Origin of the sequence: Metallosphaera sedula DSM 5348 (genome assembly GCF_000016605.1) — an archaeon.
Taxonomy (GTDB): Archaea; Thermoproteota; Thermoprotei_A; order Sulfolobales; family Sulfolobaceae; genus Metallosphaera; species Metallosphaera sedula.
Genome location: NC_009440.1, coordinates 1,991,679 through 2,105,303 on the forward strand (window position 1 = coordinate 1,991,679; position 113,625 = coordinate 2,105,303).

Annotated in this window: 123 protein-coding genes, 5 tRNA genes, 1 rRNA gene and 1 other RNA gene (2 of these 130 running past the window's edge); 66 read left to right on the top strand and 64 right to left on the bottom strand. The window is 45.3% G+C overall.

What is annotated here, in order from left to right; translation table 11 throughout:
- Positions 1-191 carry the final stretch of an ATP-dependent nuclease gene (locus MSED_RS10610; RefSeq protein ID WP_048060368.1) on the top strand. Its footprint begins 1,294 nt before the window's first position, so the window shows 191 of its 1,485 coding nt (coding positions 1,295-1,485); its start codon lies beyond the left edge, outside the window; its stop codon occupies positions 189-191.
- 5 nt (positions 192-196) lie between these two features.
- Complete coding sequence (locus MSED_RS10615) at positions 197-475, top strand: TIGR00304 family membrane protein (protein ID WP_048060175.1); 279 nt, start codon at positions 197-199, stop codon at positions 473-475.
- On the opposite strand, the gene MSED_RS10620 is transcribed toward MSED_RS10615, so the two are convergent.
- Together MSED_RS10620 and MSED_RS10625 are read right to left on the bottom strand one after the other, a co-directional pair.
- Positions 459-1,724: a Glu/Leu/Phe/Val family dehydrogenase gene (locus tag MSED_RS10620; protein ID WP_012022001.1), complete on the bottom strand. Its 1,266-nt coding sequence runs from the start codon at positions 1,722-1,724 to the stop codon at positions 459-461. The genes MSED_RS10615 and MSED_RS10620 overlap by 17 nt on opposite strands.
- Before the next feature lie 70 nt (positions 1,725-1,794).
- Positions 1,795-3,060, bottom strand: coding sequence for a hypothetical protein (locus MSED_RS10625; protein WP_144418793.1), 1,266 nt, complete (start codon positions 3,058-3,060; stop codon positions 1,795-1,797).
- A 50-nt stretch (positions 3,061-3,110) separates the two neighbouring features.
- Between MSED_RS10625 and MSED_RS10630 the strand changes: the two genes are divergently transcribed.
- A complete protein-coding gene (locus tag MSED_RS10630) occupies positions 3,111-3,536 on the top strand; it encodes an NUDIX hydrolase (protein ID WP_012022003.1) in 426 nt (141 codons plus the stop codon).
- Here the strand turns inward: MSED_RS10630 and cysS are convergent.
- The 3 genes from cysS to MSED_RS10645 are packed head-to-tail and all read right to left on the bottom strand — an operon-like array spanning position 3,517 to position 6,292.
- Positions 3,517-4,914 (bottom strand): cysteine--tRNA ligase, encoded by a 1,398-nt coding sequence (gene cysS, locus MSED_RS10635; RefSeq protein WP_012022004.1) that lies wholly within the window; start codon positions 4,912-4,914, stop codon positions 3,517-3,519. The two genes, MSED_RS10630 and cysS, sit on opposite strands and share 20 nt — an antisense overlap.
- Before the next feature lie 6 nt (positions 4,915-4,920).
- Positions 4,921-5,862 carry a bifunctional phosphoglucose/phosphomannose isomerase gene (locus MSED_RS10640; protein ID WP_012022005.1) on the bottom strand — a complete coding sequence of 314 codons (942 nt, stop codon included), beginning with the start codon at positions 5,860-5,862 and terminating at the stop codon, positions 4,921-4,923.
- The gene (locus MSED_RS10645) at positions 5,855-6,292 is read right to left on the bottom strand and encodes a hypothetical protein (RefSeq protein ID WP_012022006.1); all 438 of its coding nucleotides are present in this window, start codon (positions 6,290-6,292) and stop codon (positions 5,855-5,857) included. Before MSED_RS10645 ends, MSED_RS10640 begins: the two co-directional genes overlap by 8 nt.
- A 52-nt stretch (positions 6,293-6,344) precedes the next feature.
- Here MSED_RS10645 and MSED_RS10650 point away from each other — a divergent pair, with 52 nt between their 5' ends.
- The 5 genes from MSED_RS10650 to MSED_RS10670 are packed head-to-tail and all read left to right on the top strand — an operon-like array spanning position 6,345 to position 11,916.
- Complete coding sequence (locus tag MSED_RS10650) at positions 6,345-7,649, top strand: FAD-dependent oxidoreductase (RefSeq protein WP_012022007.1); 1,305 nt, start codon at positions 6,345-6,347, stop codon at positions 7,647-7,649.
- Between the two features lie 46 nt (positions 7,650-7,695).
- A complete protein-coding gene (locus MSED_RS10655; protein WP_012022008.1) occupies positions 7,696-8,790 on the top strand; it encodes a DNA double-strand break repair nuclease NurA in 1,095 nt (364 codons plus the stop codon).
- A 20-nt stretch (positions 8,791-8,810) separates the two neighbouring features.
- Positions 8,811-10,589, top strand: coding sequence for an ATP-binding protein (locus MSED_RS10660; protein WP_048060370.1), 1,779 nt, complete (start codon positions 8,811-8,813; stop codon positions 10,587-10,589).
- A 9-nt stretch (positions 10,590-10,598) separates the two neighbouring features.
- The gene (locus MSED_RS10665; protein ID WP_012022010.1) at positions 10,599-10,994 is read left to right on the top strand and encodes a hypothetical protein; all 396 of its coding nucleotides are present in this window, start codon (positions 10,599-10,601) and stop codon (positions 10,992-10,994) included.
- 25 nt (positions 10,995-11,019) lie between these two features.
- Complete coding sequence (locus MSED_RS10670; RefSeq protein WP_048060178.1) at positions 11,020-11,916, top strand: acyl-CoA thioesterase; 897 nt, start codon at positions 11,020-11,022, stop codon at positions 11,914-11,916.
- Here MSED_RS10670 and MSED_RS10675 read toward each other — a convergent pair.
- Entirely contained in the window at positions 11,893-13,005 is a 1,113-nt protein-coding gene (locus tag MSED_RS10675; RefSeq protein ID WP_012022012.1) for an MFS transporter, read from the bottom strand. The genes MSED_RS10670 and MSED_RS10675 overlap by 24 nt on opposite strands.
- Before the next feature lie 57 nt (positions 13,006-13,062).
- Here MSED_RS10675 and MSED_RS10680 point away from each other — a divergent pair, with 57 nt between their 5' ends.
- On the top strand, positions 13,063-14,280 hold the full coding sequence (locus MSED_RS10680) for an ArsB/NhaD family transporter (RefSeq protein WP_012022013.1): 1,218 nt from the start codon (positions 13,063-13,065) through the stop codon (positions 14,278-14,280).
- Here the strand turns inward: MSED_RS10680 and MSED_RS10685 are convergent.
- From MSED_RS10685 to MSED_RS10695, 3 genes are read right to left on the bottom strand one after another with little or no spacing between them, the layout of a single operon-like run.
- A complete protein-coding gene (locus MSED_RS10685) occupies positions 14,263-15,399 on the bottom strand; it encodes an acyl-CoA dehydrogenase family protein (RefSeq protein ID WP_012022014.1) in 1,137 nt (378 codons plus the stop codon). The genes MSED_RS10680 and MSED_RS10685 overlap by 18 nt on opposite strands.
- Positions 15,400-15,449: 50 nt before the next feature.
- On the bottom strand, positions 15,450-17,252 hold the full coding sequence (locus MSED_RS10690) for a VWA domain-containing protein (protein ID WP_012022015.1): 1,803 nt from the start codon (positions 17,250-17,252) through the stop codon (positions 15,450-15,452).
- The gene (locus MSED_RS10695) at positions 17,249-20,707 is read right to left on the bottom strand and encodes a cobaltochelatase subunit CobN (RefSeq protein WP_012022016.1); all 3,459 of its coding nucleotides are present in this window, start codon (positions 20,705-20,707) and stop codon (positions 17,249-17,251) included. The genes MSED_RS10690 and MSED_RS10695 overlap by 4 nt, the downstream gene beginning before the upstream one ends.
- Before the next feature lie 120 nt (positions 20,708-20,827).
- On the opposite strand from MSED_RS10695, the gene MSED_RS10700 reads away from it, so the two are divergent.
- From MSED_RS10700 to MSED_RS10715, 4 genes are read left to right on the top strand one after another with little or no spacing between them, the layout of a single operon-like run.
- Positions 20,828-21,541 (top strand): A24 family peptidase C-terminal domain-containing protein, encoded by a 714-nt coding sequence (locus MSED_RS10700; RefSeq protein ID WP_012022017.1) that lies wholly within the window; start codon positions 20,828-20,830, stop codon positions 21,539-21,541.
- Positions 21,542-21,577: 36 nt separating this feature from the next.
- Positions 21,578-22,495 (top strand): cobalamin biosynthesis protein, encoded by a 918-nt coding sequence (locus MSED_RS10705; RefSeq protein ID WP_012022018.1) that lies wholly within the window; start codon positions 21,578-21,580, stop codon positions 22,493-22,495.
- Positions 22,492-23,136 (top strand): SAM-dependent methyltransferase, encoded by a 645-nt coding sequence (locus MSED_RS10710; protein ID WP_012022019.1) that lies wholly within the window; start codon positions 22,492-22,494, stop codon positions 23,134-23,136. Before MSED_RS10705 ends, MSED_RS10710 begins: the two co-directional genes overlap by 4 nt.
- On the top strand, positions 23,133-23,960 hold the full coding sequence (locus MSED_RS10715) for an ABC transporter substrate-binding protein (RefSeq protein WP_048060371.1): 828 nt from the start codon (positions 23,133-23,135) through the stop codon (positions 23,958-23,960). Before MSED_RS10710 ends, MSED_RS10715 begins: the two co-directional genes overlap by 4 nt.
- On the opposite strand, the gene MSED_RS10720 is transcribed toward MSED_RS10715, so the two are convergent.
- Positions 23,929-24,429: a hypothetical protein gene (locus MSED_RS10720; protein WP_012022021.1), complete on the bottom strand. Its 501-nt coding sequence runs from the start codon at positions 24,427-24,429 to the stop codon at positions 23,929-23,931. The genes MSED_RS10715 and MSED_RS10720 overlap by 32 nt on opposite strands.
- A gap of 61 nt (positions 24,430-24,490) precedes the next feature.
- On the opposite strand from MSED_RS10720, the gene cimA reads away from it, so the two are divergent.
- Positions 24,491-26,062, top strand: coding sequence for a citramalate synthase (cimA, locus tag MSED_RS10725; RefSeq protein ID WP_012022022.1), 1,572 nt, complete (start codon positions 24,491-24,493; stop codon positions 26,060-26,062).
- A 2-nt stretch (positions 26,063-26,064) separates the two neighbouring features.
- Positions 26,065-26,970 carry a 4-hydroxybenzoate octaprenyltransferase gene (locus MSED_RS10730; protein ID WP_012022023.1) on the top strand — a complete coding sequence of 302 codons (906 nt, stop codon included), beginning with the start codon at positions 26,065-26,067 and terminating at the stop codon, positions 26,968-26,970.
- Positions 26,971-27,131: 161 nt separating this feature from the next.
- On the opposite strand, the gene MSED_RS10735 is transcribed toward MSED_RS10730, so the two are convergent.
- Positions 27,132-28,022 carry an NAD(P)/FAD-dependent oxidoreductase gene (locus MSED_RS10735; protein WP_012022024.1) on the bottom strand — a complete coding sequence of 297 codons (891 nt, stop codon included), beginning with the start codon at positions 28,020-28,022 and terminating at the stop codon, positions 27,132-27,134.
- A gap of 38 nt (positions 28,023-28,060) precedes the next feature.
- Here MSED_RS10735 and MSED_RS10740 point away from each other — a divergent pair, with 38 nt between their 5' ends.
- Complete coding sequence (locus MSED_RS10740; RefSeq protein ID WP_012022025.1) at positions 28,061-28,693, top strand: hypothetical protein; 633 nt, start codon at positions 28,061-28,063, stop codon at positions 28,691-28,693.
- Here the strand turns inward: MSED_RS10740 and MSED_RS12400 are convergent.
- Positions 28,683-28,829 carry a hypothetical protein gene (locus MSED_RS12400; RefSeq protein WP_155464962.1) on the bottom strand — a complete coding sequence of 49 codons (147 nt, stop codon included), beginning with the start codon at positions 28,827-28,829 and terminating at the stop codon, positions 28,683-28,685. The genes MSED_RS10740 and MSED_RS12400 overlap by 11 nt on opposite strands.
- Positions 28,830-28,891: 62 nt before the next feature.
- Between MSED_RS12400 and MSED_RS10745 the strand changes: the two genes are divergently transcribed.
- Genes MSED_RS10745 through MSED_RS10785 form a run of 10 tightly spaced genes read left to right on the top strand, consistent with a single transcriptional unit; the run spans position 28,892 to position 38,679 of the window.
- Positions 28,892-29,455, top strand: coding sequence for a precorrin-8X methylmutase (locus tag MSED_RS10745; protein ID WP_048060181.1), 564 nt, complete (start codon positions 28,892-28,894; stop codon positions 29,453-29,455).
- A 4-nt stretch (positions 29,456-29,459) separates the two neighbouring features.
- Positions 29,460-30,539 (top strand): RsmB/NOP family class I SAM-dependent RNA methyltransferase, encoded by a 1,080-nt coding sequence (locus MSED_RS10750; RefSeq protein WP_235579885.1) that lies wholly within the window; start codon positions 29,460-29,462, stop codon positions 30,537-30,539.
- Position 30,540: 1 nt separating this feature from the next.
- Entirely contained in the window at positions 30,541-31,689 is a 1,149-nt protein-coding gene (gene cbiD / locus MSED_RS10755) for a cobalt-precorrin-5B (C(1))-methyltransferase CbiD (protein ID WP_012022028.1), read from the top strand.
- Positions 31,652-32,296: a cobalt-precorrin-7 (C(5))-methyltransferase gene (locus MSED_RS10760; protein ID WP_012022029.1), complete on the top strand. Its 645-nt coding sequence runs from the start codon at positions 31,652-31,654 to the stop codon at positions 32,294-32,296. The genes cbiD and MSED_RS10760 overlap by 38 nt, the downstream gene beginning before the upstream one ends.
- Positions 32,297-32,312: 16 nt before the next feature.
- Entirely contained in the window at positions 32,313-34,289 is a 1,977-nt protein-coding gene (gene upsX / locus MSED_RS10765; protein WP_012022030.1) for a protein UpsX, read from the top strand.
- 14 nt (positions 34,290-34,303) lie between these two features.
- Positions 34,304-35,734 (top strand): type II/IV secretion system ATPase subunit, encoded by a 1,431-nt coding sequence (locus MSED_RS10770; RefSeq protein ID WP_012022031.1) that lies wholly within the window; start codon positions 34,304-34,306, stop codon positions 35,732-35,734.
- 22 nt (positions 35,735-35,756) lie between these two features.
- Positions 35,757-37,298 (top strand): membrane pilin protein UpsF, encoded by a 1,542-nt coding sequence (upsF, locus tag MSED_RS10775; RefSeq protein ID WP_048060183.1) that lies wholly within the window; start codon positions 35,757-35,759, stop codon positions 37,296-37,298.
- A 21-nt stretch (positions 37,299-37,319) separates the two neighbouring features.
- Positions 37,320-37,739: a pilin subunit UpsA gene (upsA, locus tag MSED_RS12600; protein WP_080512781.1), complete on the top strand. Its 420-nt coding sequence runs from the start codon at positions 37,320-37,322 to the stop codon at positions 37,737-37,739.
- Positions 37,736-38,131, top strand: coding sequence for a pilin subunit UpsB (gene upsB, locus MSED_RS10780; RefSeq protein WP_012022033.1), 396 nt, complete (start codon positions 37,736-37,738; stop codon positions 38,129-38,131). The genes upsA and upsB overlap by 4 nt, the downstream gene beginning before the upstream one ends.
- A 2-nt stretch (positions 38,132-38,133) precedes the next feature.
- Positions 38,134-38,679, top strand: coding sequence for a bifunctional cobalt-precorrin-7 (C(5))-methyltransferase/cobalt-precorrin-6B (C(15))-methyltransferase (locus MSED_RS10785; protein WP_012022034.1), 546 nt, complete (start codon positions 38,134-38,136; stop codon positions 38,677-38,679).
- Here MSED_RS10785 and MSED_RS10790 read toward each other — a convergent pair.
- Positions 38,661-38,924 carry a phenylalanine--tRNA ligase subunit alpha gene (locus tag MSED_RS10790; RefSeq protein WP_012022035.1) on the bottom strand — a complete coding sequence of 88 codons (264 nt, stop codon included), beginning with the start codon at positions 38,922-38,924 and terminating at the stop codon, positions 38,661-38,663. The genes MSED_RS10785 and MSED_RS10790 overlap by 19 nt on opposite strands.
- Positions 38,925-38,988: 64 nt before the next feature.
- On the opposite strand from MSED_RS10790, the gene MSED_RS10795 reads away from it, so the two are divergent.
- The 4 genes from MSED_RS10795 to MSED_RS10810 are packed head-to-tail and all read left to right on the top strand — an operon-like array spanning position 38,989 to position 44,250.
- A complete protein-coding gene (locus tag MSED_RS10795; RefSeq protein WP_012022036.1) occupies positions 38,989-39,681 on the top strand; it encodes an endonuclease III domain-containing protein in 693 nt (230 codons plus the stop codon).
- Positions 39,623-40,204 carry a ParB N-terminal domain-containing protein gene (locus MSED_RS10800; protein WP_012022037.1) on the top strand — a complete coding sequence of 194 codons (582 nt, stop codon included), beginning with the start codon at positions 39,623-39,625 and terminating at the stop codon, positions 40,202-40,204. The genes MSED_RS10795 and MSED_RS10800 overlap by 59 nt, the downstream gene beginning before the upstream one ends.
- The gene (locus MSED_RS10805) at positions 40,201-41,589 is read left to right on the top strand and encodes a glycosyltransferase (RefSeq protein ID WP_012022038.1); all 1,389 of its coding nucleotides are present in this window, start codon (positions 40,201-40,203) and stop codon (positions 41,587-41,589) included. Before MSED_RS10800 ends, MSED_RS10805 begins: the two co-directional genes overlap by 4 nt.
- A gap of 42 nt (positions 41,590-41,631) precedes the next feature.
- Positions 41,632-44,250, top strand: a complete 2,619-nt coding sequence (locus tag MSED_RS10810) for an ATP-dependent helicase (protein ID WP_374108057.1) — start codon at positions 41,632-41,634, stop codon at positions 44,248-44,250.
- 233 nt (positions 44,251-44,483) lie between these two features.
- Here the strand turns inward: MSED_RS10810 and MSED_RS10815 are convergent, their stop codons facing one another.
- The gene (locus MSED_RS10815; protein WP_012022041.1) at positions 44,484-45,386 is read right to left on the bottom strand and encodes a CBS domain-containing protein; all 903 of its coding nucleotides are present in this window, start codon (positions 45,384-45,386) and stop codon (positions 44,484-44,486) included.
- A gap of 34 nt (positions 45,387-45,420) precedes the next feature.
- Positions 45,421-46,122, bottom strand: a complete 702-nt coding sequence (locus MSED_RS10820; protein WP_048060185.1) for a DUF2192 domain-containing protein — start codon at positions 46,120-46,122, stop codon at positions 45,421-45,423.
- 64 nt (positions 46,123-46,186) lie between these two features.
- Between MSED_RS10820 and MSED_RS10825 the strand changes: the two genes are divergently transcribed.
- A complete protein-coding gene (locus MSED_RS10825) occupies positions 46,187-46,573 on the top strand; it encodes a hypothetical protein (RefSeq protein WP_012022043.1) in 387 nt (128 codons plus the stop codon).
- Here the strand turns inward: MSED_RS10825 and MSED_RS10830 are convergent.
- Positions 46,550-46,906 carry a hypothetical protein gene (locus MSED_RS10830; protein WP_012022044.1) on the bottom strand — a complete coding sequence of 119 codons (357 nt, stop codon included), beginning with the start codon at positions 46,904-46,906 and terminating at the stop codon, positions 46,550-46,552. The genes MSED_RS10825 and MSED_RS10830 overlap by 24 nt on opposite strands.
- 53 nt (positions 46,907-46,959) lie before the next feature.
- Here MSED_RS10830 and MSED_RS10835 point away from each other — a divergent pair, with 53 nt between their 5' ends.
- On the top strand, positions 46,960-47,799 hold the full coding sequence (locus MSED_RS10835; protein WP_012022045.1) for an MDR/zinc-dependent alcohol dehydrogenase-like family protein: 840 nt from the start codon (positions 46,960-46,962) through the stop codon (positions 47,797-47,799).
- Here MSED_RS10835 and MSED_RS10840 read toward each other — a convergent pair.
- The gene (locus MSED_RS10840) at positions 47,794-48,999 is read right to left on the bottom strand and encodes an aminotransferase-like domain-containing protein (RefSeq protein WP_012022046.1); all 1,206 of its coding nucleotides are present in this window, start codon (positions 48,997-48,999) and stop codon (positions 47,794-47,796) included. The genes MSED_RS10835 and MSED_RS10840 overlap by 6 nt on opposite strands.
- Before the next feature lie 38 nt (positions 49,000-49,037).
- On the opposite strand from MSED_RS10840, the gene MSED_RS10845 reads away from it, so the two are divergent.
- Positions 49,038-49,835: a nicotinamide mononucleotide deamidase-related protein gene (locus MSED_RS10845; protein ID WP_374108058.1), complete on the top strand. Its 798-nt coding sequence runs from the start codon at positions 49,038-49,040 to the stop codon at positions 49,833-49,835.
- Here the strand turns inward: MSED_RS10845 and MSED_RS10850 are convergent.
- The 4 genes from MSED_RS10850 to MSED_RS10865 are packed head-to-tail and all read right to left on the bottom strand — an operon-like array spanning position 49,812 to position 54,266.
- The gene (locus MSED_RS10850; RefSeq protein ID WP_012022048.1) at positions 49,812-50,561 is read right to left on the bottom strand and encodes an alpha/beta fold hydrolase; all 750 of its coding nucleotides are present in this window, start codon (positions 50,559-50,561) and stop codon (positions 49,812-49,814) included. The genes MSED_RS10845 and MSED_RS10850 overlap by 24 nt on opposite strands.
- Positions 50,562-52,184, bottom strand: a complete 1,623-nt coding sequence (gene pheT / locus MSED_RS10855) for a phenylalanine--tRNA ligase subunit beta (RefSeq protein WP_012022049.1) — start codon at positions 52,182-52,184, stop codon at positions 50,562-50,564. It lies immediately after the preceding gene.
- Positions 52,184-53,581, bottom strand: a complete 1,398-nt coding sequence (gene pheS, locus MSED_RS10860; RefSeq protein WP_012022050.1) for a phenylalanine--tRNA ligase subunit alpha — start codon at positions 53,579-53,581, stop codon at positions 52,184-52,186. The genes pheT and pheS overlap by 1 nt, the downstream gene beginning before the upstream one ends.
- Before the next feature lie 4 nt (positions 53,582-53,585).
- Positions 53,586-54,266, bottom strand: coding sequence for a metal-dependent hydrolase (locus MSED_RS10865; RefSeq protein ID WP_012022051.1), 681 nt, complete (start codon positions 54,264-54,266; stop codon positions 53,586-53,588).
- A gap of 52 nt (positions 54,267-54,318) precedes the next feature.
- On the opposite strand from MSED_RS10865, the gene map reads away from it, so the two are divergent.
- From map to rpl7ae, 8 genes are all read left to right on the top strand, one after another.
- Positions 54,319-55,212, top strand: coding sequence for a type II methionyl aminopeptidase (map, locus tag MSED_RS10870; RefSeq protein ID WP_012022052.1), 894 nt, complete (start codon positions 54,319-54,321; stop codon positions 55,210-55,212).
- A 59-nt stretch (positions 55,213-55,271) separates the two neighbouring features.
- Positions 55,272-56,417, top strand: a complete 1,146-nt coding sequence (locus MSED_RS10875) for a DUF1512 domain-containing protein (protein ID WP_012022053.1) — start codon at positions 55,272-55,274, stop codon at positions 56,415-56,417.
- Between the two features lie 6 nt (positions 56,418-56,423).
- Positions 56,424-56,618, top strand: coding sequence for a hypothetical protein (locus MSED_RS10880; protein WP_012022054.1), 195 nt, complete (start codon positions 56,424-56,426; stop codon positions 56,616-56,618).
- Between the two features lie 33 nt (positions 56,619-56,651).
- Positions 56,652-56,770: ribosomal RNA gene (gene rrf, locus MSED_RS10885) — 5S ribosomal RNA — on the top strand.
- A gap of 31 nt (positions 56,771-56,801) precedes the next feature.
- Positions 56,802-57,968: an HD domain-containing protein gene (locus tag MSED_RS10890; protein WP_012022055.1), complete on the top strand. Its 1,167-nt coding sequence runs from the start codon at positions 56,802-56,804 to the stop codon at positions 57,966-57,968.
- Complete coding sequence (locus MSED_RS10895) at positions 57,965-58,633, top strand: phosphoglycolate phosphatase (protein ID WP_012022056.1); 669 nt, start codon at positions 57,965-57,967, stop codon at positions 58,631-58,633. Before MSED_RS10890 ends, MSED_RS10895 begins: the two co-directional genes overlap by 4 nt.
- On the top strand, positions 58,633-60,333 hold the full coding sequence (locus tag MSED_RS10900; protein ID WP_012022057.1) for a glutamate--tRNA ligase: 1,701 nt from the start codon (positions 58,633-58,635) through the stop codon (positions 60,331-60,333). The genes MSED_RS10895 and MSED_RS10900 overlap by 1 nt, the downstream gene beginning before the upstream one ends.
- A gap of 62 nt (positions 60,334-60,395) precedes the next feature.
- Positions 60,396-60,773, top strand: a complete 378-nt coding sequence (rpl7ae, locus tag MSED_RS10905; protein ID WP_012022058.1) for a 50S ribosomal protein L7Ae — start codon at positions 60,396-60,398, stop codon at positions 60,771-60,773.
- 134 nt (positions 60,774-60,907) lie between these two features.
- Here rpl7ae and MSED_RS10910 read toward each other — a convergent pair.
- Both MSED_RS10910 and MSED_RS10915 read right to left on the bottom strand, forming a co-directional pair.
- Positions 60,908-60,997 (bottom strand) — tRNA-Asn (locus tag MSED_RS10910).
- A 113-nt stretch (positions 60,998-61,110) separates the two neighbouring features.
- Positions 61,111-61,186, bottom strand: a tRNA-Pro gene (locus tag MSED_RS10915).
- Positions 61,187-61,414: 228 nt separating this feature from the next.
- Between MSED_RS10915 and MSED_RS10920 the strand changes: the two genes are divergently transcribed.
- Entirely contained in the window at positions 61,415-62,779 is a 1,365-nt protein-coding gene (locus tag MSED_RS10920) for a hypothetical protein (RefSeq protein WP_012022059.1), read from the top strand.
- 78 nt (positions 62,780-62,857) lie between these two features.
- Here MSED_RS10920 and MSED_RS10925 read toward each other — a convergent pair whose 3' ends face one another.
- From MSED_RS10925 to MSED_RS10995, 16 genes are read right to left on the bottom strand one after another with little or no spacing between them, the layout of a single operon-like run.
- A complete protein-coding gene (locus MSED_RS10925) occupies positions 62,858-63,820 on the bottom strand; it encodes an MraY family glycosyltransferase (protein ID WP_012022060.1) in 963 nt (320 codons plus the stop codon).
- Complete coding sequence (gene gds, locus MSED_RS10930; protein WP_012022061.1) at positions 63,821-64,804, bottom strand: geranylgeranyl diphosphate synthase; 984 nt, start codon at positions 64,802-64,804, stop codon at positions 63,821-63,823.
- On the bottom strand, positions 64,804-65,904 hold the full coding sequence (gene fni / locus MSED_RS10935; RefSeq protein ID WP_012022062.1) for a type 2 isopentenyl-diphosphate Delta-isomerase: 1,101 nt from the start codon (positions 65,902-65,904) through the stop codon (positions 64,804-64,806). The genes gds and fni overlap by 1 nt, the downstream gene beginning before the upstream one ends.
- The gene (locus MSED_RS10940) at positions 65,901-66,575 is read right to left on the bottom strand and encodes an isopentenyl phosphate kinase (protein ID WP_012022063.1); all 675 of its coding nucleotides are present in this window, start codon (positions 66,573-66,575) and stop codon (positions 65,901-65,903) included. Before MSED_RS10940 ends, fni begins: the two co-directional genes overlap by 4 nt.
- Positions 66,545-67,195 (bottom strand): hypothetical protein, encoded by a 651-nt coding sequence (locus MSED_RS10945; protein WP_225938829.1) that lies wholly within the window; start codon positions 67,193-67,195, stop codon positions 66,545-66,547. Before MSED_RS10945 ends, MSED_RS10940 begins: the two co-directional genes overlap by 31 nt.
- The gene (amrB, locus tag MSED_RS10950) at positions 67,173-68,021 is read right to left on the bottom strand and encodes an AmmeMemoRadiSam system protein B (protein ID WP_012022065.1); all 849 of its coding nucleotides are present in this window, start codon (positions 68,019-68,021) and stop codon (positions 67,173-67,175) included. Before amrB ends, MSED_RS10945 begins: the two co-directional genes overlap by 23 nt.
- Positions 68,018-68,695, bottom strand: a complete 678-nt coding sequence (rpsB, locus tag MSED_RS10955) for a 30S ribosomal protein S2 (protein ID WP_012022066.1) — start codon at positions 68,693-68,695, stop codon at positions 68,018-68,020. The genes amrB and rpsB overlap by 4 nt, the downstream gene beginning before the upstream one ends.
- A gap of 10 nt (positions 68,696-68,705) precedes the next feature.
- Positions 68,706-68,906, bottom strand: a complete 201-nt coding sequence (locus MSED_RS12085; RefSeq protein ID WP_012022067.1) for a DNA-directed RNA polymerase subunit N — start codon at positions 68,904-68,906, stop codon at positions 68,706-68,708.
- 4 nt (positions 68,907-68,910) lie between these two features.
- Positions 68,911-69,324 (bottom strand): 30S ribosomal protein S9, encoded by a 414-nt coding sequence (locus MSED_RS10960; protein WP_012022068.1) that lies wholly within the window; start codon positions 69,322-69,324, stop codon positions 68,911-68,913.
- Positions 69,314-69,757, bottom strand: coding sequence for a 50S ribosomal protein L13 (locus MSED_RS10965; RefSeq protein ID WP_012022069.1), 444 nt, complete (start codon positions 69,755-69,757; stop codon positions 69,314-69,316). The genes MSED_RS10960 and MSED_RS10965 overlap by 11 nt, the downstream gene beginning before the upstream one ends.
- The gene (locus MSED_RS10970) at positions 69,754-70,107 is read right to left on the bottom strand and encodes a 50S ribosomal protein L18e (protein WP_012022070.1); all 354 of its coding nucleotides are present in this window, start codon (positions 70,105-70,107) and stop codon (positions 69,754-69,756) included. The genes MSED_RS10965 and MSED_RS10970 overlap by 4 nt, the downstream gene beginning before the upstream one ends.
- Positions 70,104-70,892 carry a DNA-directed RNA polymerase subunit D gene (locus MSED_RS10975; protein ID WP_012022071.1) on the bottom strand — a complete coding sequence of 263 codons (789 nt, stop codon included), beginning with the start codon at positions 70,890-70,892 and terminating at the stop codon, positions 70,104-70,106. Before MSED_RS10975 ends, MSED_RS10970 begins: the two co-directional genes overlap by 4 nt.
- 1 nt (position 70,893) lies before the next feature.
- Positions 70,894-71,292, bottom strand: a complete 399-nt coding sequence (locus MSED_RS10980; RefSeq protein ID WP_012022072.1) for a 30S ribosomal protein S11 — start codon at positions 71,290-71,292, stop codon at positions 70,894-70,896.
- Positions 71,270-71,812, bottom strand: coding sequence for a 30S ribosomal protein S4 (locus tag MSED_RS10985; protein ID WP_012022073.1), 543 nt, complete (start codon positions 71,810-71,812; stop codon positions 71,270-71,272). The genes MSED_RS10980 and MSED_RS10985 overlap by 23 nt, the downstream gene beginning before the upstream one ends.
- Positions 71,813-71,821: 9 nt before the next feature.
- Positions 71,822-72,319, bottom strand: coding sequence for a 30S ribosomal protein S13 (locus MSED_RS10990; protein ID WP_012022074.1), 498 nt, complete (start codon positions 72,317-72,319; stop codon positions 71,822-71,824).
- A 17-nt stretch (positions 72,320-72,336) separates the two neighbouring features.
- Positions 72,337-73,614, bottom strand: a complete 1,278-nt coding sequence (locus tag MSED_RS10995; RefSeq protein ID WP_012022075.1) for an AIR synthase-related protein — start codon at positions 73,612-73,614, stop codon at positions 72,337-72,339.
- 41 nt (positions 73,615-73,655) lie between these two features.
- Between MSED_RS10995 and MSED_RS11000 the strand changes: the two genes are divergently transcribed.
- From MSED_RS11000 to dnaG, 4 genes are read left to right on the top strand one after another with little or no spacing between them, the layout of a single operon-like run.
- Positions 73,656-74,060, top strand: a complete 405-nt coding sequence (locus tag MSED_RS11000; protein WP_048060188.1) for a secondary thiamine-phosphate synthase enzyme YjbQ — start codon at positions 73,656-73,658, stop codon at positions 74,058-74,060.
- Positions 74,061-74,099: 39 nt separating this feature from the next.
- Positions 74,100-74,414 carry a hypothetical protein gene (locus MSED_RS11005; protein WP_012022077.1) on the top strand — a complete coding sequence of 105 codons (315 nt, stop codon included), beginning with the start codon at positions 74,100-74,102 and terminating at the stop codon, positions 74,412-74,414.
- A 45-nt stretch (positions 74,415-74,459) separates the two neighbouring features.
- The gene (locus tag MSED_RS11010; RefSeq protein WP_048060189.1) at positions 74,460-75,536 is read left to right on the top strand and encodes a tyrosine--tRNA ligase; all 1,077 of its coding nucleotides are present in this window, start codon (positions 74,460-74,462) and stop codon (positions 75,534-75,536) included.
- Positions 75,537-75,541: 5 nt separating this feature from the next.
- Complete coding sequence (dnaG, locus tag MSED_RS11015) at positions 75,542-76,774, top strand: DNA primase DnaG (RefSeq protein ID WP_048060373.1); 1,233 nt, start codon at positions 75,542-75,544, stop codon at positions 76,772-76,774.
- Here dnaG and MSED_RS11020 read toward each other — a convergent pair.
- Both MSED_RS11020 and MSED_RS11025 read right to left on the bottom strand, forming a co-directional pair.
- On the bottom strand, positions 76,761-79,112 hold the full coding sequence (locus MSED_RS11020) for a DNA-directed DNA polymerase (RefSeq protein WP_012022080.1): 2,352 nt from the start codon (positions 79,110-79,112) through the stop codon (positions 76,761-76,763). The two genes, dnaG and MSED_RS11020, sit on opposite strands and share 14 nt — an antisense overlap.
- A gap of 51 nt (positions 79,113-79,163) precedes the next feature.
- The gene (locus tag MSED_RS11025) at positions 79,164-79,628 is read right to left on the bottom strand and encodes a GNAT family N-acetyltransferase (RefSeq protein ID WP_012022081.1); all 465 of its coding nucleotides are present in this window, start codon (positions 79,626-79,628) and stop codon (positions 79,164-79,166) included.
- Positions 79,629-79,646: 18 nt separating this feature from the next.
- Between MSED_RS11025 and MSED_RS11030 the strand changes: the two genes are divergently transcribed.
- Complete coding sequence (locus MSED_RS11030) at positions 79,647-80,672, top strand: mRNA surveillance protein pelota (protein WP_012022082.1); 1,026 nt, start codon at positions 79,647-79,649, stop codon at positions 80,670-80,672.
- On the opposite strand, the gene MSED_RS11035 is transcribed toward MSED_RS11030, so the two are convergent.
- Genes MSED_RS11035 through MSED_RS11045 form a run of 3 tightly spaced genes read right to left on the bottom strand, consistent with a single transcriptional unit; the run spans position 80,640 to position 82,819 of the window.
- Positions 80,640-81,593: a radical SAM protein gene (locus tag MSED_RS11035; RefSeq protein ID WP_080512801.1), complete on the bottom strand. Its 954-nt coding sequence runs from the start codon at positions 81,591-81,593 to the stop codon at positions 80,640-80,642. The two genes, MSED_RS11030 and MSED_RS11035, sit on opposite strands and share 33 nt — an antisense overlap.
- 49 nt (positions 81,594-81,642) lie before the next feature.
- Positions 81,643-82,173, bottom strand: a complete 531-nt coding sequence (locus MSED_RS11040; RefSeq protein ID WP_012022084.1) for a DUF1122 family protein — start codon at positions 82,171-82,173, stop codon at positions 81,643-81,645.
- Entirely contained in the window at positions 82,148-82,819 is a 672-nt protein-coding gene (locus MSED_RS11045; protein WP_012022085.1) for a nucleotidyltransferase domain-containing protein, read from the bottom strand. The genes MSED_RS11040 and MSED_RS11045 overlap by 26 nt, the downstream gene beginning before the upstream one ends.
- 37 nt (positions 82,820-82,856) lie before the next feature.
- Here MSED_RS11045 and MSED_RS11050 point away from each other — a divergent pair, with 37 nt between their 5' ends.
- The gene (locus MSED_RS11050) at positions 82,857-83,921 is read left to right on the top strand and encodes a site-2 protease family protein (RefSeq protein ID WP_048060190.1); all 1,065 of its coding nucleotides are present in this window, start codon (positions 82,857-82,859) and stop codon (positions 83,919-83,921) included.
- On the opposite strand, the gene lysS is transcribed toward MSED_RS11050, so the two are convergent.
- The 8 genes from lysS to MSED_RS11085 form a co-directional block, all read right to left on the bottom strand.
- Entirely contained in the window at positions 83,908-85,389 is a 1,482-nt protein-coding gene (lysS, locus tag MSED_RS11055) for a lysine--tRNA ligase (RefSeq protein WP_048060191.1), read from the bottom strand. The genes MSED_RS11050 and lysS overlap by 14 nt on opposite strands.
- A gap of 48 nt (positions 85,390-85,437) precedes the next feature.
- Positions 85,438-85,742: signal recognition particle sRNA (gene ffs, locus MSED_RS12090), an RNA gene on the bottom strand.
- Positions 85,743-85,859: 117 nt separating this feature from the next.
- A tRNA-Trp gene (locus MSED_RS11060) sits at positions 85,860-85,991 on the bottom strand.
- A gap of 72 nt (positions 85,992-86,063) precedes the next feature.
- Positions 86,064-87,176: an MFS transporter gene (locus tag MSED_RS11065; RefSeq protein ID WP_012022088.1), complete on the bottom strand. Its 1,113-nt coding sequence runs from the start codon at positions 87,174-87,176 to the stop codon at positions 86,064-86,066.
- Between the two features lie 546 nt (positions 87,177-87,722).
- A tRNA-Gly gene (locus tag MSED_RS11070) sits at positions 87,723-87,798 on the bottom strand.
- A gap of 168 nt (positions 87,799-87,966) precedes the next feature.
- Positions 87,967-88,590 carry a protein-L-isoaspartate O-methyltransferase family protein gene (locus MSED_RS11075; RefSeq protein WP_012022089.1) on the bottom strand — a complete coding sequence of 208 codons (624 nt, stop codon included), beginning with the start codon at positions 88,588-88,590 and terminating at the stop codon, positions 87,967-87,969.
- On the bottom strand, positions 88,550-90,298 hold the full coding sequence (locus tag MSED_RS11080) for an ATP-binding protein (protein ID WP_012022090.1): 1,749 nt from the start codon (positions 90,296-90,298) through the stop codon (positions 88,550-88,552). Before MSED_RS11080 ends, MSED_RS11075 begins: the two co-directional genes overlap by 41 nt.
- Positions 90,280-91,014, bottom strand: a complete 735-nt coding sequence (locus MSED_RS11085) for a DNA double-strand break repair nuclease NurA (protein WP_012022091.1) — start codon at positions 91,012-91,014, stop codon at positions 90,280-90,282. Before MSED_RS11085 ends, MSED_RS11080 begins: the two co-directional genes overlap by 19 nt.
- On the opposite strand from MSED_RS11085, the gene MSED_RS11090 reads away from it, so the two are divergent.
- Positions 90,980-91,894: a thiamine-phosphate synthase family protein gene (locus MSED_RS11090; protein ID WP_012022092.1), complete on the top strand. Its 915-nt coding sequence runs from the start codon at positions 90,980-90,982 to the stop codon at positions 91,892-91,894. The two genes, MSED_RS11085 and MSED_RS11090, sit on opposite strands and share 35 nt — an antisense overlap.
- On the opposite strand, the gene MSED_RS11095 is transcribed toward MSED_RS11090, so the two are convergent.
- Positions 91,869-94,346 (bottom strand): MMPL family transporter, encoded by a 2,478-nt coding sequence (locus MSED_RS11095; RefSeq protein WP_012022093.1) that lies wholly within the window; start codon positions 94,344-94,346, stop codon positions 91,869-91,871. The genes MSED_RS11090 and MSED_RS11095 overlap by 26 nt on opposite strands.
- Before the next feature lie 93 nt (positions 94,347-94,439).
- Between MSED_RS11095 and MSED_RS12405 the strand changes: the two genes are divergently transcribed.
- The 7 genes from MSED_RS12405 to MSED_RS11120 are packed head-to-tail and all read left to right on the top strand — an operon-like array spanning position 94,440 to position 98,051.
- Complete coding sequence (locus MSED_RS12405; RefSeq protein WP_187146785.1) at positions 94,440-94,601, top strand: hypothetical protein; 162 nt, start codon at positions 94,440-94,442, stop codon at positions 94,599-94,601.
- A gap of 17 nt (positions 94,602-94,618) precedes the next feature.
- Positions 94,619-95,218 carry a hypothetical protein gene (locus MSED_RS11100; protein ID WP_012022094.1) on the top strand — a complete coding sequence of 200 codons (600 nt, stop codon included), beginning with the start codon at positions 94,619-94,621 and terminating at the stop codon, positions 95,216-95,218.
- A 22-nt stretch (positions 95,219-95,240) separates the two neighbouring features.
- Entirely contained in the window at positions 95,241-95,852 is a 612-nt protein-coding gene (locus MSED_RS11105) for a zinc metalloprotease (RefSeq protein ID WP_012022095.1), read from the top strand.
- 3 nt (positions 95,853-95,855) lie between these two features.
- A complete protein-coding gene (locus MSED_RS11110; RefSeq protein ID WP_012022096.1) occupies positions 95,856-96,407 on the top strand; it encodes a rhomboid family intramembrane serine protease in 552 nt (183 codons plus the stop codon).
- 5 nt (positions 96,408-96,412) lie between these two features.
- Positions 96,413-96,574, top strand: coding sequence for a hypothetical protein (locus MSED_RS12410; protein ID WP_012022097.1), 162 nt, complete (start codon positions 96,413-96,415; stop codon positions 96,572-96,574).
- A complete protein-coding gene (locus MSED_RS11115) occupies positions 96,571-97,116 on the top strand; it encodes an adenylate kinase family protein (protein ID WP_012022098.1) in 546 nt (181 codons plus the stop codon). The genes MSED_RS12410 and MSED_RS11115 overlap by 4 nt, the downstream gene beginning before the upstream one ends.
- Positions 97,117-97,142: 26 nt before the next feature.
- Positions 97,143-98,051, top strand: a complete 909-nt coding sequence (locus MSED_RS11120; RefSeq protein ID WP_012022099.1) for an Mrp/NBP35 family ATP-binding protein — start codon at positions 97,143-97,145, stop codon at positions 98,049-98,051.
- Here the strand turns inward: MSED_RS11120 and MSED_RS11125 are convergent.
- The gene (locus tag MSED_RS11125; RefSeq protein ID WP_012022100.1) at positions 98,021-98,236 is read right to left on the bottom strand and encodes a hypothetical protein; all 216 of its coding nucleotides are present in this window, start codon (positions 98,234-98,236) and stop codon (positions 98,021-98,023) included. The two genes, MSED_RS11120 and MSED_RS11125, sit on opposite strands and share 31 nt — an antisense overlap.
- A gap of 193 nt (positions 98,237-98,429) precedes the next feature.
- Here MSED_RS11125 and MSED_RS11130 point away from each other — a divergent pair, with 193 nt between their 5' ends.
- On the top strand, positions 98,430-98,777 hold the full coding sequence (locus MSED_RS11130) for a helix-turn-helix domain-containing protein (protein ID WP_012022101.1): 348 nt from the start codon (positions 98,430-98,432) through the stop codon (positions 98,775-98,777).
- On the opposite strand, the gene MSED_RS11135 is transcribed toward MSED_RS11130, so the two are convergent.
- Positions 98,758-99,327, bottom strand: a complete 570-nt coding sequence (locus tag MSED_RS11135) for a LysE family transporter (protein ID WP_012022102.1) — start codon at positions 99,325-99,327, stop codon at positions 98,758-98,760. The two genes, MSED_RS11130 and MSED_RS11135, sit on opposite strands and share 20 nt — an antisense overlap.
- A gap of 121 nt (positions 99,328-99,448) precedes the next feature.
- On the opposite strand from MSED_RS11135, the gene cbp1 reads away from it, so the two are divergent.
- Positions 99,449-99,868, top strand: coding sequence for a CRISPR DNA repeat-binding protein Cbp1 (cbp1, locus tag MSED_RS11140; RefSeq protein ID WP_012022103.1), 420 nt, complete (start codon positions 99,449-99,451; stop codon positions 99,866-99,868).
- Here cbp1 and MSED_RS11145 read toward each other — a convergent pair whose 3' ends face one another.
- Together MSED_RS11145 and cdvB1/B2 are read right to left on the bottom strand one after the other, a co-directional pair.
- Positions 99,869-101,014 (bottom strand): tryptophan--tRNA ligase, encoded by a 1,146-nt coding sequence (locus MSED_RS11145; RefSeq protein WP_012022104.1) that lies wholly within the window; start codon positions 101,012-101,014, stop codon positions 99,869-99,871.
- A gap of 47 nt (positions 101,015-101,061) precedes the next feature.
- On the bottom strand, positions 101,062-101,697 hold the full coding sequence (gene cdvB1/B2, locus MSED_RS11150; protein ID WP_012022105.1) for a cell division protein CdvB1/B2: 636 nt from the start codon (positions 101,695-101,697) through the stop codon (positions 101,062-101,064).
- Between the two features lie 237 nt (positions 101,698-101,934).
- On the opposite strand from cdvB1/B2, the gene MSED_RS11155 reads away from it, so the two are divergent.
- Entirely contained in the window at positions 101,935-102,195 is a 261-nt protein-coding gene (locus tag MSED_RS11155) for a hypothetical protein (RefSeq protein WP_012022106.1), read from the top strand.
- A 2-nt stretch (positions 102,196-102,197) separates the two neighbouring features.
- Positions 102,198-102,905, top strand: a complete 708-nt coding sequence (gene alaXM / locus MSED_RS11160) for an alanyl-tRNA editing protein AlaXM (RefSeq protein ID WP_012022107.1) — start codon at positions 102,198-102,200, stop codon at positions 102,903-102,905.
- A gap of 1 nt (position 102,906) precedes the next feature.
- Here the strand turns inward: alaXM and MSED_RS11165 are convergent, their stop codons facing one another.
- Positions 102,907-103,866, bottom strand: a complete 960-nt coding sequence (locus tag MSED_RS11165) for a pyridoxal phosphate-dependent aminotransferase (protein ID WP_225938828.1) — start codon at positions 103,864-103,866, stop codon at positions 102,907-102,909.
- A gap of 11 nt (positions 103,867-103,877) precedes the next feature.
- Entirely contained in the window at positions 103,878-104,456 is a 579-nt protein-coding gene (locus MSED_RS11170; protein WP_012022109.1) for a helix-turn-helix domain-containing protein, read from the bottom strand.
- 202 nt (positions 104,457-104,658) lie between these two features.
- Here MSED_RS11170 and MSED_RS11175 point away from each other — a divergent pair.
- Positions 104,659-104,747, top strand: a tRNA-Glu gene (locus MSED_RS11175).
- Between the two features lie 113 nt (positions 104,748-104,860).
- Positions 104,861-105,211, top strand: a complete 351-nt coding sequence (locus MSED_RS11180) for a hypothetical protein (protein WP_012022110.1) — start codon at positions 104,861-104,863, stop codon at positions 105,209-105,211.
- Between the two features lie 13 nt (positions 105,212-105,224).
- On the opposite strand, the gene MSED_RS11185 is transcribed toward MSED_RS11180, so the two are convergent.
- A complete protein-coding gene (locus MSED_RS11185) occupies positions 105,225-106,532 on the bottom strand; it encodes an RNA-guided endonuclease InsQ/TnpB family protein (RefSeq protein ID WP_012022111.1) in 1,308 nt (435 codons plus the stop codon).
- Entirely contained in the window at positions 106,510-106,923 is a 414-nt protein-coding gene (gene tnpA / locus MSED_RS11190; protein ID WP_012022112.1) for an IS200/IS605 family transposase, read from the bottom strand. Before tnpA ends, MSED_RS11185 begins: the two co-directional genes overlap by 23 nt.
- A 232-nt stretch (positions 106,924-107,155) precedes the next feature.
- Between tnpA and MSED_RS11195 the strand changes: the two genes are divergently transcribed.
- Together MSED_RS11195 and MSED_RS11200 are read left to right on the top strand one after the other, a co-directional pair.
- A complete protein-coding gene (locus tag MSED_RS11195) occupies positions 107,156-107,749 on the top strand; it encodes a hypothetical protein (protein WP_230842351.1) in 594 nt (197 codons plus the stop codon).
- A gap of 254 nt (positions 107,750-108,003) precedes the next feature.
- Positions 108,004-108,606: a hypothetical protein gene (locus tag MSED_RS11200; protein WP_012022114.1), complete on the top strand. Its 603-nt coding sequence runs from the start codon at positions 108,004-108,006 to the stop codon at positions 108,604-108,606.
- Here MSED_RS11200 and MSED_RS11205 read toward each other — a convergent pair.
- On the bottom strand, positions 108,601-110,019 hold the full coding sequence (locus MSED_RS11205) for an Ig-like domain repeat protein (protein WP_012022115.1): 1,419 nt from the start codon (positions 110,017-110,019) through the stop codon (positions 108,601-108,603). The two genes, MSED_RS11200 and MSED_RS11205, sit on opposite strands and share 6 nt — an antisense overlap.
- Before the next feature lie 161 nt (positions 110,020-110,180).
- On the opposite strand from MSED_RS11205, the gene MSED_RS11210 reads away from it, so the two are divergent.
- Positions 110,181-111,932, top strand: a complete 1,752-nt coding sequence (locus tag MSED_RS11210; protein WP_230842353.1) for a VirB4 family type IV secretion system protein — start codon at positions 110,181-110,183, stop codon at positions 111,930-111,932.
- 2 nt (positions 111,933-111,934) lie between these two features.
- A complete protein-coding gene (locus MSED_RS11215; RefSeq protein WP_012022117.1) occupies positions 111,935-112,192 on the top strand; it encodes a hypothetical protein in 258 nt (85 codons plus the stop codon).
- On the opposite strand, the gene MSED_RS11220 is transcribed toward MSED_RS11215, so the two are convergent.
- The gene (locus tag MSED_RS11220; protein ID WP_012022118.1) at positions 112,154-112,825 is read right to left on the bottom strand and encodes a hypothetical protein; all 672 of its coding nucleotides are present in this window, start codon (positions 112,823-112,825) and stop codon (positions 112,154-112,156) included. The genes MSED_RS11215 and MSED_RS11220 overlap by 39 nt on opposite strands.
- Before the next feature lie 96 nt (positions 112,826-112,921).
- A protein-coding gene (locus MSED_RS11225; RefSeq protein ID WP_012022119.1) for a hypothetical protein crosses the window boundary here: on the bottom strand, positions 112,922-113,625 show its end. Its footprint extends 1,435 nt past the window's final position; only the last 704 of its 2,139 coding nucleotides appear in the window; its start codon lies off the right edge, out of view; the stop codon is at positions 112,922-112,924.

The window sequence follows — 113,625 nt, forward strand, 5'->3', positions numbered from 1 at the left end:
AAAAGGAAATGAGGGATCTCTCTCGGGAAGACAACGCCAGATGGTTGATAAACGTTCTTAAGAGGAGAGGATTGGATTACGGTACCATGAGATCGTCTATAGGTGACATAATATCTAGAATAGATTCCATTGAGATCCCCAAGGAGATGGAAATCCTCGTGAATAAAATTAAAACCGCGCAGGTTATCTAGTACTCATGGATCTAATATCTGTAGCCCTTTTGTTGATATTTCTTGGGTTCATTCTAGTTTTCGCAGACGTAATCTTAACAGCAGTTAGGGCTATGAGACAGGGAGAAGAAGAAACTAAAGAGGGGGGGAGAAAAACGGAGGCCGGAGGAATAATATTCATCGGCCCTATTCCTATCATTTTTGGAAGTTCCAAAAAAATTGAGAAATGGATGTTAATTGTAGCTCTATTGATAACGATTATTCTGGTTTTACTATTCGTTCTCCCGTTTATATTAACCCTCTAACCTTCATCGCCCTTACTACTCTTTCTACCGCTACCACCATAGCCGCAGTCCTCAGGTCTTGGTCACTCAGCGAGTTGTACTTGATATACACCTCGCTAAACGCCTTCTCCATCCTGCTGAGTATTAGTTTCTTGGCGTCTTCCTCATTTATTATCTCACCCATTCTGTTGTTGGCCCATTCCACATAGCTCCCCACAACTCCCCCAGAGTTCGCCAAAATATCGGGAACCACTGGAATTCCTCTCTCCTTAAGGATGGCGTCTGCATCGGCTGTTAATGGTCCATTGGCCCCCTCAACAATAAGCTTGGCCTTTATCTTAGGGGCATTGTATTTATGGATCACGTTCTCAAGTGCTGCGGGAACAAGTATGTCAGTTTCGGTTATGAGTAGCTCATCATTGGTAACTTTCTTTCCCGACGGATAGTTAACTACAGAGCCAGTGCTCTTTTTCACCTCTTCTAACTTCGAGTAACTCAGCCCGTTGGGATCTATTACTCCACCCTTTGAATCGCTCACGCCTATGACTATGGCTCCGTTCTCCTCAAAGAACTTCGCAGCGAAACTTCCTAGATTACCAAATCCTTGGATGATTACCCTCCTACCCTCTAATCCCCCCAGAAATTTCTCAGCGGCGAGCTTTGCAGTATGGACCACTCCGAGACCAGTACTGAACTCCCTTACTGCAAGTCCTCCTAGATCTATGGGTTTTCCCGTGAAGGTAGCTGGGTCTATCTTACCTGAAATCTTTGTGTATTCGTCAAGGAACCACGACATTATCTGTGAGTCCGTGTTTACATCAGGCGCAGGTACGTCTATATCGCTACCGATATACTTGTAGATGGCATCAATGAAGTTCCTAGATAACTGTTCCAACTCCTCTTTACTTAGGGACTTAGGATCTACCCTAACTCCAGCCTTACCTCCTCCGTAGGGAAGCTGGAGAAGCGAATTCTTCCAAGTCATTATCATTGATAGGGCTATAACTTCGTCCTGCGTAACGTTGGGGTGGAATCTAACTCCTCCCTTGTAAGGACCCAGCGCACTATTATGCTGAGATCTCCAACCGGTGAAGGTCTTAATCGTGCCGTCTTTTCCCTTAATCTGTATCTTTACTTGAATCACCCTTTCAGGGGTGGAAAGAGCAGTTAGCTGATCCTCATGGAGCCCCAGGATCTCCCCTATTTTATATAATTTTTTAGTTTGTTGTGTATATAAATTCGAAGTTAAAACTTCTTCTACCGAAGTCATTAATAATTAGTCATGAAGGATTATTAAAAAATTTTTCCCCTGCTATACTTTAATTACTTATGCCCGAGCTCTATCTCCTATGTAGAATTACAAGAATTGCAATAACAATTAGGGTAACCACAACGGCTATTGTGAAGGACTCAGAGGGGTTAACCGGTTTATAGGGCAGAGTTGTGTTCTGATATCCTGTTAGGTAGGGGAAGTGAAGGCTGGGATTTATGTAGGAGCCATTGATGAACTCTAGCTTATAACTGGAGAAAGATGGGAATGTTTGATTATAGTTTACCTCAACTACCATGTTCTTCAACGCGTAGATCGTAGCAGTGGCAAAGGTAATGTTTCCCCTAGTTACCTTAGATGTATACTCCTCCAAGTTGAACGTGGTACCCTGAACCGTCTTGGTTACGTTACCCACGTAAGACAGTTTGAGCGAGTTCCATGTCAGTGTGCCGTTCGCGTTACTGATGAAGTTAGTGACCAGGGTGGTAGGTGTTCCCACCTGAATAATGAAGTTCACCAGTTGGCCATTCACCGACGTATAACCGCCAAGAGGGAAGGCGTTCAATTCATTGATGTTATACTGAACCATCAAAAGGAGGTTTCCAGGAAGAAGAGCGGGATAAACGTATTCCACGTACCCGGAGGGTTGGTAGGTTGCTGAGAAATTCGAATATGTCATGTTAACGTAAACATATCCTGGCCTACTGGTGAAATTGGTTGGTTGTAGAGCGTTAGACAGTTGATAGCCTGTGAGATTCATAACAAAATCGAGACCGGACACGGTCCTGTTAATAGTTTGAACCAAACCGGAGGGTAATACTAATAGCGAAGAGGTAACAGGGGACAGTTCAGAGTACCTATAAACTGTTTGTCCTGTTACGTTGTTACTGGTCGAGGTAACAAAGGATAAAATCACTGTGGAAACGTTTGACTCGATGGCATAAGAGGTAGAGTTAGACAGGAATCCTGGGTAAATATAAGGATAACTAAGGTTGAGCGGATCTAAGGCATAGTTTACAACGTAACTTCCTGGCTGTATAAACGTGACGTTCTTCACAGGAGTATAGTTGGAATTTACGTTAACCTTAACCCATGTACCATTAAGCGAGGTCACTTGGTAATTAATCACAGCGCTCTCAACTAGAGAGACAGTCGTGGAATTGCCAACCTTAGTACTGTTATAGACCTTGAGCGAGTACGTAAGCTTTGTTGGTACCTGATACGGAATGGGCTGATTCCCATTGGGATAGAACTGGAGAGCGTTAACCAGTGGAGTCAGAGTTAAGGTGAAAGCTAAAGCCACCAACAGCGCCATTACGAGCCTCAATTGCGACATCAGTATAGAACACTGCGTTGCTTTAATAACTTTTATCCCCACTTAAAAACATGCAGAGACCTTTAGTTGCGGTAGGATCAGTAATTTTCAACCGGGATAAGGTGCTATTGGTGAGGAGATTACATCCCCCTAACCAGGATAGGTGGGCCGTTCCAGGGGGTAAGGTAGAATTTGGAGAATCCATAAGGGAGGCAGTAATTAGGGAAACTATCGAGGAAACGGGATTGCAGGTGGAACCAAGGGTCTTGATGGCTGTCGTTGAGGTGTTTAGGGAGGGCTATCATTATGTGATCCTGGACTTCATCTCTGAGGTTGTGGGAGGGGAACTGAAGGCCTCGTCCGACGCAGGCGACGCTAGGTTCTTCTCCCTTGAGGAGATAAGAAAACTTGACGTAAGCTCCACTACGCTAGAGATGCTGGAGAGGTTTTGGAAAGGGGAAAAGATGCCCTATCTGATCACTGAAATCTCCAAGTAGAGCCTTCCTTGGAGTCCAGTATTTTTACTCCGCTCCTGGAGAGGATATCCCTGATCTGGTCCGATAGATCGTACATCTGTTTCTTTCTCAGGTAATTCCTGACTTCTATCACTGCGTCGATCACCTTGGTTAACCTATCTAGCTCCGCCGAAAATTCCTCATCCATAACTGCGAAGACCTCATTGAACTTCCTGAATCCGTCCAGCGCTATTAAAGCCCCAAACACGTCTTCGCTGTATTGGAGCTTTGAGAAAACTATTGAGGCTATTTCGTGAATTGATGTCAATGCGTTAGACGTATCAAAATCGTTCTCCATGTGTTCGTCGAACCTTGAGATAGCCCTTACTATTTCCTCTTGGACCTTTACGTCCTCCTCCTTCGCGTAGTGGGCTGGTCCCTTCTGAATTATTTTCCTCAGCACGGATATGGCATCCTTAAGCCTCTGGAGGGACCTAGAGCTTTGTTCTAGGATCTCTTCGCTATACTCTATGGGGTTCCTGTACTGGGATGATAGAAACCAGTACCTCAGCGTAGATGGCCCATACTTGCTCAGTGCCTCCTTAAGCGGGACAATGTTGCCCTTGGACTTGGACATCTTCTCCTTCCTTATTGTGAGAAAGGCCACATGCATCCAATACTTTACCCAAGTTGATCCGGTGAGGGATTCGGTTTGGGCTCTCTCGTTCTCGTGATGGGGAAACACCAGGTCCATTCCTCCACCGTGAATATCGATCTTTGTTCCTAGATACCTCGTGGACATGGTGGAGCACTCTATGTGCCATCCAGGTCTACCCTTACCCCAAGGAGACTCCCAGTATGGTTCCCCAGGCTTATACGCCTTCCAGAGCGCGAAGTCGTAGGGGTGTCTTTTTTCCTTAACTATCTCCTCCCCCTGATCCCACTCCTCCTTCTTCACGTTGGATAGCTCCCCATAACCCGGGTAAGTGTCCACATCAAAATAGACGCTCCCGTTGGCAACGTAGGCATGCCCACTGTCAATTAACCTTTGAACGAAGTCGATAATCTCCTTGATGTGGGTAGTGACCTTAGGATGCATGTCTATCTTTACCTTGAGGGCACCGATGTGTTCCAGGTAGCTCTTCGAGTAGTACTCTGAAACTTCGTTCCAACTCTTCCCCAGTTCCCTTGCCTTATTGATTATTTTATCGTCTATGTCCGTGATGTTCTGGACCCTTACCACGTTGTAACCCTTTACCCTTAGATACCTGCTCATGGCATCGAAGGCCACAAAGGTCCTACCATGTCCAATGTGAACCTCGTCGTAGACGGTGGGACCGCACACGTACATTTTCACGGTGTTGGGCTCGTGGGGCTCGAAGCTCTGGAGCCTCTTTCCCAGCGTGTTAAATACTTGCAACTCCAATCACTTCAGGATTAAGTTTGCCAGTTTCCTTGCAATTTTAAGGTTGCTGTCGCTGAAGGCCTCTTCTTCCGTTAATCCCTCTTCCTCTGCAAGCAGGAGGGACGTGAGACCTGAGAGAAGAACCAAGTAGGCCACGTTCTTCAGCGGTGTGCTCCCTGCAGGAATTATCTGTTCAGCCTTAATCACGGAAAGCGTTACGTAATCAATGTCCTGATCCCCAATCACAAAGGGCTGAAGGCTCTGTGCCCTGACGTATGCCTCTAGGTCATTGTGATTCGATTCAGGAATGGGCCCGTAGAAGGCTGGATATTTGGCAGTCTCATTCAAATCCTGCTTGAACCTTATTGCTACGGGAAAGTATAGGGAGCCGTAAAAGACCGGGATCCTTCCCCTAATCTTGGCCACCAACCTCTTAGCAAGGTTAAGAGCCCTCTCCTTACCTTCCTCCACTCCCTCTGCCAGCTCCGAAATCCTGTATTGCCCGCTACTCCTCGTGTTCAGAATCTTAACGAGGGCCGTGAAAAGGAGGGGGAACCAGACTCTCGTGGGGTAATCTTGACCGTTGCTCATCCTGGCCTGCATGGACAAGTTAACGTGTCTTCCGCCCTTCTCTCTGCACAGGTTTGCCAGCTTTCCTCCAGCCGAAACGCATATGACGTCCGCCCCAAGCTCAAAGGCCCTTCTGGTTACGATCAAGGTTTCCACATTGTCCCCGGACCTGCTAAAGGCTAGCAAAGAGAACTTTCCCCTAGCCTTGAATCTTGTGGGATCCCCATTATACACGAGGTAGTCCAATGGAGGTTCAAGTATCCTTGCCATTTCACCCGGGATGTAACTTGCCCCCATCCCTGTGTAAATCACGTTATCGTACTTGAGGTCCGGAACCTCTATCCTTTCAGCTTCTCGAAAAAGTTTATCCCAGTCTAGGAAAACATTATGCATTTTTCATCACAAGGGAAATGTTGAACGATGGAGGAGACGAGTTCATTGAGACGGAGATATTGTCCATGTTCATTTCCTTAAGGTTCTTCCTTAGGGTAACTACGAACTCGCCCATCAGTTCTGACATTCCCTCAAGGACACTCTCAACCATGTCCCAAATCTTACCTGAGAGCAATGAGCTCAAGACTGAGGGTTGCATAAGGTAAGCGTAGAGTAGGTTTACTCTCTGAACGGAACTCAGGAAGCTAACTATGGCTTCATCCCAGTTCTTGACCTCGATCCCCTTTTCAAATTTCTCAGCCAACTCTATTATCTTTTTCAATTGAGCTCTCGTAAAGCTCACTATGCCCTGCTCAGCCACGCTGAGACCGGTGAAACTTGTCTTCTCTAAATTACTTAAAATCTCCCCAATCCTGGTTGTGGATTTCATGGCTTATCTTTAGTCATGTACGCATAAAAGTCTTGGCGTAATCAGAGAGATTATGCCTGAGAGTCTTGTGGTACTAGGTGGGGGAGCGGCCGGGATGAGCGCCGCATCCAGGGCGAGGAGACTTAGGCCTGACCTGAGAATTACGGTTATTGAGTCCACGAAAATGGTGAGTCATGCACCCTGTGGGATACCATACTTCGTGGAGGGTTTGTTCGACGACGAGAACCTCTTCATGACCTATACTCCCTCATATTTTGAGAGGGAGAGGAAGATAGAGGTGTTAACCAACACCGTGGCCAAGGAAGTTGATCTTGACTCTAGGGTAGTAAGAACGGATAACGGAAAGGCGCTTGAATATGACTGGCTAGTCGTGTCTCTTGGAGCTCTGCCCAAGACGCTACCCAACGTTAAGGGAAACAGGGTTTATTACGTTCATCATCCAGCTCACGCGGTTGAGATCAGAGAGCGGTTGTGGTCCATGAACAAGATAGCCGTGATAGGTGGAGGGATACTTGGGGTGGAAATGGCTGAGGCGTTGAGCGCTGTGGGGAAGAAGGTTGTCCTAATCCACAGGGGGCCTTACATCCTCAACAAAATGCTGGATCAAGACCTCGGAGACGTGGTCACCAAACTTGTTCAGGGCAAGGTCGAGTTACACCTCAACGAGAGCACCGAGGAGATTGGAGAGAATTACGTTAAAACGGACAAGGGGAAGTACCAAGTTGACGGCGTAGTCCTTGCCCTAGGGGTCACGCCCAACGTGGCCATGTTTAAGGAAAAGCTTCAGCTAGGCACCACTGGCGCAATAAAGACCAATTCACGCATGGAGACTTCCGTGAAGGGCGTGTATGCAGCTGGCGATGTGGCAGAGACCACTCACGTGGTATCAAGGAGGGAAGTCTGGATGCCCTTTGCCCCTGTCGCGAACAAGATGGGGTTTGTGGCTGGTAGTAACATAGGGGGCAAGGTCACGGAGTTCCCAGGTACAGTTGGAAACATGATTACTAAATTCCAGGACATGTTCATAGGAAAGGTAGGATTAAACGAGATTGAAGCCAAGGAAGTAGGGTTCAGGCCGATCTCTGCAACCATAAAATCAAAAACTAGGGCCAGGTATTATCCAGGTGCTAAGGACATTTACGTGAAGCTCGTGGCAGATGAGGATAGCAAGAGAATTTTGGGTGGACAAATTGTGGGAGGGGAGGAAGTACTAGGCAGATTGGATTCTGTTTCTGTGGCCCTCATGAAGCAGTTGACCGTGGAGGAAATGTTCTTTGCGGAGATGGGTTACCTACCAGCGATTTCCCAAGTATGGGATCCGCTAACCGTTGCTGCTAGGCAACTTCTTAAGGCATAAGTAATACATTATATTTAAATATTTCTATAATTGTTAATATCGTAATATGGCATCGAGAGGCGGGCTATCCGATCTACTTAATAGCATTGTCTCCAAATACATAATCTTCCATTTGGAGAGCCCGCCCTTTAGCCCCATTCTAGACCAAGCACAGGATGTTGACCTTACCTCTTCCGATGACATAATAAGGGTGGTGGACAGCATACCCAAGGTATCAACAGAGATCGTTGCGGTGGACGGGAGTAGCAGGAGCTTTGTTCTCTCCCAGGGATTAATTTCGGTCAGCTCCGTGTCTGCAATCTCAAGTTTAAGGGGAATTAAGGGTATGTTCCCCTCATTTGACCCCAGCATGAGTCTTGATCTACAGGAGCCCTTCATCGCTCTCGCCACTCCCTTTACTGGGCCAGAGAGAATAGAGGACTTTCTTCTTCATCCGGCAGTATCCAGGGTTCAGATGGAGGGAAACCCGTTTCAACAGGACTTAACTAGGTTAGAGACGGAGCTCCGTTTTTCCTTGGAGACCTCTTCACTGGAGAAGGTGAAGGATAGTCCCCTGGTCCTGGTGGACGGTCCTCTCTTACCTAAGTTCCTTTACATTAACAAGAGAGTTGCCAATAAACTCCTTCAGAGAAGAAAGGAAGTCCTACAGAAAAATTTTATTGGAATTGTTAAAAGGGTAAATCACTCTACTGTCTTGATTGAATCACTTAATGAAAGGAAAATCAGAGAAGTCATGATCATGAAATACAAAGTGAATCCAGCCTCATTCTCCAACGATGAAGCCTTCTTAATTCACCTTGTGAAAAAGAACTTTAGGTCTCCCTTTAAACCTCTTGTGGTAGGTCCACTCCACGGAAAAGAGGAGGGAACTGAGATATTTTCCAACTACGTAGTAATTCCATTCCACCCCTTCCTGGAGAGGTTCTCCGTGCTGAGGGTTGAGAGCCTCACTGACTCCCTTGATCCTGGAATTATTTTATCTACGCCAATTACCTCTGATGGAATTCCCCTTCCGCTAGCTTTCGCTGATAAGGTGGCCAAGGAGGTATCTAATGCTGTGTTTAACATGTTACTCCAGCAGTTGTCAAGGGAAGGTATTCAGTCGAGTTTCTACAGCAGACTGGAGGGATTGGGAGCTTGATTGATGAACTCTACAAGGGCATGAAGGAGAGAACCAGTAGGGCCAGAGCCTTGGCAGTAAGCCTAGGGAAGATGATAGGAAAGATTTCCAAGTATATGCCAAACAGGATAGACCAGGAGAGCCTTTACGTAAACGCAGTAGTTGATGCTGAAACGTATTACTCTAACGAATACCTTGGTAGGATGGGAATCCTTCTGGGTGCAGTGGACATTAGAACTCTAGAGTTCATACTGCTTCAAGTTGTTGGGTATGAGAGAAGTGATATCACGTCATCGCTGTTCAACTCAACTGACATCACTCCAAAACTGGTTGAGGACGACGATCCAGGAACCCTGATAGGAAACGTTATACTTAAGTGCGAGATGCTCACTAGACTTGACCCTCTCGGTAGAGGGGAACCTGTGCCCGCGGACATAATACCTGAACCCCAGTCACCCGTGATAATCCCCTATCCTGAGATGGTCGAGAGGGCCATGGGGATCAATCGCGGGAAATTGAAACTTGGCTTTCTCGACATTTCCAACTCCGAGGCAAGGGTCAGTATCCCTCCTGAGGAGTTGAACTTTCATAGTCTGGTCATAGGCACCACAGGGGCCGGGAAGACCTCATTCATTAAGGACGTGATAACCTCATTGGTCACTACGGTTGAAGACGAACAGGTGATCATCTTTGATGCCACAGGGGATTATTACCACTCATTCCTCCCACCTGATTTAACCTCAGAACATGTTAGGAGAGGGATAGAGGACTTCAATAAGCTGAACGGTCCAGTCAACGGGCTACACGAAGATATTCTCTTTCCGATTACTAGTCGTTGGCTAAGGAAGTATACTCAGGAGAGAACGGAAGAAGAAATAACCAAGACCTACTATGATCTCTACATCAAACCCCTAGTCAATTACATAGAGAGGAAGGGGATGAAGATTGATGTTCAGATTAGCGGAAGGAGGATTGAACTCGCCTCAGATTACTGGAAATCCAGCGCCGAGGTCCACCCCTTCTACCTGTCGTTCAGGGAAAACAGACGGATAGTTCATAAGTTAAACCCATACTTTAGTGAGCAGGCATCCCATTTCCTGAAGATAATTACCTCTCAACTGAAGGACGTCGAGAGCCTGGACGAGTTCATTGAGAACATGAACGAGGAGAACTTTGAGAAACTGCAGGTCCACAAGAGCACGCGTGAAAATATACTTCGTGGGCTCTACTTGCTCAGGGAAACTGGACTTTTTGATCTGCGTTCTCCTAGGACGTCCTTGGGAGACCTACTTTCCACCTCTAAGATGTTGACAATTGACCTCTACAATCAGGAGCTCGACGATTTCGCCCAGAAAATACTCACCTACTATTTCCTGGATAGAATCTTCCAGCTTAGGGAGAGCAAGATGAGAAAGGGCGAGATTAACAGTAAACTGCTCATTATCATAGATGAGGCCCATAGGTTCTTTCCGTCAAACAGAGGAGGGGAGGAGGACAGCAACTACGTGAGAAGGGTTGCGGGAAAGATATCTGTAATGATGAGGTTAGGCCGTAGGAGAAGAATAGGGTTCATGTTCTCCACTCACAATCCCTCCGATCTAAGTGATATTATTGTTCAGTTAGCTAACACCAAGTTTGTTTTCAGGACATCTCTGGACATTGCGGAGAGTTTAGGCGTTCCTAGATCGGAGGGGAAAATATTAAGCTGGGAGAGGAATGGTGTAGCATATATGATTTCGCCATGGCTGAAACAAGGAAGATTAAAGGTCAGGGTTCCTGTTCCTCCTCCCATTGGCCATTACGATCTCTCTAGGACTTAGGTGAGCATGATGGAAAGATTGGAAAACTTGAAATTATCACTTGATCAGTTAAAATTGAGTGGAACAAAGGAGAATTTGATCAAGGTCCTGATTGAAATTAGCAAATTGTTACCACCTTCGGATGACGTTGCAATAACCTTGGGAAAGAAGGGAACACACGAATACGTTATAGACAGAAGGGGGTTAGCCATAATCACCACGTCACAGGATGAGTATCTCCCCTTTCTCTCCTCTTCGGAGAAGAGAATATCCATGGAACAGCTACCAGACGACGTAGCCAAGAAGGTCATGTCTGATATTTCAAGTCTCCTCATTCAGCTAAGGGACATACTCAAGGCTCAGGCTAGACGCAATCCTTCCTATGGATCGTTAGCCTCAGAGGTAGACTTGATTGTTAAGGGTTAGTGATACTGTAGTTAGAACAATAAACATGGTCCACTATCAACAGACCAACTTCATGGGAAGGCTTCACGGGGGCGATATGCTGAAGTTCCTGGCAGATGCGGGCATGCTAGCATCCATGAAGGTGAGCAAGGGCCTAACCGTACTGGCCTCCCTAGATCAGGTTCTCTTCAAGAAGGGGGCAAACCTAGGGGACATAGTCTTCGTGGACGCTCGAGTTCTATACGTAGGTAATTCATCCATGGAGGTGGAAATGAGGGCATCTAGAGGATCTGAGGTTATAGTAACCGCCAGTGGAACTTACGTTAAGGTTAACCAGGACTTCAGGCCTGTCCCAGTGGGCGAGAAGGTGATGGGTGAGACGGAGGAAGAAAGAGAGGCAATTGAGCTTGCCATACAAAGGAGAAACGACAAGATTCAGAAAATCAGAAACAAGAAAGAAATTGCCTGTTCTGAGGACCCAACCAATTTTTTGAGGTATAGGCTGAGTAACACTATCTTCGTCGGCCCAAACATGACCTATGACGGAAGGGTGATGTCGGCTGGAATGCTCCTCAAGGCCATGGATGACCTAGGAGGGACACTGGCGTTAAGATATAACGGCATAGAAAACTACAGACCGGATCAGGACGGAGTTGTCACTGTTGCGGTATCCGACATTTTCTTCTATTCCCCCATAAGGCTAGGGGATATAGTGGAAATGAACGCGGGGATAACATACGTAGGCAAGACGTCCATAGACCTCCTGATAAATGTGAACAGGTTAGATGAAACCACACAAGAGTGTAAACACGTGACAACGGCATACTTCACGTATGTGAGGGTAGATCCTCAAGGAAATAAGAAGGAAATGCCCAGATACGTTCCACAGACGCCACATGAAATAGAGCTGTGGAACGAATCAGTTAGAAGAAGGGGAAGATAACCTCCTGGTAATGAAGCTGTACAAGGTAACTGCAGATAGTGCAAAGGAGTAGAAGGCCACCAGGTAGTCCAGGTTTAGGTCACTTCCTAGAAAGCTGACCGTCGCGCTTCCGCCTATATTAGCCACGTCCTCGACCGCGTTAAATACTCCTATGATGGATCCCCTGTTCCTCTTCAAGTTCCTGAACATGAATGAGAAGAATGAGGTTCCGAACAAGGGATAGAATGAACCAAAGGTCACAAAGAGTGGTATGGTTGCTTCACTTGATCTGATCCCAAGTTTCAGAATTAGTGATATGCCTAACACTAGCATGGCACGCCCCATGATTGAGAGATGCATCAGGAAGGCCTCCCTCCCAGGGGACCATTTACCTGCCACGTAATATATGCCCTCGTCAAGCAAATATAACACGAAATAGCTCACATAAATGTAGGACCCAGGATTTCCCATGAGGTAATTGAAGGGAACAAAGGTTGTGAAGAATATCTCGGCACCGAAGTTAAAGGCCGTGAATGACGTTAAAGCCCCTGTTAACTCCCTTATGCTCCTTAGTCTAGAGGGTTTATCTATGTTGATTTTACCGTGGGCACCTCTCAAGGACATAACCGTAAGAGGAATGGATGCAACACACACTAAGAGAGGAAAGAGAAATGAGCTCACAGCGATAGCTGAAATGCTTCCCACGGCATTTCCCAACAAAGTTAATTGAGACAGCCTCGAATTCATCTTAGGAATCTCCTCAAAGCTGTAATTTTCTAGAAGAAGGAGAGAATAAAGTGGCGAGTTCAGGGCCGACGCGAACCCCGTGATGGTATAGCCAAGCAGACTCTCCTCTAGTTTCCCTCCCAAAAGTAAAGCCGAGATGGCCAAAGACACAGGGAGTAAAATCCCGTACTCGAACCTTCTCTCCGTTTTGTCCAATAGATCCCCCCAGAAATAGGAACCAATAGCGTTACTCAGATTGTACAGCGTCGTCGCTAATCCCAGCAGAAAAATAGACTTGGTCTGAGAATACAGGGTTACTGGGTACCATATTCCCATATAAGTCGTGGCCGTGATTAGCAACGGTTGCGAAAGAAACCTTCTCATTATGAACCCTTATCGTAAATGGAAGCCCTTTAAATCAGACTACTTATCTTTAATGCCATGAACCTGTTAGCGTTTGCTGTTGTTATAGTCACCTACGCACTAATAGCAACTAGGGGAGTTTCTGGAATACCCCCTTGGGCCTCCATGTTTTTCGGGGGTGTAATGATGATAGTGACGGGTGTTATTACTCCTCAGGAGGGATTTGCGTCTATCAACCTTGACGTCGTCCTTTTCCTCATTACCCTCTTCACCTTCGCCTCTGCCCTGGAGGTTTCAGACTTTCTAAAATACTTAGGATTTTATATTGTAAATAAGTTCAAGACGCCCTCTAGAACTCTTTTTGGGGTGTTGCTCTTCTCCGGTTTGCTGTCAAATCTGGTGACCAATGACGGTGTCTCGGCTAGCTGGACGCCAGTAATACTTGAAAGCAGTAAGAAACTTGGAGTGGATGAGAAACCATTCCTGTACGCGCTAGCATTTGGAGTTACAATTGGAAGCGTAATGCTCCCCACCGGAAACCCACAAAATCTTCTAATAGCCCTAGATGCCGGTCTGAAGAATCCCTTCATCGAGTTTGCGATGATCTTGGTACTGCCCACGCTGATCAACCTTGTCCTATCGTACCCCATTTTACTCCTACTATTTAGGAAGGAACTTAAGAGTGACGGAGAGATTGGCCATTTTCAGGAAAAAATAGAGGACCCTGTCACTGCCTACACATCTCTGGCTCTACTGGGTATTACTGTAGTTTTATTTTTCTCACTTAGTTTTCTCGGAATAGACATAGTCCTAGGTTCCCTTACCACTTCGTCTATCCTTATCCTAGTCTCCAAAAGGAGGAGAGAAATCATTAGGAGGATGGATTGGTCTACCATTTTGTTCTTCATAGGATTGTTCATGTTTACAGAGGGCATGATAAAGGGTGGGGTCCTGAGTGCCATAGTCCGCTATCTTCCATCCCCGTCGTCCGTCTTTACCATTATGCTGGTAAGCGTTCTGGTTAGCCAATTGCTTAGCAACGTACCCCTGGTCGCAATATACATCCCTGTGATGATTTCCTCTGGTGCCACGTCTCCGCTGGATTGGCTCGCCCTAGCCGCAGGTAGCACAATAGCTGGCAACTTCACGTTAATAGGAGCAGCTAGTAATGTGATAATCTCAGAGTCTTCAGAAAGTAGGGGAGGAAAAGGATTTGGATTTATAGAGTTTATTAAAAACTCTGTTCCTCTGTTGATAGTAAATTTTCTAGTTCTCTACCTATTTCTTAGGCTGTAGGGCCCTGGATACCGCTATAAGCTGCATCTCATTTGTTCCTTCTGCAATCTCCATAATCTTAGCGTCCCTATATAGCCTCTCAACCTTCGAGCCTCTGTTTAGCCCATGTCCTCCAAATATATGTAAGGCAGTCCTACTAACTTCAGCTGCGGTTATAGCAGCCATATACTTGGCCATACTGGCCTCAGTTAACGCCTCTATTCCCTTGTCGAGCATGTAGGCTGCCCTCATGGTCAGTAGCCTTGATGCCTCAACCTTTACTAGTGCATCTGCTAGGTTAAAGGATATCCACTCCTGTTCAAGGAGAGATTTTCCAAATTGTTTTCTCGATGCAGCCCTGTTAACTGCATCTTCTAAAGCCCCCCTGGCTATACCCACAGCTATACCGGCATAACCGTTTCTGCTTACCATCAATGCCTTTATTGCCCCCCTGAAGGCGTCTCCTTCCTTGCCTATAATTGAGTCCTTTGGAACCCTAGCGTTGTTAAACTTCACGTAGGACACTCCAGCTCCCCTGATCCCCATAAGGTCTAGTTTGTGAACCTCTATCCCAGGGGTCTTTGTGTCCACAAGTAGCATTGAGATGCCCTGCCTATCTCCCGGATTACCGCTTGTCCTTGCCAGAACTACCATCTTCGTGGAAAACGATGCCCCACTCGTGAAGATTTTCTCCCCATTAATGACTAGCTCGTTTCCTTCTAACTTCGCTGTCGTCTGAAGCGCACCAAGATCAGATCCAGCGCCAGGCTCTGTAAGTGCTACAGCGTAAATTTCCTTTCCCTTAACCCCTTCCTCTATCCACGTCTTGGCTGAGTCCCCTCCAACTGAGACTAGAAGCTGAAGGGCATTCAGCTGGGTATGAAGGCTGTGTGACGCTCCGCCACTCTCCGCACCCAGTTCCTCCGTGGCAATGGCGAAGGCTACCTCACCTAGCCCCAGGCCACCATATTGGGGTGGAATCTTCATTCCTAGAAGTCCCATTTCTCCAAAGTCCTTTACTATCTTCTCTCCTCCTTCGTTCTTTTCATCCATAGCCTTGGCGTACTCCCTAACAACTTTCTGGGCGTAGTCCCTCACTTTCTCCTTGTACTCAAGTTGTTCCTTTGTTAACTCGAACATGGCTATCAGTCTCTGAAAGGTATAAATGATATTAAACTTTACCTTAACCTCTAGTGCAAATTATCTACAAAATCTGATCCACGTAATAAGAGGCCATGAGCTCTCTCAGCAAGCGTGGGATTGAAAGAGGGCTGATAGGGACTTCCGGTGTCTATCACGATGAACTTAGAAACTTCACCTAACTTGATAGAAAAATACTCTAGCTCTTGGAGAATATTTCCTCCAAGGGAGACGTTGGCCTTACCATCCGAGATCAAGAAGACTAGGGGATTTAGCTTTCTTCTGGATCTCCTCTCCCTGTTCACGATTTGCAAGGCTAGGTACAGGGCCATGGACATGGGGGTCTTACCAGCAGGACGAACCCCGTTGACGAACTCCTCGACTTTTCTCAAGTTTCTGGTTAGGGGAACGTCATATCTGGCCTCCGATCCTGAGAAAGTTACGAGACCAACCTTGCTCCTCACTTGGTATGCCTTCTGGAGCAACTCCCTAAGTATGGCCTTTGCGACTAGAATTCGCCTGGAAAAGTCCATGGACCTGCTAGAGTCCAGGAGAAGTAGGATGGGTATCGCTCCCTGGGTCTCCAGGCTCTTCATGACTAGGTCATCTGGGTTAAGCCAGTTCCTTCGATCTAGGGCCATGTTAATCAGGGAGGAGTGAAGATCCAGATGAATCCCGCCACCCCTAAACCTGCCGGTGATGGTATCGAATATTCCACCTTTTCCGAAGCCAGTTCCAGGTGACTTCGTCTTGGGTAAATCTGGCTTTATTGAGAGGTTAATTTCTTGTTCCTGTTTTTCCTGCCTACTGCCACCTGAGGAATTGGTGTCACTCGTAGTGTTGCCTTGAACCTCTCCTTGATTCCTGGGGAGACTACTGGAGCGAGCTGAGGCACGCCTCTCGCTTACCCTGTGATGTAACACGAATTCCAGGGCTTGCTTCGCTTCCTCCTCATCCACCTCCGTCTTACCACTTAGGGCTGCGAGGGCCTTTGCTACCTTTACCGCTGCTATCATTGCCCTGGTACTGGAGGATTGAGACAGAATCTCCTCTGCCAGATATTGCATCAGCTTATCGGGAATTTTAACTGTGGGCAAGATCTCCTTTGCCTTAAGGATTTTCTCCCTGAGTTGGGCTTCCTCTTCTTGGTACTTAGAGAGAAACTCCTCTGGATTTCTCTCAAATTCCTCAACTCGCTTTGAGATCTCTATGAGCTCCTCAGGGCTCCCAGGGGACTCTGCCTCCACGGATATGGCAAATCTATCCAGTAGCTGTGGCCTTAATTCTCCCTCTTCCGGGTTCATGGTCCCGATCAGGATGAAATCTGCAGGATGAATGATGGAGATGCCTTCTCTCTCCACCACGTTAAACTTAGAGGCCGCGGCATCTAGAATTGCGTTCACCACCTCGTCGGGAAGTAAGTTCACTTCGTCTATGTATAGAATCCCCCTGTTCGCGAGGGCCAATAGACCTGGTTCAAGACCCCTTTCCCCTTCCTTTAGGACCCTCTTTATGTCGAGGGTGCCCACAACCCTGTCGAGGGTGGCACTCACAGGTAACTCGACTATCCTCATTCTTCTCCTAGCCCTGGGAAGTCTCTGGCCTTGATCTACCCTCGCCCTGCACCCGTTGCACATCCTTTCCCTATGGTCTGGATCGCAGGAAAAGGGGCAATCAGCTACCACCTCTATCTCTGGCAAGAGGTTGGCCAGAGCCCTTACAGCCGTGGACTTGGCTACTCCCTTGGGTCCCTTGATTAGCACACCTGTGATGGTTGGATCAACTGCAACGAGGAGAAGGGCTTTCTTTAATCTCTCTTGACCCACAATGGCACTGAAGGGAAAAGACCTCACTCTAGCTCTCCCTCTATCTGCGAGTAAACGTTTAACAGTTGCTTGTCAATCTCCTTTGAAGGCCTCCATATGCCCCTGTTTTTTGCCTCTATCAGCCTTCTCGTTATCTCCTCGAGGGCGTATGGATTAACCTCATTGAACCAGTTTCTCATTCGTTCATTCAACACTATCTTGGAGGCAACGTTATTGAAGATCTGATCATTTACCAGTCTAGTGGTAGCTGCCCATCCATAAAGATGCTCAACTTTCTTGAGGATCTCTGTGGCTCCCCTGTACCCAAACCTCATCTGCGAGTTAAGCCATGAGTCGTTGAGAAGCTTTCCAATGCTTACCCTCTCTATCTCCTCCCTGAACAGCCTAAGCTGAGGCCTGTTAGGATTGGAGGTATCCTCATACATCAGCTCAGGGTTCCTGCCTATCTTCTTACAAGCTAGGTAGAGCCCTCCCACGTAGCTGTAGTTACAGCTATCGTCCAGGATGTCTATCTCGTCTATCTCCCTCTTGTGGACTATCATTTCCACGTTCTCAATGGCCCTCTTCAACGAGTCTGTGGCCCTTATACCGTTCTTCCCTTTCCCGTATGCGTATCCTAACCAGTCAAGGTATACGTCCCCAAGCTCCGATTCCTGGTTCCACACCCCAGACTCTATGGCGTGGCTCACCCCAGAACCGTAAGCCCCTGGCTTAGCTGAGAACACGTGATATTTGAGGGAGTTGGCCCTTGGATAATTAAGGCTTTCTGGCTCGTTAAGGGAGGATACCAATTGCGTTGCCTCGTCCAACAGCTCCACGATGTTCATTAGGTTATCTCTCACGATACCGCTAACGTTGATTACCACGTCAATTCTAGGTCTCTGGAGTTCATCTAATGGTATTGGTTTAACTCCCTGAACCCTCTTGGTTATGGGGTTCCACACAGGTGTCACGCCCAGGGTCCTGAGAATTTGGGCCACTAGCTCTCCGTCTGATCTGAAAACGTCAGTTGACCAGAGTATGAAGCCTATTGCCCTTGGATACCTGCCGTTCTTCCTGTAGAAAGTATCTATCAGTTTCTCAGCTAACAAGGCACCCGTTTGCCAGGCCGACTGCGTTGGTATCTTCCAAAGGTCAACTGCATAGAAGTTCCTCCCAGTGGGGAGGACGTCATACCTTCCCCTGGTAATTGAGCCCGATGGACCAGGCTCCACAAATCTCCCATTTAGCGCCTCCATTAGACTTTCCCTCTCCAGGTTCACGGACTCGAGAACCTTGGTGAGGACGTAATTCTCCTTTTCGGGTAACTTAGTTTGGCCTTGAATGGCACTGATCACCATCTCCTTAGCCTTCTCCCTACCATATGTCTTTACCAAGGAATCCTCCTCGAATCTCGTCGCCGTAACAACATATTCCGCTAAGTCCTCCTCAGACGGCACATCCCCCAGTACGTGAAGTCCCTTGGAGATGGTTGAATCCTTAAAGATGTTGAGCCTGTGCTCGATCTCGTGTGTGGCCTTATCTGGATCAGTGAAGTCCACTGTCAACCCTATCTTCTCAGCGGTCTCCTTGATCTTGTTAAGTACCAGCTTCTGCCTAACCTCGTTATCCGCCCTTTCCGCCTCCTCGTATTCCTCTATCATGTCCTCTAGTTTCCTAGCTTCTTCAGGTATCTCATCGAACATGGTGGGAGGAGAGAGATGATCCACTAGAACTGCGTAACTTCTCCTCTTTGCAGTTATGCCCTCCCCAGGCACGTTCATGGAATATATGTAAAGGTGGGGTAACTCGCCCACGGAAATTTGTGGGAAGCAGGCAGGGGATAATCCCACCCCCTTACCGGGCGTAAACTCTAAGGTACCGTGAGTCCCCACATGGATTATCACATCAGCCCCAAATCCCTTAGCTATCCACCTGTAGAAGGCTAACCAGAAGTGGGGAACCGGCAGATCAGAGTTATGAACTAACCTGATCGCGTTCTCCTCGTCCTGCCACGTAACCCTCTTTGGTTGAACCCCCACAAACACGTTGCCGAAAACGAGACCAGGTATGATGAACTTCTCGCCGTCAAACATGTATTCCCTGGTTCCAGGCTTCAGCTCTCCCCAGGTTTCAATCACCCTCTTTCTGGCCTCTTCAGGGAGGGTACTGAATAATTCCATGTAGTCTTTGTAGCTAAGGGTTCCAGCTGTGCCAGCCCTGAGGATATCCTCGAGGGAGTTCCACCTAGTTTCTGGAAAGGCCCTGCTCAATATGATTTGCTTGACCAAATCCTCCCCACTAGAGGGAAGATCCTTCACGGTATATCCACGTCTCTTCAGGAGGTGCATGATCTCAACGGTCGTCTGTAGCGTATCCAATCCCGTGGCAGTGCCTATGTTTGCCTCCAGGTCCTTGTATGCTGAGGCGCTATGGAGGATGATGGCAATTCTTTTCTCGCTGTTAGGTTTATACCTGAGGTCTATCCATCTCCTTACCCTGGAAACCAGGTACTCAACTTGATCCCTCGCAGGGCTCAAAATCCTGTAGGTGTAGTTGCCAGACTTAACAACCTTTATCGTTCCCACTAGGATGGGTTCTATGGTCCCGTTGAGCTCCGGCATCATGACGCTCATCATGGTTCCTATGGGATCTAGACCCTTGGAGGAGAGCCACTCGTTCTCAGTCTTGTAATAATCTATAACTCCTTGGAACACGGGAACGTTTAGCCTTTGAAGGATAGTGGAATCCCAGTTCTTGATAAGGGAAAAGGATAGAAGACTTATCACCGCGTCCACTATGGGCTTCCCATCAATCATGAAGTACCTCTGAATCGCCTCGTCATTTCCCTCTATTCCCCTATCCTTGCTCCCAAATCCTTGCACGAAAACTGGTATAGGGGTGATTCCGTGCCTCTCCAAACTTGAAATTATTGCATCAACCACGCCCAGGTCCCTGTCAGTCCAGGCTGTCCTGTAGAAGAGAATTCCCACCCTTTTCCCAGAATCACCAACCCTATCTAGAAAGTCCCTCACTTCACTGAAGGGTTCTGCGAACCTCGGGTGGTATATCCCCGAGAAGGGGAGTGGTTTAGGCTCCTGTGCGGTGATGTCAGGATACTTTAGACTAAGCAGGTAAAGAATGAGATTCTTGATGTTTACCTCTCCGCCATACGAATAGTAAGCCGATACCTTCCCAAGGGCCTCTGGAGGAGCCTTGTTGTAGTTACTTAACGCAGGATCTACGACCACCACGACCTCCTTTCTTCTCAGGATTGGGGAAAGCTTCTCCATTATTTCCTGGTAAAGCTGTTCGCTCGAGAAGTGGTGAATGAAGACCACGTCAGCGCTCTCAAGAAATCTCATGAAGTTATCGTCGATGGGATCCAGCCTGGGATATTTGATCCTTAACTCGACTCCCAGTTCCTGGGCCTTCTCCACGAAGGTTCTTATCACAGAACCGTTCCAGCCTATGAGGATGGCTAATTTCCTATCCTGGATCATTCCTGGTTAGCCTATCCATACAATACGGAAAACTTTTTATCTTTACCTGATAAGACGCTGGTAAGGGTATCTGGCCCCAGACTCCCCCGTGTAGGGTTGGGATGAAGAGGGTTTCCTGCCGTGTTGCCTATATACTTGTTACAGGTCCTTCTAAGTGTCGTGATGTTGCTTCACACTTCAATTCTGGACTTAAGGTATAGGGAAGTTGATCCCAAGATCTGGTTGATATACTCTCCACTTATAGCCTTCCTCTATTTCGATATTCACGAGGTCAACCTTTTCATCTATCTCTATTCCATTGTCGCAGTCCTCGCTGTGTTCTTCGGGTTTTACGTTATCTCATTCATGGGTGGTGCAGATCTATTCGCAATAATCATTCTGGGCCTAGCGAACGCGTCGGTGCACCCACTACTATTCAGCGGGTTATCCCAGCAGGGGATGGAACCTTTAATAGTGGTGCTATATTCATCCGTTCTAATCGTCCTGTCCGGAATAATTAATTTCGCACGTAATTTCAAATATACCAGTGGATTGCCACTTGGAACCAGGCTTGTTCTGTCCTTCACGGCAAGGAGAATCAAGGTGAAGCAATTCCTCAGGTCGAAGTTCCTCTTTCCCTTGACAGAAATCGATGAAAGCGGGTCCGAGAGCCTTAGGATGGGGTTTTCGGTTGACGAGGATGACTCGCACTGGAGAGATCTTTACGCTAAACTGGTTAGGGAGGGCAAACTGGAAGAGGAAAGATACATATGGGTTGCGTGGGGAGTACCAGTTCTTCCCTTCATCTTGCTTGGTTACCTGATAAGCCTTGTGATAGGACTACCTTTTTCATGATGTTTAATAAGGGGTGAGCTTAATCAAGTATTTGACTTGTATGTATCTAAGATTAAGATAGTTTCTGATCCCAGTAACGAGCTGGCTAAAACACTGGCCAAAAGATTAGAGGAGCTTGGATACTACGTGGTCAATGAGAATCCTGAGATCTACGTGTTCTTCTATCCCCTGGGAATTACTGTGAGAAAGATTCTAGGGTTGATAAGGGATAAGGCCACTGACCCGGTAGTCATCAGTGTGACAGATGACGGTAGTTATGTGATACCCGTCATCAAGGAACATCGTGGTGGCTCCATCCTCGGAGGCATAATTGCAGATTTGATGGGGTCTCAACTTGTTCTCACGTCACGTACCTCACAGATGGGTATTTACAGCGTAGAGGAATTCGCGTGGATGAATGGGCTTGAGATAGACCCGAAGGTGGCAGACTCGCTGAACTTCAAACTTGTTAAGAACGGGAAGCTGAGGTTCTTCGTGGAGGATAGGTTAGACCTTAAGGTGGTTGAGGGTTTCGAACCCGCGGACAGGTTAGAAAACGCTGACCTAGTCATAGGTGAAGAGTGCTCGGATCTTCCCACCTTAAGGCCCAAGAGACTGGTAATAGGGCTTGGATACTCCACAGGGGTTCCGCTTGAAGTCCTCTACTTTTCAATAGTTAGCACGATGAAATCGCTTCATGTGTATGAAAGGAGGTTGGATTTTATTGCTGTTCCTGAGATAAAGCAGGGAGATGAAAGGATCAAGAAGATAGGTAACATGCTAGGTGCGTCAATTATCTACGTTCCACTGGATCAGATTCGAGGTAGGAGTCAATCTACTCCATCCAGGGTTGCCAGGGATAGATTTGGTATTGATGGTGTATGCGAACCTTCGCTCGAGGCACTTGGAACTAGAATTGTTCTTAAAAGAACTAAAAGGGCATATGGAGTAGTTACATGCTTGGGGGTTAAATGATCAAGGTTGTGGGGATAGGAGCTGGTGGAGACACCCTTACGCTTAAGGCAGTAAAGGAGCTGAGAAGTGCTAGCGTAGTTATAGGCTACTCTAGTTACGTTGATCTAGTCAAGGATTTCCTTAATCCCGACGCTCAGATCATGGAAAGCAAGGTAGAGGAAATAGAGTTGAGGGTTGCTCAAGCTCGCGAAATGAAGGACAGGAACACCGTAGTGATCAGTTCTGGCGACCCTATGGTTTTTGGCATGGGATCTCGCCTGTATGGAGACGCTGATGAGGTGATTCCAGGGATCACCGCAATTAGCCTCGCCGCTAGCCTGCTAAAGATACCTCTTGATGATTACGCCGTGATAAATGCTAGCACATACTCAACAACTCTGGACAAAATCCTAGAGAAACTGAGGGCGACAATAGAGGCAAATTTCACAATAGGGATATACAACCTTAATCCCGTGGGAAGGAGAGGGGACGCAAAGATGATAGAGAAGGAGATTAAGGATAAGGCGAGGGGATGGAACTTCTACATAGTTCGCAACGCTATGAGGAGAGAACAACGGGTTATTCATGGAAAGGTCGAGGAGTTGAACATTGACTACGTGGATATGAACTCGCTTCTCGTGCTCAAGAGATGGTTCAGATGAGGAAAAAGATATTCAACGATGTGCTGAACGACTTCGTAGATGTGGAGAATCCCCCAAGGAGAGTGGTGAGCCTAGATCCTGCCTCCACAGAAACCCTGTTCATGATAGGGGCAGGCGATCTGGTAGTGGGAACAGATGCCTTCAGTTACAGACCTCCAGAGGCCAGAAACAGGGTAAAGCTGGGAAGCTACACCCACGTTAAGTTTGAGATTTTGGATCAACTTGAGCCGGACATAATCTTCACCACGCTAGGAGCTCAAAAGGACCTTACATCAGAGCTAGAGCGAAAAGGTTATCCAGTTTACCCCTTGAGGGTGGCTACCACGGTTGGAGAAATCCTGAATAATATCCTTCTGGTTGGCAATGCCTCTGGTCATCAGGAAAGTTCTAGGTTACTTTATCTGGACCTCTTAAACAAATTGAACAGCTTACCTCACCCCGAGGTGAGGCCTCGGGTTTACGTAGAGCTTGACCTAGGAGGTCCCATAACTCCTGGCTTCCCGTCACACATCAGCGACGGAATTTGGCTGGCCGGAGGAAAGAACGTATTTGACAGCCTAACTGATGCCTACGTGGAGCCAAGGGCAGATCAACTTAAGGAATTACAAGTAGACTTGATAATATATGAGCCCAAGAGGGAGAGACCAGAGGAATTGCAACGCTTTAGGGACTCTCTTAAAACTAGGGGACTTTCTCACATGTTAAATCTTCCGGTATACGTGAGCAGGGGAGATTTCCTAGCACATCAGGGACCTAGCTTTATTCAGGAGGTAATCCCGTGGATTAACAAGGTCATTTTTTCCTGGTTACAAACCAAGAAATAACGTACCAAAGTATCATTGCGACACCGGCCAAGACTACAACGTCTAGGAAGGTTTGAAGAATTCCCAGGGAGTAATAGAAATTACTAATTGTCCGTGCGTTAAATAGTCCATATGTAAAAGAGATATTTGAGGTTTGATTATCTAGGTTTATTATCTCGATTTCGTACCTTGACTGATTTAATTCTATGGAGACTTCCTTTTGTTGATTAAGAATTGGTTTACCAGTGGAGCTTAATAGCGAAACGTTTGCATTTCCCTTGAGAACTAGAAATATTATTGCCTGCCCACTTTGCGCGGTGAAGTTCTTGACTACGACGGATTGATCAGGACCTACTATCACATACCCCTGGTTAGATTTGTATACATTGTTTACTGAAGAATAACCTGGATAATACAATGGTAAAGAGACGTAAAGTGACGAGCCAATAACTAGAAACACCAACCCAACGACCAGTAAGTTGAGGTTCATAATTGCACATCTCTATAGTCAAGTTTATATAATCAGTTTAAACATTACCTAACCATGGCCGGTGGCCAAGAAATCCATAGAAATACTTGACACGACCCTTAGGGATGGTTCTCAAGCAGCAACTATTTCCTTCACCCTAAGGGATAAGATAAAGATAGCCCTTCTCCTAGATGAGCTAGGAGTGGACTATATAGAAGGTGGATGGCCTGGATCTAACCCTAAGGATTACGAGTTCTTCAGGGAGATTAAGAACTACCACCTTAAGCATTCAAAGATTGCAGCTTTCGGGAGCACTAGAAGGAAGGATTTAAGGCCAGAGAACGACCCGAGCCTATCTTCAATTCTAGAGGCAGACGTCAAGGTTGCGGTGCTCTTCGGTAAAACATGGACGCTTCACGTCAAGGAAATATTGAGGACCACCTTGGAAGATAATCTCTCCATAATAGCTGATAGCATCCAATTCCTGAGGGATCATGGACTGGAGGTTATATTCGATGCTGAACATTTCTATCAAGGCTTCAAGGAGGATCCAGATTATGCAATAAGGGTAGTTAATACTGCAGGTGAGGCTGGGGCAAGAGTTGTCGCCCTAGCGGATACCAACGGGGGCACGCTACCCCATGAGGTACTAGAAATAACCAGACGAGTGGCCGAAAACACTAGGGTGAAGCTTGGGGTTCACATGCACAATGATTCGGGTACAGCGGTGGCCAACTCATTGATGGGGGTAGTAGGAGGGGCTAGACACGTTCAGGGAACTATTAACGGAATTGGTGAGAGAACTGGAAATGCTGACCTAATTCAGATAATACCCAGCCTCGTTCTAAAAATGGGGTATAGGGTACTCAAGAATGAGGATGGTCTTAAGAAGCTAAAACAGGTGTCCTCCACACTCTATGAATTGGCAGGATTACATCCCAACCCCTTCCAGCCCTATGTGGGAGATAACGCATTTACCCATAAGGCAGGAGTTCACGCCGATGCGGTAATGAAGAACACCAGAGCATATGAACATATAGACCCGTCCCTACTGGGCAATCAGAGAAAGGTAGTAATCTCAGAGCTTTCTGGGACGTCAAACCTAGTGAATTACCTTGAGAAACTGGGAATCAAGGTAGAAAAGAAGGAGGAGAAATTGAAGAAGGCATTAAAGGCCATCAAGGAGATGGAGGCCCGCGGATACAGCTTTGACCTGGCACCTGAATCGGCTATGTTAGTGGCCTTCAAGGAAATGGGAATATATGAAAAGTTCTTCGACGTGCAGTACTGGAAGGTTATAAACGAGAACGGATTAGCCCTTGCCGTAGTCAAGGTTAACTCTAGAGTTGAAGCTGCTGAGGGTACGGGACCAGTTCACGCAGTGGACGTGGCGCTGAGACGGTGCCTCTCAAAGGATTTTCCTGAAATAGAGAGAGTTAAACTCACGGATTACAGGGTCGTTCTACCAGGCGAGGTAAAGAACACGGAGAGCGTAGTACGTGTGACCATCGAGTTTAACGACGGAGAAAGGTCTTGGAGGACTGAAGGTGTCTCAACTAGCGTTATAGAGGCATCGATAATGGCACTTGTGGATGGGCTGGACTATTATCTTCAACTTAATAAGAAATTAAAGCCTCTAGTTGCAAAAGAGTAGTCGTGTCTTGGGATCCTGGAGGAGCGACAGCTAGTCACGGTAAACTCTACATCTATTTGAAGTTCCTTAGAATGGAGCAGACATTTTTTAGTCTGCCCATGGCATACATGGGGGCGTTCGTAGCCGTTAGGGGTATACCATCTCCAAGCGTTTTGTTACTAATATTTTCGGCCCTCTTCTTCCTTAGGATAGCAGGGATGACTAATGATAACCTAGCTGATAGGGAGATAGACTCGAGAAATCCCAGAACAAGGACGAGGCCCCTTGTCACTGGAGCTATAACCACTAAAGAGGCCAAGGTATTGATAGCCATAGGCCTCGTGGGTTTCTTCGCGTCTGCCTATCTTGTGAATAGATGGGCCTTCCTTCTTTCACCCATAGTGGCACTGGTTACAATGACCTATCCTTACATGAAGAGGTTCACTGCCTTCGCGAATTATCAAATAGCCACAGTGCAGGGCCTGGCAGTATTTAGCGGAGCTGTGGCCAGCGTGGGAGTAGATGCAACATCCCTGACCCAGGTGTTGGGATCCGTTCCTTGGTTGTTCGTGATTGCAACGATACTTTGGGCCGTTGGATTCGATCTTTACAATCATATTCCGGATGCAGATTTCGATAGAAAGATGGGTCTACATAGTTTCGCTGTAGTGCTGGGTAACAGGGCATTAACCTTCGCTGGACTAAATCAGTTGTTCTCAGTGCTCCTCGATATCCTTGCTGATTTCATGTATAACCTAGGACCTATTTCCTATGCCTCAACGGTGTTGCACGGCCTCGTTATGGCCTACGCCTTCTATTTGGCCTCCAAGGGGATGTTTGGGAAGGCTTTCTACTATAATATTTACTCCTCAATTATACTGGGGTTAGGCATAGACTTGGATATTCTTCTTGGGATACCATTCACCTAAAGAAGGGTGACGAGTTTATCATGTCAACGTAAATATGACGCAAAGTGAAAACTCTTACGCTAAGCAAATTAACCCCATTATGCAAATTTTATACAGGACTCTCAGGGACCTCTGAATGAGGAGGAGTTTTCCCCCAGACACCCCCCGGGTCCCTGGGTGTCCTAGAGGTTAATTAGAAATCCCATTTTACCCTTTCTCCAGATGTAATATCTTTCAATAAACCGCTTAAATAGTGGTCTGATCCTCGACTTAGTAATGGATAGCTGTCTGCCTCCCCACGGAAAGGTAGATCTCACATGAAGACCTGTCCCCCTTCCATTGTCCAAAATAAAAATGAAGATCGGTTTAAATTCCCCTGCATATCCCCTTATTCTTTGACCAATGTATATGCCAGTTCTCATGGCCAATTCACCTAACTTGGGCCATCCCTTGATAATATCACCCGCTGCAAAGACCCCTTGCCTCACCTCTAGGAACTGATTTACCTCATAAAACGAAAAGGGATGAGGTGGTGTACACTCGTCTAGGACGAGATCAGGAGACTCAGTGGTACCAATCCCAGCTTGCTCAAGGAGAGCAGACACTTCGCTCACCAGTGGCTCACCCAACCATTTTAGGTAGGAAGTTTTGACTTTGACATCCTTTCTTAGTTTCTTGAGGTAGAACGCCAGTTGGAGAACTAAATACTCGTCTCTTTCATCCTGGCTCCCCAACGTCACTCTGGATAACTTGACCGACTCTCCCATGATTTCATTAAGGTTCTCCCTAACACAACCTGGAGCGATAACTAGATTAGTGACCTGGATTCTCTCACCATTTACCTGAACTACCCTAGAGGAAAGATCCACGTCCTTTACCTCCCCTATCTCCACAAAGGGTACCTTTGTCCGCGTGGCTATTTGGGGCTCTACGACTTTCCTCAGTTCGGCTGTCCAGAACCTAAACTCGTCGCTCCTTGAGAGTACTGTTGCATTTCCCTTCAACGAATAGTAAGCGTTGAGCCCAGCATATCCTCCGCCTATAATTAGTGTGCCTACAACCCTATCGTTCATCTAAGCTTAATAGATGATGGAGAACTAAATGTCTAATCGTGAAATTATCCCTAGGATACTCAAACGAGGCTGATCTGATACCCTTAACTCCCCTGCTTGAAGGTAAACTTGAGAGAGATATAACCATAGAGCCTGTCAAGGTAAAGGAGGATGATCTAAAATTCGTGTTTCAGAAGTTCGATCTGATCTACGTTCCTATCCCAATAATAAATTATATTCCAGATATCAAATTTATTTCAAATGGAGCAAGAGTTGCGGAGAAAATTGGGATTAAGGGTGAATGCGAAGGAGGTCCTGTTTGTGTCAAAAGTTCCAATTCTACAGAGTATTATTTCATGAAAATGTTCGATCCTAAAAGAACGGTAACTAGGGGCGATTGTAAATGTTTCGTTAGTACAGATGACTTAGACGAAGATCTGACTCCGCTCTGGAGAGAAGAGTGCGGGGATGTTCCCTTAGTGCTCAAGTTAATAGCCGTTAACCTTGACGAATCGCAAGCCTCTAAGGTGAAGATTGCCATTAGGGAGTCAGCCTCGATAGTGGCATCCAGCAAGGGTATTTCGCAATACTCCAAAGAATTAGGCCTTAAGGGAAGACAGGGTGTGGAATGCTTTGTAAACAGGTGTAGAGAGGTTGGGCTCTGTTCGAAAAATAGATACTTTATGCTTTAGCCTTTCCTGACCTTACTATCCTTATCAGCCTTAGCGTGAAGTACAAAGCAGGTATATACATCACGTCATCGAGGGAAGACCCCTTGAACGCCAGTATCAGTGCGATGAGTAAGAGGGAAATAATTTCATCTTTCATATACATAATTGTTTCACCAACATTTTATAGCCGGCGATCCTGAACACAAATATGACCATGTGATGGGGCTCATTGATAATATCAGTGAAGAGGGTGAAAGGAGGATCAAAAGTGTGTTAAATGAAATCCTAGAGCTAATGGAGGAAAGGGAGAGAAGGGTGATTCTAAGGGCCATAAGGAGCACCGGTGATCTAGACCTCGTGGGAACCCTTAGGTTTTCAAGGAGAGCTCTAGATGTGGGACCGGAACTGGTTAGGAGAGGTGTGCTTGTGGATACGAGGATGGCTAGGGAAGGTTTAGGAGGTTTAGGGGAGTATATTGAGCCAACTTCCAGGAAACACAGGTACCTGGCGCACGACATAGTTGAGTCATGGAGGGATAGGTTGGAGGGAAAGGCGGTGCTAATTGGAACTAGCCCCCTAGTTCTCGAGAGGCTACTGGACTTAATTCGTGAGGGAGTAAGGCCAGCGCTCATCATAGGCGTTCCGGTGGGTTTTGTCAATGCTCTTCATGCAAAGTATAGGCTAACGAAACAAACCGACGTTGAATACATAACTAACATAAGTGTGAAGGGTGGAGTTGCCCTAGGCGTCAGCATAGTGAGGGCTTTGATGGAAATTGAGTGACGTGGTGGATTTCCTGTCATCGGTGCTACACTTCTGTGAGAGAGGAGACCCCTTACCGGTGGCCTTCTCCAAGGCCAAGTCCATCAAAAGAGTTCGAAACGTGGATTATGATGAGATGTTCGAGCTCTCTAGAAAACTTGTTTTGTCTTACTATGCCCTGGAGGGAAAATCGGCAAGAAAGAAGGTGACCTCATTCCTGAACAAGGGAAGTAAGGTATCTCTCCCTCCATGGATGAGCGAGGAACTCAAGGAGCTAATTGACCTGGACGCATATCTAAAGAGTGCCGAACTTGGAAGGTACAAATGGTTTAGGGTGAACAGAATATTGGCTGACGAGGACGACGTCCTCAGTTCCCTTGAGACACAGGGTATCAAGTTTGAAAGGGATGAAGACTTTAATTACCTTTTTAGAGTTATATCAGGAAATATTACTAAAACAAAAGAATTTGATGATTTCAAGATAATAGTCCAGGATAAGGCCAGCGTTGCGGTAGTGCAAGCCTTGGGGCCAGAGAAGGGAGACGTAATACTTGAGCTGGCTTCCGCTCCCGGCTTGAAGGCAGAACTTATCTACGAACTTACCCAAGGAGATGTTTACCTCATCCTTGCTGAACTGAACCATAAAAGATTGGACAAGGAAATCAAGTTATTGTCAACACTGGGTGTAGATCTGGGAAAGGTGGACTTTATCAACCAAGACTCCACCAGGAATTCAGTCCTAAGGGCTGACAAGGTACTCATAGATGCACCCTGCTCATCCTCAGGGATATTCTACAAGGAGCCCACTGTGCTCTTAACTCTCAGGGATAGGGATAAGGTGGAGAACTTTTCGAAACTGCAAAAATTAATGATAAAAGAGGCATTTAATATTAGTTTTAAGAAAGCCGTATATTCAGTATGTTCCATATTTCCAGAGGAGGGGGAAGTCATAATGGACGAGTACGTGGATAAGTTGATGACAACTGAAGTAGGAGGGATTGAGGGATATGGGAAGCATAAGTCAGGTAAGCTAAGCAGAAGGTACTTTGGACATATCCACGGAACTGAGGACTTTTTTATAGCTACGTTGCGAGGAGTGAGTTAAGTTGAGTGTAAGAATACCGCTAAACTATCAGCCAAGCTCACCCTCACTGTCCAACGCTAAATCGGCCAAGCGAAAAATCCTCAAGATGGGATTTACGACTGGAACCGCTCTTGCGGCCGCGGCTAAGGCTTGTGCCTATGCCATAACTGGAGAGATTAAGAAGGCGGTAGTGGTGTCAACCCCCATTGGACTCAGAATAGAGATTCCGCTAAATTACGTAAAAATGGAGGAAGAGTGGTGCGTAGCCTCAGTAACTAAGTACGGTGGCGATGATCCGGATGACACAAACGGAATGGAAATAGTGGTAAGAATGAGATTGAATGACGACAAGGGATACATAGTGGTGAGGACAGGTAAGGGGCTTGGAAAGGCGGTCAGTAAGGGGTTACCTGTGAACCCTGGAGAACCTGCCATAAACCCAGTCCCTAGGAAACAACTAATCGACAATCTAAAGGAGGTTCTCGGGGATAATTTTGGGGCAGAAATAGAGGTGATAATTCCAGAAGGAGAGAGAATCGCAAGGAGGACCTTCAATCCTAAGCTTGGGATAGAGGGAGGAGTCTCCATCCTAGGAACCAGTGGGGTGGTGAAGCCTATGAGCCTCGTGTCCTGGTACGCTTCCCTAGTGGAGCAGTTAGATATTGTAAAAACCTATGGGATAGATCAGGTTGTACTGGTACCAGGGAATATAGGTGAGACCAGCGCCAGGAGAAAGCTCAACGTTGATTCCAGGTCAATAGTTCAAATGGCCATATTCACGGGAGGTATGTTGAAGGCTTCGGCGAAGAGAGGATTCAAGGAAATTCTGCTCTATGGGCATGTGGGGAAATTAATTAAGAGCGCCATAGGCATATGGAACTCCCACTATAAGTATGGGGATGGTAGATTAGAGATAATAACTGCCTACGCAGCCAAGCACGGGGTTAAACACGACGATATCCTCAGGCTAATCAACGCTAAAACTACGGATGAAGCTATTGCCATTTTGAAAGACTATGACTACAAGGAGATATTTAATGAAATAGCGGATAAGATATCCCTTAACTCCCATAACCTTATTGAAGGAAAGGCAAAGGTATACTGCATTCTAATAAACATGGAAGGGGAGATAGTTGGATTATCAACCGGGTCAGAGAAATTCTTGGCCTAAGATCATAGGGGCTGGGCCGGGAAGCCCCGACTACTTTACCTTGAAGCTAGTTAATAACTTGCGCGATGCTAGGAAAATAATTGCTACGAGGAGAGTTCTGAGTGCAGTAAGACCTTTCACTCACGCTGAACTCATTGAACTTGAGGAGGGTTCCAAGTTCTACTCTATGATTAAAAACGTCGAAGCAGAGAAAGGAACCTTGATCCTGTCAACGGGAGATCCAATGATAGCTGGAATAGGAAAATTCTTTCCACATAATGAAATAGAGCCAGGAATCAGTTCTATCCAGAAGTGTGCCTCACTAATACACAGGGAGATAACTAATAGTGCCATTATCTCTATAAGATATGGATATAATTATGAGAAAGTGGATGCAGTATTACGTCTTGGGTTGAGCGTTTTCCTCCTCCCAGAACCGGGGCTAACGGTAGGGGATAGTCTGAGAAAATTATTGTTGTATATTACGAGGCCTGAAAAGATGGAAGTCTCCGTCTGTCTTAATCTATCACTAGAGAACGAAAGAGTAATAAATGGAAAAATGTTGGAGCTCACTGACCTAAACGATAATGGGCTCAAGGTAATTTTCATCTCACCCTCCGTGAATTAAATTACCAGACAATGATGTGAAGCTACCCGAAATAGAATTTGCTGAATCGTTATTTGTGCCCAGTGGTATCGACGTAAGTTTCATGAAAAACGATGAAAGGTTTATCCTATTAACTTCGGCACTGGTTCAACCAAGAATTGAGATAAATGATAAGGTAACAGTATCCAGTAATTTGTGGAAGTTTCAGAGGGGAAACCATCTAGTGGAGATTGATGGCGAGAAAGAGAAGATTACTAAGTGCGAGCAGGAGGAATGTACAAAGGCGTGGTCTGTGCATTACGTGATAGTTGATGGACACGAATCTCCAATACTTGAATTTAAGAATAAATTCATCTTTAATGGTGAAGAATACAGTTCATTCAGGAGAATGCTAAGTCTTTCGTTCTTGGCTAAAAGGGATAAGGCAGTGGTATTTGTTGCTGGTAAGGTCTTTACTCATGAGGGGGTAAAGGCCATAGGTTTTACGAGGTTTGGCCTCTCGTTGGTGAATAATGGATTTACTACACTCTACACATGGGATGGGGCGTCTAAAGACATCCCCGTAGAGGGGATTGTTCTGAGAGTTCAGAAAGGTGAGGTCCTATACACCGACCTACGAAATAGAATACTCTCCAATGACAGAATAATAGGAATTTGTAACGGCATCTTTGATCTAATCTCTAAGGGACACGGATGGATTTTGGGTTCTTGCAATGGAGTGGCAAGGTACTATTTTCAGGGTGCATGGCGGGATCTTGAAACTAGTATAGATGTACTAAAGAGCGATGGAAGCCAAAATTTCCTCGGTATAGTTTCACGCAGGAAGGCGCTGATATTTGACCAGGATTTATCTCTGAGGTATAGGTTCAAGGAAAGCGTATTGGGCATAGGGCTAAGGAAGGCGGTAGTGTTCACTGGGACTAAACTGTTTAAGCTAGATTTGGTGAATGGTTATGATCCTGAGATATCGAAATTCTCAGAGGGGGTTATCATAAAGTATCCAGCGGGGTACAGCCTTGAGAAAAGTGAAAAACTGATTAACGTTGGCAGTATAGTTGAGAATGGGTATGTGACAGAGACCTTAGAGTACCTTGGGGATGACGGAAAAGAGGAGATTGTCATAAGTTCAGAATTCTTATCGCTTCCTCTTAAGGTTCAACTGGCCGTTTCACCAATTAAAATCATGTTTTATGGAAAAATATATGTTGCAGAGCAAAATGGTAAAACTAAGAACGGAGATGGGAACGCGATATTGTCTGGAAAAATAGTGTTATCTAGAAAACCCAAAGCAAAACTGAAATTATTTATATCTATTGAGTCAATGTCCAAAGATATTGAGATAGATTCGAATAAGGTGGAACTGTATATCCCCTTAAGGATAGGGTGGCATGAAAACGATGCTATACCCGTGAACTTCGACCTAAGACTTGAAGGCAAGAGCATATCGAAGGCCCAGTTTATCGTACCTCTGATCGGAGTCGAGAAACCTAAAAAAGCGAGAAGGATTAAAATTCAAAAGGGCCACGTCATACTAGATGTGGACAGGTATGAGGGAGAAATGTTCACATGGGATAACATGAGAGTGATCCCCACATATAATCAGCCCGTGATGATATCTCATATTTTTACAACAAACTCTAAAAATAGACTAGGTAAACGTATCAACTTTTCGGTTAAGCAGGGATCAGTCCTAATAAGAGCCGAAGACCTAATAGGTGATCCTAAAATAGAGATAGAGGGGAATCAACTATGTGTCACGCCAGTAGTAAATTTAGATACTATCATTCAAGTTTACTATGCGACCCATGTTTACACGGGGTTTAGGTCCAAAATCATATTTCCCCTAGATCCAGCATATAATACAATTCTAATTAGATTGTTTATAGGGAATACTACTATGGAAAAAACTTTCATGTTTGACTCGATAAGGCTAGGTCTAATTACAGCGGTAAGGTCTGCAAAAGCCTTATCCCAGACGACCGAAACTATTGGTGCACTCCCACTATCTTTTTAGTACGACTATCCTTGATGAGCAGAACACTCCTTGAGGAATATAATGTAATGGGAAGTAAGGTCTCCATCATCGACGAGGATGGACAGGGACTCTACATTGTTGAGGATCCAAGGATTTCCCGTGAGGAGTCATCGGCCATATCCTCCATAATGGATGAGATTTACTTTTCCTCAACATCCGTCTCAGACGCGGAGAATAAGCTACTGGAAATACTGAAAACGAAAAATATATCTCCAGAATTAAATGAAAAGATACTGAATATATTTAAAAAGAGAATACTTTATGATGAAATAACTGTGCCTGTGATGGATCCTGAGGTGGAGGAAATTGAGTGTATGGGTCCAGGCTTACCGCTTACCGTAATTCATAGAAAATATTCCAATTATATGAGGTTATACACCAACATAGTTTTGCCCAAGGAGGAAGATATACTTAGGATCATAGAAAAACTTGCAATAAAATCAAGTAAATCCGTTAATATTGCTAGACCCTATCTCGAATTTTCTCTCCCAGAAGGTCACAGGGTTGCTGCCACCGTATCCAATGAGATCTCGAACCCAGGTTCCACATTCGATATAAGGAAATTCCCTGTGTCTCCCATATCCCTAATTAAGCTGATTAAAGGTAACTCTCTCAGCGTCGAGATTGCATCCTATCTATGGTTCTTGCTAGATTACAAACCCTTTTATCTGATAGTGGGGTCCACAGGTTCAGGGAAAACCACATTTCTGAATGCCTTGCTAAACTTCGCTAATCCAGACGCAAAGATCCTAAGTATTGAGGATACGCCTGAGCTTAACCTTAGTGGGAAAAATTGGATAAGATTCTTTTCAAGGCAATCCCTAGTCTCGACGTATGACGTCACCATTGGTGAGCTATCAAGACTAGCCTTAAGATATAGGCCAGACTACCTGATCATAGGTGAAGTGAGGGGGAAGGAGATTGAGACCCTCATTCACGCCTCATCCTCGGGTCACGCGTCACTAAGCACTTTTCATGGGGGTAAACCCAGTGACGTCGTAACTAGGATTGTAAGCTTGCTTCCTAAGGAGCTTGCCATAATGTTCCTGAATAATGTGTGGGGCTTCATTCTAGTGGGAAGGAGAGTCGATGAAAACGGTAGAATAATTAAGGCTATAAATGCAATATATGAGACGCAAAAGATCAACGGCAAGACTAAATTCAGAAAAATAGTGTGGTGGTCGTTCAAGGATAAAATATATAAGCCAAATAATTTCAGTGAGCTATTAAAAATTTCCACTAAATTAAAGTTTATCTCGGATTCGTATGGGTTAAGCAAGTCCGATATCCTTGACGAACTGGAGAGAAGGAAAAATGTGATAGAGAAGTTGATAGCTGAGAACATTGCAGACAACGAGATGATTCAAGCAGAGATAGCCAAATTCTACAGGGAGAGGGGTCTAAATGTCCAAAGTACGATTTGAATTTAAGAATATTACCCTAAGGATGGGCAGGTTCCTTGAGTTCTTAGACAGGACAAGATATTTCCCGCTATTATCAACGATTCATCCCTTTAACTTGTTCCTCAGGCTCATAAGGCAGAACATTGAAGTGTATGGAGGAAGTATCTCAAGAGTGGAAAATCTTTCAAATAGATCATTCTTAATCTTTTTAATTTCATTGTCTCTCATTGGAATACTAGTATGGCACATGGGGATATACTTTGTTCCCCTATTAATTATACCAGTTCTAGTTTATTTACTTCCTGTTATCTATATACTAGCCTCCAAGATGGAATATTTATCCAGGTTAAATCTAGAGCTACTTCCATTTTCAATTCTTCTATATCTCAATGCGTCACTGGGAAAGGGGCTTTACGAAACATTCAACGATGTAAACCAGAGTTCCTTGTTCATTGCCTTCAGGAAAGAGTTTGAAATTATACAGAGGTATGGCATATTTCATGGTAAATCATTTCTCGATGGAATTCAGAGGAGAATAAAGAATCTCAGAACTGGCTTAATAGTAAAGTTATACTCGTCTTCGCTTTCAGGCCAATTTTTAGGCGTAACCATGGGTCAAAGGTCGCTGGAGTTCATTAATGACTTGCTAGGAAACATAAGGGAGGCCTTCAACAACTATGTTTCAAAGGCCTCCGAGATAGTTGAAGTCATTTTCTCCATCTTCCTCTTAGTCCCCCTAGTAGCCATAGGGTTTCAGGGATTATCTAGTAATAATAATGGTGAGATTCTTTTAATACCGTTACTATTTGCGCCTCTCATTTACCTATGGATATCCGTGTCCCAACCCAACATGGGTATCCATGTTAAAATTGGGAAATTACAATTGGTTGGTTTACTTCTGTCCACTGCACTATTGGCTCTACCATTCAATCTATTGCTCAGAGTAGGCATAACGTTCCTTGCAACTCAGCTGATTCTCTTTCCTTCCTACCTAGTAATTAAGAGAGATGAGAGTATTCTCGCCGATTTTCCAACCATATTAAGAGAGATAGGCGATTTCACTAAGCTCGGATATGGAATTAGGGCATCTATTCAAAGAATAAATTTCGATGAACTAGGCCTACACAAACCAACTGTAAAGTTCTTTGATAACGTAAAGAAACAGATTGGGATGGGAAACAATATCTATTTTGGATCTATTCAGAACGAACAGGTAAAGTTTATCGTGGAGCTATTGAACATCCTAGACAGGAAGGGTGGAGAAGGAGTCAGGGTGCTCCAGGAACTGAGCGACATGATATATTCGATCACATTATCCAGGACTAAGCTACAAAGAGAACTGAGTACGTTCAATATTCTTGCGCTTATTACTCCCGTACTTTTCTGGTTTTCCACTACTTCAATTGAAACAATTTCCAGTTTCTCTTCTTCCACTCTAGGCCTATTGAATTTAGGTTATAGCTTGACATTAAGCCTGTTATACACTAAGCTAAGTAAATTTACCTTCCTAAATCCTGTGGTATACATCTCTGTGACGTTAATATCGATATTACTTTCAATCCTCCCTCCAGGATTATTATCTTGACACTAGATTAGGTGATCCGACCTGAAACAGAAAAAAGGGGTCTCCTCTATCCTGGGTACTATCCTGATCATTTCCATAACGCTAGCTTTAGGGGGGCTACTCTATGGATACAGTAAGGGATTATTCAGCAATCTGTCAACTAATGAGAATCTATATACACAATATGATCTTCTCTCCTCCTCAAACATAGGGTTCCTACAATATACCCTAAAGAATCAAGGAAATGTTGCACTTCATGTTGAATATATCAAAATAGTAGGGAATAATACTAGCCAAGAAATACCTGTAAATGCCGTGATAGAGCCTGGACAGGAGATTCAGAACATATCCCAAGTATCAAACATTATCCCAGGGGACTACTATTCCGTCATTGTGGTGGCACAGAGCCCTAATGGACAACTATACGATACTGTCTCTAATGTACTGGCGGTGAGCCAATGAGGAGAGCTATATCTAAAGCAGTTTCAGAAATTTTTTCAACATTAATCGTTGCACTGATAGTTTTGGCCATGAGTGGTCCACTATTTTATTTCTATCATCAGATTAGCTCCACGCAAAAGAGCACTGTGAACTCGGTCATAAACAATGAAATCCTCTCCTCAGAGATGAAGATAAGGATTATCAAAATAGGAAACTTTTCAAATGATATATTTCTGTTTAATTACGGGAAAATAAATGTTCATATTGAAAGCGTAATAGTTGATGGAAAGATCATTGAAACCAATCAAGAGCTGTCAGCTGGCACAATGATATCCCTCTCCAGTTTAGTGGGAAATGTAACTGTAACAGGTCCCCTAATAATAAATGCTAACGGTCAATATTTCATTGAGTGATAATGTTCCCACTCACTGATGATAGTTTTTTCGAGTCAGATATTCCTGGGCCAACGAGACAGGAAATAAGAGCGGTATCTATTTCAAAATTGAAAGTCTTTCCAGGATGTAGGGTCCTTGAAGTCGGAACTGGTACTGGGGCCATCGCAGTTGACCTGGAGAGGTTTGGATGTTACGTTGTCTCCTTGGATCTCAAGGAGTACATTTCGAGATCTCCAGGCAGAAAGCTTGCCAATAACGTGGATTTTGTCCAGGCTGAATTTCCCTTCTTTTCAACTAGAGAAGTGTTTGATTCTGTTTTTATAGGAGGAACTCAAAACATTTGTGGAACCGTGAAACTTGCTCACTCCCTTTTAAGGAAGGGAGGTAGGATAGTTATTAACGCTTTCACGCTGGAGTCCTTAGGAGAAATCTCCAAAGCCCTGGAGGAAAATTTTCATGAGTTCGATGTAATTCAGATATTTGTAAGCAAAGCAGAAAGACTAGGAAAATACAGAGCGTTTATCGCAAGAAATCCAGTATATATCTTTTACGCCTCTAAAGATTGAGCCTTTGTTCTAACTTCCAATATTTCTCCTTTTTCAAGACCTTCGAGCACTTCCTTTCCCTTATCAGTTAGCCTGTACACCTTATGGGATCCCTTAGAGTAAATGGTTTCGACAAGTCCGATTCCCTCCAAGACATGGAATATTGCCAACACTTCATATCTTGGTAACCCAGTCTTTACCACTACCTCTCCAGGATTTAATGCGCCGTCCGAAATTGCCTCTAACACCAATTTTAGTTCATACATCAGTATCTGAGTTAATCTAAGAGCACTTATAAGCCGAAGGCCTGAAATTACTCTCGAGAACCTTTTGAAGTGTGAAGGAAAGGAGATTGTAAGTAGGTTAGATAGAGCCTACAAGATTAAATCTGAGGATTTCCTGGCGATAGAAATATGGGAGAAAACTAGGGATCCTTTCAAGGTCCTTATAGCGACCATTTTGACCCAGAATACCACAGATAAGGGAGCCAAGAAAGCGTACGAGGAACTGGATAAAGAGGTTGGAATAACTGCCGAAGGGCTTAGTAGAGCCGATCCAGAGGTGATAAAGAGGTGCATTAGAAAGGTCGGCCTTCACAATAACAAGACTAAGGTGATTAAGGAAGTGTCAACGAAAATTTTGAATGAGTATGGTGGAGATATCAACAAGGTACTTGACCTAGGGTTACCAAAGGCTAGGGAGAAATTGGTGGAGCTCCCAGGCGTTGGGAAGAAGACTGCAGACGTCTTATTAATAACTTGCAGAGATTATCCAGTGTTCCCCATAGACACACATATCTTCAGGATTTCGAAAAGGCTTGGTATTGATGGAAACTATGACAAGGTAAGTTCGTTCTGGAGAGAAGTTTCGGATAATCTCAGGTTGAGGGCACATCTACTACTCATTACTCACGGTAGAGCTACATGCAAAGCAATTAAACCTAAATGTGACACTTGTGTACTTAATGACTGCTGCGAGTATTACGCTAGACTACGTGGATCCCAGGGACCTGAAACCTCATGAGGATATCCTGAAGAACAGACTCGCTGAAACCATTATTTCGATAAGGGAGACCAAATCCGTAGTCCCCATAATCGTTGACCATAGGACTCTGTTAATAATTGACGGTCATCATAGATGGGAGGCTCTCTCAGCCCTTGGATACAAAAGAATACCAATATACTACGTGGATTATCTAGACCCTAGGATTAGTGTTGGGATTTGGTATAGAAAATTAACCCTGAACAGCGTAAGCAAATTGTATCTAAAATCGATGGAATCTGAGGGGGACGTATGTATTCAGATCGAGTCCAAAATCTGCTCTAGATCCCACTTTGAGGCGTACTGGAAACTTGAGCTCATAGAACAGAGTTTAAGGAGATTTGGGGTACAAGTGGAGAGAAATCCTAGCGAAGGATATAAACCACCTAATCTGTCCAAGGAGATAATACTGAAAATAGCAAGCAAGGAGACCAGACTACCTCCCAAGAGCAGTAGACATCTATATGATTTTATTATCCCCAAGGATAGAGTAAAACTACAATGAATCCATTGATACAAGCAATTCTGACTACTGCCATATTTATTATTCCTAGCTTCCTTTTGCTTTACCAATACATATTGTTTCGTAATGGCATGAAATTTAGGGATAGTCTAGAGCCACTCTTCGCCGAGGAATTACCTTCCCTTTCAGTTTTGGTCCCTATTAAGGGAGAAAAACCAGAGACGCTTCAGGGCTTGCTGGATAATTTAGCTACAGTAGAATGGGATAAAAACAAGCTTGAGATCATTGTAGTTTCCGATGACTCTCCAGAGTATTTTGAAAATCTCATCAGAAAAATCTCGATACCACAAGGGCTCAAAGTCAAGATCGTTAGAAGAGAGAAAAAGGTAGGTTACAAGAGTGGGGCTTTAGCCTATGCATACTCCTTATCTAGCGGAGACCTAATAATTACCCTCGATGTAGATGCCAGGTTAGAGAAAACCTCACTGATAAAGGCGTTCAATAGGTTAAGAATACACGGATGCGATGCTGTAACCATGAACTGGATTGGATATTCACAGAAGCCATATTCTACTCTCGCCAAGGGAATAATGATCTCAACCGTTATTGCAGATACAGCCCTTCTGAACGGAAGGGACAACAGTAATCTCAGGATCTTTCCCGTGGGTTGCGGAACAATGTTCAAGAGAGATGCAATCGAATCGGTAGGACCATGGGATCCCTCAATGATCCAAGACGACCTAGAAATAGGGGCTAGGCTGATTAAGAATGGGAAAAGGATTTGCTCTTCTACCTCTCCGGTCTACGTAGAAGTCCCAGATAATCTCGTGGCATTTTACGTGCAACAAACTAGGTGGGCCATGGGAAGTATAGAGGTTTTAACCAGGAGATTTAAGGAGATAATGAGCAGAAATATATCCTTAAAGCAGAAGATTGACATTCTAATTTTCCTTCTTCAGTATGTTCCCATAGGCCTGACATTTTTAGCAGCTTTGGGACTAGCATTAATGTCCTTATTGGGACTAAATCACGTTTACGACTATCTGAGAACTCCCATAATCCTCATCTGGATTCTTTCGCTTTCGATTTATGGGTACAATTTCATAAAGACTGCATTGGGAAAAGGATACAAACTTGTAGAGGCTATGAGGGCCTTAGGAAAGGTTTCATCTTACACTGTGGCTATTTCACCCTTTATTCTAGTGGGGCTTCTATCTGGTCTAAGGAAGAACAGGAAATACGTTGTCACTCCTAAGGGAGTCAAAGTAGATACATGGATCCAGTACCCAGTACTTCTTTTTGGCATTTTGTTCTTAACATCCTCCATTATCTATCTTATACACGGAGCCCCAGTAACCGGTCTTTGGCTCCTTTATTACTCCATGGGGTATCTGTTCACTGTCGCAACTTTCAAAAGAGAGCTTTAGAACTCAACTTTTTTTCTAGGTCGCTTTGAAGTAGACTGAATGATTTCTCTAGCAAAACAGTTCAGTGACGAAGAAGTCTTTAGGCTCCTAAGACCATATGTTGCGGAGTGGTTCAGGGAGAAATATGGATCCTTTACTCCCCCGCAAAAGGCCTCGATACCAACAATAAAGGCAAATCAAAACGTCCTTATTTCTAGCCCTACTGGTAGCGGGAAAACTATGGCGGCATTTGTGGGCATTCTTGATTCTCTCCTTGAACTTGCAGAGAATAACGCCCTAGAAGACAAGGTGTATGCCATATATATTTCTCCCTTGAGGGCTTTAAACAATGACATGTATAAAAATCTTTTTATTCCACTAGAAGAGATAAAAACTAGAGTAACTTTACCTCAGGAGATAAGAGTAGCGGTGAGAACTAGCGATACCTCGCCCAACGAGAAGCAAAAAATGCTCAGAAGGCCACCCCACATTCTAATTACCACGCCAGAATCATTTGCAATATCCCTTGTATCCCCCAAGTTTAGTCAAAAACTCAGGGACGTTAAGTGGATAGTTGTAGATGAAATCCACGAGTTGGCTGGAAGCAAAAGGGGTGCCTATCTCTCCGGTTTCCTTGAGCTCTTTGAGTCGTTCCTAAGTAGTGCACCTCCAGTCAGAATAGGTCTAAGCGCCACAATCTCTCCCCTAGATGAGGTAGCGAAATTCCTAGTGGGAGATAGGGATTGCAAGATAGTGGATGCGAGATTTCTGAAGGGGATGGACCTAAGGGTAATTTCCCCCGTGAGGGATCTTATTCACTCCTCAGAGGAGGAGGTGAGCAGGGGTATATATAGAACTATATTGGATGAAATCAAGAAGCATAGGACTACCCTTATCTTCACTAACACTAGAAGTGCTGCAGAAAGAGTATCATATAGAATAAGAAAGATGGTGGAGGAGGAGAAACTATTCGACGCTGACCTAATCGGTGCCCATCACAGTAGTCTTAGTAGAGATGTCAGGCTAGAGATTGAGAACAAATTGAAGAACGGAGAGCTAAAGGTTGTTGTATCGTCAACCAGCTTGGAGTTAGGAATAGATATTGGATATATTGACCTTGTCCTTCTCCTCAGTAGTCCTAAGAGTGTGAGCAGGTTACTCCAGAGAATAGGGAGAGCAGGTCATCACATAAGACAGGTAAGCAAGGGAAGAGTAATAGTGGTTGACAGGGACGACTTAGTTGAATGTGCCATCTTAACTAAACTGGCCAGAGAGAAAAAGATAGATAACGTTCACATACCCAGAAAGCCCCTCGATGTCCTGGTTCAGCTAATACTGGCCTCATCCCTAATGGGTGAACAGGATATAGAGAAGCTATACTCTACAATAAGGAGATCCTATTCCTTTTCCAACCTAACTAGGGAGGAATTTGATTCCATAGTTGATTATCTTTTGGGAAAGTTTGGACTTGATAGCAAAAACGTGTACCCTAAGATAAGGATGGGGGATAAGGGAATTAGGCCGAAACGGGGTGGCAGGATGATCTTCTACATGAACAGCGGAACAATTCCAGAGGAATCCCTGATACCTGTTTTCACGGAGGGAAATAAGTACGTAGGAAACCTCGAAGAGGAGTTCGTGGAAATCCTATCCCCTGGCGATATCTTCATACTAGGTGGAAGAACCTACGAGTTCCTTCTTTCCAAGGGGAACAGGGTCATTGTAAAGCCCGCTGAGGGACAGAGGCCTACAGTCCCGAGCTGGTTTTCGGAAATGTTACCCCTTGCCATAGAGTCGGCCATGGAAATTGCATCATTTCGAGGAAAGATAGCCCAAATGATTCGAGACGGTAAGTCTCAGGACGAGATAGTGACCCATATAGAGAACTACCTTGATGTCTCCAAATCGGCTGCCAGGTCTATTTATACTTACATCCTGGAGGAGTACCTATTCATTGAAGGATATGTGCCTGACGACAAAAACTTACTTGTTGAGATTTACGACGATGAGGAGGATAGAAGGAACTTCATATTTCACGCTCTCTTTGGGAGGAGAGCCCTGGACGCGCTTTCAAGAATAATAGCGTGGAAGCTCGGATCGGATCTCAACATGGACGTTAGGACATCCATAACCGACAATGGCTTCGTTTTAACCATAGGTGAAAAGAGGGACTATGACATTGCCAAGGCCCTAATGGAGATTAACCCTGAAGATGTGTACGACCTCCTAGGAAACATAGTCCTAAGAACGGAGATGGTTAAACGAAGGTTCAGACATACTGCTGAAAGGTCCCTAATGCTTCTCAAAAGGTATAAGGGGAGAGAGACCAGTATAGACAGAAGGCAGATTAATTCTGAAGTCCTGTTAAACGTAGTGAAGGAGATACCCAATTTTCCAGTACTCAAAGAGACTCTTAGGGAAATTCTAGAGGATTACATGGATATCCATAGTGCGAAATGGATTCTGGAGAGGATAATTGCGGGAGATATCAGGGTCAAGGTAATAGGACCTAACCCGATACCAAGCCCCTTCGCACATCAAATACTAGCCAAGGAGTATAGTGATATAGTACTGGCCAGCGACAAGAGAGAGTTCCTAAGAAAGATGCATGATAAGGTTCTTCAATTCCTTAGGGAGAAGGGAATCAATGTCGATCTCAGCTACACCACTGTCAGTGAGTAAGAATCCCTTAATACAATCTGGCCCCACTATGATCCACGGAACCCTCCACATTCGCATGTTTTCCATATCCTTTCCGCTTGGGTAACATATTTCTTCGTGGGAGTGAACTATTGCCTGCAGTCCGTCTAAGTACTTGTATAACTCTACAGGATCCATTAGAAATTCATCATCAAAATAGGAAATATTCGCTATCTCAATGAATCTATTCTTGTATAATATCCCGCATCTTTCCCTCAGATGGACCATAACCCCTCTAGTCCAGCGATGGATTTCAGAATATCGGTTCTCGTGACCATTCCTGTGACCCTGTTAATGGCATCCATAACCACTAATCTTCCGACATTATATGTCACCATCTTTTTAACGGCCTCCATTATATCATCCTCCTCCTTTATGGTTATCACATCTCTCTTCATGTAATCTGAGACCGTTGCGTCGAAGTTACCCTCATAAAATGCCCTCATTAAGTCTGCAGTTGTAATTATCCCTATGACGTTCCCTGACTCGTCTAGAACAGGGGCTCCCCTTATCCCCTCCTTGTGAAGTATCCTCGAGGCATCCCTTAAAGACATGTTAGGTTTCAAGGAGACGAGCCTCTTCCCTATTATGTTCTTTACCTTTTCCTTTGGGATGCTTATCATTCTCTTTACATCAATGATAATTTCCCTACGTTCTTCCTCTGCATTGAGCACAACACCCTCTATAACAAGCCTGCTGTAAGGCGTTGGTCCCACCCTAACGCTATCACCCGGCCTGATCTTCCTGGGATCTCCTGAGATTTTCAGGATGACCCTATTCCCTGAGGGATTAGTTATGTCCAGGAGTTCAATGTTTTCCACTTTAACATCGGTTTCCACGTTTCCACGATAGAGACTTAACTTATCCAGTATTGGCAATATGCTCGGGTTCTTTACGAACTCGTAGGCCTTCAATGTTGGCAAGTATCCTCCATTTGGACCTGGCTTAGAGTCCACCAGTCCAAGGACCTTCAGGCTTAGAATGATATTTCTAACAGTACCTTCGTCCTTACTTATCATGTCGGCAACTTCCTTGCTTTTGATCATTTTCTTTTGCCTATTATAGAGCTCAATTAACGCTAAGAGTATCTCCCTTTGTGTTGATGATAAATTTTGCATACCTAATTATCATTCAACCATTGTTTAAAAAGATCTATGGTTGAACAGAAACCTCTAGAACTTTACGTATTAGTTTTGGACTAACGTTGAAGACTTCTTTAGATATTAATGCTACGTAACTCGATTTAGGCAACGGATACTCTATACCTAAACTTATGGCAAAGGCTTTTTTCATTGCTATGTAATTCATTTTATCCCTTATCAGGCCCTCAGCTAAGCTCTCCGCTAGCTTGAAGGCTGTGTAGAATCTAGAAAAGCTCTTTGCTGTATGCTTTATGGCGTCATTTGGAGAAGAGTCCAATACCCTCAGGGCCTGTAATAACTTGGTCTCGTCGGAAAACGAGAAGATAACCTCCGTGAAGATAAGCCTCAGTGCCCTAGCCAATACATCCTTGTCGTTCCCTGCAAGCGCATAGGCCTCCTCTGCACCTTTCTCCATTATGGCCCTGGACACCTCGTAGAACTTTTCCTCAAGAGGGAGGAGCTTATCAAATACCGGTCTATAATCGTCGTAAAGCCCTAGCCCATCCTTCCCCACCACGAATATACTAATGAGCTCCTTCTCGTAAAGGTTAGTGGACTTGAAGCCTCTAAATGGCCTTATATTATTTTTCTCGTAAACTTCCTGAACCAGAGATAAAAGTGAATTCCTGTCCATGTTTTCCCAGTTATCTAGAATGTTTCCCCAAAGGTCAGTTAGCACCTTTATTCTCTCTCTATAGAGCTCCTTAACCATCACATGCCACGAAGAACTATTATGCATTCTGCCTTAAAAAGGATATTATGAGAATGAGGTAATCATGAGTGTAGAGGATAATCTTAAGCCAAGTATTATGTTGATATCACCCACAGATATAGAACTAGATATAAAGAAGCTCGAAGAACAGTTAAAACTTCATCAAGACCAGGAGAGCGACAACGTCCAAAAGATTAAGGAGGATATGCAGAGGCTCTGGGACTTCGTATCGTGGTTAAGGGTAGCACAAGTGCAAGGTGTATGGAAGTCTAAAACCTGCAGACACTCAATAAACGGGAGATGTAATGCGTGGAATGTAAGTGAACCGGAAAGGATAGGTTTAAGCTCGGAATACGTTGAAGCTGGAAGTGACAACATAAAACATGTGGTGGTAGAGAGATACCCCCACTTCTGCATTACATGCCCGTTATACGAGGCCAAGAGAAGTTAAGATCTTTCTTTTATCCCTTTCATCCAGAACCTTTTTCAAGATATCCAGTTTTTCAGATTGCAGGTCCTGGTTCTCCGATAGCAGGTCCAGCAAGCTTTCAGCTAGGTCATCCACGATGAGACGAGCTATATACTTCTTCTCCTCCTCATCGGCAATGCTCAACGCCCTTAGTATCGTCAAGTCGCTTGCGTGGGTTCTCCCCTTGTAAAACTTGACAATGGAGGCCGGAGATACTCCCAAATCCCTGGCTAATTCACTTTTACTCCTCTTTTCCAGGAGAAGTGCTACTATTTTCTCCCTACACTCTTTACTTATGTTGTGAACAGCACGCATTCAGACGTAGTTTAACTTTAATTCTATTAACTTCATCACTGCTTTTGTCCTAAATGAAATCGATAGTATTCAACCAAGGTATTATTGAAGCTGAAGTGCCTGAAATACCTGTGAACAGAAATTTTGTAGAGATATCCACTGAGGAAGCACTCATAGACGGAATTGAAAATGGGATATATCTAGGCCTAATTTGGGTTAGACCGGGTACTATTCTCGGAGGAGTGGGTTTAGGAAGAGTAAGGGATGTTGGAGTTGATGTTGATGAATCCCTCATAGGGAAATTAGTTTTAGTCACTCCCTTCTCTAAGGCTTTTGGTGGTATTGGGACTGAGATTCACGGTGTATTAGCGGAAAGGGCTGTAATACCAGCGGACTCCCTAGTGAGCCTGCCTGAAGGAATGGACGAGAGAGCCCTACTGCTTCCCTTCGTCTCCATGGCCCTCGAAATAAGGGAAAAAGTTAGGGGCGGTTCGGTTCTCGCTATTGGCAATGGTTTGCTCACTAGGATCCTCGCAGATTTGGTGAGTGACCTTGCAATAATTGAGGACGATGATACCTCGTCTAAGAGAAGTGCCGCGTTAGAGAGAACATGGGATTACGTTGTTGTCTCCACCATTAGGGGATGGGCCAGACATCTTGCAGAGAAGCTTATTAGTCCAGGCGGTAAAATCATTATTCCAAAGTTTATGAATTCATGGCCACCCTTGACTCCTCGATCTAGCGAAATGGTGTACCCGTTTGTGAGAAAGGACGCCTTTAAGCATCTAGATAGTAAAGAGAGCGAGAAATTATTGAAAAACTTCATTGGGAAATCTGACAATATAATTGCATCAATACCTACTTCGAAACCTGGAATAATAGTAAGTATGAAAAAGTTAAACAGAAATTCATAGCTTAGATTTTATTAGATTACCTAAGATTTCTATACCCTTCTCTATCTCCTCCTTACTGGGGAAACTGAAGTTTATTCGCATGGTATTTGCCCCACTATAGTCGTAATAGAAGCTATTACCTGGCACGTAGGCCACTCCCTTTAACATAGCCTCTTGCAGTAGTTGAGTGGTATTGAACTTCTCAGGTAACCAAGTGAACACGAACATTCCACCCACCGGCTTAGTTCTCTTCACTACAGATGGGAAGTACTTGTCCATTGCCTGTATCATGTAGTCCCTCTTCTGTTTGTAGAGGGCCTTGGTTTTGGGCAAGTTAGATTGTATTACCCCCCTCCTTATGGCCTCTGCAGCTATAAACTGGTTCAATGAAGGCGTGTGAAGGTCCACGTTTTGCTTGAAGAGCTCCACTTCCCTTATTATTTCTTCGTCGGCCACTATCCATCCTAATCTAAGACCTGGAGATAGGATCTTGCTAAAGGTACCAAGATAGATTACTCTACCCTCCTTGTCTAATGCCTTGAGAGGGGGAGGGTTATCTCCCTCGAACACCAGAAATCCGTACGCATCATCCTCCACTACCAAGAAGTCATATGAGGAGGCAAGTTCCATAAGATACTTCCTATCATCCAGGTACATGGTTGTGCCAGCAGGGTTCTGAGCTGTGGGAATAACATACATGAGTTTAATCCTCTTCCCTTCCGATTTCAGCTTCTTTAGCTGGGACTCGAGAGCGTGTAGGTCAGGTCCCTTATCTGTGACAGTAACTCCATGAAATTGGGGCTTTCTGGTACGAAGGACATTGAGGGCGGTAAGATAAGTGGGTTTCTCCACAATCACGTTATCTCCTGGATCTACGAGGACATTAAATAGGATGAAGAGGGCCTCCTGACTCCCCACGCTCACGAAAACATTATTTTCACTTATCCCGGTGATTCCCCTAAGTCCCGAGAAAGATACTAACTGTTTCCTAAGCTCCGCAACTCCTGCTGTTGCGGTATATTGTAGTGCAGACGAGGACTTAGTTTCAAGTATCTCATCTGTTATCTTTTTTATGTCCTCTACCGGGAAAGTGGAGGGATCAGGTAAACCGCCAGCGAAACTTATTACATTTTTTCCCTCGGTGAGCTTTAGTAAGTCCCTTATCTCTGAGGACTTAAGCCCCTTGGTTTCATTTGAGAAGAAGCCTTCCCATTTGCCCATAAATTCTATAGTTCGATATGGCTTTTATTATTATGCGTATGCTATATACGGCAGAGATATTAACTATAGGAAATGAGCTACTGACTGGCAGAACTGTAAATACCAATGCCTCTTACATAGCTTCAAGGCTAACACTCATGGGTTTCTCCGTTAGAAGGATCACTGCGATTAGGGATGAGCTAGAAGAAATAGCTAGTGTGATAAAGGAAATCCTGGGGAGGAGTCCTGCCATTGTGGTAGTCAGTGGGGGATTAGGACCCACATACGATGATATGACAGCGGAAGGTATTGCCAAAGGTCTAGACCGGAAACTAGTTATGAATGAGGATGCCCTAAGGGAACTAAGGGAGAAGTACCAAACCAGGGGCCTACCCTTGACCCAGGAGAGGCTAAAGATGGCCCTACTGCCTGAAGGGGCAAAACCCATAAGGAACGAGGCTGGGATTGCACCGGGCTTCACGCTCAACGTTAACGGGACCGACATTGTGGCCACTCCAGGCGTGCCAAGGGAAATGGAGAGCGTCCTGGAGAGCTTCCTAAACCACATGCTAACTAGACGTCCTCCTGTATACTATTACGAAGAGAGTTTCCTGGTAAGGGGAGTTATGGAGTCCACTCTGGCTCCCCACATAAAGGGGATAGTTAAGGAAACCGGAGTCTACATAAAGACCCATCCAAAGGGGCACGAAACTAGCGAACCCTATCTGGAAGTTCAAATAGCGTATAGCGGTGAGAATCCTGATAGAGTGAAGGAGATTGTGAGGAGTGTGAAAGAAAGGGTAAAGGCCGTAGTCAGGGAATTGGGTGGGACGCTAGATAGAGTTCAGAATCCTTAGCAGTTCTCCAGGAGTCTCCAAGTTTGGAAAATGACCGGTCTCAGGAATCTCAAAGTAATTAGCCTTGGCCTTCCTAAAGACTTCCATGTTTGCCTTAAGTCTGTCCTCGCTCCCGTAGATTAGGGTGAGGCCTTCAAGCTTGCCTATCTCGGACTCGTAGTTCGGGGCCTCCAAAAGTCCCCTTACCGTGTTAATGTAGCCCACAACCGACGTGTTCCTGTAGAGCTGAAGGAATTTAGACCATAACCAGAAGGACTGCGTTATCTTGGTAGGAATCTCCCCATTAAGCCTCCTATAGAACGCCAAGGCCTCCATTCCGAATCTAGTGGCAATGTCCATATACCTCATGTAGGGTATGGGATCTGGTGCCCTATACAGTGCCCCCATGAGTACCAGTTTGCTTACTGGGTTCTTTAGGGCATACTCTATCGCAATGAGTGAACCTATGGAGTGTCCCACCACAATTGGATCCTTCACACCTAGATATTCCAACAGGGCTTTCAAGTCTTGAGCATGATCTGAAATTGTGTATCTTGAGGGAGGGACTGAGCTTTTCCCATGTCCCCTCAAGTCATACGTTATGACCCAGAACTTTGAAGCTAGATCGTTAACCACAAGCTCCCAGCTTTGAGTAGCTCCAGCTAAATGGTGTATCATTACCAATGGTTTCCCAATACCATTTACCTCATAATGAAGATCCACATCGGCTAACTCCAGGACTGGCATTCACATCACCCTCCTCAAGGCATCCAGATCAAGTTCTGCTAGTAACACCGGGTATAATAGACCAAAACTCCTTAATAACTCTGGATTTGCCTCACCCAACCTGCCAATTGTCTCGCCCTTGACAACCACTTCAGCTGATCTTCCTTTCATGAAGATGTCGCTCTCGAACCTCCTGTAGGAAGGAGCAACTCCCAAGAGATTGAGCAATACCTCGTGCAGTGGGGCCTGAAGCATCTCGTAACTCACCCTGCTGTCCATAATGGCCATGGACAGCCTAGTTGAGTTAGAGTATTTGGTGTCCTTACTATCATCCCTGTTAACCACGTCACCTATCTCAAATATCCTCACAGGAAACCTAGAGTGCTGATTATTTGATAGGAACACAAGGCTATTCCACAGCAACGAGTTGCGAACGGAATCGTATTCCACGGAGATCGGATTAGCTATGTTTACCGCCTCCCCCCTCTGGTAACTGGACTTTGTTAAGACAAGCGTATATACTTCTTGAAACCCTGCCCCTACAAGTAGGGTTCTTAACTTTCTGTAAATTTCAGACTTTTCCGAAAGGGACCCCCTACTCGCGGTTCTTCCCGACTCCAGCGTAAAGCGATCGTACCCGTAAGCCATTGCGATATCCTCTGCCACATCTGTGTAGTTCATTATATCGACCCTGTATGGTGGAACTATAACCGCGAGATCCTTGTTAGTCTCCACCTCCATTCTCATCATTCTGATCAAGTTGATGGCCTCATCCCTAGATACGTGAATTCCTAGTCTCTTATTCACGTCATCCAAACTAAATGGAACTGAGGTATGCCTCAACACAGGTGACCTATCGACGCTCATCCCCCTTACCTTTACTCTCCCAATTATCCCTCCCAGTTCAGCTAGAGCCGTGGCCAAGAGGTCCATTGTCTCCATAACGGACTCAAAGTTCGTTCCCGTAACGTCAATGAGGAGCGACTTGGTATTACCAGTGATCTTCGTCCTGTCCGAGTTAATAACCGGAGGTACGCTCAGGATCCCCCTCTCATCCATTATTGCAGGGGAGTTGCTGTCCCAGACGGATATGTTTCCGTACTGTTTCCCCTGCGGTGTCTCTTGCAGGACATCCCTTACGCTCATTTCCCTTTCCTGGTTTAGTGGAATGAAAGTGGTAGAGAGGGAAACTGGGGCATATCTAATTATTTTCCCCTCTACCTTCTCAAGATCGTGTATTCCAATGGCTACCTTCTTCCTTCTCCTTCCTATGGTATCATGGAGTTTTTCCTGAAACTGGATTAGCTCCTTTAAGTAGAAATCTGGACTAAGCTTCACATTGTAAATGACGCACGCAAGAGCGTATGGTCTAGAGGCTACCTTTTCGACCTCAAGAACGTAATCCGTGTCCTTAACGGGGTAACTGGGCTCCCCTAGTTCCTTGCCCGTTATTCCCTTTAACGCCCTCACAATCCCGCCGAGGCTCAGCATGTCCAACCTATCAGCGTTTACCTCTATGGAATACTCGTCCTGACTTACTGGTGAGACTTCTGATTTCAACTTGAACAGATAATCCACTAATTCCTGCTCGTTCAACCCCGTCATATCCTGCAGTATCCACTTGTTCAGGTTGATGGTTGGCATTAGATCACCCTCCTCGATCTCAGGTACTCTATATCGAGCGAGTATAGATCCCTTATATCCTTGACACCTAGAAAGAGCATGGCCAATCTGTCTATACCTATCCCCCATGCTCCTGCTGGCGAGAAAACTCCTGCTGGTTCCGTAACCTCCTTTCTGAGCAGTCCCGCCCCAGCCATCTCCACCCAACCTAGGCCCTCAATGAAACCGTAAACCTCTACGCTGGGCTCGGTGAATGGGAAATACCCAGGCTTGAACTTTACCTGCTTGACCCCAAGTCCCTGAAATATATCACGTAAAGTAGAAAGGAGGTCCCTGAACGTGAAGTCCTCCTCTATGACCAGTCCATCCATCTGATGAAACTCTATGAGATGAGTAGCGTCAATGGAGTCTGGCCTAAACACCTTACCTATGGTAAAGGCTCTTATTCTCTTTGGTGCACCACTTAAGACCCTGGCAGTAACAGCGGTGGTCTGACTCCTCAGAACAAGCCTTCTTGCGTTATCCTCGCTCCAAGAATATCTCCACCACTTCTCGTGGACCTCCTTAACCTTCCTAACGAGGTCAGAACCAGGTAAGTTACCCTTTCCCTCAATCACAAAGGAATCGTGAATTTCCCTGGCCGGATGATCCTGTGGCTGGAACAACATGTCGAAATTGAAGAATTCAGTCTCCACGAAGTCTCCAGACACTTCCACGAAACCAAGCCCCACCATGAGGTCCTTCACTTTCTCAATGAAGTCCCTAAAGTAGTGGGTCTTCCCTATGGGAAAGAAAGGCGGATTAGCCTCCACGTTGTAGGGTTTAAACTCGTATTCTCTCCAAGAACCCGTGGTTAACATCTCGTGAGTTACGTAAAGTTCGGCTGGCCTTGTCTCTACTTCCCTCAGGAGTTGAACCCTTAGCATCTTCTCTTCCTTCACCTCAACAAGTTTCCTCCTTAGAAGGATCTCTAGAACCTCGCCAGTAGGTTCCTTTCCAGCCTGCAGATCCTTTAACGCCGTGTACTCAGGTGATACGTACTGCGAAACCTTGGGTATTACCGTGTCGTTCTCCAAGGTTATTAATCCCTTTCTTCTGGCCCATCCGAACCCTATTTCAAAATCCTTGCCCAGTGCATTTCTCAACTCCTGGATCTTTAAGGGTCTTCCGTTGAGGAGAGTAACTAAACGGTCCTCTGGAAGCCCTTGTTCGGTCCTAAGTTTTCCCTCGTCCGTTAGTCTGACTACTTTCCTGGTCTCCTCTGAGATGACTTTCACTATACCTTTAGATTCTAGGGTTGCGATAATACTAAACACTGAGCTCAGGGGAAGACCTGTTCCCTCTGCAATCTCCTGGGAGGTTGATTCCTTTCTCCTCTTTAAAAAATCCAAGATTTTGATCTCGTTCTCGCTCAGCATTACCCTACAACTCGATGGACTGGCCTGGCTGTAGTAGAATCGCCTCGTATCCCTTGTCCTTAACTCCCTTCACAAACTCCTGTGGATCTACCCTTATCATGTCCCACGTGTTAAAGTGTATGGGAATTGCTGCCTTTCTTGGCTTTATCATGTCAACAGCAATAACTGCTTGCCTAGGATCCATGGTAAATCTCCCGCCTATTGGCAGGAGGGCGTAGTCTGGTTGGAAAACTTGGCCTATTAGTTTCATGTCCTCGAAGAGTCCGGTATCTCCAGCGTGGTAAATCGTGGTGCGGCCATCAGAGACCACTATCCCTGTGGGATCGCTGTGCTCACTGGAGTGAACCGCCTTGGTAAGAGCCAGCCTTATCCCCTCGTGCTCCACGTAGCCACCAACGTTTGCTGGAATCAGTTGTGCCTCTGGGACCTTAAACTGATTTACGAGGTACATCTCCAGATCGAAGGTCGCAAAGAGCTTTGCGTTACTATTCATCTTTAGTATTTCCACAACGTCTCCCAAGTGGTCGTAGTGGTCGTGTGTAACCCCAACTACGCTTACGCCTTCCAGGTAGTTAAGCTTCACTGGGGAAAGTGGATTGTCCTTGATCAGGGGATCTATTATCACCCTTTTACCTGAAATAAGTATTTCCACTGCCGCGTGGCCTAACCATCTAATTTGGGACATGGGACATTGTATTAGGCTAAAAATAAAAATTTCATTCACGTATTTTCTTTCCATGACCGAGGACGAATTAAAGCTAGTAAAGACTGCAGGCGAGATAGCTTCTAGGGCCAGGGATATGGGTGCTAGAATGATAAAACCAGGTGTCAAGGTCATTGATGTCTGTGAGACCGTAGAAAAGGCCATAATAGAGGCTGGAGCTAAACCCGCCTTTCCCTGCAACCTTTCCATAAACCACGAGGCGGCGCACTACAGCCCAGTAATTGGAGACGAGAAAGTGATTCCTGAGGGAGCAATAGTAAAGCTGGACATAGGTGCTCATATAGAGGGTTACATAACCGACACTGCGGTAACTGTTTACCTCGACGATAGAATGGAAAGATTAGCTGAGGCTGCCAAGGACGCACTGAAATCCGCCATTTCCAATTTCAAGATGGGCGCATCACTCTCGGATATTGGGAGGGTTATTGAGAAGACTATAAAGGGATACGGATTCAAACCCATAAGGAATCTTGGGGGACATCTAATCAGAAGATACGAGCTCCACGCTGGCATCTTTGTACCTAACGTCTTCGAAAGGATCTCGGGAAGAATCCAGGGAGGAAATACCTACGCGATTGAACCATTTGCCACTGATGGTGGTGGAGAGGTCGTTGAGGGAAAGGACGTGACAATTTACTCATTGCGATCGAAACAGTTGAGGGGGTTAACCGAAATCGAGAGGAAATACCTGGAGGAGATTGATAAAAGGTTCAAGACATTGCCCTTCTCTGAAAGGTGGCTAGCGGACCTTGGTGGCAAAGAAGAGGTTGAGCAGACCCTTAGGAACCTAAGCAAACGCGGAGCACTTCACGCCTACCCAGTTCTACTAGAGGTCAGAAAGGGTATGGTGTCCCAATTTGAACATACAGTTTACGTCGACGAGAAGGGAACTCTCGTTTTAACCTGAGGTTACTGGTACTTTGATAAAAGTTTAATTTCTCACAAACGCGTGTCTATACGAACATTATGAATGGATTAATAATAGCTCTTGCACAGACCAGTAGTCAAGGTCAAAGCGGGGCAGCCTTGGCGTTCTCGTATATATTTTACATCTTTTTCATCGCCCTTCTAGCCCTTTCATTCTTCCCAGGAGTTCAGCAAAAAACCCAGATCATGTTCCTGAGCAGGGATGTTGAACAGAAGCTTCAGATGATAGAGGGTTACCTTAAGGACTCCAGGGGACTAACCGAGAAACTCTTGAAGGATAAGGGATTTGCTGATCCAAAGGCTTTCGTGGACAGAATAATAGATAGGTTCGTAATAGACCCAGTTAGCGTTGAACCAACAGATATCATTAACAGAATGAAGCTCCTCATGAGAAGCAACGAGGACACAGTGAGGGAAATGATCACTGCAGCTAACCCAAACATTGATCCCATGACTAGGAGCCAGATAGAAATTTCCACCGAAGTAGTGAACGCGCTCAACCTGATTTACAAGGTGATTAGACATTACCTCATTATGGCAAAGAAACTAAACAGCATCATGATAATGTACCAACTCCAGATGGTAGCTCCCATCTACGTGAAGTATGCAGAGGCATATGCCAAGGCACAGAAGGTGTTCCTTCAGGGAATACCCATAGGAGACGGACTTGGTCCCTTGGTTGCCTCAAGGTTTTTGATGAAAGCTGATCAGAAATTCACTGTTAGCAAGGATACCATAGCTGGATCGATTGAATTTGAAGGAAGGAAAATAGTCGTAGTTAAGGCAGAGGGCCCCATGGCAACTGTAGGCACTCCAGGTGAAGGTGTACAGAACGTAATAGAGAGGGAAGGCGGAAGAGTTTCCAGGATAATAACGGTAGACGCGGCGCTGAAGCTGGAGGGAGAGGAGACGGGTTCCGTGGCAGAAGGTATGGGTGTAGCAATGGGTGACCCAGGACCTGAAAAGATAGCCATAGAGAGGGTAGCAGTAAAGTACGGAATACCCATTGACGCAGTCATAGTTAAGATGAGCATGGAGGAGGCAATCACAGAGATGAGGAAAGAAGTGTACCAGGCAGCTGATAAGGCCATAGAGTACGTAAAAAGAATTATCCTAGAAAGGACGAAACCCGGAAGTACTGTCGTAGTGGTTGGAGTAGGTAACACCGCGGGCATAGCCCAGTGATAGGGAATGGCAATAAGCGTTGATTCCAAGCAAAATCTGAAGGTTAAAACTCTCATAAAATGCATGCAATGCGATTACACTCAAGAGAGAGACTTCCAGGTAGGTGACTTTGTACTCAAACTTGTGGGTAATTGTCCCAAGGATAATGGCCCACTCTACATTGCTGGAATATATGCTGAGTCCATAACACCTAAGAAATAATTTTTTAAGGCAGATCTGACTAGATAATTTTGTCCACCCGGCCATAGCGGGGGAGCAACACCCGGACTCATCTCGAACCCGGAAGTAAAGTCCCCTGCGTTGGGGATGCGGTGGGATCCGAAAGGGCCCGCAGCTACCCCAAGCTGGGATGGACTTTTAATTTTACATTTTGCATTATTGCCCATGAAGAGGATATTTGACGAAGTTCATGGCTCTATAGAGTTAGACGATCTATCTGTTAAGCTAGCGGATTTACCTGAATTCCAGAGATTGAGAAGAATTAGACAGACCAGTCTGGCATACACTGTCTACCCTGGAGCTAATCACACAAGGTTCAGTCACTCCTTGGGTACTTACTACTTGGCTGATAAGATAGGAAATAAACTGCTAAAAGAAGGAGCCATTACCGGTGAGGAGTTAACCCTTGTCAAGATATCGGCCCTCATTCATGACCTAGGTCAGTTCCCCTTCAGCCATGCAATCGAAAGTTTCTATATCACGAAGGGCCTTGGAAATAAAGAGCTCAGGGACCTGATTCTCAAGAGTCACATCTCTGACATACTGGACGACTATGGAATAGATCACAAGAAAGTTAGGGATCTCCTTAACGGAACTAGCATGCTGACCTCAGTAATTGATGGAGATGTTGATGTTGACAGGATGGATTATCTAATAAGGGACTCCACGCACACTGGAATTCAACTGGGAAGAATAGACCTAGATAGACTAATCTTCACAATCTCCTACAGGGAAAATGGAATTTCGATCCAGGACAAGGGAATAATAAGTTTAGAGAACTTCTACCTGTCAAGACTTCACATGTACCAGGCGGTGTACTATCATAAGACAATCCTAGGGTATGAACTATTTCTCAGAAGCATTTACTCAAAACTCCTAGAGGAATGCGAAACCAGACTTGAGGTGGAGGACATTAAGGAAATGATAGAGAGGGGCACTTTCCCTTATTGGGATGACGAGTGGGTGTTCGGATCCCTGTACAGATGCTACTCCGCCAATCCCAACTCAACTACGTCGCAAATGATCAAGGATTTCCTAGACAGGAGAGGACCCAAGGTCGTTTATGAGGAAATAAGCTATGATAATGAAAAGGACACAAAATTCAACGAGGTAACAGATAGACTTGCGAGACATATCCCCCAAGATTCTCTTTATCCCTTTGAGGAAAAAATCTCGATCCTGGATAAGTCCAGGATAAGGGTGATGACTAAGGACAGGGAAATAGACCTTGATGGTTATCCTACTCTCCTCAGGTCAATACCCGAGAGACTTATCATTAGAAGAGTTTATGTCGATAGAAGGTTTGTCAATAGAGCCAGGGAAATAATTTGATCAAGTTGCTTCTAACGGATCTAGACGGTACCCTAACAGAGGACAGGGGTACCTACGTAGTGGACATAGGCGCGATCAAGGCACTCAGGAGAGCAGAGAAGGCAGGTATCAGGGTGGCCCTGGTCAGCGGAAACTCATACCCTGTTTTAAGGGGATTACACAACTACCTGGGACTAAGCGGGGGGTTAGTTGCTGAAAACGGTTGCTTCGTTTTTCATGGGGGAGTAACTTTCAGGGTCTGTGAAACCGTCCCTAGGGAAGTAGTCTCAGAGTTCGCGAAAACCTTCAACCTTAGGGAGAGCTGGCAGAACGAGTTCAGGAGGTCAGACTTTGGTTTCACCCCGGCTGAATTGAAGGATGAAATGATCAAGTGGGCGGAGGAAAGGGGATTGGTTGTCCAGAGCAGTGGATACGCCCTGCACCTTTCAGGTAAACCTGGGGGGAAGGGGGCTGGGGTTAGAAAGCTTCTGGAACTCGCAAATGTGAAGAGAGAGGAAACAGGAGCGATAGGGGACTCCAGGACCGACATAGAGATGTTCAGGGAAGCAGGAATCACGGCCGCGGTGTCCAACGCGGACCCAGAGCTGAAGAGAGTGGCGTCGATCTCACTTAAATTAAAAAGCGGAGCAGGAGTTATGGAATTCATTGACATGTTACTGAGTTGATGACCATGGAGTTAGAGGAAATTGTATACAAGTATGCCCTCTGGAACGCGGTGAAACACAACGGACAGGCCCAGGTAGGCCCCGTTGTGAGTAAGGTTTTCGCCGAGAGGCCAGAGCTTAAGGCGAACGCCAAGGAAGTGGTTAAACTCGCCGAGAAGATGGTTGCAAAGGTTAACGCGATGTCCCTGGAACAACAGACTGCGGAGTTGCAGAAGTACCCTGAGCTTCTGGAGGAGAGGAAGAAGGAGGAGAAAAAGACTCTCTCCCCGCTTCCAAACGTTAAGGGCACTGTGGTCACGAGGTTTGCCCCGAACCCCGATGGTCCACTTCACCTGGGTAACGCCAGGGCAGCGGTCCTGTCCTTCGAGTATGCCAAGATGTATAAGGGCAAATTCATCCTAAGGTTTGACGACACCGATCCCAAGGTGAAGAAACCCATTAAGGAGGCTTACGACTGGATCAGGGACGATTTAAGATGGCTCAACATCACGTGGGATCTTGAGTTTAAGGCCTCGGAGAGAATGAGCGCCTACTACAATGTGGCTAAGGTGATGCTCGAGAAGGGGTTTGCCTACGTTGATACCCTTAGTGACGCGGAGTTCAAGGCGTGGAGGGACTCAAGGAACAAAACCGTGTATAAGCCCAGGACCAATCCACCGGAGGTCAACCTCGAGCTCTGGGAGAAGATGCTGAACGGCGATTTTGACGAGGGTAAAGCTGTGGTGAGGATAAAGACGAATCCGGAGGACCCTGATCCCTCAAAGATCGACTGGGTAATGCTCAGGATCATTGATACCAAGAGAAACCCCCACCCCATCGCAGGGGATAAGTTCAGGGTATGGCCCACATACAATTTCGCCACGGCCGTGGATGATCACGAGTTCGGGATAACCCATATCCTCCGTGCAAAGGAGCACACGACCAACACCGAGAAACAGAGATGGGTCTACGATTACATGGGATGGGAAATGCCAACCGTCCTTGAATTTGGAAGACTGAAACTTGAGGGTTTTATGATGAGCAAGTCCAAGATCAGGGGGATGCTGGAGACCGGGTCAGAGAGAGACGATCCTAGGTTACCCACTCTAGCAGGGTTAAGGAGGAGGGGGATCATACCCGACACCGTGAGAGAGATCATCATCCAGGTGGGATTGAAGGTGACAGACGCGACCATTAGCTTCGATAATATAGCCTCTGTTAATAGGAAACTCCTGGATCCCGTTGCCAAGAGGCTCATGTTTGTCAGGGAAGGGGTACTCTTTAAACTGGAGATCCCCCAGGAGATGAAGGCCAAGGTTCCCCTAATACCTGCGAGACAGGAGTTTAGGGAGATCTTCGTGAAACCTGGTGACGAGATTTACCTGGATAAGGGCGATGTTGAGGAGGGGAAGGTAGTGAGGCTCATGGACCTCTGCAACGTTAAGATAGAGGGAGACAGATTGAGGTTCCTCAGCCAGGATCTAGAGTCTGCCAAGAGAATGGGAGCTAACATAATCCAGTGGGTGAAGAAAAGTGAAAGCAAGAGCGTGAACGTGATAAAGGCTGATCCAAACAAGGATGTCGAGGAGATCAGGGGCTACGGCGAGGGGTACTTTGAGACCCTAAAGCCAGGGGATATTGTCCAGCTGGTTCGCTACGGATTCGCCAGAGTGGACAGCATATCACGTGGTGAGATTACCATGATATTCGCACATGAGTAACTTTTTAATTCTCGAGGCTTAAAATCCACGGCGTGACGACATAGGAAGGAGGATGAACGCAAATGGCTAAACCATCTTATGTAAAATTCGATGTTCCGCCAGAATTGGCGGAGAAAGCCCTAGAGGCTCTAAAGAAAGCTAAGGAAACAGGTAAGATTAGGAAGGGAACAAACGAAGCTACTAAGGCCATAGAGAGAGGGCAGGCTAAGCTTGTCCTCATTGCAGAGGACGTTCAACCTGAGGAAATAGTAGCACATCTACCACCTTTGTGTGAGGAGAAGAAGATACCATACATTTACGTTCCCACCAAGAAGGGCATAGGCGAAGCTTGCGGACTACAGGTAGGCGCGGCAGCTGCGGCCATATTGGATCCAGGACAGGGCAAGGACGTTTTAGACGAAGTAATAAAGAGAGTCTCGGAGCTTACAGGTAAGTCTTAATTTTTTGACAGGCTTATTTACAAGCCTTTTTTGGAATATTCGTTTTTGATTGATACGTTCTAGTTCTAGGGAATTAAGCGAGTCAGGTGTCATTGACGGAGGTTAATTTGATGATAAGCGTAAGAAAACAAGAGCGCCGCGGGACGGACTCGAACCGTCGACCGCTCGGTCTCTGTCAACTAGAAGTTAACAGCCGAGCGCTCTGCCAGCTGAGCTACCGCGGCACGCGCATTATAAAACACGGACCATCCCATTTAAAACTTTCTCACGTGAGTTTTGACCTCAACGTTTAGATTTCCGTCGAACGTGGAGAAGGACCATTTATAAGCCGTCAAGATGGGGCCGAGGGGATTTGAACCCCCGATTACCAGGGCCCAAGCCTGGCGTCCTGGACCAAACTAGACGACGGCCCCGCTCAACTTCTTTAGAAGGTATGGCATTTAAGCTTAATCTCGCCACCACTCAAAAGTATTGCGTCCCCAAATATCGCGTTAAGAGTTTTAGTATTGTATGATTAAATAAAGTGTTTTCTCCTTTATAAGCTTAGTCTGTAATCACTTGACAGTGTTCGATCAGATTTCTCCATGAATCATCTATAATATGAAACAAAAGTTATATACTAGGTTACGATTTTTCAAGTAATGGCAACACAAACTGAAACGAAGAACCTGATCTCGATCTTGGGCGATGTCTCTTTGAGGGACGTGTTGGAGTGGCTCTCCACAGCCATGATTGGGCTCACGGTGGCTGTCGACACAGCCGAGTCAACTTGCGCGGTTAACGACGTCACGAGAGACCCAGGCTCACTCACCCTGAAGCCATCGCTGATATATCCTGCTAGGTTCTCGTCCGCGGGCAGGACATCCAGCGTGTCGGGGATAGATCAGCTGGTGAGGCATGGTATTGTGGTCAAGAGCCAGGGGACTAACACAAGTGGCCAGACCAGGGAGATATACGTCTTCCTTGGGGGTTACTCGCAGGCCTGGGCATACAACGTGAACAAGTTGGGGGCTTCGCAATCGGGTTTAGGCCTTAGCTTCAGCTCGGACTCCAACTTGATTGGGAGGTTGTTGTCAGGGTCCTATGGGATAACGGCTGTGCCCATGAGACCGCACAAGGAGGTCGAGTTTGTCAGTGAGTTCATCCCTCCAGCCTCTCCATGCAGGTCAGGGATAATCCAGGACATCACGGAGTTCGGGGCTTTCTTCGAGATGGGGATGATCCCGTCGTTTGTGCCAGATGTTTATAGGTTCATAGCGGAACTAGGACTTCGCCATGGACAGCTCTTCGATGGAGCAGCTTTAAAAGGTAATGTGGCCGATGCTATTAGGTTTGCTTCGGAGATTATTCCAACCTGGTTGCCCGCCCAGGCAGCCACCGAGAACCCCTTGTCCGTTTTTGGAATACCCGGTTACGTCTCCTATCCCAACACGCTGAGCTCCATACCTGTAGAAGGAGTAGGCCCGTCTTTATTCTCGGCAGTCCGTGACTTTTTCGGCCTCGGGGTAGGCGAGTTCCCCATGATAGAGGGGGCCCCGTTCTTCGCCAACCTACCCTGCACGGGCGAATGCGAGCAACTGGGCCTCGCTGGCTTCGTGGGAGACTCGGGGATCATCCCAGATCTTGAGGAGAGCTATCAGGGCGCCTCCTTCGTTGTGAAGTCCTCTTACCTGGTTCCCCCACCCCGCTCTTACAACTTCAACGACATCGTGGAATATGCTAACTCGAGGGGAGTGGGGCAGGCCTTCATTCAAGCTGTTGACCTTCTTGTGGACGCCATAAGGCTCGAGGAGGCTCTGGTCAAGGCGGGTCTCAACGAGGAGGAGGCTGACCTAGCGGTGGATCAGCTGGAGTGGACCGCGGAACTCTTCGAGAGGGGGATCGAGAACCTGGCCAGGGACATAGTCGAGGAGCTCAAGGCCCCAAGCCATCCAGACCATACTGACCCTGTGAGACAGCAGGTTCACAGGACCTACCTGTGCCTGAGGTTAGGGAATTGTACTTGAGCGCGAAGATACTAAGACACCCAGGTTGAAGACACTAGATCCTCTCAAGTCAATGGAGACACCAGGCCTTGACCAATCTCAAATCCTGATCACCGTGGTCTGGAACACTACTGCGAGCACGGCCATGACTATCTCTATCCCCCATATAAAGGCCACAATCTGATACTCCCTAAACCTCCCTAGTTTCATGACTACATGAGTTAGCGAATTAGGGGAACCGTTCCAGGTCAAGGTTCCGTCTGAATTCACTTGTCCGAAGGAGACGCCCTTAAACCTGGTTCTGGCCTTCAGAACGAACTCGAGAACGTAGGGAAGGTACAAGAAGGCCAAGGCAGTCAACATGTAACCGGATATACCAATTGAGCCTATGGCTGAACCTATTAGGTAGGTACCAATATTTCCTAGAAACACCTTGGCAGGATACTTATTGAAATAAAGGAAAGCTGCCAAAACCACCGCCAGGATGAGGGCCATATCCCCTGCCTCTGCGGTAACCCCAACACCCCTCAAACCAATGATAGCCAAGGCCAACGCCATGATCAGTCCCATACCCGTCCCCAACCCGTTCAATCCCTCAAGCATGTTAAAGGCGTTAGAGGCTATGGTCAACGCAGCAGGTATTATGATAACGTAATAGAATAACCCAAAATTCACCGGGCCTATGAAAGGTATGGATATGATGGAATGCCCTATACTATAGATTGCTAGCGGAACTGAGGCGAACACTGGGGTTAGGGCTCTCACAGACTGCTTAAGGTTAAGTACGTCATCAAGAAGCCCTATGAACCCTATTATCAAGGAGGAGAGAAGGACAGCAGTGATGATCCCTGCGTATTCTTGATCTATGGCCAGGAGCGCGAAGTTCCCCGCCACTAAACCTGCCAGGATACCAATCCCTCCCAAGACTGGCACCTCTGGCTTATCCAGCTTATTAACGTCCTTTCCCACGAAACCCCTTGCCTTAGATATACCAATTACCCACTTTGTGGTCAAAATCGTTACGGCGAACGCAATGATCAGCGGTAATACTACGTCAAGCAACTATTTTCGCCTTTTAATGACTATGTCAGCTATGCTTCGTAAGCCTTTCACGGCGTTTTCGTTTCTAGGAGTTACCCTTGAGAGGTGAGCCAATGCCTCCTCGTGATATTTCCTTGCCAACTCGTAGGCGTAATCAAGGGAAAGTCCAGTTATGAGGGAAGCTGTGGCCTTTAACTTGGACATGTCGTTTGATCCTAGACCCTCCATGATGATCTTCCTCTCTTCGCTGTTAGCCCTCTCAAGCGATTTTATAACGAGGAGGGTCTTCTTAGCTTCCCTAATATCGCTGTAAAGTGGTTTTCCAAGCTCCTTCTCGTCAGCAGTAATACCAAGAATGTCGTCAACTATCTGGAACGCTATCCCCATCTTCTCACCGAACTCGTAGAGATTGTTCACTTCCTCTTCACTACCACCAGCTAGCACTCCGCCCAGATAGGCTGAACACGCAAACAGTTGAGCGGTCTTCCTCCTTATCATCTCGAGGTAGTCCTTCTCCCTTATGTCCCACCTCTTCTCGAATTCCATATCCATTGCCTGCCCCTCGGAAACCACTATAACTGATCTCGAGAAGCAGTCCAACACCTTATAGGCTACGTCACCGCTCAAACCCTTGATCGATTCTGTAAGGATTTGAAAGGCCTTAGCGTGTAAAAGATCTCCCGCCAGGATCGCAGTGGGGATTCCCCATTTCACGTGAACCGTGGGAATACCCCTCCTTGTCGTGTCCTGGTCCATTATGTCGTCGTGTATTAGTGTGAAATTATGAAGAACCTCAACCGCGGCTCCTGCGAGTATGGCCCTGTGTCTTTCACCACCTAGCAGGTCTGAGGAAAGTACCACTACTAGGGGCCTCAGTCTCTTTCCTCCAGCACTTATCAGGTATCGTGACGCTTCATAGAGCTCCCTAGTGTCGCCGTGAAGAAAACTGTCCATGGTTGCATTGACTTTAGCTACTATTTCCTCAAAATATTGGTCTAGATCCATTAAGCTCCTTTTCTAATACTTTCATAAACTGATAAGGTTAATCCTCTACTCTCTAGCCAGTCCTTGAGTTTCCCTGAGATCACTAGAGGTGCGTGTCTGAGGGTCTTGACATCCCTTGAGCCTGTAAGGAACATTGCTGCCCTTAGCTGAAACGCCACTTCCTCAAAGAACTTCTTCAGTTGCTCCTTACCCCTTACCGCGTGATGAAGGACAGGATTGGCCATTCCAGCAATGTTTGCCCCCAGCGAGATGGACTTCGCCACGTCCAGGCCATTCCTTATTCCTCCGCTGGCTATGATGTAACTGTCAGGGACAGAATACCTAGTCTCCACTATGGAGGCAGCAGTTGGAATTCCCCAGCCTGAGAATAGCTGGGAGCTTTCATACTTCCAGTTACCCTTCCTCCTGTTCCTCACCATTTCCACAGCTATCCAGCTTGTTCCTCCCTGCCCCGATACATCCAGTATCTTGAACCCATGATCAGCAAGCAACTTCGCCGTTTCCATGGACATGCCGGTCCCTGACTCCTTAACTATCACGGGGACGTTGAGCTCCTTTGATATGTCTCGCAACGCTTCCAGGGCAGAGAGGGGGTATTCTGGTTCTCCCTCTGGCTGGAAAAGTTCCTGAGCAGGATTAAGATGGACGGCGATAGCGTTGGCCTCTATCATCTGTATTGCGTCCATGAATTGCTTCACGCCATAACCCCTTGTTACTTGGGGTAAACCAAGGTTAGCCACCAGAGGTGCTGTGGGGGCCATCCTCCTGGTCACCTTGAAGCTTTCAGCTGTTTCTGGTCTCTCAACCGCCACCCTTTGACTCCCCACCCCCATGGCAAGACCAAGCTCCTCAACAACCTCTGCTATGACCGCGTTTACCTTTCCCAGTTCCTCGTGGCCTCCAGTCATCCCTGTAACCATAAGGGGAAGCGAAAGGGTCTTGCCCAGAAATTCAGCCCTAGTGTCTACGTCCCTAAAGTTCATTCTTGGCATGGCCTGATGAATGAGAGTTACGTCCTCTAGGAGGGTTGAGACAATTCCTTGAACGTCCTCGTATAGGCAGATCTCCACATGTTCAAGTTTTCTGTTAATTAAGCTCATCTACTCACCTTGATCAACGTACCTATCCTTTCTCCTTTCAATGCGTTAAAAACGTTTCCCCTTTTCTTACCATTAAATATCATTGCATTAATATTATTCTGGAGTATTTTCCTTACCTTCTCCCTCATCCCACCAGTTAAATCGTAGGACAAAGAAGGAAGATTGGTGAGGGAATGTGGTTCGTTCAGCTCAGGTATAACTTGCCCATTAACTAGGATTCCGTCCACGTCTGTGGCAAAAAGTGCCGTTAAGGAGTACTCGCGTGCTATTGAGATCGTGAGATCGTCTCCAGAGATTATGGTCCCATCCTCTTTTATGTCCCCGAAAACGACGGGAACCATCCCATGATCTAGGATCCTCTCCAACCTTTCCAGGTCAAAGAACCTTCCAGGTAAGGGGAATCCCTTGATACCTCTGACGGCCATCTCCCTTATTAAGATGGTGTTAAGTTCCTCCATGGAGGCAGAGGTCAGGCTCACCCTCACGGGAACATTTCTACCAGCCTCGAAATGTCCGAAGCTACCACCCCCGTGGACTATCACAAGACCATCGACGAAATCCTTGATCTCTCCCGCTATCTGCCTTATCACTGGAAGATCTGCACAGTAGGGTACTGCCTTACAAGTGATCGCACTACCCCCTAGTTTAATAACTCGATTAGGCTTGCCCATCCCAGATCCCAGACCCACTTATACTTTCCAGGAGGAGTGTTGAGACCATAAAGGGACTTCCAGAGGCCGTTCTCTAGGTTCATGTTGACCTCATCAATCCTCTCGCTCAGAAGTACAGGGATTATGCCCACTAAGTGCACCACCGAGTTATCTAGATAACTTGGTTTCTCAAGAGGATAGCTCATGAGCTTCCTTACGGTGAGGATTGGAATCCTAACTTGAACTGGATCCTCGGCCTCCCTATAAAGGATAGGTGTACCGCTTCTCTGAACCTGTCTCATGGCCTTAAGCGCATAATAGTTAAACATGGCCTCGTCCACCATCTCTAGGGTTTCCCAGATCTCGTCCTCCGTTAGTGATATCCTTTTGCCCAGTATCCTAAGCGCCTCAAGGGAAGTGATAGCGTACTGTGAAGCCACGGGTATGTCTACACCTTGAACCACGGGGGGAGTAAAACCCGTAGCCTCCTTAACCAATTCGCTGAATTGGTCCCACCAGGACGGAGTCTCAATCCTTGAAAAACGAAATTTCGCCTGAACCACGAGAAAGGGATTATTCACTCCGTCGATCCACATACCCGATAGAATGAGCGGGGCCTCAATCACTGAATCTTGTGGCAAGGTAGCCTACCACGCTGGATTTATCGCCTGAGGTATCGCCTGACGTTGCATGTTTGAGAATATACGGTTTTTTATGCATTTTCTTTGCTAGAATCAAAGATGCCATTATAGGCGCGTAACCACAGACGGTAACGTCGTATTCCTCCACAACCTTGTATAGTCCCTTATAGTCCATGTCCTGAATCTTCCTGATCACCAGTTCATCCTTGGTCATTGTCACATCGTGAGGATCGTAGTGATTAAGATCTGAACTTGCGAGCACAACAATGTCTTTATCGCTATGCCTTTGAATGAACCTCCATATTCCCTCCGCCACAAACTCGGCAATCTCAGGAGTCTGCATTAGTATAACCACGGGTAAGATGGAAAGATTGTCAAAGAAGTATTGAAGGAACGGTAACTGAACCTCAATGGAATGTTCGTAGAGGTGTGCCTTCTCATCTATATCCACGACCTCAGATACGGAGACTAACTCCTTCACGAGTTGTGCATTAACTTGTGCCGAGCCTAAGGGTGTCTCCCAATCACCTCCAGGCCATATGGAGACCTGAGAGCCGTAACCCGTGTGATTGGGGCCAAGAATTATTACGATGTCCGGCTTACCCTCTTGAGCCAGGTAGTAATATGAATGGGCTGCTACCGGACCGCTATATATGTAACCTGCGTGAGGAACAATAAAAATTGGATTACTCCTAGAACCCGTGGAACCAACAGAGGGAATTCCCCCGGGACCTATTGGATGATGAAAAGCCCACTCTATCCTTTTCCTTAACTGTGCAGAATCATCCTCATAAAAGGAACCTGCTACTGCAGGTCTCCTTTTCACTGAGATAATTTCACCTCGAACTCCTCAACCTTTACAGGTATATCAGCGTCTGGAGCAATTTCCTTCCTTTCCCTAAGTATTTGTCTCGCCAGTGCCCAGTAAAGGAGAGCTAACGACTTACGCCCTTTATTGTTTGAGGGTATAACCAGGTCCACGTAATCCACTTTAGCGTCAGTATCAGAGAATGCGACCACTGGTATACCCATATCAGCTGCTTCCTTTATTGCCTGTGTATCAGTCCTCGGATCAGAAACCAGAAGAACCTCTGGTTCTATGAAATCCTCCAGGTAGGGATTCGTGAGCATGCCTGGGACCATTCTCCCAACTACAGCTCTTGCACCTACTACCTCAGCAAATTTCTGGACTGGAGTGAATGCGTATGGTCTAGAGGCCACAGCCAGAATGGACTGTGGTTGGAACCTGGAAAGGAACTTGGCAGCTACCCTAAGTCTTTCGTCAATCTTTCTTACATCTAGAACGTAAAGGCCCTCTGGTCTAACCCTATAGATGAACCTCTCCATATATCTTGTACAGGTATGAGTACCTATGTGAACTCCAGCGGAAAGGTAGTTCTCTAGGGGTACTAGAAGCTCTATTATTGCGCCCTTTTCTCCCCTTTGAAGCTCCTCCTTCTCCTCCTCGGTTAATTGTGTTCCTCTTTCGTTCTCGCTCATTTCCTACCACCTAAATTGGTCTAGTGTAATTAACTACTTCCCTTATAATGTCAACGTGTGTAAGCAAGCTACGTCTACAACATAACCTCTTCACGTTCAAGTCATCAAGAACCTTTCCTGGGTCTTCTCCAGCCCTAACCCTAGTGCTGAACGCATCCCACTTATCAGCTATAAGGGAACCGCATGTGAAGCATCTGACAGGGATGATCATAGTTTCACCTGTAGGATTTCTGCCTCCATCTTCTCGCGCTATATCTCATCCATTTCTCGGCCTCAGTTTGCCTAGGATCTCCGGCCATCATGGTTCTGTCATACTTCTTGTAAAGCTCCTTGAGCTCCTGGCTCCCTGTAAATCTAACTAGGGCCCTGGCTAAAGCCATTCTCGCTGCATCAGCCTGACCCATTATTCCTCCTCCATAGGTATAGATCTTCACATCCACCTTGGAAGTAATTCCTTCACCGGCTAGCAACATAGGTTCCATTATTTTCATTCTGATTACTTCCACTGGGATTAGTTCTATGGGAACGTCATTCACGAATATCCTTCCCTTCCCGGGGAAGAGATAGCATTTTGCCCTAGCCATCTTCCTTCTGGAATTTGTAATTATCACGCGCGACTCAGTTGACATTTCCCTTCCACCCCAAAATCTTAGACAACTCACCAACTGTGATATACTTGCCTTTTAATCTTGCTACGTTCGCGTCTTCAAATTTCATCATTTCTTTACCCTGCAACTCTTTCGGGATTCCAACATAGACCTTGACCATTTTTAACATGGTCTCACCCCTATGGGTCTTGGGTAACATGCCCCTGATGGTCCTCTTCACAATGTTGATTGGAGTCCTAGGTCTCCTAACACCTAGCTTATAGGGATTGAACAGCGTCCCAACACTGAAAAGCAACATGTACCCGTTTACCACCCTATTCCTGGGACCGCTTATTACTATCTTCTCCCCATTAACTATTACGACCCTCTTCCCTTCCTTTAGTAATCCAACTACCTTTGAGGCCAGTCTACCCAATATCTGGCCCTCTCCATCCACAATAACAGTTTCAGTCATCCATGCATCAACCTCACATTAACTTTACCCTTGATCTCCTCAACCCCCTGAGAAAGGGGAAGAGCCTTACCACCAGCACTCCTTATCTTGTTTAGCGCACTCTTGGAGAAGTCAAGCGCGAAAACAGTAACCTTATGCGAAATATTACCTACCCCCAGAACTTTCCCAGGAACGACCACGATGTCCCCTTCCTTGGTGTATTTATCTATCTTATAGAGGTTTATGGTCCTAACCTTCCTAGAGGGAACATCCAATTCCTTGGCTACAGCCTCCCATAGGGGTTTGTCTTGCTTGTTCAGGAATTGAATTAACTTCCTCTTTTCGATATTGGTACTCCCGGTTCTTTTCATAATCCCTCCACCTTCTTCTTCAACTCCTCGATCTTGCTCAGTATACTCTTTGTTGCCTCTATTAAAATTCTCCTAGGCTCCAAAGAGCCAACAGACTCTATTTCAAGGATGTACTGATTCGGTTCTGGGCTCACGTTTATCCCCTCACAGGCCTTCACGCACTCCTCACATAGAGTGCAGGCCATCTCATTCACTACCTTTAACTTGCCGTTCTCAAAGGAAAATACCCTCTCTGGGCATACCTCAACTGCCTTCTCGCAATCCTTATTTACCTCAACCTTGGGTTTGTACCTCAGAATTGCGAGAGATACTGGATTGAACTTAGCATGCTCCTTACCGTAACCTAATCTCATTTTCATTTCCAGTGTGACCTTCTGATTCTTACCAAGAAGAACTATGGGAATGTCCTTACTGATGGGGGTAACGTTGGGATCCTCTGTCCTTATGTCCCTAGAGTATACCATTACCTGTGAATCCTCTGCCTTAACGTCTATATACGCCTTGGTGAAACATCTATCGCAGTTCTCTGTGCATTCTATGCACTCCTCTGGCCTCCTATAGTAATCAAGCGCGTCCTTACTATCAAAGGGAATTAAACCAAGTCTGTGGGCCAACATCTCGTCATAAAGTGGGCTATTGTTCTCGATCACGTAAACCTCGTCCACAGCCATTACTGGGACGTAGAGCATTGAAGCCCTCCTGATGGAATTAACGAACTCCAGAGGGTAATCCTTGGTTAAGATTGAAAGAAAATAGTTCTCCTTCTTTAGGACCTGAATAGGCATGTCAGACTCTCCTTCCTCTTCTGCCTCCAGGCCTCCTGATTGTGTCATGGGGTATTGGAGTCACATCCTCAATTCTTCCGATGATGAACCCAGATCTAGCCAAAGATCTAATGGCAGGTTGCGCTCCAGGACCTGGTGTCTTTGGTCCTGCACCTCCTGGTGCCCTCACCTTTATATGGATCGCCATGAGCCCCTTGTCCAGGGCATCGCTAGCTGCCTTATTGGCAGCTAACATGGCTGCATATGGTGAGGGTTTCTCCCTATCAGCCTTGACCATCATGCCACCTGATGCCTTAGATATTACCTCGGCGCCCGTAATGTCAGTGATCGTAATTATGGTGTTATTCTGGGAGGCGTATATTCTAGCTAATCCCCATCTAATTTCCCTTTTGCTCGACATTTACCTCACCTTGACCTGCTGTTGGCGGATTGTTCTTGAAGGGGGACGTAGGATAAAAGTCTATCGAGTCCTCCTCGTCCCTCTTCACGATATACCCTGGAGAAGTTATCTTACGGCCTCCTACAGCTATATGACCATGAACTATAAGTTGACGTGCCTGGTAAATTGTTCTGGCTAACCCCTTTCTATGGACTATTGTCTGTAACCTTCTCTCCAAAAGGCTCTCCTCTTCTAGGCCCAAGATATCGTCTATAGTTGACTGTTCTGACTTTAAGAGACCTAGCTTATACAACTTGCCTAGCAACTGTTTTTCCCTCACTGCCCTCTCTGCTGGCGGTAGAGCTAAGAGCGATCTTGCCATATGCCTGTATCCTGTTACAATGGTCCTGGCTAACCATATCTCCTTCTTGTTCCTGAGGCCGTAATCACCCATAATCTTCTGTTCCGACTTTAATGCCTGGGATAACCAGGGCATCCCTGGACCTTCCCACTTCCTCCTACTTTTCCTAGGATCTCCCATCTAATCACCCTACTTCTTCTGTTGTTGTTGAGACTGTTGCCCTCCAGAGGGCTGTGCTGCTTTAGACCTTTTAACTCCTATGGTCGTTCCTGTTCTTCCCGTAGTCCTTGTCCTTTGGCCCCTTACCTTTAGGCCAAGGGAATGCCTAACACCACGCCAGCTCTTAAGCTTCTTCTCCCTCTCAATATCGTTCCTTACGACGAACACAAGATCTGAAGTCACGTAATGCAAATCTTGGCCAGACTCTATATCCTTCCTCCTGTTGAATATCCATGCTGGCAATGATTCGATCTTCTTGTTAGCCAACATCTCCTCTATCTTCTTTAACTCGTGGTCTGTGAGCTCACCAAGCCTCTTATCCTTATCAATATTCAACTTCATGAGAATAACCCTTGCGGTGTTATAGCCTATCCCCTTCACCATGGCTAGACCATACGGGGCCTTCATGGTACCGTCTACGTCCTGACCAAAGAGCCTAACTATGTACCTAAACTGCGATTCTGACATTAAGACCGTCTAGAGCTCTATAAACTCCCTGTTTTTAAGTTTTTCAATACCTTTTCCTTCTTCGACAAAGAGTTCAGGTAGGCCCTTTCCAGTCTCTTTTTAATCTCATCTAGATCCATGGGGGAGTAGTTTCCTATGACGGCTTTAATGGGAGTGTAGGGGCTTTCCCTAAAGGCGGGTCTCATCTCCCTTCCATCGCGGGTAACTATTGGATATCCTCTCCTTCGCGTGACCTCCCCTATGGTCTTAGCTTGTACGTGATTATCCCTCAAGGTCCTTATAACCTCGTCCGGGTTATTGGTGAAAATAAGGATGGAATCAAGCGAGAGACCAAAGGGGTCTATGCCCAATTCATTCATGGCCTTCCTGATCCTTGGGTTTATGAGAGAGAGGAATTCATCCTCGTCTATCACAAGGCTTACGTTAGTTACCTCCGAAATCTCTAACGCATCACCCCTTATACCACCGTTAGTAACGTCTGTCATGGAGCTTACGAGATTTCTAACACGTCTCACGGCAAGACATGCCTCAAGATCCTTTACCCTTAGGGTCTCCTCCACTACACCCTCAATGCCATGAAATATGGCCATGGACGAGATTGTTCCACCTCCATGGCCTTCTGTCATGACTATATGTTGTCCCTCACTAATTCTCTTTCTAGTGAATGGTTCTCCCTGGAGTCTCCCCACAGAGGCAACGCCCCCACTTATCCTCTCTCCCAGGACCATATCACCACCAATCCTCAGCGTGCTACCAGCCAGAATTGGTACGTTCAAGGCATCAGCCACAGTTGATACACCGGCTTCAAAGTCGAAGAGCATGGAAACATCGCTATCGTCGGAAAGGTGAATATCCACAAGGATGCCCAGCGGGATTGCACCTTTCACCATGATATCCCTAAGGGTGGCCTTTGTTGCATGAAATCCAGCTAGAAAAGGGAAGTAGGATAGTCTGGAGTGTATTCCGTCCACAGAGACAACTATGTCCTGAACTATTCCCGCATCATCAAAAGTCTCGAGATTCCTCTTACTGAGCTCAAATAATTTCAGATGAATTAGATTATCCCCAAGACCCCTGGAACCTAGGCCACTGTCTCCTGCCGTGAGGCCTACCCTCGTGAAGGAGAATTCCTTAAAATTCTCTGAATTCTTGACCTCCCTTATTACGGCGTCCACAAAATCCTGATTAAGCTCCCTTTTTCCCTTATAGAATTCTAACCAGCGAAGTAGTTCTTCCCTCATTTGAGACTCGTCGAGGTGATTCCACAATCTCCTTGCATATCCCTCTAGATCCATAAGCCTAAATACGTCCCACCCTCTGATAAATTTGAGGTCAAATGAAAATTTTGACAAGAGAATTTGACGTTAGGACCACGTCGAGGTTTCAAAGCGTAGATATTACAGATGAAGTGCAGGCATCTGTGGGAGATTTTCAAGACGGAGTGGCCCACATATTTGTGAAGCACACCACGTGTGCCATTATCGTTAATGAGCCAGAGTCAGGTCTCATGGAGGATTACCTAACATGGATGAAGAAACTCGTTCCTCCAAATGGAGAATTTAAACATAACATAATTGACAATAACGGTCATGCACATATCTCGGCAATGATCATAGGAAACTCTAGAACCGTACCCGTTAAGTCAGGCAAACTGGATTTGGGAACGTGGCAAAGGATCATCTTACTCGAATTCGATGGGCCTAGAACCAGGAGAATCCAGGTCAAGGTGATGGGTGAATAATAACTTTTATTTTCAGAGTGATAATTAACAGCGATCAGTTTGCCTCCTGGATTTCTATCTCCACTTGATAGGTTGGGCTTTTGCGAAAGCAGAGAGTGTATACAAAGGGTAGTGGACGACTACCTAGCAATGTTATTCTCAGGATCTGAAAACTTTCATGTTTTTAGAGACGAGGAGCCACCCACGGATGAGAGAACCGTGACTAACTCTTACCTTTTTACCGAGGCCTTAATCGGGAGGTTATTGGAGACTGAGACAGAACTAGATCTTGATGCTATAGTAGAGGACCTGAGGAACAGATTGGGAAACAATCACCCAGTTCTCATGTTTCTCAAGCAACTCATGGATGAATAGGACTTTTTAGTCTTAATTTCGCCTTTTGTTGTAGGGGATGATTACTTGGAGAGTAAACTCTCATTGATAACTAGAAATACCGCGGAGGTTGTTACTCCCGAGGAATTAAAAGAAGCCTTGGAAAGCGGTAGAAAACTTAAGGGATATCTTGGTTTTGAGCCCAGCGGTCTATTCCATATAGGATGGTTAATCTGGGCTCAAAAGGTGAAGGACCTATTGCAGGCCGGAGTGGACATGAGCCTCCTGGTCGCAACGTGGCATGCCTGGATAAATGACAAACTAGGGGGGAATATGGAAATGATAAAGCTAGCAGGCGATTATGCTATTACCGTATTGGACAGTTTTGGAATTAGCAGGAGCAAGGTTCACGTCATAGATGCTGAGGATATGGTGAAGGACAAGGATTACTGGTCATTGGTAATAAGGGTGGCAAAGAACACGAGCCTGGCTAGGATGAAGAGGGCACTCACTATCATGGGAAGGAAGGCCGATGAAGCTGAGCTAGATTCCTCTAAGCTGATTTATCCTGCGATGCAGGTGAGTGATATCTTCTATATGGACTTAGATATAGCGCTGGGTGGAACGGATCAAAGGAAAGCTCACATGCTTGCAAGGGACGTAGCTGAGAAGCTTGGCAAGAAGAAGGTAATAGCAATTCACACGCCACTCCTGGTTGGCTTACAGGGAGGGCAGAGGATGAACCCTGGAGTGGACGAAGATGACGCCTTGGCTGACATAAAGATGAGTAAATCCAAGCCTGAGACTGCCATATTCATCAACGACGAGCCTGAAGAAGTGGAGGGTAAATTGATGACAGCATACTGTCCCAAGGGAGTTGTGGAGAATAACCCGGTGTTACAAATTAACAAGTACATCCTATTCCAGGTCGATGATAGGGGACTTAAGGTAGAGAGGGATGCTAAGTTTGGCGGGGATGTACAGTTCAACACCTATGAAGAGCTGGAGAAAGCCTACGCTGAAGGGAAATTACATCCCAAGGACCTTAAGGTTGCAACTGCAAGAAAGCTTAACCAGATAATAGATCCTTTAAGGAAGTCTATTAAATCTAGACCTGAATATGATAAACTAGCAAAAGAAATAGCAAGGAGTGTTAGCAGGTGACATCGTTGAAATATATAATAAAACTGACCTTCGAGGTAGATGGGTCAGTTGATAAGCCTGACGTTATAGGGGCCATTTTCGGCCAAACCGAGAACCTATTCGGTCAGGAATTTGACCTTAGGGAATTGCAGGATAAGGGCAGGCTCGGAAGGATCATCGTGGAGATAAAGAATAAGGGTGGTAAGGCCGAAGGTTACATAGAAATCCCATCGAACTTGGATAGAGTGGAAACTGCCCTGATCGCATCGATGGTTGAGAGCGTCGAGAAAGTAGGCCCCTATAACGCGAAGTTTGAATTAAAGGAAATAGAGGATGTAAGGGCGGAGAAGCTGAAGAAGATCATAGAGAGAGCTAAACAAATACTGACAACGTGGACCAGAGAAAAGAACCTAGATATTAAGGAAGTGATGAACGAGATAAGCGGGGCAGTAAAGACAGGCGAGTTGATAGAATATGGACCAGAGAGATTGCCGGCTGGACCAGATGTCTATACCGATCCCAACCTGATAATAGTGGAGGGGAGAGCAGATATCATTAACCTACTTAGGTACGGTTACAAGAACACGGTTGCTGTGGAGGGTGCAAGTGGAAAGATTCCACAGTCTGTGGTGGAGCTATCGAAGAACAAGAAGATGGTCATAGCGTTCCTTGACGGAGATCACGGCGGTGACATGATCCTTAAGGATCTCATTAATGCTAACGTAAAGATCGACTACGTGGCAAGAGCCCCTGTGGGAAGGGAAGTTGAGGAACTGACAGGAAAGGAGATAGCTAAATCCCTGTCTAACATGATACCGCTATCACAATACCTGAAGAGACAGCAGGAGTCCATAGCCTCAGTCTCTAGCAGGATAGAGACCGCAAGTGCTAGAGCAGAGGTAGCGGAGCAACAAACAGTCCAGGTAGTTGAACAGCCTAGAAAGGAGATTGAGATTAAGATACCTGGGAATGTCATGGAGGAAATAAAGAAACTTCCAGGGACTTTGGAGGGTATTATCTTCGACGAGAACTGGAATCTCGTTGAGAGGGTCCAAGTTAGGGACATTATTACTAAATTAGAGAACCTTACAAATGGGAACGCGTCCTTCATTATCTTCGATGGAGTAATAACTCAGCGACTTCTAGAACTAGCCGCCTCAAAGAACGTCAAGCTGATCATCGGGGTAAGGATAGGAGGTATAAATAAGAAGCCAGAGAACGTTAAGATACTAACTCTAGCTGACGTTATCGGTCCCTAAAATAGTCCATTATATCTATTCCTCCTCCCTTCAAATTATTTTCTTTTACCCCAAAAGGTTCCAATATTCTCATTACTGCTGGGATTATCTGCTTCTCGACGTAGTAATCGATATCAATTTTTGTCTTATCCTTAACCATGAAATAGGGTTCAACCCTATCAGATACTCTTCCTGCTCCCTTTACCACCACATAGCCTATCTTGCCATTTCTCATTATGGCGTAACCCGCGTTTATGGCCTTCTTGGCAGCTATTACGTGGGGCGCATCCACCTCATACTCGTCTAGACTCTTGTCCAGTGACTTCCATATCACTATATCATGTAGCTCGAACTCTCTCCTCTTTACCTTCATTATGACCTCCTTAGCTGCCTTAACGGCGTCGTCCACTCCCTTGAGCAGGATCCTCTCTATGACCATCCTCTGTGTGTCCTTGGCTAATTCACACCAATCTCCCCTTATGGCCTCAAACCCAACGATGTCTATCTTCCCATCGAATGTGAGACCGGCATATCTCTTTTTATTTTCTGTAAAGAATACTTTTTTGTATTTTTTATCTACTTTTATATCTAGATCGAGGGCCTGGACTATTTTTTGAGTCAACAACTCAACAGAGGACATATCTCCCTTAACGAAAATGGAATCCGTATCCCCATAGATTACCTCAAATCCTGAATTCTTGGCAATCTCAGCTGCCGTCATAATGGTTTGTCTTCCCCACGCTGTGACCGCTTCCGCACCCTCCTTGCTGTACCACCTTGCGCCTAACCAGCCCATGTAACCGTACATGGCGTTGGCCATGATCTTGAGAGCCCTCTGCCTCTCATCCAACCTACGTTTCTCATACTCGTCTTTGGCCTGACTCATCTGATCTTTGGTTTTCCTTCTCTCTTCAAGAAGGAAGTTAAGTATACTTCTGTAAAATCCATCCACGTCCTTTCTGAATTTGTAACCAACTTCGGGAGCTACCCAACAATCGTTGCACTCTCCCTGTACCAGGGTGTCTGGACCTATGTTATACTTTATCATGATGGAGGGATACATGGAGCTGAAATCCAGAACAGCTACGTTCTCATGAAGTCCAGGCTTTGGCTCTATAACCAGACCGCCCTTATATCCCTCGTATCTCCTCTCAACCCTGTTAGGTATTAACTCGTTGAACTGCTTTGCCTGTCGCATTAAAAGCCATTCTACCCTGTGTCCCACACTGGCCATGCATAACTGATCCAGCGGAAGACCTGAAATTACAGTTAATTGTTCGCCAAAGTTAAAGAACACGTCCCTGAGAAGGTATGTAGTCTTTACGTCGTCCAGATTGTACTTAAGAACAACCTCTCTCCTCTTAGGGTCTTCCCAATACTCAGGAATTTGATACCATTCAAGGTTGGTTCTCTTATTTTTAGGCAAGATTCCAAGATAGTCTGCCACATTGTCTAGACTCTTAACCTTCACACCTTCGAGACTCTCCGCGAAGCCGTAGAGATCAACGTTAAGCCTTCCTACTACGGAGTAGTGACCGTATGTTCCCTGGCTTGGTTCAGAGTTAACCTTCCTCCCTATGTCTAGCTTTGTTCCCCTTACTGAGGCTCTTTCCAGCATGTACTGCCAATCAAACCCGTTGGAATTATACCCCAGGATGACGTCTGGGTCATACTCGACAACGAATTTTGAGAAATCCCTCAAAATCTTTAGATCGTCCTGATCGTTGTTGACGAACTGCTTCGATCCGTTATCGGTCCAGACACCAATAACGATAATGGGGTCCCTCCTAGGATTCGGAAAACCATACTTGTTAAAGACCTCTATATCGAAAGCCATGAACCTGAGCTGCGGAGGAGAGTCCTCATAGACTCTCTCAATCCTCTTTAGCTCGTAGACCTTCGCTACCCTAAGATCTTTCCTCTCTACCTGAGATACCTCAGCCGAGAGCCAATAGAATGGTCTAACTCCAGTATCAATGGAATACCTCATGTAAAATCTAATATCGGCCTCAAGGACATCCTTCACAGGTTTCAGTTTAGCGATCTCCTCCCTGTAAGTCCTCACAAGGGCAGGAATAACAGTCTCAACCCGCAGGACCTTCTGCGGTCTTCCAAAATACTTCATCTCATGTTCCGTAACTGATGTTATGGGAGACTGGTCCCTTGACAGCCTCTTGATCTGGGTGATGGCTTCGTTAACGTTGGCATCTTCTTTCAGAGTAACATAGAAGTAAGGCCTGAAACTCTTCTCAAGTATAACTACCCTATTTCCTTCCCTATCTATCCCCCATATGTAAATTTCTGGCTTTCCGTCCTCCACATCATAAGAGAAATCTAAGATGAAAATGTCCACTCTCATATTCTTTCAATACGTTATTCTAGACTTAATTTATGATTGGTCCTCACAAGGTCACTCAAGTCCTGAATCCCCCTTGAAGCTCTTCAGCATCACAAATCCATGTTTGTTCCTTCCATAGTAGTTCTTCCTGGTCCTCACGACTCTATATGATCTGTTGTAGTAGAACCTTATGGCTTCAGCGTTATTCACGTTAACTTCAAGGTAAGAATATGTACAACCGAGTTTCAGAAATCTCCTCTCAAGCTCCTGGAGAAGTAGGGAACCAACCCCATTTCTCCTGAACTCCTTAGAAGAGGCTATGGAGATTAGGTGGCCCCTCACCTTGTACTGAACTATACCTATACAGTACCCGATCACCCTGTTTCCGTCCCTTGCTACTAGGAAAAGGCCCTCAGCTAACTGCAAGTATGCCCTAAGCAGGGAAAAGGGATAGGGGTTGTCAAAGCTTTCCCTTTCAATTTTCTCTATCTGCTCCAAGTCCTCTTCCCATGCATCAGAAATTATTATGGAGGACATTACAGTGAACTTAACAGGATGAAGATATTAGAATATGACGAAAAGACAGGAGCTCTCAGGCTTCATGTGGAAAATGAGGACGATCTTTGGCTAATTCACCTTGTCTTAAGTAAGGGGGATATCGTCGTAGCTAGAACCACCAGAGACGTAAGCATGGGTAATGACAGTAGGCGTGTTCCCATGGTTGTGGAACTGGAGGTTGAGTTCTCAGAATTCCAGCCATTCACATCACGCCTAAGGATACACGGAATAGTTAGGGACGCCCCTGAGAGATATGGCATCAAAGGGTCCCATCATACAATAAATCTTGATATTGGAGACGAAATTGTGATTATAAAAAAGTGGACCAAGGGACTCATTGACCGGATAAGGAAACAGGCAGAGAAGAACAAAAGGGTTCTCATTGTGCTAACCGACCAGGATGAGCTCCTAGTTGCCTTACCCATGGAACAGGGAATAAGGATACTAACTGAAAGGAGTCTTCCTGGGGTGTCTGACGAGGATAAATCCCTTGAGAGCGTAGCACTGGAGGTGAGCAAGGAGGTGGAACAATACGTGAAACAGTACTCTCCTGATGCGGTAATTATAGCAGGCCCAGGGCCGTTCAAGGAAATAGTGAGAGATAAGCTGAAGATTAAGCCTAGAATCTACGTGGACAACGTGTCCTCTGCCTCGAGGGCAGGGCTAAACGAGATACTCAGGAGAGACATAATTGACGAGGTTATGCGAGACTATCAGATATCGGTTGCCTCGAGGGAACTGGAGAGAGGACTTTCCCTTCTAGCCCAGGGGTCCTCCCTTGTGGTCTATGGAAGGGATGAAGTTGAGAGGGCATCCCAGATCGGCGCCGTGGAAACTCTCCTGGTCACAGATGACCTGCTCACCCTGGAGGACGAGGAAACTAGAAGGAAGACTGAGGCCATAATGGAGGCTGTGGAAAGCAAGGGCGGGAAAGTCATGATAGTCCCCAAGGACTCACCAGTTTACCTTCAGCTCAAGAACTTGACCGGGCTACTGGCCATTCTTAGATTTAGAATAAACTAGTTTCTCTGAGAGTCTTTGACCATATGGTAGTTCCTCCACAATCCATATCTCGTCAACCTTTTCCTTGGGAAGGACGTTAACTAGAGATGGACTGGTCACAAACGTGTCTCCTATCTTTTCCCCGAAATCCGAAAGATCCGCGGATGACTTGACTATGGCCCGCAATGAGGTACCCTCTCCTGTGATGTCCTCGTAGGGTTTACCGCTAGCTCTCAAGGTTCTGATGAACCTAGTTCTAGTCTCTACGACATCCTTGTATACCGAACTACAGTAGTGAAGTGATATGTTCGCTTCATGAAATGTCTCAAGCACCTTCATGGAGGTCTCGAAACTCCCAGATACACCGGCTAACCCATGACCTATCCTGAAACCCTTGGAATTGAGGCTATGGAAATTTCTCTCGGTTAGCTCAAGTTCGTTGAGGTTAACGAACTTCACGCCCTTTTCCCTAGCCCAATTAATCAGCTTAGATAGCCTATCCTCCTCTCCGGGTATAACTGGCAGTTCCAGTCCCACATCTATCCCAACCTTGAGTGCCCTCTCCACTGCTGAAAGGTACTGGTCCTTTACAGGATGGAACCTTATTTCGTCAAGACCAGCCTTCGCCAGCTCCAAAAGTGCGTCAGTTGAGGCGTATCTACCAGTGGTGTAAAGGTGTATGTGATAAGATCTACCAAATTCGTCCTTGAGTAACGTAATTAATTCCACTACCCTGTCCAGGTGAAGTAGTGGATCTCCACCAGTTATCCCTGCACCAAGGGCATTCATCCTGTAGGACTCATAAATGAAGTCTTGTAACTCCTTTACCCTGTACTCATTGGCATACGCTGAATCCTTACCAAACCTTCCCTCGCTAACGGGACAGTAATAGCAGGAGTCTCCACACTCTCCAGAAATGAACACAACCATCTTACCGCCCATTCTACAGAGTTCGCATCCCCTGGGCAATTCCCTATTGTAAAGTCCTATCTCAGGATTTCCCTTGAGCAAGGAGTTCAACTAGAAGCCTATTACTCTCTGGGGTTTTAACTTCTGCTAGTAATTCACTGAGTTGCCTCCTTCTTGTTTCCTGGCTCAAGGTTTTGTTTGCCTGTATCTTCATTCCGCCTTCATTGCCTCCCTCAGGAAAGTACCAGTTCTTAAACCAGGTGAAGCCAGCAATTAACAACGATCTTCCCAGCTCGGTGTCGGCCACCGAGAACCCCCTTATGATGGCATTGAAAGTCCTGGGATCCTTGTAATATGTAATGAAAAATCTTCCGTTATCTGGTAGAATGTCAAAGAAGAACTTGAATAGTTCCGCCTCTAATCCCAATTGCCTAGGCCACGGATCGTAATCTAGCTCAATCCACGGTGGGTAATATCCTCTGCCGGTGAAATAGTTACACTTGCCCAGTGGTTTCCCGTCGAGTAGAAGTTCAAAAGCCTTAAGTTCGGCTATATGCGTCTGGACTACGTTGACTGACTCGAGTCTCTTACCCCTTATAACTCCCTCTATCAATGGTCCTTCGAAAGAATTTGTTTTCCTTTAACAAATTCCTTACGGCCTCTTGGAAGCTCTCATCTTCCCTTAACTCATAGTTCAGGAAGGTTCCAGTTCTTCCCCTTTCCTTACGCCTGCTCAGAAGCCTTTCCCTCTGCAGTATGGTGTTCATAGAAACCTTTACTAGCTTCACAGCTAAATCTTCGTTACCCTTAAGGGGTAACTCCTCGTGACCCATTTCGTTGGGAATTATGATCTGCAGGTCCTTATTCACCCCTGGCACCCTCTCCCCCTTAATCAACTGCTCCTTGTCCACCAGACCCCCAAATCTATAGAAATCTTCCTCTACCCCACTCAATTTTCCCAGGGGGAATGAGATGACCTTTCTCTCCTCACGGTCTAGGGATATATAGGCCTTTGGAGTGGATGAGGGAGTGGCCTGAACAATGAACTTATGGTCAGCCTCTATGAGATCTAGCCAGACTATGTTAGGCGCAAAGACAATAACGTCAACGTCGCTGGTTGCCTTCACGTCTCCTCTGGCAACGGAACCGTAAACAAAACCTCTCATGGAGCCCTGCTCAAGTAGGTTTAACATGTCCAGAGCCCAGCCCCTAAGCGTCTTCAGGATCAGCCAGCGCTCTTCGTCATACACTATCTGCACAAGGTTTTTTTAAATGGGTTATAATTTAAATGAGTCGATGGCATCAAGTGTAGAGTTTTTCATTGGATTGCTAGTGTTCTGGGCAATAGTCCTGGGGTTGCGAAATTACCTTAGCAGGAAGGGATTCAGCGTCTACCCGTTTCTTCTTCTATGGAAGAAGGGGACTAGGGATCAATGGTTTCCTGGACTGGCTAGATCTAGGTCATTTAAGGTGTTTGAAACCCTTTCCGTGGCTCTTGCCATAATCTCCATGATTGGTGGGCTATACTTGATCATGTCCTCCCTATCCTCGCTCTTCTTTCCTGCAAAGCCGTCAACGGTGAAGCTTGAACCCATTATCCCAGGAGTCACGGTTGGAATAGACCAAGCTCCCTATATCCTGCTTAGTATAGGGATATCCGTGGTACTTCACGAGCTAATGCATGCTGTATCCTCGACTTCGAACAAGGTTCCAGTTAAGAGCGGAGGATTCATACTCCTCGCTTTCTTTCCTGGGGCCTTCGTGGAACCAGATGAAACCACCTTTCTAGAGTCCAGCCTAACTGCAAAACTCAAAATAATATCTGCTGGGATAGCGATAAACTTGATACTTGCTGGGATTTTCTTTCCATTGGCCATCTATCTTCCTCCCCTGTTATCCCATGGGATATATATTGAAGGTGTAATTCCCAACTCTGCTGCCTATAATGCCTCACTCCATGCAGGATACGTGATCCAGAGCGTTAACGGAATAGCTGTCTCTACCCCATCCCAGCTTAAGGCCGTTCTAGAAAGCAGTACTAGATACACCATAGGCCTGCTGACGCCCAATGGAACGGAGCTAGTAAACGTGACCTCACCAACCCATTTCCTAGGGGTCTACATTAGTTACTATTATCCTTGGTACGTTTATCCATTCGTGGCCTTCTTTCTCTGGATGTTCATAGTAAATTTCAGTTTAGCGTTGTTGAATGGAGCACCCCTAATCATAACTGATGGAGGAAAAATATTCACAGAACTCCTGAAAAGAATTCATGTAAGTGAGAGAGTGTCCATGGCCATACAGGGCTTCCTTGTCCTTCTCCTAGTTCTCGCAATTTCCATGTCTTTTATTCCTCAATAAGCTTCGAGCTGACCATGGGGAATGGAATAACTTCCTTTATGCTCTGGTTATTGGTGAAAAGCATCACGAGCCTGTCAATACCAATCCCCAAGCCTCCCGTGGGTGGCATACCGTAACTTAAGGCGTTTATGAAATCCTTATCGTAGGGATGTGCCTCTTGGTCGCCACGTTTCATCATGTCCTGCTCTTCCCTGAACAGCTTGTCCTGTAAAATGGGATCGTTGAGCTCCGTGTAGGCATTGGCGAATTCCACTCCTGCAATGTAGAGCTCGAATCTCTCCACAAGTCCTGGCTTATTTCTGTGAGGCTTGCAAAGTGGGGTAGTCTCTATGGGATAGTCAGTCACGAAAGTAGGTTGAACTAGGCTAGGTGTGACGAGTTTATCAAATAACTTCTCGATCATAAGACCTCGGATATACAGTGAACCCCTTGGAACCAGCCCGTTCCTCTGCATCAATTCCTTAAGCTGGTCATCGGTCATCTCCTCCACGTTCTTCCCAAGGGCCTCTGACAGGGAATCGTACATGGAGACGCGCCTGAAGCTTTCCAGGTTGATCTCCACAGTTTTCTCCCCAACCTTGTAGGGTATCTTGGTGGAGTGAAGAACCCTATCAGCTAGCTGTTTGAATAACCTCTCTGTGAGATCCATGATATCGTTATAGTCAGCGTAGGCCCAGTATAGCTCCATGAGCGTGAACTCTGGGTTGTGAGTGACATCTATATCCTCGTTCCTGAATACCTTTCCGATCTCAAAGACCTTATTGAAGCCTCCCACAATGAACCTCTTCAGATAAAGTTCCAAGGAGATTCTGAGGTACCAGTCCTCATTAAGGTAGTTAACGTGAGATTTGAAAGGTCTAGCCAGGGCACCTCCATACACAGGTTGAAGAATTGGAGTCTCCACCTCAATAAAACCCTCCTCTCCAAGTATGTTCCTTATTTCCCTGATGATCTTGAACCTGGTTTCCATAAACCTTCTCGCATTGTCGTTATATAGGAAATCAACGTATCTGTGGGAATACCTAAACTCCGGGCTCATCGTAGACCAATCAGGGGGCTCTATCAAGGATTTGGCAAGCATGGCAAAATCCTTAACCAGCAGTGTTAGCTCTCCCTTTGCCGTGAAAAACAGATCCCCCTGAATGCCTATTATGTCTCCCCTATCCACGACCTTGAAGAAATACTCATACTTGTCACCAAGCTCATTTACCCTCAGGTATAGCTGAAGTTTCTCCCCATCATCAAATATATCGACGAACGAGGCTTTCCCGTGCCTTCTGAGATTGGCCACCCTTCCAGCTGTCCTAACTCCTGTAAGGAAGGGATCCTTGGGCTTGTCCTGTCTCTGGTTCCCTATCTGTCTCAACTGAACTACCGTGTGAGTAATTGGATATTTCTGTGGGTAAGGGTTTACTCCGCGAGCTCTAAGTTCCTCTAAAACTTGGATTCTCCTCTCGTCCCATTTCATAGCCAACATCAATGGATAGCGTTTTATAAAGCTTAGCTGATCACAGGAAGGTCGGCTCCCGCATATGACCGCGCATTAATGGAGGAGCTTACCCAGAGTCTCCTCAGACCGGTGACCAGCAAGCGCCGACGTCCGGGTACGACTGCTCCCTTCCGGGCCTAGTCGGTTCTCCCGGCTAATACAGTTCTCCACCTCCCTCCGGAGGAGGAGACTGTATGCGTCAGCCCTGCTGGGCGATCCTCATCGTAAGCTCTGGACTCCTTCATTAATGGCACGGCCATATGCAGGTTACTGGTGCCCGCATTACGCCAAGCGGGTAAAGAGGCTGGCGAGACCTCCACCCTACCCGACCGACTAAATGTATTAAGGCTACAGTTTTTAATCTATCTCATTGAAGCCAGCAAAGAGTACATGGTTACCCTGACTTACTAGAACTAGTCTTGGTTAAGGATAGAAACAAGAAATTTTAATGGGCCCACGGGGATTCGGACCCCGGACCACTGGGTCTCTCCATTCCAGATATATTTCATCCCCTTTCGGGTCGACAGACCCAATGCTGATATCTGGAGCCCAGCACTCTAACCTGGCTGAGCTATGGGCCCATTACCGATCACGTAAATTAAACTAAACCTAACGGGTAATTAAACTTGACTAAGTAGGGCCATGTTCCATCCCTACCTCTCTATTCTCAACAAGACCCTATACAGCACCGCTGACAGGAGTATTACGACCCCCGCTACTATCCACAGAACGTGATAACCCTGCTGAATCACCACGAGGGACGCGAGTAATGGAGCCACGATCCCGCTACTCTGCCAGAAAAAGTTGGCGAAGCCAGACACGCTACCCGCCCTTCCCTTATCTATCAATGAGACCGCGCTGGAATTGGCGGGAGTAATGACGAATCTCACGAATCCCATAAGGAATGAGATAATGAAGAGAGATACACTTGAAACTAGAAAGGACAGAAGGATAGTCAACACTCCATAAAACCCCTCAAAGGTTGATAAGGTAGTTCTAACTCCCATCCTTCGTATTAAGTAACCGGCAATCACGGTAGAGGGTATTCCAGCCACGGCTAGAAAGGAATACGCAATACCAGCCTCGTATCCGTTAAGACCTACCTTCAAGAAGTATTTATAAGCGTAAAGGGTTATTATCCAGTATGAGAGAAAAAACAAAAAGCCAGCCATACTCACCGCAATAACGTTCCTGTCCTTTATTAGCTGAAACTTTCCTGAATTTCCTCCCCCTTCAACCCTCACCTTCAGGTAAAGTAACGCCACAATGACGCAGAGAAGGGAGATCATGTAGTATGAGTATCTCCATCCAATGTTTATGGAGAGGTAGGGTAAGGTTAAGCCTGCAAGAATAATGGAAAGTGGCCACGCCAGGCTGTAGTAGCCTATTGCCACAGGTAACTCTCGCCTGTCAAAGGATGATGCTAATATCTTTATGGTGACGGGGTATATCCATCCCGCGGAGAGACCCATCAACAGGCTGGCCACGTATTCCTGAAGGATTGAAGTCGAGAAGCCGGAGAGAAAGGAGGAGATCGCGAGACCTACAAGAGCCAAGATCACTACCTCCCTAGGTCTCCTGTCGGATATCATGCCCGATGGGATCTGAACAATTACGTAACCAAGAAAGAAAAGGGAAAATATTACACTATCCTGAATTTCGGTGGGTCTTAGAGTGGAATACACGGACACGATGCTCCACGCTATCCTCGCAAAGTATCCTAGGAAGAATGACGACGACGTTACGAAAATAAGAAACGGTCTCATAACGGCAGAATACTGAGATTGTGGTATTTGTTTCTTGCAGTGAGGAGAATCCACGAAAATCCGTGGGTTAACGTTCTTTTAGATCATGGAGGCACATTATTCATTGAACTATAAAAGGGGTTTCCCGATACTGACCGTGGCTAATACTATTTAAGCACCTGGGTCTAGCACGGTTGCGACTTTAATCGCGTAGAACCATTCATCATTGGTGCCAGGTCACCTCTCTTCGCAACTTAGTCTGTCGGATGATGCGAACCAGTCAATTTCTTTGTAGCAACGTGTGGATCCATCTCACTATTGCAGAGTACAACTTTCCTCGATTTCCAAGCAGAGCATGCTTAAGTTAAGATTTAGGACATGTTACCTGGTTTTGAATTTAACAAATGAGTTTCTAGCTATAATGACATACTATTTCGATTATAGCTCGTTAAATTAATGTCGAAATGCAAGTAGCGAATCTATAGAACACGACTCTACGGCCCTAATTTTCCAACTTTTCAAGAATTGACATAGAGACCAAGTATCTTGTTCTAAATGGAGAACAGGTGCGACCGCCGGGATTTGAACCCGGGACCTCCTGCGTGGCAGGCAGGCGTCCTAATCCAGGCTAGACTACGGCCGCAAGTTATGAGTTGTTGACGTTTTTTAAAAACCTATCGGTACAAGAAAGCACCCTTTCTAGGAATATCATAAAAAGCTAGATGAACACATTAATAGATTAGTTGCTCCATACTCCCTAAATGATGATAACAGTAGGGCGGAATAGTGAAGAAGGTCTTGAGTCCTGATCTCAGTCGTAAAAACCGCATAATCCCTGAGCCTTCATGAAAATTACAGAATCCAGCTTATCCACCCTGGGTGGGTCTGCCTTAAACACCCTAAACAGGTTCTGGGTCTTCTGGGTTCCTATTGGTGCAAGCAGAACTCCTCCGTTCACGAGTTGCTGGTAAATTAGACATGGAAGGGTAGGTAAAGCAACCCAGATCACTGCCTTGTCGTAGGGAGAGTTGCCCGGAAATCCTAGAGTGCCATCCCCTATCTGAACCTTAATTCCCAGGTCTTGCAACCTCTCCTCTGCATACCTCGCGATCCAGGGATCTACCTCAATCGTGGTAACGTTCTCAGGTCCAACTATCTCGGCTATCAGTGCGGTGTAGTATCCGCATCCAGTTCCCACCTCAAGCACCTTATCTCCCCTCTTTAGGCCTAGATAGTCCAACATCTTGATTCCAAGGGTTAGTGCCGTGGTGTTAACCTTATCAGTGATCGGTATGGGCTTGTCTGCAAACTCCGGATCGTAGGCAAACTTCGCTGAACTCTCGGGAAGAAACTTGGCCCTATCAACCTTCAGATAGGCATTCCTCAGAGACTCGTCACTTACCATTGACAGGATTAGCTGGTCTATTCTCCTCAAGCGCCCTTCTCACCTCCTCTAGGTTGTTGGGTGCTGTAAAGAAAACTGGAACATCGTGCGGTAAGGATGCCTTGAAGCTCACAAGGAGCCATTGTCCAACCTCAAGATCAAGGGTTCTATCGAGGAGGGTATCGTTTATCCCAAAGGTTTCAGAGACCAACTGCCTATCGTAGGGCCTGGGTAAGACACTGATGAAGTAAGTGTGGAGTTGCTGAAGAACGTTCGTGTTTAGGTAAGCCAACCTCTGGGTGCTGATCAGGGCGTGAAGGTGATACTTCCTTCCATGTCTCAGCAATTTCTCCACGGCGTTACTGGACAGCTCGCTCTTGTCTCTCTGCCTAGTATCAAATGGAATGAACTCCTGAGCTTCGTCCAAAACGAAGAGAATTGGGGAAGTACTGAAGGACCTTTTCCTCCTTGACATAACCTCCTCGAGCAGAGACGCCACAACTTCCCTGGATTCCTCCAGATTCTGTAGCTCTAGGATGAAAAGTCTGGGAGAGGACTCATCTTTATCTAGAATGTCTATTGCTAGCTTCTCGACGTCGTACTCCTCACTTTCCTCGACCTCTGTGTTTATGTATGATCTTAAGGATGATATGAATGAGAAGAGCGATGAGTTCTCCTTCAGACCAGCGTTTCTACCCTCATTTTCCATTTCATCTAGTATTGAAAGGATTGAGTCGTCTAGAGGAGCGTCCTTGGAAATTCTGTTCTGCCTCATGAAGGTGTCAAGCTTCCTGAGCATGAGGCTAAACAGGGGCTTCTGAGCGAAGGCCGTGTACTTGTCATCTATCTGATCCTTCACCAGCTCCAGGAGGGTTTCGAAGGTTAAGCCCATTGAGCCCTCTGGAGGGATATAGAGGGTTCTTATCTTTCCCGACGTGAACAGTTCCTCAACTCTCCTCCTAATGTTCTCCCTGAACTTCTCTAACTCCTCTGGTATTACGTGGGTTCTCATGAACTTCCTGCTAGCATCTAAGGGATTGGGTGAGTACCTATCCGTGGTAAGGATCTCGGCCCTCTGGGCCAGAAGCTGGTCCAACAAAAGGATTGAATACTCCATGGAAACGTCGAAGATCACAACCTTGGCGTTTGTGTTATTGAGGATTCTCCTTATTATGGAGGCGGTGAGGTTAGACTTGCCCGACCCAGTAAAGGCGAAGACTCCCATGTGGTAAACCATAGCCTTCGAAAGATCCACGGTCAGGGGGATATCTTCCCCTATTACTTTCCCGATCTCCACTCCATTCCTTGCGCAAACGAACTCCCTGAATGACTCCCTGCTTAGAATCCTAACTGGAGAGCCTGGAAGAGGTGGAAGATATCCCTTTTTGAACCCTTCAGGGGTTGCGATGTATCCTATGGGATACGCAAACACATCTATCCACATCTCCGTGCTATTCCCGTCTTTCCAACTCTTGGAGACCTCCTCCATTACCTGATCCCTTATCTCCTTGGGTATCGATCCATCCATGTTTATCATTCCATAATGGACGGGAACGTAGTCAGCGACCTCAAGGATAAGGTAGGTATTACTCCTTATGGTCTCCACCGCGAGAAGGGCTCCCACGTTGAGGTTAAGGTCCTTGGAGTATGGCATCTCCACTACGAAATTCCTGAACGTTACGGAACTTCTTCCATCTGCCGTGGGCCTTGTGGTTACTCTGACCTCCCTGAGCCTTCCCACTATTGGTTCAAATTCCATGATCTCCTCCTTCCCTCCACTAAGCTCCTAAAAGTCCTATATCTGACTAGCTCCTTTGAGGTTAGAAAGTCAAATGTCCTCTTTGCCCTATCCCTGTAGAACTTTGCCATCTTATCCGCAAGGAAGAGTGGATAGTTGTAGCCCAGAGCCTCGGGTATGGGCTCTCTGGACATCGCGTACAACAGGGAGAGGACATCCTCAGAGTTCCAGTCCACGTTTGTCTCGACGCGGAAAATCCAGCCGTGGTTAGCAAGTTTCACATATCCTTTTCTAATTGGACCATCTTGGGATATGATTAACCAGGGTGGGTTGGGTATATCCAGGTTATTTCTTTCCCTCTGATCAAAGTCCTTCACTATCCCTATCACAGATCTGGGTATACTCAGTCCCAGATCCATGTCCATGGTTATCTTCCTGTCCATTAGGATTAACCCGTTCAAGGAGTTGGCCTCCTCATACTCCATTCTTCGCATTAAGTCTTCCCCATTTCCATCAGAAACAATCTCCTTAACCCTGGAGCCAAGATATTCTAATCTAGATCCCCTGAGCCTAAAGAACACCGTTGCGACCACAACGTAGGTCTTTTCTCCCTCTTCAGTAAAGAAATCATGAAGACTTCCATCCACGGCTGAAATCTCCAGATCAAAAACGTAATTACTCCCCTCCCTCAATCTTACTACCGTGCTAGATACACCACTGTCGCTAATCACGGACATACTACTACCTAACGTTAGGGGATTAGTAGCTAAAAGGCTTAGAGCTCAGGGTATGAGCCAGAACAGGATTGCTGTATTGGTGGGCGTAACACAACCGGCGATAAAGCAGTACCTGGACGAGGATGAAGATGATCTCCGCGGGAAGCTTGGTGAAGCGGGCCTCAGTAACGAGGAAATTGACTCCCTGGTATCTAACCTGGTAAGCCTGGTTTCCAGCGGGAGAAAAGAGGAGGCCTCTCTTTACTTCACCACGTTCGGATTGATGATGCTAAGTCAATTGAAACTGTGCAACTTTCACAGACGCGTGAACTCCTCGATTTCCTCGGACTGCAGAATCTGTCAGTCTCTCTACAAGGAGGATGAGGAGAGCCAATTACAGTTAGCCCTATCCCTTCTAAGGAACGAGAGCGTATCTAAACTGATCCCTGAGATCTTAAGCAATTTAGCTTACTCCAAGAGGGATGCGAGGGAAATACTTGACGTGCTAGCCATTCCAGGAAGGATAGCGGTGATAGGTGGGGTTCCAACCCCGGCATCCAGACCCACGTGGGGCGGTAGCAGGCACCTTGCCACCATACTCCTTGAAACTAGAAGGAAATGTGAAAGGTGGAGGTCAGTAATGAACATCAAATATGACGAGAAAGTGGAGGAGGCCATATTGAAATCTGGACTCAGGCTAGTTAAGGTTGGTCCCTCGGATAGAAGGGACGATCAATCCATTGCTAACATGGTAGCCTCCGTCATATCCTCCTGCCCTGATGTGGTCGTTCACCTTGGAGGGAACGGGGTTGAGCCGAACTGTTACATTTTCGGGGAGAATCCCTTAGAGGTATCCTCCAAGGTAAACAAGATAGCTAAGCTTTGTTGCGAGTCCTCCTAACGCCCGGCCACCAATTATACTTCCCAAGTATTGACATTACCGCAGGAACTATGAAGGGCCTGACTATAAACGTGTCAAACAGGATGGAGAAGCCCACTGCAAACCCTATCTCCCTTAGGAATTGCATGTTCACGGCAGTGAGGGAGATGAATGCTCCAGTTAACACAAGGCCGGCTGCAGTAACTACTAGGCCAGTCTTCTCAACTCCCTTCCTTATCCTCTCATCCTCTGTTCCCTGCTCTTCCCTTATCCTAAGCACAATGAACATGTCATAGTCTATCCCCAGGCTGAAGAGTAGAGCGAACACGATGAGCGGAGAAAGCCAGTAAACACTTCCAAAGACCAGAAACATTACCGCAACCCCCACAAGTGAGCTGAAAAGAAGGGACAGTACCAGCCTAATGGGTAGCGCCACCGACCTTAGCAAGACGCCAAGGTACACTAGAATGAAAAGGATTGTGAGGGGCAGGGTTAGGGAGTAGTAAACGTGAACCGTGTTAGAGACGATATCTATCCTCTGCGCGTTGCTACCCCCTACCTGGAGACCCTTGGATATGAGCCAAGTGGTGAAATTTATGGCCCCGTCGCTGAACACGGGGTAGGGAACATAGAACTCCACGAGGGTGTATCCGTGAGAGTAAAACTTGTTAGTTAAAGCTGTGGGTTCGCTGAAAGCGACCTTACCAAGGGAGGCTGGACCATAAACCAGTGCTCCCCTTGAGATTGCCTGGGCAGAAACGTTGTAGATGAAGGAATAGGTCGAGTTTGGATTTCCCTTGATGATAGCGTAGTCCAGGCTGTAATTGAAGAATCTCGTCAACTCGTTTAGCCCTACCAGGGACTCTGAGAAGGAAGGTACAATCTCGTTCGCGTTTATGTTGGTGGTATGGGTTAGGAACACTCCCATGGCTAGAACCGAGGATATTACCATGAAAACTACCACTAGATACTTCCGTCTTATGGACAGATTGACCATGAACCTCAAATACCTGCTCCTCGAGTCAGAAGGATTTGGAATCTCCCTTCTGGGGAAGGAAAGGGCTCTGACACTGATTTCCCTTAGGGTCGTATAAGTAAATCCTATGGAGGGAAGGAGGGAAAAAACGGAACTTAGGACTAGGGCTATCCCTATATTCCTAAGCAGGGGAGACGGAGAAAGAAGGAATGAGGCGAAGGCTAGGGTAATGGAGAGTCCGCTAAAGAGTGCGCCCCTCCCCGCCGTCCTAAATGCAGTCGTTAAGGGATTCTTTGATCCTGCTCTCAATTCCTCAAAATACCTGTAGATAAAGAGGAGAGAATAGTCAATCGCTATTCCGAACACTATGGGGGGTATGACCAGACCTGAAATATAGTAAATTTGATAACCCAGCAACCTCAGTCCCAGGAGAGACGCGTATGCGACCTCTACGCCTATTAATGCACTACCCACGAGCAAGAGAATGGGAACAAGTGATCTAAGTAACAGAATGAGTAGGACCCCAACTAAGGTCACCGTGACTACGTCAATTATCCTCAAGTTCTGCTCAGTATATAGTTCAGACTGGGCATAGATTGGAAGATGGCCTGTGACAACTCCGTGAAGATTCTCCATGAAGATATTGATACTGCTCAGACTCTCGTTCCTGGGAACTTGGACTATGAAGAGCCAGGAGTTGTTCCTGTGGAAATAGGACAAGGATACTCCAGGTTGTGGCACCTCCCTCTCCACAAGCTGAACGGCGTACTCGTGCGGATTCTCATAGGCCAATGGTGGTAAGTCCTCACCGGTGAGCAAGCGGATAAGGATAGAGTAATTGTTGAAGTTAAGAAGGAACTGCCTAACCAAGGTTTCGTTTGTGTAATTGTTATAACCAAAGAAGATAACGTAAGGGTCCTTAAAGGTTAGGTAACCAGCTAGTCTCGACGCGTTTATCTGGGAAAGGTTTTGCAACGCCAGAAAGTAATAGGTCTTATACGTGGAGATAACGTTCGCCGGTGCGTTCACGTTTTTCCCTAGAGGGACTCCATAAGTCACGTTTAACTGGCACATGAAATTGGATATGTTGTCTAGAAGTGCGTTCCTGAGCTCTGTGAGATTTAAGTAAAGTTGATGTACCCGAAGTAGCTTTGCCTCAGTACTATTGATCAGAGGAGATACCTGTTGTAGGTACTGTTGTTGATACTGGGATATTATCTCGTAAGGAGTTATTATCCTTGCATCTTGAAGATAATGTAAGTTACTCTCCACCGAATCTAATGACTCATTGTAAGAGCCATTAACGATGACATATATCTCGCTATATGACGTCTGGGACAGGTTAAAGTAATCCTTAACTAGGTTCTCTACGACAATACTTTGATAAGTGGAAGAAAGAAAGGGCGAATCGCTGTAAACGAAATAGTTTTGCACCTGAAGTACCACTGGAGCAAGTATTACCATCAGAACTATCCATGCGATGGCGAGATGTTTCATTAATGATCGTTAATTCAACTGCATAAAATGGTTTAGGAAATACCAGTTTTACGAATGTAACCCATTTATTCACTCAGACCTACTATTTACTCCATGCAGTCCCTTAAAGATGCGTTAGCCCTCCTGGAGCAGGTGGAAAAGATACTAAGCTCCTATAACCCTAGGGGTGAGGAGGATAGAAATCTCCTCAATTTACTCATAACTAAAAACATGAAAATTGAAGCAGAGGCCTATGCAAAATATATAAGGACTTAATCCCATTATTATTTTTCGTGGTATTTGAGGTTCAATTAAATGTAACAGACTGTCAGGGTAGAAGGGGAATAACCCGAGACGGTCATCTTTTCTGTATCTCAAGTTTCCTGGACCAGGAGCTTCAGAGGTTAAAAATACCGCCTATCGTGTTAGCTGAGACGATTATTGACTTTCTTAAGGAGGGAACTGCAAGTTATACTTCGTATTGGGGCTCCGGAGAGGACGGAGGAATTACCAGGATCCTAGATTTGAGCGTAGTAACTCCTGATAGGACCAGAAGATTATTCCTAGTTATCTCAAGATTTAATGGAATAAATGAGATTACTCTGCTGGAACCATTTTACTTTACCAACGTTATGGAGAAATTAATCTTGTATGGAAAGAACCTAGATAAGTACCAGGTCACTATGCCTTTCCTGTATAAATTCGTTATCTTCGAAGCTTTCCATACGTTCAACAAGGTAACCAATGTCAAATACCAGGGAATAATATCAGATGGTAAAGAAAAATACATGGTAGCCCTAGAGAAGCAGAAGGCCCTCCTTTGGAAAATCGAGGAGCCTAAAATGAAACTGGTAAATAGGGAAGATATTACGCTTATGCATTTAAACTACTGAGCTAATCCTGTGAAGAAGAGATTTGTCATGGCTTAGAGAGTGGGAATGGAGGTTCAGTAGGCTAAACGAGATTGAGTCATTCTTGTTAGCCATATTCTCCATAGCGGTAAAAGGGATATCATTGTATCTTCTATCTGGTTTCTTTGGGTTCGGCGTTATAGCTGCCCTAGTAGCGGCAACAATAGCTATTGTACCTCACGAGTTGGCACATAGACAATCCGCAAGAAGATATGGATGCTATTCCAGGTTTACCCTGAACTTCACTGGGTTTCTCTTCACCACCATTATCAACTTGCTACCATTCTTTGGTCTAGTATTCTTTTCTGGATATACCCTTATTTCCTGCAGATTTTTCTCCGCAGATAAGAGAATCGAGGGAATAACCGCAGCTGCAGGACCTGCAACTAACATTGCAATATCAGTGCTTTTCCTACTTGGGGCCATTGCAGTATCAAACCCACTATTGGCCTTCTTCCTTCAGGTGATTTCGGGATTTAATGCCGTTGTAGCGTTCTTCAATTTACTTCCCTTCTGGATACTGGACGGCCTAAAGGTATTTAGGTGGAACATCGGAGTGTGGATAGTACTTATTGCACTGTCTCTAGTATTAATGTATTTTACAGGGGAGATCTAGATATTGATAAAACCAACCATAGTCCTAATGGTACTAATTCTCGTGGGATTTCTTGTGGGGATTATCACATATAGTGTTAGCCCGTATCTTTTTTCGTTCCTAATTCAGGTGAACTACCTAGTGTTAAGGGGAGATTACCTCTCTCTGATAACCTCAATCTTTGTAACCAATAGTTTCACTGACTTTATTTTCAATTTTTTCTCTATGGGTGTAATATACTACCTCTTTGGATCTAAGGCGGGTAAGCTTGAATACGTAGTCTTCTTGCTCTCTGGACTGGTAGGAAATATACTAACTCTCATTTTCTTTCCTCCTTACGTGGCCTCGGCTGGGGCCTCAGGAGGTATATTCGGTGTACTAGCGTATTATATTTTGGATGACATGCTAGAGTTCAATAGGTTTGACTGGAACGGTCTAGCTTTGCTTATAATCGTTTTTGTTCTCAGTGACATAATACCAGGCGTTAACTACGTAGCTCACATTGGAGGTATAGTAGGTGGGGTAATTCTAGCTGTCGGGAGAAAGAAGCTTTTAGGAGATACACAAGGAAAATGAAATATATGAACTTGCTTGAACTAATTCTATTTGCCATAGGCCTAGCCATGTTTCCATATGGAATGTACGAAGTTGTGAAGGGTGACGGAACTACAAAGACAAAGCTTACTCTCATCGTCACTTCACTAACGTTATTTATTGTCGAAAGCATCCTTGTATTCAGATGATCATTGTAATTACTGGAACGCCTGGAGTAGGCAAGACCACCGTGAGTCTCCTCTTATCACAACGCCTAGGACTAGAGTATCTACATGTATCTACCTTTGTAATTGAGAGGAAATTATACAGAAGTTACGATGAACTGAGATCGTCATTTGAGATAGATGATGAGGAAGTCGCCAAGGAGCTTAACCGGTATCTAAGTGAAAGGAAAAACGTGGTTTTGGAGACGGTGTATCCCTCGCTAGTGGATAACGCCGATAAGGTAGTTGTGTTGAGAAAACATCCTAAGGTGCTTTATGACGAACTGAAAAAGCGCGGGTGGAATGACATTAAGGTTATAGAGAATGTCGAGGCAGAGATCATAGGTTACGTGGCACAGGAGGCCAATGAATGGTTTAAGGAGACTTGCGAGATAGATGTAACGAACCTCTCTCCTGAGGAAGTAGTTAATAGAATCCTTGGGAATATTTGCGACAAACCCGTAGACTGGTTAGATCTTCCAGATGTCCAAGATCTGCTCCTAGCTTTAGATAAGATTATTAGTTGACCATGAAGATATGTTAATTGAGAAAAATGAGCTCCAATCCGTTTAGACTGCAATCACCACAACCTACGAAGCAACCTAGGGATCTTAGAAAGGCGCCTGCACCTCAAGTTCAGGGCGCTGACCTTAAGATTCAATCCAGAATGAAGAACGTGAAGTATAAGATCGCAATTCTCAGTGGAAAGGGAGGAGTGGGCAAATCTTTCGTGTCATCTAACTTGGCCATGGCCCTTGCTGCTGCTGGAAAGAGCGTGGGAATCATTGACGTTGATTTTCATGGTCCATCCGTTCCTAAGATGCTTGGAGTTAGGGGACAAATGCTTACAGCAGACGATAACGGAATAAATCCTGTTAACGGTCCCTTTGGTATAAAGGTAGTTTCCATTGACTTCCTACTTCCTAGAGATGATACTCCTGTTATATGGAGAGGGTCCATAAAGCACTCTGCAATTAGGCAGTTTCTTGGAGATGTGAACTGGGGTCAGCTAGACTACCTGATTATAGATATGCCTCCAGGGACCGGGGATGAAGCCCTCTCGGTTGCTCAGCTAGTCCCCAATATAACCGGCTTCATCATTGTCACTATTCCCTCAGAGGTATCCACTCTGGCCGTCAGAAGATCAATAAACTTCACCAAGACGGTGAATACTAAGATACTTGGGGTTGTGGAAAACATGAGCTACTTTGTGTGTCCGTCTGAGGGTAAGAACTATTACATCTTTGGACAGGACAAGGGGAAGAAGATGGCTGAGGAATTGGGAGTTCCTCTCCTAGGACAGGTCCCACTAGATCCCAGAATCGCAGAGTCGAACGACCTTGGAGAACCGTTCTTCTTGAAGTACTTGGATTCACCGGCCTCTAAGGAGTTCCTAAAAATTGCCGATAAAGTAATAGAAATGGTTGAAAATCAGAAATTGTCTGACCTTAATCTGAAATAAAACTTCCTTCTGTCATAGTCGGGATATTTTTCTATTTTCCCTTCTCTCACCATGGTAGCCAATGTCTCCCTAAGTTCCAACGGAGTAAAGCGAACACCTTTCTCCATTAGTTTGTCTCGTATTTCCTCTGATATCATTGGCCTTTCTCTAAGTAGAGATATTATCTCTTGTTCCAAGTTTTCCATGAGTACAAAGAACTCTCCTGATTTAAAAAAGTGGAGAACGAAACAACCTACACACAGTCCGCCCTATAGCACTCTTTTTCAATACCTTGATTTATTATAACAAAGATAGTATTACCATTTACCTACAAAGGTTGCCTAATCACAATAAAACTTTAAAAACAATAAAAACTAAATGTTAAACGGTGCAATTTAATTGATAACTGAGCTCGCAGAAAGAAATATCCTCCTTAAGAGGTTCTTAATGGTAGGCTACGGGCTCTCAGAGGCTGATGTGGAGGCATTCATCAGGATAATTAAGGGTTCTGAGGGTAGAGATGTGGATTATATTGCTTCGGAACTGGGAATCAGTAAGAGCAGAGCCAGTTTAATACTTAAGAGATTATCAGACGCTGGGTTGGTTACCAAGCAGAAAAGCACTGGTTCAAAGGGAGGTAGACCCAAATATGTGTACCGGGTGGACAGGAACGAGGTGATAGAAAAAATGAAGATAAGAGCCTCAGAGCTTTGCTCCGACCTATCATCTATAATATCTGGGTTATGAGAAGAGCTCCTTGAACTAGAATATAGATTCCAAATCCAAGTAATATAACAAATGAAGCTATTTTTATAGCCCTTGCTATCCTTTTCCCAAACTTATTTACTAGAAATGGAAATAAGGTAATCCATATTACTATCCCGCCAAAGAAACCTGGTATTACTAGGATCCCAAATTCCTGGACCATGAATAGACCACTAGTCAGCCACCAGGTTATCTGAAAGGGGTTGGTTAGACCCATGGTTAGCCCCGTCAAGTAATTGGCCCTAGTGGTTCTATTAGACAAGGTAGATTTCATCACTCCGAAGGCTAACCATATCATCAAGGCTCCCCCAATCAAGTAGAAAATATACCTTACATCTCTCGGCAAAAAGTCTCCAAATACGAGAGTTAAAATGAAGAAGACTAGGTCAGCTGTCATGGCCCCAAGGCCTACGCTAACCCCATGTAACTTTGACCTTAGAGACTCTGAGGCTATCATGGAGTTCACTGGACCTGGGGGAGCAGCTAGCGACAGCCCCAGCGCTAAGCCGAAGATCACAAGTAAGGCGTTCACGTAAGCTGATTACATTATGTGCTTTAAATAGGTTAATCAGGCTCCCTTGTGAAGGGTTTATAGGCAGAATAAAAAAGATTTTGGGGAAAAATATAAAAAGAGTGGAAGAGAGGTTTTCATTATGCAAGAGGATATTACTGAAAAAGCAAAGAAAATGTATGAGAGCGGGAGATCCATAAGGGAGATAGCCAAGGAGCTTAGCCTAAGTTACTCCAGAGCCAGAAGAATACTTAAGGATAGTGGGGTTCAATTTCGAGGTAAGACACCACCTGAACTGATTCAGCAGGTGATCGAGTATGGAAAGCAAGGGTATAGTGCAAACAAGATCAGCAAGCTTCTCAAGATGAACTCCAACACTGTTCTCAGAATACTGAAGAAGCATAATCTAGTTAAGACCAAAAGAAAGCTAACACAGGACAAGATTCAACGTATCATGGAAATGTATAAGAATGGTTCGTCCATTTACAAGATAGCAAAGGAACTTGATATCTCTACTAACTTGGTAGTATACTACCTGAAAAAGTTACAGTTGAAAAGCTGATTATTCGTGAATTTTCTCCCACATCTGAACTGCTAGCTTGCCCTCGTACTTGAAATCCTTAACCATTTCCTTGGCCTTCTCCCTTCTTTCGCGGTGCTTCTCTAGGAAGTTGTTGAGTTTCTCGACTAGGATTTGCTTTATCTCGCCCGTAAGCATCTTCCCTGATTTGTACTCCTCCCCAATTTTACGTATTCTTTCATCGTCCTCCTCAAAGAAGTAATAGAGCCACTGATAGGGAACGTCTATATCCAAGTTGGCACCAAGTTTTCTCTGAAGCTCAATTGTGGGCTGCCCCCCAGAGAAAGCGTACTTCATGATCTTTCTCTCCACAGTCTTTGGATCATCTGAAAGATATATTGCGGATTCAGGAATCGAGGAGCTCATCTTTCCTTCAGGACCTGTTAATGGGGGTAGAAATTTGCTATGTATTTGTGCCGCCTTATAATATCCTAGGCTCTCTGCAATGTCCCTCTGCAACCTCCAATACGGGTCCTGGTCTATTCCTGCTGGTATGAGACATCTCCTTTTCTCAAACATTGTGGGTACTATCTGAAGGGACGGATAGAAGATGATTCCTATATTTGAGGATACGTCTAACCCAAAGGTAGCCTTCACTTCCGAGAAAGTTAGCTTCTTCGCAATCTTAATGGCTAGAGGATACATGTTTCTGATATACTCAGTGTCCTGGAAGATGAAGGTCTTGTCAGGATCGAAACCGGCAGCTATAATGTCAAGAATATTGTCTAAGGCCCATTGCCTAGTTTGATCCAAGGTGTAATCCAGGTTTCTCATGAACTTTTCGTCGTCTGTAATCTCTATGTAGACGTTAACTCCAAATTTCTGCTGGAGCCATGCAGTGAAAATGAACGGAATCATGTGACCTATATGCATACCTAGTGATGGAGCCCTACCCGTGTATAGGAAGAAACCCTTACCTGCCTTCCAATCCTTAAGGACAAGGTCAAGGTCCCTATGGGAGAAAAAGATTTCCCTCCTAAGCATGGGGTGCATTTCCCCAACTATTGAACGTATCTCCTGTCTTAACTCCTCGGTTATCTTCTGAGTTCCAAACTGGATAATCAACCTATCATAGTCAACCTTACCCTTAACTTCCCAAGGGGTAACAGAGTAGTTTCCTTCGGCCACAAGAAGAAGTAAAACTTAGGAAAATAAAATATCTTGGGCCCTAGGGCTTATGCCCTTTGGGCCAGCGCATTCACGGGAAGGTCTGGGAACTTCTCTTTCATTCTCTGTTCCGCTATTGCGGATGCCTCTTCCAAGATCTTCCTGGCCTCTGGAGTAGCTGCGGATGCGTAGGAGTATCCTCCTGCGAAGTCACCTGCCTCTATTACCACCGTCTGCAAGTCCTCGGATAGCGAGGAGAGCTCCAAAGATATCTCTGGCATAACTCCCTTCAGCACGGACTTTAGCTCATTAACTACACCTACCACGGGTATAAGATTTACAAAGACCTCACTGATCTCGCTTACTGTCTCGAGCCTAAGCTGAACCTGCTCTAGAGCTATTTGCGTCATTATAAGTTGCTTGCTCATTTTTCTAATCTCGGCTACCTCGTTTGCGTACATTGCAGCCCTGCTTGTATCCTTCGCCATTTGGGCACTTACTACCCTCTCAAAGAGTGTCCTGTCCCTCTCCTGTAGCCTCGCTATATGAACATCCAATCTATTTATCATTGATCCAAGCTTGTATCTAGCCTGGACAATCCTGTATTTCAGGGGTTCCTTGCTCTTGAAAGCACCCTTGAATCCTTCCCATGCACTCTTATCATCAGATCCAGCCCAATACTTTTGGAAATCTTTTCCAAGCATCTTGATATGTATATTGGACCTGCTACGGTTAAAAGAGAGAGGAGACAGTAATATGGAATTAACAGAAAGGAATTGGTAAATTGAAAATCATCAATTTACTTTTAATATATGCAAGCGCGACCGTCCGCACCCTTGAATCTGAGGGCTTAAGTTCGTTGCCTTTTGTGTCTATCCCTAGGGTTCACCAGGATCCAATGTTTATAACTTACGGTAACGCTAATAATAACGTGATATTTCTTGCCCTCCGTTCAGATTGACGACGCGGACGTGGATATCCTCACGATGGAAAATAGGGTAAATGTTTACATCGATCTCAGAGGAATGGAGACGAGAGAATCGAGCATCGCAATCCGAGCAGATATCTCAACAGTTTACGTCTATGATATGGATTCTAGAAACGTAATAAAGATAGTGAGATTACCAGTCCAAATTAAGACCTCTCCTGTCTCCTATTACCTGAGAAACGGGGTACTTGGTATAACCCTTGAGAGGTTATAGACATGGTTACTGAGGAGTTATATGCAAAGGATTCGTATATAAAGAATTTTTCAGCAAAAGTAACTAAGATAGTGCCATCAGGTGTTATTCTGGATCGAACGGCCTTTCATCCCAGAGGTGGGGGACTAGAGTCTGACACGGGCGCACTCATTCTAGGGGGGAACACATACAGGGTAACGGAGGTCAAGTTTGAGGGAAATGAGATCGTTCATGTCCTTGAAAAGTTAGATGGTTTAAGAGAAGGAGACGAGGTTGAGGGCAGGATAGACTGGGAGCGAAGGTACAGGATGATGAGACTTCATACCGCGTCCCATATCATAGCATCAATTGCGTTTTCTAAGTACAACGCCCTTATCACTGGGGGGAATATTACCCCTGAGTACGCCAAGGACGATTTCAATGTGGAGAACAAGGATTTACTTCCAAAAATAGTGGAGGAGGCAAATGAAATAGCAAAGAGGGGGATTAAGGTAAAGGTATACTTCTTACCTAGGGAGGAGGCTATGAAGATACCGGGTGTAGTTAAGCTAGCAGAGAAGATGCCACCTGAACTGGAAACCTGGAGAATTGTGGAGATTGAGGGAATAGACATACAGGCCGACGGTGGACCTCACGTAAGCAACACGGAGGAAATAGGAAGCATAGAGGTTATCAAGGTCGAGAACCGTGGTAAGGGAAAGAAAAGGCTCTACTACACCGTAAAGCCGTAGGTCAGGATATGTAACTGAGATTCTCGATGATTTCCTGGATGGTTGAGAGTAGATCTGAGTAACCAGGTCTTAGGGAAAATCTAACATGGTTTTGCCTCAAACCCACGAAGTTTGAGCAATCCCTCACGTAGTATCCTCGCCTTAGTAATTCCTTGTTTAGTAACTCTGCGGTGACCGTGGCCTCAGCTAGAACGTAAGGTGCATGGGATCTATATATTTTCAATCCATGGCCTTGAATTCTCTCAACCTCCTCTAAACTTCTTCTCACCTCTTCACGGGATCTAACTAGGAAGCTTCTCGCCTCTTTGAGATCCATGTTGGAGAATACATAGTACGCGATTGCGTTAATCCTCCAGGGAGGGGCTCGACGCTCCAGGAGACTACTCTTACTTCCTATGGTGAAGCCTATCCTTAATCCAGGAACCGAGAAGGTCTTTGTGAAGGAGGATATTAAGAGTAGGTTGGGGAATTCCTTCACCAAGTCAACAAAGGAATCCACGGGACTTATGTCAGCGAAAGACTGGTCAATCACCAGGGTCTTACCCTCCTGTAGGAATGGGATCACCTCTTCTCTGGGGAGTGAGGCACCAGTTGGATTATTGGGATGACTAGTAATTACCTTTTGTCCCTGAAGGGTGAACCTGAACTCGTAGTCCTCGTGAGCCAGGTAAACTGATCCCCTGGGATATTCTTGGTAGTTGGGTTCTGGTACGAAGAAGTCGTGATCGAGAAGAGAGATGGCCTCGCTAGCTCCATTGAATACGCCTATCATTTCCTCGTCTACGTCATAAAGGTCTGAAATGACCCTTTTCAGTTGCCTATATTCGTCTGGGTAGAAGGAGTAAACCCTGTTCCTCACCGCATCCTCAACTAATTCCTCAAGGAATCTAGGAACACCTAACGGATTGAGGTTGACACTGAAGTCCCTGATTGACGATGGTCTCCCCTTTTCCCATTTCAAGCCTCCGTGCATCACAATCCCTTTTCGTCGAAATAGTTCACTATCACGTTCTTTTCAGCTCTCCTGATGATCTCAGATAGCGAGGATACGCTTAACTCCAGCTTCTCTGCCAGAGCCCTTATGGTGATCTTCCTAGGAAACTCGTAATAACCGGCCTCAAGCGCTATCCTAAGTATTTGTTCTTGCCTGGCCGTGAGAATATCCTCTGTCTTATACTTAGTGACCTTTATCACCTTTACGTTGATGCCATGCTCATGAAGCTCCCGCAACAGCTTTTTCAGTTCCTGGTACCCGCTTAAGATAACAGTCCAAACAGTTGAGTTTCCGTTGATCACACCATTAACGATGATGTACTTTGACAATATCTCCTCGACTACTCCTCTTACCTTAACCGTCCCGAGGTATTTCAGTTTAGAGACCTTACTGAAGTTTCCCTGTATTTTACCTAAATCATCTACGCCCTTCACCTCAACGAGGAGCCTCTGAAGCTCTCCCTCCTGCTTTATATCGAGAATGGTAAGGGTCCCTTTTCCCAGGTTAAGGTCTAAGGGAGGTGCTGTAGGACTGATTAAAGTGACCCTAAGAATCACGAGTATACACGGATTTCATGGTTATTTAGATTTGCTTTATGATTCATGTGAAATTGTGAAGTTCCGACAGCTAGGAGGTTAGTAAGCCTCTAGGAAATAGTAGTAGATAGAACTAGATCTAATCCCTCTCATGAACATTTAAAAAACTATAACTTAAGGAGATCGAGATAAGTTTTATATATCTTGTTGTATTATTTTCATTGCCGCGGTAGTATAGCCCGGCCATGCTCTGCGCCGAGAGTATGCGGGCCTTTCGAGCCCGTGACCCGGGTTCAAATCCCGGCCGCGGCACTAATTTTACGTCGATTTGAAAGAGAGCTACGTTCTCTTTATAAAGGCGTAAATGGAACATAGAGCCTTATTTTTGGAACAGTGTCACTTTCTAATAAGTAAGGTAGGAAAATATGCTAACTGACGTAACTAAGTTAGATGATGAACAAAGAAGAAGAATATTAAAGAAATTAGTAGAGAAACTCGGTCTGGCACAAACAGCTAAGTTACTGGAAATAGGAAGGAGTACTTTATACAGATACGTGAATACAAACCAGAATATTCCTTTAGAAATTGTAAGAAAAGCTGCAGACATGTTAACACCAGATGAACTTTCAGACGTGATCTACGGACTGAAAGTGGTTGAAGTCGACGCTACCACTGCATTATCAGTAGTTATCAAAGCCATGAAAGATGAGAAGTTCCGCAACTTTTTCGTCTCGGTTCTCTATCAGTATTTAGGTGAATATCTGAAGAATACCTGACTTCCTCCCCGCCCTAAAGGGCGAGGGTTCCCTTAGGGCGATTCATTGGTTTGCGGTTTACCGCCTTCATTTTCATCACTTCATAGCTAGTGGGTGATGACACCCACCCCACTCCATTCGACCAGCGGTAGACCGCGGGCTGGGCCTTCAGCCCATTACCCCTATCCCTTACCGGGAGTTGCCCTCCGCTCCCAGCTCCTAGGGACTCGGGGATATGTAGGATATTTATCGCACCATTCAAGTCTGCGTTTATTACTTTCCCCATGCGGGGACACCTATAGAGACCACGCTTAATACGCCCACGATGGTGGGCTTCCCCGCATAGGGAGCAAGACTTAGAAGTCCACGCCTCGTCCACCTCAACCACTTCAATACCTAACTCCTCCCCAACCTCCTCAAAACGTCTAATGATGTAACCGTAGTTCCAGAAGTTAACCGTGAGTTTGTTTCCATGATCCTTACTTATCTCTTTAGGATAGCCTATGATAAGCTTGCTCACACCCTTCTTCTTCAACTCCTCCATTATCTTCCTTACCATACTGTTAAGGGCGTGCTTCAGAAACCTCTTCCTTTTCTCATATAATAATTTCATCTTCCTACTCCTCCTCTGCTTATGCCTAGCCAAGGTTTTCTGGACTATGCTAATCCTTTTGCTATAATACTCGTACTGAGAGAGAACACTACCACCTTTGAAAATATACCAGCTACCATCCTCAACGTAGACAGTTGCTAAGTTTACTATCCCTAGGTCTATGGAAGCCTTTAGTTTGCCTTCAGCTTTCACATCGTTCTGGACTTCCACCGGTATATGTGCATACCAAATCCTCCTAGCCTCATTATAAATTATTTCCAGCCTACCTTGTTCCCCGTGCCACTTCAACTTTCCCTTAAAACTCAGAGAGAGTTTGAAGTCCTTCAAATAGATGATCCTCTTTTCCTCATTAACCTCGTAACGGTCTTTTCTAATGATTATTATCAGCTTGTATTTTCCAATTTTATCCTTCCAGTACCCTGGAGGTCTAGGTTTAAACCATCTTGGCAATTTACCCTCCTTCTTCTCCTCGATTAATGAGAAGAAACTCCTCCAGTCCTCAGCGTTCTTCCTAGCAACTTGTTGTGTGTTAACCTTTAATATTTGCTTGTACTTCTCGTATACATCCTTTTCTGTTTTAGAGAAATCGACCCTCTCACCTTTCTTAAACTGTTGCATTCTTAACCAGTTCACTTCGTTCCAGCATTTTGCAGTAGCGATTGCGAGTTCTTTGAGCTTCTCGTGCGTCTTCTTGTCTACGATTAGTTTAACTATGTTGGCCCTCTTCACCTTCCTTCACCCACTGTTCCTCAATGTACTTCTTTATGGTTTCACTGGACACGTTGCCGGCTGTGGATACAAAATAACTTCTGGACCAGAGCTTTTTATACTTCCTTAGCTCTGGGAATTTCTTCAGTATTAGTCTAGCAGACTTCCCCTTGAAGTAGTTTGCTAGATATGACGGCGAGTATCTTGGCGGGCAGTTTATGAAGAGGTGTATGTGGTCTGGCATGACTTCTAAGGCTATAATCTCACATCCTAGCTCCTTTGCTATTGATTTCAAAACCTCTTTAGTGTATTCAGCTACCTTATTAGTTAGTATAGCTATTCGATATTTGGGGATCCATACGAAGTGGTAGTTGCACAGATATTTTACGTGTCTCGTGGATTTTAGTTCCACAATACTTTAAAGTATTCCATAGTATAAAAGCTTTACCCCGCCCCTAGAAGGGGCGAGGCTTGTCGTTCATTTGTCAAATCACGTTATAAATCGAAGACTATTATACTCGTCGAGTACATGTTACACTAAGGGTAAAGGGATGTTAAATCGTGAGGTACTAGCAAACGTATGGAACGATACTATAATTTGGTATATTGAAAGGTGTAGGTATTGGGCTAGATTGGTCGATTTGATGAGAATGGAGGATAATCATGACAAGAAATTGAGTCTTCTTGATAAGGCTTACGGTCTCTGGGGTCATATATGGCATGAGCAGGACCTCGTTATGATATTTTCTCACATTCTTTTAAAAAACCTGGAGAATACGTCCGATGTACATCTTCATATAAGCTACGAGTTGAAACCGGAGAATTTCAGTGTTATAACGAGCTTTCATGAGAGATTGAGTAAGGCAGTTACCACCCTAAGAAAGGAGCTTAATATGAAAAGAGCATGGTTTCCTGAAATGGACCTAATTGTTACCGAAGATGAGCCGCCTTTCTTTTACTGTATAGAATTTAAATATTATCATTATTTTCCGACCACTTGGAATATAGTAGAAGATCTCAAAAGGAAAGTAGTTATATTGAACACTTTGAAGAAATATGAAGTCTGTAAAGATGCCGGGATATTTCTTTTAGATGATGGAATATGTAGAAAAAATGAAGAATTATGTAACAAGATAAATGAGGTGCTCAATGAGGCGAATTCGCTAATGATACTTAGTTATTACGTAAAATATGAAGAACTTCTGAACGCTTTAGCAAAGATTTCCTCCAAATCTTAAGCTTAACTTCCGTTATGGACTATATACAGTAATTCAAGGAAGAAACGATGCGAAGGGGAGGAGAAAGAGAATATCGACTACTCGGCAAAGTAAAACTTTTCTCTAACTGCCCTAGAGTTAAACCTCATTCTTCCTTCAACTCTAACTTGGAACTTTCCTTCAGTTCAAGGTAAATTTAGGGCTAACTCCCGTGGAGTTAAAAATTTCGCCGAAAAGTATTTAGCTATAGAAGAAGAGTAAAAAAGTGAAAGATTATGAGGAAGTTCAACTATAATGAAATAGTGGTACTCAACCCGCTCCAGACTAGGTACCAAATGGTGTCGTCTAGGGTTTTCGTCCCTCTCTACGCTGCGGCTAATGACGGAATTTATAGAATGAATAGGAGAAAATTTGTGACAAAGTACGGTCCAAAGACTATAGGAACGTATATGCTAGGAACTTTCGGTGTCCTCATTTTACTTATAGGTATAGGTATAGCAGTTTATCCATTCACTCCAACTACTGGAATGACTAGTGTTGATGGTCTAATTGCTATGCTCATAGGAGGGCTTATGCTGTATTTTGCTAGAAAAAATGCAAGCAAACTGAATCAAAGAATAAGTGAAGAAAAAGGCATGGAAGGCGAAATAGTTTTACTGTGGAGCCAAGTGAAAACGATAACTGTAATGAACGTCAGGCAGGAAAACGTAGCTAACAGACCTAGTTTAGTTCTAAATACTGTAGCCCCTACTTACAAAGAAATAGGGGATTGGCACGTATTGACAACTGACGGGAGAGATGTAACAATACCAAATGTCGACGATCCTTATAACAAACTAAATTACGTAAAAAATAGATTTGATTTAAGTTTTTTATGAAGACAATTCTCTAATTGCTCCTACCATATGTTGTCCTGGTCTCAAACTAAACACAAAAAGCACTAACGAGAACAGGAATTCTCCATCAATCGCTATAGGGTCTATGATAAACAGCAAGGCTCCGATAGGTAATGTTGCTAAGATTGCAAAAGTTATTGCGGCTACCAAACCCGCTACCATTAAGCCTATTAGCAAATCTACTACCATCATCGCAATTTTTCTAGTCCATTCAAATATCCAGAGTGAAGCCCATAGTGGAATAGTAGATACAACAGATAACATTACAGCATATTTTATTGTTGCTACCGCTAATGTGAAAGCTAAGAGAAACATAACTAGAGATAAAAACATATCTAAAGAATCCCCAAACCCAAAGGGAACCCCGTTCATTAATGCAAATAGGGCCGTGTAGAGAGTTGCTCCTCCTGTATATTCTATCGTTGCTATTCCTAGATATGGACCTGCGACTGAGTAAATGATAGAATTAATGAAATTCGCAGCATAAGTGTATACTATCATCCCACCTGCATAGAATAGTCCCCATACGCCGAGCTTGTAAAGGACATCACCAGCAAGATCAACGAGGTCCGAATAGAACCCTCTGAATGCGTTGTATGCTATCGAGAAAGATACGAACAACATAGCTAGCCCGATAGCATAATCTTGGATTTCATTATATATCGTTTGAGTAATTGGAGAAATATTGGGCGTAGGGGAATAAGTCATCCATTCTAGAGGTGCTCCGAAAATCTGTAAAAGTGTAGTCAAAAATCCTTCAAATGTGTTAGCTGCAGTGTTAATAAATCCAGAGATTGCGCTCGTTATAGCCCCAGTAAGCCAGCCCAAGGGGCTAGGTGGGTTCGTTACAGTTATTAAGACTGCTCCAGACCCTCCTGCATAGTTTTGATCATTAATTACAGCCGCAGCAATTATGTATTTTCCAGGTTCATTGAATGTATAGGTGAACGAAGTTCCGCCTGTGGAATTGTATACTATGCTCCCATTATATAATACTGTCCATATCACTGTTCCAGACATAGATGGGCTCCAGGACACTGTATAAGTTTCAGCGTTTCCAGTATAAGCCGAAGTGGGACCAGAAACTGTTACTTTCAGTTCTACTAATGTTATGTTTACGCTTCCTCCTAGTTTTCCTCCCGTAGCAGCTGCTAGAAATAACGCTGAAGCTAAAGCAGCTGCGAACAACACTAAAGCATAACGTTGATCGTATCTGTTTGCCAAAATTGCAAGCAATAGCAGTGCTGCAGGTATCAATGTTTGTAGTGTCGAGATAAAGGTCCCTAAATTATTACTACCGCTTCCACTTTGAGCAAATGCCACGATATTGCTTAGTCCTGAAAGTAGGCTCGGAAGTATCAATATAACTAATAGGATAGTTAGAGCTTTCCTCATTTCCTTCGTTAGTAGAGTCTTTTAAAAGGCGGAATAACGAGAACATGTCTTTCTTGTTCGGAAGTAAAAATGACGGCCAAAAGACAGCACAAAAAACTAGGTACTATCGTTTAGAAGGGATCCCATTCTTCTTACTGAGTCCTGAGGATCGTGATATGAAAATGAAAGAACTATCGACGCTCTTATCACAAGCAGAGCGTGGCTATATCTACATTAGCAGAGCTCCAGGTGAGTATGAGTTCGAAGGGACGAAATTCCCCATCATTACATCTTCTTTTAATTTAATCACAGAGAAAGAGATGGACCTCGAAACAGCAGAGCCTCCCAAGAGACCTAAGATAAAGAAGGAACATGCTAAGTACTTGCAAACAATGGAAGGATATGCTAGAGTTTTAGTATCATATAGATATAGTACCAGAATTTACGAGGGAGCTCTTGGAAGGGTCGACTTCAAACAGATGAACCCAGAGCTCTTTGAAACGATTATTCAGTTTCAAAAGATTCCCCAACTCTCTGTTAGAAATTATCTCAATTCGCTAGAAATGAAGAAGATGAAGATGGCCAAGTATGCTAATGTCTCAACTGCCGTTGAAGAAATGTTAACAAGTGGAACCCAACTTAAGAAGGACATAGACGAGGAAGCTGCGGAGCCCATCAAGTTCCGATATATCTTTGTAATCCATGCAAAGACCCTACAAGAGCTCGAAAGTCTAACAAGGGAATTAATGAAGACCGCACAAGAAAACGGGGTGCTCCTCGATACTCCATGTTGCGCTCAGAGTGAGTTGTATAATTTTGAAGGAGGTGTAGGGTATCGCATAAGCAGCAACGTCAGTCTCGCTAAGTTCTACCCCCTGGTCGGGTTTAACTTAGTCGAGCCTAATGGCATCTTCTTAGGAACGGATGAAAAAGGAGCTCCAATATCAATCAATCCATATTTGGCGACCAACGGAAGACAAAATCCTCATTGGGCGATAACAGGAACAACTGGAGCAGGAAAGACTACTACAGGTGCCGCTTTGATTGATAGGCTACGCAGGGCCCATGGCGAGATATATGTTATTATCATCGATCCGATGAGCAACTATAACCGTTTCTTCACTAATGAAGCGGATTTGAATATCGCATTCAAGGACGGGGACTATGTTGGACTGGATCCGGTAGCTTTAGCAGCTGAAGGAGTGGTCTCAAGCGGTGACATAGCAGACTTCCTCATCGAGTCATATGGAATTCCATTGGAGCTCCGAGGAATCCTAGTGTCCCAGTTGGAGCAAAACAGGAGTTTGAAGGACCTAACAGACAATCTAGAGAGCTTGGCTAGTAAGAAGTTTGCGACTGAATATAGAAAATTAGAGAACTTCTTACTCAATATGACTAGCGGAGCTGACAAGTATGTTTTCACTGGAACTCCTCCTAACCTTAAGGGCAAACGTTTCATCATACTAGGGCTTCAAACTGAGGATACGAGAAAGAAGAGATTAGCAGCTACAATGTTAATGCTTTATGCCTATTCGTTAATCAATAAACTCCCTCGTTCAGTCGAGAAATTGATATTGATAGATGAAGCTCACTTCCTATTCGAATACCAGAGTGTGGCGAAAATCATAGCGATAATTTACAGGACTGCTAGAGCCCTTAAAACCAGTATGATTACTATGACACAGCTCATTCAACATTTTAATATGAATCAATACAGCAAGGAAGCATGGCAACTTGCAGATAACAAACTGATTCTTAAACAGGAAAAGGAGGCTAAGGACGACTTAGTTAACTTGGCTCACCTGAGCGAAGAGGAGGTCGATTACGTGCTCAAATCTTCAAGGGGTAGGGGGATATTGAGGACAGGCGCAATAACGACCCATATTCAGGTCCAGCTCACGGAAGAAGAGAAACAGCGCTGGAGGACTGAGTAAAAATGAGCGTCGTAGATATTATCGAGAAAGTTGCGAAAAGAATGGGACTTCAACTGAATATTCTACCTAACGGCGTCGTAATCGTAATAAAGGACGGCATCGCTTTCGTTCAGATCTCTGTAGTAAGAGAGGTGTACTATATACGCTATTTAATAAAGAACGAGGCTTATATCTTGAGAAGGCTTAACGAAAAGACTGCAGAGCTTATACTAGATGAAAAATTAGATGAAACTAACGCTCTCAAAATCCCTGATGTTTAGCAACAAGACCGTGTTCCTCAATTCCTCAATTTTCTCTTTTTCAAGTACCTCGTTTAGAAGTTTTTTATCATTTAAATACTTTAATAATATTTGCTTCCTCTTTTTTGCATTACCATAAGCTAAGTTATGTTTCTTCAGTAGTTCATAAACTCTTAATGCTTCCTCTTTGTTGCCCTGATATTCATAATACATGTATATAACAACAGGGTCCTCTTTCAGCATCTGTCTAAGTAACTTCTTACGTTGACGTATCGCATATCTTCCTATTCCCCTCGATTTTAGAAACTTCAAATATTCCCTCCTAACCTGCTTATTCTCTTTAGCTAGGATATGCTCATATATTGCTAAGTACAGGGCTGCCTCTGCTTTCCCATGTTTCTCAGTTTGGTTCAGAATTCTGTAGAACTCGTCTTTTTCCTTCCCTGTCATAATACTGAGCAAGTAGTTCAGGACTATCTTCTTCATGTCTCTTATTTCATTCTCTTCTCTTTTCCTCGCTGAAGAGCTTACTCTCTCATAATATTGCAAGCTGCTGTAGTCAGTACTGCTATAGTTCTCAAAGTCTACTACTTCCCCCGTGCAACTGTTTACAAGAAATCCTTCATGATTAGTGATTATGGTGCACTCTTCCATCCAGAAACAGACGTTTTAAAAGCCTCTAAGGATTTCCGTGGAAAAATCGGTATTACATTTAACTCCCCAGTTTACTGAGAAAAAATTCAAAATAACTTAGGAAATCCATGCGGTACCGTTCCAGATAGCTATGATTTTCGTAGGCGTGCCGTATACAGTCCCAGAAGTGGCGTAGAATATGGATGGTACGTAGTTCGAATCGAAGAAGTTTAGAGTCTCTCCGAGGTATGGCAACTCTCCTCCAGACTGGTTCAGGTAGAAGTAGACTGTCCTACCGCCTACTGGACCGAAATAGAAAGAATTCCCAAAGGGAACCTTATTCCACCCTGGATACCCTAGCGCATTGTACACATCGACGAGATATGTCTCGCTGTCTCCGGTCACGTTGAAGTACACAGAGGAGTTGTATATACCGGGTATCCTAGAGACGTTGAAGAGCGATAGTTGGCCCGTTTCATATTTCAGGCTGGGCCACGCCGATAGGTTTAGTATCTGAGCAGGGACCACGCTCCAGTTCTCGTAAAAGCTCTCTAATTCTAGAAGATTATTGAAGGCGTTATATGTAGTATTGAAAGTGTACATGGTGTACTCCGCAGCTAGATCGAAGTACTCGAACTTCCAGAATTGGGTATCTGATTCGTTTATCGTGTGATTGATGAACTCGTAAAGGGAATGAGCTAAAGTCGCATTTTGCTCCAGGTAGAACCAGTCGATTGTAGCATATTTGTTATAATTCATGCTCTGATAGATCCATGAAGGTGCCTGAGTTATATTTGGAATAAGGTTGAAGTTTAGATAGT

Excerpts from the sequence above, each read along its gene's own strand:
- MSED_RS10615 (WP_048060175.1), top strand. The coding sequence starts at position 197 with ATGGATCTAATATCTGTAGCCCTTTTGTTGATATTTCTTGGGTTCATT.
- MSED_RS10620 (WP_012022001.1), bottom strand. The coding sequence starts at position 1,724 with ATGACTTCGGTAGAAGAAGTTTTAACTTCGAATTTATATACACAACAA.
- MSED_RS10625 (WP_144418793.1), bottom strand. The coding sequence starts at position 3,060 with ATGTCGCAATTGAGGCTCGTAATGGCGCTGTTGGTGGCTTTAGCTTTC.
- MSED_RS10630 (WP_012022003.1), top strand. The coding sequence starts at position 3,111 with ATGCAGAGACCTTTAGTTGCGGTAGGATCAGTAATTTTCAACCGGGAT.
- MSED_RS10640 (WP_012022005.1), bottom strand. The coding sequence starts at position 5,862 with ATGCATAATGTTTTCCTAGACTGGGATAAACTTTTTCGAGAAGCTGAA.
- MSED_RS10645 (WP_012022006.1), bottom strand. The coding sequence starts at position 6,292 with ATGAAATCCACAACCAGGATTGGGGAGATTTTAAGTAATTTAGAGAAG.
- MSED_RS10650 (WP_012022007.1), top strand. The coding sequence starts at position 6,345 with ATGCCTGAGAGTCTTGTGGTACTAGGTGGGGGAGCGGCCGGGATGAGC.
- MSED_RS10655 (WP_012022008.1), top strand. The coding sequence starts at position 7,696 with ATGGCATCGAGAGGCGGGCTATCCGATCTACTTAATAGCATTGTCTCC.
- MSED_RS10660 (WP_048060370.1), top strand. The coding sequence starts at position 8,811 with ATGAAGGAGAGAACCAGTAGGGCCAGAGCCTTGGCAGTAAGCCTAGGG.
- MSED_RS10665 (WP_012022010.1), top strand. The coding sequence starts at position 10,599 with ATGGAAAGATTGGAAAACTTGAAATTATCACTTGATCAGTTAAAATTG.
- MSED_RS10670 (WP_048060178.1), top strand. The coding sequence starts at position 11,020 with ATGGTCCACTATCAACAGACCAACTTCATGGGAAGGCTTCACGGGGGC.
- MSED_RS10675 (WP_012022012.1), bottom strand. The coding sequence starts at position 13,005 with ATGAGAAGGTTTCTTTCGCAACCGTTGCTAATCACGGCCACGACTTAT.
- MSED_RS10680 (WP_012022013.1), top strand. The coding sequence starts at position 13,063 with ATGAACCTGTTAGCGTTTGCTGTTGTTATAGTCACCTACGCACTAATA.
- MSED_RS10685 (WP_012022014.1), bottom strand. The coding sequence starts at position 15,399 with ATGTTCGAGTTAACAAAGGAACAACTTGAGTACAAGGAGAAAGTGAGG.
- MSED_RS10695 (WP_012022016.1), bottom strand. The coding sequence starts at position 20,707 with ATGATCCAGGATAGGAAATTAGCCATCCTCATAGGCTGGAACGGTTCT.
- MSED_RS10710 (WP_012022019.1), top strand. The coding sequence starts at position 22,492 with ATGATCAAGGTTGTGGGGATAGGAGCTGGTGGAGACACCCTTACGCTT.
- MSED_RS10715 (WP_048060371.1), top strand. The coding sequence starts at position 23,133 with ATGAGGAAAAAGATATTCAACGATGTGCTGAACGACTTCGTAGATGTG.
- MSED_RS10720 (WP_012022021.1), bottom strand. The coding sequence starts at position 24,429 with ATGAACCTCAACTTACTGGTCGTTGGGTTGGTGTTTCTAGTTATTGGC.
- MSED_RS10735 (WP_012022024.1), bottom strand. The coding sequence starts at position 28,022 with ATGAACGATAGGGTTGTAGGCACACTAATTATAGGCGGAGGATATGCT.
- MSED_RS12400 (WP_155464962.1), bottom strand. The coding sequence starts at position 28,829 with ATGAAAGATGAAATTATTTCCCTCTTACTCATCGCACTGATACTGGCG.
- MSED_RS10745 (WP_048060181.1), top strand. The coding sequence starts at position 28,892 with ATGGGGCTCATTGATAATATCAGTGAAGAGGGTGAAAGGAGGATCAAA.
- MSED_RS10770 (WP_012022031.1), top strand. The coding sequence starts at position 34,304 with ATGAGCAGAACACTCCTTGAGGAATATAATGTAATGGGAAGTAAGGTC.
- upsF (WP_048060183.1), top strand. The coding sequence starts at position 35,757 with ATGGGCAGGTTCCTTGAGTTCTTAGACAGGACAAGATATTTCCCGCTA.
- upsB (WP_012022033.1), top strand. The coding sequence starts at position 37,736 with ATGAGGAGAGCTATATCTAAAGCAGTTTCAGAAATTTTTTCAACATTA.
- MSED_RS10785 (WP_012022034.1), top strand. The coding sequence starts at position 38,134 with ATGTTCCCACTCACTGATGATAGTTTTTTCGAGTCAGATATTCCTGGG.
- MSED_RS10790 (WP_012022035.1), bottom strand. The coding sequence starts at position 38,924 with ATGTATGAACTAAAATTGGTGTTAGAGGCAATTTCGGACGGCGCATTA.
- MSED_RS10800 (WP_012022037.1), top strand. The coding sequence starts at position 39,623 with ATGACTGCTGCGAGTATTACGCTAGACTACGTGGATCCCAGGGACCTG.
- MSED_RS10805 (WP_012022038.1), top strand. The coding sequence starts at position 40,201 with ATGAATCCATTGATACAAGCAATTCTGACTACTGCCATATTTATTATT.
- MSED_RS10815 (WP_012022041.1), bottom strand. The coding sequence starts at position 45,386 with ATGCAAAATTTATCATCAACACAAAGGGAGATACTCTTAGCGTTAATT.
- MSED_RS10820 (WP_048060185.1), bottom strand. The coding sequence starts at position 46,122 with ATGGTTAAGGAGCTCTATAGAGAGAGAATAAAGGTGCTAACTGACCTT.
- MSED_RS10825 (WP_012022043.1), top strand. The coding sequence starts at position 46,187 with ATGAGTGTAGAGGATAATCTTAAGCCAAGTATTATGTTGATATCACCC.
- MSED_RS10830 (WP_012022044.1), bottom strand. The coding sequence starts at position 46,906 with ATGCGTGCTGTTCACAACATAAGTAAAGAGTGTAGGGAGAAAATAGTA.
- MSED_RS10835 (WP_012022045.1), top strand. The coding sequence starts at position 46,960 with ATGAAATCGATAGTATTCAACCAAGGTATTATTGAAGCTGAAGTGCCT.
- MSED_RS10840 (WP_012022046.1), bottom strand. The coding sequence starts at position 48,999 with ATGGGCAAATGGGAAGGCTTCTTCTCAAATGAAACCAAGGGGCTTAAG.
- MSED_RS10845 (WP_374108058.1), top strand. The coding sequence starts at position 49,038 with ATGCTATATACGGCAGAGATATTAACTATAGGAAATGAGCTACTGACT.
- MSED_RS10850 (WP_012022048.1), bottom strand. The coding sequence starts at position 50,561 with ATGCCAGTCCTGGAGTTAGCCGATGTGGATCTTCATTATGAGGTAAAT.
- pheT (WP_012022049.1), bottom strand. The coding sequence starts at position 52,184 with ATGCCAACCATCAACCTGAACAAGTGGATACTGCAGGATATGACGGGG.
- pheS (WP_012022050.1), bottom strand. The coding sequence starts at position 53,581 with ATGCTGAGCGAGAACGAGATCAAAATCTTGGATTTTTTAAAGAGGAGA.
- MSED_RS10865 (WP_012022051.1), bottom strand. The coding sequence starts at position 54,266 with ATGTCCCAAATTAGATGGTTAGGCCACGCGGCAGTGGAAATACTTATT.
- map (WP_012022052.1), top strand. The coding sequence starts at position 54,319 with ATGACCGAGGACGAATTAAAGCTAGTAAAGACTGCAGGCGAGATAGCT.
- MSED_RS10875 (WP_012022053.1), top strand. The coding sequence starts at position 55,272 with ATGAATGGATTAATAATAGCTCTTGCACAGACCAGTAGTCAAGGTCAA.
- MSED_RS10880 (WP_012022054.1), top strand. The coding sequence starts at position 56,424 with ATGGCAATAAGCGTTGATTCCAAGCAAAATCTGAAGGTTAAAACTCTC.
- MSED_RS10890 (WP_012022055.1), top strand. The coding sequence starts at position 56,802 with ATGAAGAGGATATTTGACGAAGTTCATGGCTCTATAGAGTTAGACGAT.
- MSED_RS10900 (WP_012022057.1), top strand. The coding sequence starts at position 58,633 with ATGACCATGGAGTTAGAGGAAATTGTATACAAGTATGCCCTCTGGAAC.
- rpl7ae (WP_012022058.1), top strand. The coding sequence starts at position 60,396 with ATGGCTAAACCATCTTATGTAAAATTCGATGTTCCGCCAGAATTGGCG.
- MSED_RS10920 (WP_012022059.1), top strand. The coding sequence starts at position 61,415 with ATGGCAACACAAACTGAAACGAAGAACCTGATCTCGATCTTGGGCGAT.
- gds (WP_012022061.1), bottom strand. The coding sequence starts at position 64,804 with ATGGATCTAGACCAATATTTTGAGGAAATAGTAGCTAAAGTCAATGCA.
- fni (WP_012022062.1), bottom strand. The coding sequence starts at position 65,904 with ATGAGCTTAATTAACAGAAAACTTGAACATGTGGAGATCTGCCTATAC.
- MSED_RS10940 (WP_012022063.1), bottom strand. The coding sequence starts at position 66,575 with ATGGGCAAGCCTAATCGAGTTATTAAACTAGGGGGTAGTGCGATCACT.
- rpsB (WP_012022066.1), bottom strand. The coding sequence starts at position 68,695 with ATGAGCGAGAACGAAAGAGGAACACAATTAACCGAGGAGGAGAAGGAG.
- MSED_RS12085 (WP_012022067.1), bottom strand. The coding sequence starts at position 68,906 with ATGATCATCCCTGTCAGATGCTTCACATGCGGTTCCCTTATAGCTGAT.
- MSED_RS10960 (WP_012022068.1), bottom strand. The coding sequence starts at position 69,324 with ATGTCAACTGAGTCGCGCGTGATAATTACAAATTCCAGAAGGAAGATG.
- MSED_RS10965 (WP_012022069.1), bottom strand. The coding sequence starts at position 69,757 with ATGACTGAAACTGTTATTGTGGATGGAGAGGGCCAGATATTGGGTAGA.
- MSED_RS10970 (WP_012022070.1), bottom strand. The coding sequence starts at position 70,107 with ATGAAAAGAACCGGGAGTACCAATATCGAAAAGAGGAAGTTAATTCAA.
- MSED_RS10975 (WP_012022071.1), bottom strand. The coding sequence starts at position 70,892 with ATGCCTATTCAGGTCCTAAAGAAGGAGAACTATTTTCTTTCAATCTTA.
- MSED_RS10980 (WP_012022072.1), bottom strand. The coding sequence starts at position 71,292 with ATGTCGAGCAAAAGGGAAATTAGATGGGGATTAGCTAGAATATACGCC.
- MSED_RS10985 (WP_012022073.1), bottom strand. The coding sequence starts at position 71,812 with ATGGGAGATCCTAGGAAAAGTAGGAGGAAGTGGGAAGGTCCAGGGATG.
- MSED_RS10990 (WP_012022074.1), bottom strand. The coding sequence starts at position 72,319 with ATGTCAGAATCGCAGTTTAGGTACATAGTTAGGCTCTTTGGTCAGGAC.
- MSED_RS10995 (WP_012022075.1), bottom strand. The coding sequence starts at position 73,614 with ATGGATCTAGAGGGATATGCAAGGAGATTGTGGAATCACCTCGACGAG.
- MSED_RS11000 (WP_048060188.1), top strand. The coding sequence starts at position 73,656 with ATGAAAATTTTGACAAGAGAATTTGACGTTAGGACCACGTCGAGGTTT.
- MSED_RS11020 (WP_012022080.1), bottom strand. The coding sequence starts at position 79,112 with ATGAGAGTGGACATTTTCATCTTAGATTTCTCTTATGATGTGGAGGAC.
- MSED_RS11025 (WP_012022081.1), bottom strand. The coding sequence starts at position 79,628 with ATGTCCTCCATAATAATTTCTGATGCATGGGAAGAGGACTTGGAGCAG.
- MSED_RS11030 (WP_012022082.1), top strand. The coding sequence starts at position 79,647 with ATGAAGATATTAGAATATGACGAAAAGACAGGAGCTCTCAGGCTTCAT.
- MSED_RS11035 (WP_080512801.1), bottom strand. The coding sequence starts at position 81,593 with ATGGGCGGTAAGATGGTTGTGTTCATTTCTGGAGAGTGTGGAGACTCC.
- MSED_RS11050 (WP_048060190.1), top strand. The coding sequence starts at position 82,857 with ATGGCATCAAGTGTAGAGTTTTTCATTGGATTGCTAGTGTTCTGGGCA.
- lysS (WP_048060191.1), bottom strand. The coding sequence starts at position 85,389 with ATGAAATGGGACGAGAGGAGAATCCAAGTTTTAGAGGAACTTAGAGCT.
- MSED_RS11065 (WP_012022088.1), bottom strand. The coding sequence starts at position 87,176 with ATGAGACCGTTTCTTATTTTCGTAACGTCGTCGTCATTCTTCCTAGGA.
- MSED_RS11080 (WP_012022090.1), bottom strand. The coding sequence starts at position 90,298 with ATGGAATTTGAACCAATAGTGGGAAGGCTCAGGGAGGTCAGAGTAACC.
- MSED_RS11085 (WP_012022091.1), bottom strand. The coding sequence starts at position 91,014 with ATGTCCGTGATTAGCGACAGTGGTGTATCTAGCACGGTAGTAAGATTG.
- MSED_RS11095 (WP_012022093.1), bottom strand. The coding sequence starts at position 94,346 with ATGAAACATCTCGCCATCGCATGGATAGTTCTGATGGTAATACTTGCT.
- MSED_RS12405 (WP_187146785.1), top strand. The coding sequence starts at position 94,440 with ATGCAGTCCCTTAAAGATGCGTTAGCCCTCCTGGAGCAGGTGGAAAAG.
- MSED_RS12410 (WP_012022097.1), top strand. The coding sequence starts at position 96,413 with ATGAACTTGCTTGAACTAATTCTATTTGCCATAGGCCTAGCCATGTTT.
- MSED_RS11115 (WP_012022098.1), top strand. The coding sequence starts at position 96,571 with ATGATCATTGTAATTACTGGAACGCCTGGAGTAGGCAAGACCACCGTG.
- MSED_RS11120 (WP_012022099.1), top strand. The coding sequence starts at position 97,143 with ATGAGCTCCAATCCGTTTAGACTGCAATCACCACAACCTACGAAGCAA.
- MSED_RS11125 (WP_012022100.1), bottom strand. The coding sequence starts at position 98,236 with ATGGAAAACTTGGAACAAGAGATAATATCTCTACTTAGAGAAAGGCCA.
- cbp1 (WP_012022103.1), top strand. The coding sequence starts at position 99,449 with ATGCAAGAGGATATTACTGAAAAAGCAAAGAAAATGTATGAGAGCGGG.
- cdvB1/B2 (WP_012022105.1), bottom strand. The coding sequence starts at position 101,697 with ATGCTTGGAAAAGATTTCCAAAAGTATTGGGCTGGATCTGATGATAAG.
- alaXM (WP_012022107.1), top strand. The coding sequence starts at position 102,198 with ATGGTTACTGAGGAGTTATATGCAAAGGATTCGTATATAAAGAATTTT.
- MSED_RS11180 (WP_012022110.1), top strand. The coding sequence starts at position 104,861 with ATGCTAACTGACGTAACTAAGTTAGATGATGAACAAAGAAGAAGAATA.
- MSED_RS11195 (WP_230842351.1), top strand. The coding sequence starts at position 107,156 with ATGAGAATGGAGGATAATCATGACAAGAAATTGAGTCTTCTTGATAAG.
- MSED_RS11200 (WP_012022114.1), top strand. The coding sequence starts at position 108,004 with ATGAGGAAGTTCAACTATAATGAAATAGTGGTACTCAACCCGCTCCAG.
- MSED_RS11205 (WP_012022115.1), bottom strand. The coding sequence starts at position 110,019 with ATGAGGAAAGCTCTAACTATCCTATTAGTTATATTGATACTTCCGAGC.
- MSED_RS11210 (WP_230842353.1), top strand. The coding sequence starts at position 110,181 with ATGAAAGAACTATCGACGCTCTTATCACAAGCAGAGCGTGGCTATATC.
- MSED_RS11215 (WP_012022117.1), top strand. The coding sequence starts at position 111,935 with ATGAGCGTCGTAGATATTATCGAGAAAGTTGCGAAAAGAATGGGACTT.
- MSED_RS11220 (WP_012022118.1), bottom strand. The coding sequence starts at position 112,825 with ATGGAAGAGTGCACCATAATCACTAATCATGAAGGATTTCTTGTAAAC.